Origin of the sequence: Chitinivorax tropicus, from assembly GCF_014202905.1 — a bacterium.
Classification (GTDB): domain Bacteria; phylum Pseudomonadota; class Gammaproteobacteria; order Burkholderiales; family SCOH01; genus Chitinivorax; species Chitinivorax tropicus.
Genome location: NZ_JACHHY010000002.1, coordinates 1 through 114,977, shown reverse-complemented (window position 1 = coordinate 114,977; position 114,977 = coordinate 1). Strand labels below are relative to the sequence as shown.

Genomic DNA, 114,977 nt, shown 5'->3' with positions numbered 1-114,977 from the left:
AATGTGTCGCATGCCCATCCACTGGGAAATGTATTCTGTCGGTCAGTTGGCCTGAAGCCTGTGTGAGTGCAGGCCATGAACCGCACCAGCAGGCAGGGCTATTGGCAGGTGGGAGCGATCCACCTGGCGCGCTGCTGGAAAGCCATGCTTCGCATCTTGCCGTCTTCGCCTTGTGTGGCGATGTTGAATGAGCTGGTATAAGCGTGCTCACCATCAAGCACGACATTGCCCGTGATTTCAGTGCGTGGGCCCTGTTCATTGCATCGCATGGTGAATGACCAGCCATCGCTTCGGGTTTTGATCTCTGGTTTCGAACAGTATGGCAAGGTTTCAACCTGCCCTTGGTTCAATGATTGAATTTGCTCTGCCCTTACGCAGACACGATTTGCGCCGTTGACGGATTCATGCTGGGCGCTCTGTCTGCCCATGGCTTGTTGTATCTGTGATTTGGTCTCCGCAGACATATTTTTTACCGTGCCCTGCTTTTTCTTTTGCTGCTCACGCATCCCTTGTGATTCTCGGTCGGTGCCTGCCACCTCGGTTTGCACCTGCCATAGCCCAAGTTTCATATTGGGGTAGGTCATGCCGATCTGTGGGCCCTGGGCTGAGGCCATCACACTGATCAGGCCTAATATGGCCATGGATAATTGTCGGGCATTCATCATGCCAGCTCCCAGTCATGTTGAAGAAAATGCCTTCAGCATACATGATCATGGGTATTCATGCGTTGACTGCTTGGCGGGGTACAATAGCGACCAATCAATTCAAGAATGATGTGGTATGGAACCTGTCCGATTGTCCAAGCGCATGGCAGAGCTTGGTTTATGTTCGCGCCGAGAAGCAGATGAGTACATCGCCAAAGGGTGGGTCAAGGTTGATGGTGTCATTGTCGATCAGCTGGGTAGCAAGGTGTTGCCGTCACAGAAGATCGTGTTGGATGCCCAGGCACGTGCTACGCAAAGCCAACGTGTGACCATCCTTCTGAACAAACCCGTAGGCTATGTGTCAGGCCAGGCTGAGCAGGGCTATAAACCTGCTGCCACCTTGATCACAGCCGAGCGGCATTGGAAGGAGGATCCATCGCGCACTCGTTTTCAACCCGCGCATCTGAAAGGGCTGGCGCCAGCGGGCCGCTTGGACATCGATTCTGTCGGCTTGTTGGTGATGACGCAGGATGGCCGCATTGCCAAGCAGTTGATTGGTGAGGACAGCGGAACGGAGAAGGAATATTTGGTCAGGGTGGAGGGAAAGCTCTCCGCAGATGGGTTGAAGAAACTCAATCATGGCCTGTCGCTGGATGGCCAAGCGCTGAAGCCGGCCAAGGTGTGGTGGCAGAACGAAGACCAGTTGCGGTTCATCTTGCGTGAGGGCAAAAAACGGCAGATCCGGCGGATGTGTGAGCTGGTCGGGCTTCGGGTGGTTGGGCTGAAACGGATTCGTATTGGCAAAGTCATGCTGGGGAACCTGCCACCTGGACAATGGCGTTATCTGTCGGCAGATGAATCATTCTGAAAACGGATTTCCATCTGAATAGAGCCAGGACGGAATGGTGAGAAGGTCGAAAAAGTGATGGATTTTCGGTAAAATACGATTGATTTCTTAAAGTTAGATTGCGCGGCTTTGGTTCAGGCCATTTGGAGCGGAGCACGTAATCGCATGGCGGGGCGAAAGCCCCGTTTGATTTTTTCAGGACAGCAGGCACGATGGAAAGCATAGCTCAGACCGCAGAAACTGATGTAGCCCGTAAAGCGGAATACAACGCCAATAAACTGGCCAAACGCCTACGACACGCAGTCGGCGAGGCGATCAATGATTTCAACATGATCGAGCCGGGTGACAGGGTCATGGTGTGCTTGTCGGGCGGCAAAGACAGTTATGCCATGTTGGACATCCTGCTGAACCTGCAAAAACATGCTCCCATCTCCTTCGAATTGATTGCGGTGAATCTGGATCAAAAGCAACCAGGCTTCCCAGCACATGTCTTGCCTGATTATCTGGCCAAGATAGGGGTGCCATTCCGGATCATCGAGGAAGATACCTATAGCATCGTCAAACGCGTGATTCCAGAAGGGAAGACCACCTGCGGGCTATGTTCAAGGCTGCGGCGGGGTATTCTCTACCGCGTGGCGGACGAACTGGGGGCTACCAAAATCGCCTTGGGGCACCATCGCGATGACATGTTGGAAACGCTGTTCTTGAATATGTTCTATGGTGGCAAATTAAAAGCCATGCCCCCCAAACTGGTATCAGATGATGGTAGGCATATGGTGATCCGTCCGCTGGCTTATTGTCGTGAGAAGGACCTGGAAAAATACGCGGTGATACGTGAATTTCCAATCATTCCCTGCAATCTGTGCGGTTCCCAACCTAATCTTCAACGGCAGGTTGTGAAGGAGATGCTGAACCAGTGGGATAAGAAATTCCCAGGACGGATCGAAACCATGTTCACCGCTTTGCAAAATGTCGTTCCTTCTCATCTGGCAGACCCGGATCTGTTCGACTTCAAAACGTTGAAGCCAACTGGGGAAGCCAATCCGGATGGTGATAAGGCATTTGATCGAGAATCATTTCAAGACCCCATACCGGCTGAGTCGGTGGTGACATTTCCCAATGTCCTTGCCAGTAAACGTGAATCCGGCTGCGAATAGACATGGGCTTGTTTGGAAACAAACGGTTGCATAAATCAAAGGGACAGCTAGGTCAGGTGGATGTCAGTGAAGAGAAGGGCATCCGCTCACTGCATCTGGGCTCTATCACCGTTCAAAGCTCGATGAAGGTGTCCTCCCCCGACGAACTGGTGTTGGAGTACACACGCTGCATGATGGGCTTTCTGCTGTTTTGTCCGCCTCCTCAACGTGCAGTGACGATCGGTCTGGGGGGCGGGTCGGTCGTGAAATGGATACATCGGTATCTGCCAATGACGCACAACACCGTCGTTGAGATCAACCCTCAAATTGTACAAGTGGCGCGCTCTATGTTTTTTGTGCCCAATGATGATGAGCAGCTGCAAATATTGATTGATGACGGTGCAAATTACATTGCAGGGCGCGATGAAATTGCGGATGTGATATTGGTGGATGGCTATGATGGCTATGAAATCGTCGAGCAGCTCAATACCGAGGCGTTTTATCAGCATTGTCGAGATGCATTGACCGAGAGTGGTGTATTGGTTGTCAATCTATGGGGGAATCATCGGCTATTCGATACCTGGCTGCAGCGTATTGAACGTGTCTTTGAGGGCCATGTAGCCTGTCTGCCTGCCCAGACAAAAGGTAACGTTGCCATCTTCGCTTTCAAACGCGCGCAGGGAAATCCGAAGTGGGTAGCACTTCGGGATCGGGCAAGAAATCTAGAACAACAGTACGGCCTGGAATTCCCAGTATTTGTCAGTCAGCTGGGTAAACTCAACATGCATTCGGATAAGCGTCTGCTGATATAGATTCGGTGATTCAAGGGTCTGTAGTTACAACGCTTTCCAACCCTTCCGAAATGTGAAAAAATCAAGCTAACTACACATTTTGGTAATTTACCATGCTCGACAAGGACGGCTATCGCCCCAATGTCGGCATCATACTTTGTAACGCCAGAAATCAGGTTTTTTGGGGGAAGCGGATACGCGAACACTCTTGGCAGTTTCCACAAGGTGGCATCAAGCCCGGGGAGTCACCTGAGCAAGCGATGTACCGAGAGCTGTTGGAGGAAGTCGGCCTCGAATCGCGCCATGTGCGTATTCTTGGTCGGACCAAGGACTGGTTGCGTTACAACGTGCCGACCAACTGGATTCGCCGCGAATGGCGCGGCAGTTATAAAGGGCAGAAGCAGATCTGGTTTTTGCTCAGACTGGTCGGGCGAGATTGCGATGTCAGTCTACGCAAGACCAACCACCCGGAGTTTGATGCGTGGCGCTGGAATGATTACTGGGCGCCGGTCGAGAGCGTGATCGAGTTCAAGCGTGATGTGTATGCACAGGCGTTGAAAGAGCTCGAACGCTATTTGATCGCGGAGCATTATCGGGCGCGTCATGGTGAATCCCGTTGACAACGAAAGGGCTGGCCGCTGGCCAGCCCTTTGTTTGCTATAAAAGAATTCTCAATCCGATCATAGGCGGCCTGCAATGGCCGTGCCTCGTTTATGACTGCATACGTAAGCCTTTGCCAACATCTCACCACGCATACCTACCGCTGGCTCGTCACTGGTGCCGCAGGTTTCATTGGCTCAAACCTCGTCGAAACCCTGTTGAAACTGAATCAGCAGGTCGTTGGGCTGGATAATTTCGCAACCGGACACCGTCACAATCTGACACTGGTTTCACAGGCTGTGAGCCCATCTCAATGGGAACGGTTTGTATTTATAGAGGGTGATGTCCGAGACTTGGCGGCCTGCCAGCAGGCAGCTTCGCAGGTCGACTATGTATTGCATCAGGCAGCGCTGGGTTCGGTCCCTCGCTCATTGGAGGACCCAATCACCAGCAATGCGGCCAATATCACTGGTTTTCTGAATATGCTGGTTGCGGCGCGTGATGCGAAGGTCAAGCGCTTTGTCTATGCCGGATCGAGCTCGACATATGGTGACCACCCTGCTTTGCCCAAAGTCGAAGATGCCATTGGCAAGCCGCTTTCTCCCTATGCCGTGACCAAATTCGTCAATGAGCTATATGCGGATGTCTTTGCGCGTAGCTATCAGATGGAGGTGATCGGCTTGCGGTATTTCAACGTGTTTGGGCCGAGGCAAGACCCCAATGGCGCCTATGCTGCTGTGATTCCCAAGTGGCTGTCCGCCATGATCAAGGGAGAGACTCTGTATGTGAATGGAGATGGTGAGACCACACGTGATTTCTGCTACATCGCCAACACGGTGCAGGCCAATTTGTTGGCTGCAACGACATCCCAAGCCGATGCGACCAACCAAGTCTATAATGTGGCTGTGGGCGGGCGTACCAGCCTGAATCAGTTGTTGGCCATGATGCAACGGGTATTGTTACCACATTATCCCCATCTCGCCAGTTTTCAACCTGTCTACCGGCCTTTCCGCGCCGGAGATGTACGTCATTCTCAGGCCGATATTGGCAAAGCACGGCAATTGCTTGGCTTTGAGCCAAGTCATACCATTGAGCAAGGACTTCAAGAAGCCATTGACTGGTATATGAAATCGCTTGTTTAGTTAGTATTGATGAGCAAAAGAATAGATTTAAGTCCAGAAAGGTTTATTGCGTGATTCTCGTTACAGGCGGTGCCGGTTTCATCGGCGCAAACTTTGTCCTCAATTGGTTGGCTCAATCCGATGAGCCAATCCTGAACCTCGACAAGCTGACTTATGCGGGTAACCTCGATAATTTGAGTGCGCTCTCAGGTGATGCCCGCCATGTTTTTGTGAAAGGGGATATCGGTGATCGGGGTCTGGTCGATCAACTGCTGGCGACACACCGGCCCCGTGCGGTATTGAATTTTGCTGCTGAGAGCCATGTTGATCGGTCCATCCACGGCCCGGAAGACTTCATTCAGACCAATGTGGTTGGTACTTTCCATCTGCTTGAATCCGTGCGTGCCTATTGGATGTCATTGGCTGCTGGAGACCAACAACAGTTCCGATTTCTGCACGTTTCCACTGACGAAGTGTATGGCTCGTTGACTGCTGATGCACATCCGTTCACAGAACAACACCGGTACGAACCGAATAGTCCCTATTCCGCATCCAAGGCAGCCTCTGATCATCTGGTGCGCGCGTATCACCATACTTATGGCCTGCCGGTGCTGACTACCAACTGTTCCAACAACTATGGGCCGTATCATTTCCCGGAAAAACTCATCCCATTGATGATCCTGAACGCGTTGTCTGGCAAGCCGTTGCCTGTTTATGGGGATGGGCTGAATGTACGGGATTGGTTGTATGTTGCAGATCATTGTTCTGCGATTCGTACCGTACTGGCGGGGGGGGAGTTGGGCGAGACCTACAATGTGGGTGGATGGAATGAAAAAACCAATATCGAGGTGGTGACTACAATCTGCCGCATTCTGGATGAGCTGCATCCAAGACAGGATGGCCAGTCTTATGCCGACCAGATCACCTATGTGAAGGATCGGCCAGGGCATGACCGACGTTATGCTATCGATGCGCGTAGACTTGAGCGCGAGCTGGGATGGAAACCGTCTGAAACCTTTGATTCAGGTATCCGTAAAACAGTCCAGTGGTATCTCGATCATTCCGAGTGGGTGGCCAATGTGACCAGTGGCGCATATCGTGACTGGATGGACAAACACTACGGCTAAGTCATAGGCAATACAAGGTACAGGAATCAGGAAGGATAGGTAAGGCATGAAAGGAATCATTCTGGCCGGTGGGTCTGGCACACGGCTGCACCCTATTACACAGGCTGTATCCAAGCAGCTGCTGCCGATCTACGACAAGCCGATGATCTATTACCCGCTCAGCACACTGATGCTGGCGGGCATCAGCGACATTCTGTTGATTTCCACTCCACAGGATACGCCCCGATTCCAGCAGTTGCTGGGGGATGGCCACCAGTGGGGGATGAATTTCGAATATGCAGTACAGCCGTCGCCAGATGGGTTGGCACAGGCATTCATCATTGGTGAATCGTTCATTGGTGATGACCGATGTGCGCTGGTGCTGGGGGATAATATTTTCTACGGCCACGATCTGGCGGCCCGCCTGCAAGCCGCTACTGCCAAGGAAGATGGCGCGACTGTCTTCGCGTATCCGGTGACTGATCCGGAGCGATATGGCGTGGTGGAATTCGACGAGCAGGGGCGTGCGATCAGCTTGGAAGAAAAACCCAAGGAACCCAAGTCCCGATACGCTGTGACCGGTTTGTATTTCTATGACCGACAGGTCATTGATATTGCAAAAACCATCAAGCCATCTGAGCGTGGTGAGCTGGAGATCACCGATGTCAACAATCGCTATCTGGCACAAGGGCAGTTGGATGTCGTCACCATGGGGCGTGGCCATGCTTGGTTGGATACAGGCACGCATGAATCCTTGATTGAAGCAGGGTTGTTCATCCAGACCATCGAAAAGCGCCAGGGCTTGAAAGTCGCCGTCCCAGAAGAAATAGCTTACCGGATGGGGTACATCGATGCTGAGCAAGTCAAACGGTTGGCGAAGCCACTGGCAAAAACAGGCTATGGGCAGTACCTGTTACGAATGATTGATGAGAAAGTTTTCTGATGCAGGTTATTACCACACGTATTCCTGATGTCAAAGTGCTCGCCCCCAAGGTGTTTGGCGATGAGCGCGGTTTTTTCTTTGAAAGTTTCAACGAGCGCCTGTTCCGTGAATTGACAGGGGTTATCACCCCCTTTGTACAGGACAACCACTCGCGGTCTGCAAAAGGGGTGCTACGCGGATTGCACTACCAGATCCAGCATGCCCAAGGTAAGCTGGTGCGCGTGGTCGTGGGTGAAGTATTTGACGTGGCGGTGGATATTCGTCGGAGCTCAGCCACCTTTGGGCAATGGGTAGGCCAGACCCTGTCCGCGGAAAACAAGCACATGATGTGGGTGCCACCCGGCTTTGCGCACGGCTTCATCGTGGTATCCGATGTGGCGGAATTCCTCTATAAAACCACCGACTATTGGTACCCGGAACACGAGCGGGCCATTGCCTGGAACGACCCGCAGCTGTCCATTCCCTGGCCGCTGGAAGGTGAGCCGACCTTATCAGCCAAGGATCTGGCAGGCGTACCGCTGGCGCATGCAGAGGTCTACTCATGAGATCACCAATCATTCTGGTCACGGGAAAAGATGGTCAGGTCGGTTGGGAGTTGATGCGCAGTTTGGCGCCATTGGGAAAAGTAGTCGCCTGCGGTCGCCAGGATGTGGATCTGGCGAATGCACACCAGCTTCGTGATCTGTTACGGACCATCAAACCTGCGTTGATCGTCAATCCTGCCGCATATACTGCTGTGGATAAGGCGGAAAGTGATATATCCACTGCCCGTGCGGTCAATGCGACTGCCGTAGCGGTGATGGCAGAAGAGGCAAAGCGGTTGGGTGCTGCTGTGGTGCATTACTCAACAGACTATGTTTTTGATGGCAGTAAGGCTGCACCATATGTCGAAACGGACACGCCCAGCCCGCTCAATGCCTATGGACGCACCAAGCTGGAAGGGGAGCAAGCATTGATGGCTGCAGGTATCCCTTACCTGTGTCTGCGCACGAGCTGGGTGTATGGAATCCGTGGTGCAAATTTCATGCGCACCATCCTCCGCCTTGCTCAAGAGCGTGAGGAGCTGAAGATCGTGGCCGACCAGATCGGAGCCCCGACATGGAGCCGGTTGATTGCCGAAGCAACCGCGCAGATTCTGGCGCAGTGCTGGGTAAAGGCCCCTGACAGCCTGGCAGACTGTTCCGGCCTCTACCACTTGACAGCAGCTGGTGAGACAAGCTGGTATGGATATGCACAAGCCATTCTGGCTGGAGTGCGCCAATTGCCCGGTTGGCAGCAACGCGACTTGGCTGCTCTGTTGCCGATCCCATCGACGGAGTATCCCGTGCCAGCCAAACGCTCTGGGTATTCCGTGCTGTCCAATCAAAAGCTGAATACTCAGTTCGGCCTGTCATTGCCTGACTGGCAGGACTCGCTGGATGATGTATTGGCAGCCATGGGCGAGAGTTGAACCGGTAAAAGCAGGTTCTGCCAGCATTGTTTCGAGCGCATGCTGCATGGCGGAGCGTATGCTCATATCAGCCAGTTACTTGAAATAACGTTGACAGAACCTAAAGTGGAAGGAAGATACTGTCTCTTTTTCCAATGTGATTTGGTATGGCTGTCAAAGAAAAACAAATTGTTCGTATTATTCCTGCTCGCCTGACATCGTTCCCGCCAGAAACTGCCCGTTATTTTGATCGCCGTAAAGGCATGGTCGAAGAGATCTATGTTCCAATTGGTGATACCCATCCACGTGCCCGGGTTCGTTGGTTTGCCAAGCATCCTACGGATCGAGAGAAAGAGATCGAGCATCTCTTGGAAGACCTTGAGCCCGTTGTATAGCTGACCATCCTATATCTGATTGATATTTAGGTGCTTTTCATGATATCTTCCGCCGATTTCGCGGAACGCCGGTATTTTTGCAAATGACCAAGAAGATTTTTATCAAGACATTCGGCTGCCAGATGAACGAGTATGACTCGGACAAGATGGTGGATGTGATGAATGCCGCCGAGGGCATGATCAAGACTGACAATCCGGAAGAGGCGGATGTGATCTTGTTCAACACCTGTTCCGTGCGCGAAAAGGCCCAGGAGAAGGTGTTCTCTGACTTGGGGCGCATCAAGCATCTCAAACAGCAGAATCCGAATCTGGTCATTGGCGTGGGCGGTTGCGTGGCCAGCCAGGAGGGCGATGCCATCGTCAAGCGCGCGCCCTATGTAGACGTGGTCTTCGGCCCACAGACACTCCATCGTCTGCCAGAGCTGATCGCTGAGCGCCAGCAAAGCGGGCGGTCACAAGTGGATATCTCCTTTCCAGAGGTAGAGAAATTCGATCACATGCCGCCAGCCAAGGTGGAAGGCGCAACGGCTTTTGTCTCCATCATGGAGGGGTGCTCGAAATACTGTAGTTTCTGTGTTGTGCCATATACCCGTGGTGAAGAGGTGTCCCGGCCCTTTGAGGACGTGCTGACCGAAATCGCCGGGCTGGTGCAACAGGGCGTGAAGGAAGTGACCCTGTTGGGGCAGAACGTCAATGCCTATCTTGGCCGCATGGCAGATGGTGAGATCGCCGATTTTGCCTTGTTGCTGGAAGTGGTTCACGAGATTCCAGGCATCGAGCGTATCCGCTATACCACCAGCCATCCCAAGGAAATGACCCAACGTCTGATCGATTGCTACGCCACGCTGCCGAAGCTGGTGTCGCATCTGCATCTGCCGGTGCAGGCGGGGTCGGATCGGGTGCTGATGAATATGAAGCGCGGCTATACGGTGCTGGAATACAAATCGGTGATTCGTAAGCTACGTGCAGTTCGCCCAGACCTGAGCCTGAGCTCGGATTTCATCGTAGGCTTCCCTGGTGAGACAGAGGCTGATTTCGAAGCCACCATGAAATTGATCGAAGATGTCGGTTTCGATACATCGTTCTCGTTCGTCTACAGCCGCCGCCCAGGCACCCCTGCTGCGGAGCTGCAGGACGATACCCCGCAGGATGTCAAGCTGAAGCGCCTGATGCGGCTGCAAAAGCGCATTGAAGACATGGCGCAGGATATTTCCCAGCGCATGGTCGGCACTACTCAGCGTGTCCTGGTTGAAGGTTTGTCCCGTAAAGATGATAGTGAGCTGGCGGGCCGCACCGACAACAACCGCGTGGTCAATTTCGTTGGCAACCCACGCCTGATTGGCCATTTCGTCGATGTCCGCATTACAGAAGCCTTGCCGCACAGTCTGCGCGGTGAAGTCGTCACAACCGAGTCTGTCGAGGCATAATAGCGGCTGGGGAGACCCAGCCTGCCTGACGGCCTTTTCTCAGGCGGGTAACCACCAAGGAAGCCCGCCATCTTGAAACCATTTGCTGCCTGGATCGTCAACACGGTTTGCCTGTTGTTGGTCACCCAATTAGTGCCAGGTATTTATCTGGATGGCTGGGTGCGTGCGCTGATGGTCGCATTGGCGCTGGGCTTGCTGAATACCTTTGTCCGCCCCGTCTTACGTCTGCTGACGCTTCCTATCACATTGTTGACATTAGGATTGTTCATACTGGTGCTGAATGCTTTGCTGTTCTGGCTGGTGTCCTATGTGATCAAAGGGTTTCATGTGGCAGGCTTTGGTGCTGCTTTCTGGGGTGCAATGGTGTATGGTGTACTGTCTTGGCTTGCCAGCGTGATGTTGTTGGGTGATGGCCCGCGACGCTGATGTTTGGTTTGAGACCTGCTACGTAGTATCAGCTGGTCAAATCATCATGTCAGGCAGCATGTATTCAAGTGTGAGAGTGCGTCAGCCAGCTCCGTCTGGGGCGTTGAGCGGCTGATATGTGATGAATTCTTGGTGGTGGCCTGGGCCACCCCTGTTAAGCGATCGATGAATCAACTGAAGATACCCGCCGTGCTGATGCGCGGCGGTACGAGTAAAGGTTTGTTTTTTCGTGCCGATGTGTTGCCTGCCGACCCGGCCTTGACCAATCGCATCCTGCTTCGCGCCATTGGTAGCCCTGACCCCTATGGCAAGCAGATGGATGGCGTTGGCGGGGGAACCTCCAGCACCAGCAAAGTCGTGCTGGTCAGCCCGTCGAGCCGTGATGATGCCGATGTGGACTATCTGTTTGGTCATGTTTCCATCGAAGATGGCTTGATCGACTTTTCCGGGAATTGTGGCAATCTGACCGCAGCAGTGGCGGCTTTTGCAATTGAAGAAAAAATGGTCAAGGTCGAGGATGGCGAGGCGGTTGTCCGCATCTGGCAGGCCAATATCAACAAGTTGATCTTGGCTCATGTACCTGTCCTGCATGGCATGCCGGTTGTCGAGCAGGATTTCTGCTTTGATGGTCTACCGTTCCCTGGGGCTGAGATCAAGCTGGTGTTTCTCGACCCTGCCGGCGGTAGCGCAGGTAAGTTGTTTCCCACCGGCAACAAGACCGATACATTGGATGTACCCGAGCTGGGCAAGATCAAAGTCACCATGATCGATGCGGGCAATCCTACCGTTTTTGTCAAAGCTAAGGATGTAGGGCTGACAGGGCTGGAAAGTCAGGCGGAAATCAATCAACACGTAGATATCCTGAAACAGCTGGAGAGCATCCGTGCCCAGGCTGCCGTTGCCATGGGGCTGGCAGCCAATCAGGAAGAGGCCACTGCAAGCCGACCGGCGACGCCCAAGATCAGTTTCGTGGCCAAGTCTGCGAATTTTGTTGCAGCGGGTGGAAAGGCTGTAGAGAAAACTGCTTATGATATCTCGGCCCGCATCATATCAATGGGTAAATTACACCATGCCTACACGGGTACCGGCGCGATTGCACTGACAGTTGCGGCATATGTGCCTGGCACCGTTGTGTCGCAGACCATTGGCAAGGCGTTGGACCCGTCACGTAGCCTGCGTTTTGGCCAGCCCTCGGGCGTGACAGAGATGTCGGCGGAGGTGGCCGGAAAGGGGGTGGATTGGACGGTTGCACAGGTCGTGATGCGACGGAGTGCCCGGCGCCTCATGGAAGGCAATGTGCTGGTGCCGATGCCGCCCGAGCTGGCACCGCCACCCAGATCTGCTGCCGAGGTATCGAACGAGCCCAATGTGTGGGTTGAAACCAAGCCATTAGGCAAAGCGCCGAGCAAGCAAAGAGACAAACTCAAGGAAAAACCCAAGGAGCAGAATCGCACCAAGGGTAAGTCCAAAAAGCCCAGTAAGACCACTTCTCCTGTAGCAGAGGAGACCACGGAAGAGCGATTGCCTACCGCTGCTGTCGAAGCTCCCATGCCGCTCTCGGTGGAGCCGATGCCAGCAGAAGCGGCTGATCAGCCGGAAGCTGCTGATGTGGCGGAGGCCAATGGTAAGCCCAACAAGGCTCGCCGCCGTCGCCGTCGTAAGCCCAAAGCAAAAGCCGGTGAGCCCGCATGATCGGCTTGTCCGGCATTCACCATGTGGCGCTGATTTGCAGCGACTACACGCGATCCAGGCATTTCTATACTACTGTATTGGGATTGCAGATCATTGCAGAAACCTGGCGAGCTGAGCGCCAGTCTTGGAAGCTGGATCTGGCGCTGCCTGATGGCACTCAGCTGGAGCTGTTCAGCTTCCCTGAGCCGCCCAGCCGCCCCTCCCGTCCAGAGGCCTGTGGGCTACGGCATCTGGCCGTGGCTGTTACGGATCTGGATGCGGCACTCGCCCATCTGGCTGATCACCAGGTGGCAGCAGAGCCGGTGCGGATCGATGAACTGACAGGGCGCCGCTTTACATTCTTTCAGGACCCAGACGGCCTGCCACTGGAGCTATACGAGACCTGACCATGAATCAGACCGCCGGACTGTTGAATGGGCTGACAGATGTCCATGTCCGCAATCTGGCTTGGCTGATAGGTTCCTCGGGGCTGTCATCGGCACTGCCCGGTGCCGAGCAGGCTCACTGTATTCCTGACCGCTGGTTTCACCAACAATATCAAGAGCTGGCGTGTTGGCTCGCTACCCTGCAGGCCAATCCAGCTGCGCTACATACATTCATCGCGCCAACCTCCGCTGCGCGGCTTGGCTATTATGTCGAGGCCTTGCTGCGATTTCTGTTCAGTCATGCGCCTGGCTTTCGGCTGTATGCCGATCATTTGGTGATCAAACGCGAAGCACTGACCATTGGTGAGATTGACTTTCTGACGGCATTGCCTGTGTTGGGTCTGACCCATGTCGAGTGCGCATTCAAACTGTTTCTGCAGACCGGTCAGCAGTTGGACAGCATGATCGGCCCCAACCCTATTGATCGATTCAGCCTGAAATGGGCCAGGCTGCGCGATCATCAATTACCCATGTCACAGCGGCCCGAGGCATTACCGCTGTTACCTTGCCGCCCGGATCAGTCACTGGCTTGGTTGAAAGGGTGGTTGTTCTATCCCAGGGGATCATGGCGGGATGTACAAAAAGCCCATCCTCATGGTTGGTGGGCCAGCTGGCAAGCGGGGTGGGCAATCACAGAGCTGAACCCGGCCAGTCGTTATGCCTGCCTGCCGAAGCTGTATTGGATTGCGCCGGTAACCAGCCAGCAGGTCACCCCGCTGTCTTTGACGGCGTTGGCTGCGGCGCTGGCCGACAGCATGCTGCAACACCCCCATCCAATCATGGTGGCAGAGTTGGAAAGAAATGATGCGCAGGATTGGGTCGAGCGCAATCGCGGCTTTGTGGTGCCACCCAATTGGCCGGGCATCGGGCAATGAAGCATCTGCTGATCGTATATGCCAGCCAGACCGGCCATACCTTCATGATGGCTGAGTCCGTGCGGCGTGGCGCCATGCAGCTCGCTGATGAGGTCGAGACGCGCATGTTGCCAGCATTGCAGGCGGGTTTGGACGACCTGCTATGGTGTGATGCGCTGTTATTGGGGACGCCAGAGAATTTCGGCTATATGGCTGGTGCGCTCAAAGATTTCCTGGATCGGACCTATTACCCCGCACAGGGTCAAGTCGAGGGCCTGCCATTTGCGGTATTCATCAGCGCGGGGAATGACGGAACAGGGGCGTTGACAGCCATTGAGCGCATCGCACGGGGCTACCCGTTGCAAAACATGGCACCACCCATCATTTGCAAAGGTGAGTTGACGGCCATGGTGTTGTTGGCCTGTGAAGAATTGGGCGCAACGGCTGCGGCTGGATTGAGTTGTGGCCTATGGTAGCGGATTGGCAGAATCATCCGGCGGGGCAGTGGGTGGTCTATATCCTGCAATGTGTTGATGGATCACTGTATACCGGCGTCAGCAATCACCTGCCTCGGCGGATACGTGAACACGAGCAAGGCACGGGCGCGCGGTACACCCGTGGGCGTGGCCCATTGACGCTCCGATATGTGGAGCCGGTCGAAAGCAAAAGCCAGGCATTGAAGCGTGAGCGGGCCATCAAACAGCTGACGCGCAGCCAGAAACTGGCCTTGATCGAGGCGGGAGAGGGTATCGACAGACCGGCCCGCCACGTATGCGGCGAGTCGGTCTCCACAGGCTGACAAACCAGGCAGGGCCTATACCTTGGCACGTTGCTTGTAGTAGTTGATCAATCGGTTGGTTGAGCTGTCGTGGTGCTGTGCCGGCAAAGGGTTCATCAGCTCGGCGTGGATGGTCGTTGCCAATTGCTTACCCAGCTCCACCCCCCATTGGTCGAAGCTGTTGATGCCCCAGATCACGCCCTGAGTGAAGATCTTGTGCTCATACAACGCAATCAGTGCCCCCAGGGTCTTCGGGTCGAGGCGGTGCAGCAGCAAGGTATTGGAGGGGCGATTTCCCTCGAAGACCTTGTGCGGCAGCAGTTTGGCGGCCTTTTCACCTTCAATGCCCTGTGCCAACAGCTCGGTGCGCACCTCGGCCTCGGTTTTGCCGCGCATGAAGGCTTCGGCCTGTGCAAAAAAGTTGGCCAGCAGAATCTGATGGTGATCGGGCAGGGTGCTGGGGTTTTCGATCGATGCGATGAAATCGATCGGTATCAGCTGTGCGCCCTGATGCAACATCTGGAAGTACGCGTGCTGGCCGTTGATGCCAGTCTCACCCCAGATGACGCCGCTGGTCTGGTAATCGACGCGGCTGCCATCCAGCCGGATGGATTTACCATTCGACTCCATGTCCAGTTGTTGCATGTAAGCAGGCAGGCGGTGCAGGCTTTGGTTGTAAGGCGCAATCACCTGGCTGGCGGCACCGTGGAAATTGCCGTACCAGATACCCAGCAGCGCCATGATGACCGGCATGTTCTTTTCCAGCGGCGCATTGCGGAAATGCTGGTCCATCATATGCGCGCCGGTCTGCAATGCCTGGAAGTGTTCCTTGCCCAGCAACAGTGCGATAGGCAGGCCGATTGCGGACCACAGGCTGTATCGGCCCCCTACCCAGTTCCAGAATTCGAACATGTTGTTGGTGTCGATGCCGAATTCGGAAACGGCCTTGGCATTGGTCGATACCGCGACAAAGTGCTTGGCAATGGCCTTTTCATCTCGCGAGGAGCGCAGGAACCAGTTCCGTGCCGTGTGGGCATTGGTGAGCGTTTCCGAGGTGGTGAAGGTCTTCGACTCGATCACAAACAACGTGGTGGCGGTGTGACATTTCCGCAGCACATCGACAATCTGTGCGCCATCGACATTCGACACGAAATGCATGTTGAGGCGTGGATGACCATATGGCTTCAATGCCTCACAGACCATCAGCGGGCCCAGGTCAGAGCCGCCAATGCCGATATTGACGATATCGGTGATCGGCTGCCCGGTGTAACCCAGCCACTCACCATGCCGCACGCGGTCACAGAAATTGCCGATGCGGGCCAATACCGCATTGACCTTGGGCATGACATCTTCGCCATCCACGTAGACTGGCGTATTGGCACGGTTGCGTAGTGCGGTATGTAGTACAGCCCGGTTCTCGGTGACATTGATCTTTTCACCTGAAAACATGGCGGCGATGCGCTGCGGCACGTTTTCTTGCTTGGCCAGATCAATCAGCTGGCGCAAGGTCTGATCGGTGACACGGTTTTTCGAATAATCGAGCAACATGTCACATACTTCGATCGACATCCGCTCGGCACGCCCTGGGTCATGAAGAAACAACTCACGCAGGTGCAGATGGCGTGTCTGCTCATAGTGGGCCTGCAGCGCAAGCCAGGCAGGAGATTGGGTTAGGCTGGACATCGTGATTCCCATGCAGGTTCCGCTGACTCGACAAGCCAGCCAGAACAAGAAATACATTCGAATCCCACCTGGTTTGTCAGCCTTGCAGACTGAGCCAGGGTGGCAACGTTTGTCACCGTGCTGTTGTTTGATTCAGGGCTGCTGACAACCCTTCATACTGCCGATGTCTCTCGGCTTGGATGCCCCCGTTCACGGTATGGCCGTGCGCATTCCGCTGACACAGCACATCGAACGGGGTTTGAAACAATGACCAGCTTGGATGTTGTCATCAGCTGGCAGGTCTGCGGACGATCACCGGCTGATTTTGCAAGCGATCTGTGACAGGAGAGGCGTTACTCAAACCCCCTGACCCGTTTTTCCTTCAAAATCCGTTTCACTTGCTCCAATTGGCGGATCAGCTCGGGGCCGCGCCGGAGTGAAACCCCTACCGCCAGGGCATCGATGATGGCCAAGTGGACGATCCGTGCCACCATCGGGGTATAGATATCCGGGTCCTCTGGCGTGTCGGCATACAAGGCGACATGGCAATATTGCGCCAGCGGCGAATTGCTACGGGTGATGCCGACCACCTTTGCCCCCACCTCACGCGCGATCTGTACGCTACGGATCAGATCAGCCGTCCGGCCTGTATTGGAAATGGCGACAACTGCATCGCCGGGTTGCAGCATGGTTGCCGCCATACCATGAATGTGCGGGTCAGAATAGGACACTGTCGGCACGCCAAGCCGGAAAAATTTATGCTGCGCATCGGCAGCGATGATGCCGGAGTTACCCAGACCATAGAATTCGATCTTGTTGGCGCTGGCCAGAATCCCCACCGCTTGCTGCAATGAGTCGGGGTTCATTTCGTTGCGGGTGCGCAATAGGCTGGAAACGCAATTGTCGAATACCTTGGCGATCAAATCGTGTGGGCTGTCGCCTGACATGACCGATTGGTGGACATATGGCACACCTGATACCAGACTTTTGGTCAGTCGCAGTTTGAAGTCCTGCAAACCATTGCAATCCAGGCTACGACAAAACCGGATGACCGTGGGCTGGCTGACACCGGCCTGATCGGCAATGGCGGCAATAGGCGCACTGGCTACCATATTGGGCTGTGCCAGCACCAGCTCGGCTACTTTCCGCTCCGATTTGGAAAGGCTGTCCAGCACTTCCTGAATTTTGTTCAGCATGTCTTCGCTCTACAGAGGTCTCTCGATTGCTGTGCAACCGCTGTTTTTATTGTGCAGGTTAATTCAGATCGCGCTATCCAGCGCCCGCGCCGCCCCGGTCAGTGCTGGGTACTGCGCATGGATCACATAGACTGGAATGGCGCGCAGGTATTGCTCAAACCGGCCCTTCTGCTCAAAGCGTGCGCGGAAGGTCGATTGAATAAAGTAGTCGCCCAGCTTGGGTATGATGCCCCCGCCGATGTAGACGCCACCCCGCGCACCCAATGTCAGTGCCAGATCTGCCGCAACCGTGCCCAGCATGGCACAGAATGTGGAGAGCACTTCGGCACAGACTGGACAGCTCCGGCTGATGGCACGTTCGGTGATCTGGGCTGGCGTCAATGTTTCCGGCTCGACCTGTTGCAGCTGTGCAATGGCCAGATACAGCGTGGGCAGACCAACCCCGGACAAAACCCGCTCTGCCGAGACATGCGGGAATTCGCGACGGATCAGACTGACAATGGCCGCTTCTCGGTCATTGAATGTCGGCAATGTCACATGACCGCCTTCACCTTCCAGTGGCGCATAGCCGCCCGGGTAAGGCACCAGGCCCGAGACGCCCAAGCCCGTGCCCGCACCCAAGAGTGCGATGGGCGCCCGTTCGATCGCCGTGCCCCCTCCAACCTGCGTCAACTCTTCCGGCTTGAGCGCCGGGAGTGACCATGCCAGGGTGGTGAAGTCGTTCAGGAACAACAATCGATCCAACATCAAGGCTTGGCGCAATGCCTCGATGGAAAATGTCCAATGGTGATTGGTCATTTTCACCAAATCGCCGGTGATGGGATTGGCTATACCAATGGCGCCACAGCGTGGCGTCACGCCGCCCGCTTGTGCCAAGTAGTGCTGGATGGCGGCCAAAGGCGTAGGGAACGCCTCGCAGGGAAGCGTCACGATGTGCTCAATCGGCCCGCCAGCGCTGAATTGCAGGGCAAAGCGGGCATTGGTGCCACCAATGTCGCCCAATAGACGTGGAAAGTGATCAGGCTGCCCAATAGACATGTAAAGGTACCTTGTGTTGCTGAATGGCAAAGCGCACGGGGAGTGCTTCAACAGGCCCCGCCTGCATGGCTTGTGCAAGTACGTCGCGTTTCTTTTGCCCGCTGATGTGCAGGAACAGATGACGTGCCTGGGTGATGCTGTGCGCAGTCAGCGACATTCTTGCATGGGGGGCATGCCCTGGGTTCACGGCACATAGCAGGTCTTGGCTGGTCAGGCCATGTTGCAGCTCATCTGCCCCAGGAAAGAGTGACGCTGTATGCCCATCATCACCCATGCCCAAGATGATGACATCGAACGGCTTGGGAACGGCCTGATACGCCGCTATGAGCTGTTCAAGGCCCGCCTCGGGGGTGTCGGCCAGATTTTTCATTGGAACGAATCGGGCAACTGCGGCAGCGTGTTGCAGCAAGTTGTCCCGAACCAGTTTTTCATTGCTATCACCGTGTGCGGGTGCCACCCAGCGCTCATCCACCAAGGTGACCACGATGGCTTGCCAGGGCAATGCCATCTGCGACAAAGCCTTGAAAAAGCCTAACGGTGTCCGGCCACCCGACACGGCCAGGCTGGCCTGGCCTCGCTCGGCTACGGCATCTTTCAAGATCTGGCCGACTTGCTGAGCGAGCGCTTGATCCAGTGAAGAGGTGTTGTCAAACAGGTGTTCAGTCACGGCCATCATATTTCCTCATGCCAAGCCAGGCCATCCCGCGACAGCAGAGCGCTGGAGGCCGCTGGGCCCCATGTCCCGGCGGTATAGGTTTTGGGCTTGTCGGTGCTTTGTTCCCATGCATCGATGATCGGCTCTACCCAACGCCAGGCAGCCTCTTGCTCGTCACGGCGCACAAACAGGGTCAACTTGCCCCGCACCGCATCCATGAGTAGACGTTCATAGGCTTCCAGGCGCCGTGTCTTGAACGTTTCCTCAAAATCGAGATTGAGATGGACCTGGCCCAGATGCATGGCATCGCCGGGTTGTTTGGCCAGCAGATAGAGCTTCATGGATTCTTCGGGTTGCATGCGGATGACCAACCGGTTGAAACCATGCCCCGCAGGCATGCCAAAGATGGAATGCGGCACATCCCGGAAGTTGATGACGATCTCAGCGACTTTTTCCTGCATACGCTTGCCGGTGCGCAAAAAGAAGGGCACGCCAGCCCAGCGCCAGGTGTCGATTTCCGCCTTGATCGCAACGAACGTCTCGGTGCGGCTGTCCGCAGGAATCTCGGGCTCTTCCAGATACCCAGGTACAGGCTTGCCTGCCGCAGCACCCGCCCGGTATTGTCCTCGGACAGTCTTGGTGATGACCTCGTTGGGTGTGAAAGGCTTCAGCGCACGCAGCACCTTCAATTTTTCATCGCGAACCGCATCGGAATCGATACTGGAAGGCGGCTCCATCGCAACGATGCACAGCAATTGCAGCAGATGGTTTTGCACCATATCGCGCAGCGCGCCTGTCTTGTCGTAAAAATCGCCACGCGTCTCGACACCAATCTGCTCTGCAACGGTGATCTGGACATCTCGCACCCATTCACGACGCCACAACGGCTCGAACAGCGCATTGCCAAAGCGTAGTGCGAGCAGGTTCTGTACCGGTTCTTTGCCCAGGTAATGGTCGATCCGGTAAATCTGATTTTCAGCGAAATAGCGGCCTACCGCATCATTGATCGCTTGCGATGATGCGAGATCATGGCCAAGAGGCTTTTCGAGCACCACGCGGGAGTGAGCAGTCACCAGACCGGCATTGGCGAGGTTCTCGCACGTCGCAGTGAACAGGCTGGGTGCGGTGGAGAGATAATAGACACGGATACGGTCTTTGAATTGATCCAACATGGCGGCCAGATCAGCAAAGTGAGCGGGATTCTGCGCATCCACCCGCTGGTAGCCCAGGCGCTGTGCGAAGCTGGCCCAGACAGCCTTGTCGAAGGCTTCACCCAGGTATTGGGCACAGTGCTTCTCGGCGGTGGCGATGTAGTCGTCACTACTTAAATTGCTACGTGCAACGCCGATGATGCGGGCACCATCCCCCATCTGCCCGTCGCGATGCTGATGATATAGCGCTGGCAACAGCTTACGCATCACCAGATCGCCGGTTCCACCGAACAAAATCATGTCAAACGTCTGTACCGCAGCCACAGCTTTTCCTTTCCTTTGTCTCATGCGCCAGGGATCACTGCTGGCGCTACGTAGTCCATCCAGAATCCTTGGCACACTTGTGGGGCGCTGCGCCTTGGCTGTAACCAGATTGCATCCTGTTTATCTGGCAACGAGCACCAGAACCGCCTATACAGCTCGTAGGTGATCTATTCATGTCACTGTTCCGACGGGTTTTTGTCTTATCGGTGCAGCGCGGCATGGTCGGTAATGATGAGCCGTAATCTGATCTTAGAATTGTATGTAAGATTACTACAATGATATGGAAATGTACAAAGGGATTACACTAGATTACGTAGTATCAGTACATGATGGTGCAATGGGCCTGGCAATTAAACTCAATGAAATCATTGTAATGTATGGAATTTCATTATTCCTCTGCACCAAAATGTAGCAAAACTAAAAATAGCGCTTGCTTTTGAGTTGTAGGAAAACTACCATTGCCGTGCCAGCGCGTCTGCTGAAATGTGTTGAACTTTCAATAGCTAGGTAAAGCATGCTGAATCAACGAGTTGCCGAAGTCACTACACGAATCAAAGCGCGTAGCGCGTCGTTGCGCACGGCTTATTTGCAACGGGTGGCCAATGCACGTGGGCAAGGTCCGTTGAGAGGGCATCTGTCATGCACCAATCTGGCGCATGGCTTTGCGGCAGCACCGGCTGGTGACAAGATCATGCTGAGGGAAGTCCGCAAGGCAAATGTGGCGATTGTCTCGGCATACAACGATATGTTGTCGGCACATCAACCATTCGAAGCCTTCCCCGCCTGGATCAAGGATGCAGCTCGGGAAGCTGGCGCAACCGCGCAATTCGCAGGGGGCGTGCCCGCCATGTGTGATGGCGTGACCCAGGGCCAACCCGGGATGGAGCTATCGTTGTTCTCCAGGGATGTAATCGCCATGTCAACCGCGATTGCGCTGTCTCACAATATGTTTGATGCCGCCTTGTATCTCGGCGTCTGTGACAAGATCGTGCCAGGTTTGTTGATCGGTGCCTTGCAATTTGGGCATCTGCCAGCTGTGTTTGTGCCAGCGGGGCCAATGACATCAGGTTTGTCAAATGATGAGAAAGCACGTATCCGCCAACTGCATGCTGCTGGGCAGCTGACCCGTGAGGCGCTGCTGGAGGCGGAATCTCAGGCTTACCATGGCGCTGGTACCTGTACATTCTATGGCACTGCCAACTCCAATCAGATGTTGATGGAGGTGATGGGGCTCCATCTGCCTGGCGCAGCCTTTGTGACCCCCGGCACTCCATTGCGAGAAGCGCTGACGCGTGAGGCGGCACGTCATGCGGCTCAATTGACCGATCTGGGGCAGCGTTACACACCTGTAGCCGAGATCGTGGACGAAAAAACGATCGTCAATGCCATCGTTGGTTTGCTTGCAACCGGCGGCTCCACCAATCACACCATCCATTTGATAGCGATGGCACGTGCGGCGGGCATCCTCATCGATTGGACTGATTTTGATGAGTTGTCGGCAGTTGTGCCACTACTGGCCAGAATCTATCCCAACGGCTCTGCCGATGTGAATCATTTTCATGCCGCAGGTGGCATGGGGTTCTTGATCCGGGAGCTGTTGGATGCCGGCCTGATGCATGAAGACGTATTGACCATCATGGGTCGTGGCTTGCGACACTATATGAAAGAGCCTTTCCTGCTAGAGGGGCGGCTGACTTGGCGTGATGCGCCGGTCGAAAGCCTTGATCAAGATGTGTTGCGTAAAGCCAGCAGCCCATTCTCTGCAGATGGCGGATTGAAGCTGTTGACCGGCAATTTGGGTCGTTCAGTGATCAAGGTTTCCGCAGTCAAGCCGCAAAACCGCGTCGTACGAGCACCTGCCGTGGTGTTCGATGGCCAGGATGAACTGCTGAGTGCATATAAGCGCGGTGAGCTGGAGCGTGATTTTATTGCGGTGATTCGTTTTCAAGGCCCTCGGGCAAACGGCATGCCAGAGTTGCACAAGCTCACCCCAACCTTGGCCAATCTACAAGACAAAGGCTTCAAGGTGGCCTTGGTCACCGATGGTCGGATGTCTGGTGCCTCGGGCAAAGTGCCTGCCGCCATCCATGTGACACCAGAGTGTGTTGTAGGTGGTCCTTTGGGGCGAGTCAGGGACGGCGACATCATTTTGCTTGATGCCGAGCAGGGGGTCTTACGTGCTGAAGTCGCTGATGATGAGTGGGCAGAACGGGAGATCGCACAACGTGATCTGCGTGATAACAACTTCGGCATGGGCCGTGAGCTGTTTGGTGCCTTCCGTGGCCATGCCACCGGGGCCGAGCAAGGTGCGATGAGTTTCGGCATGCTCGACTGAGCGCGTTGGGATCAACGCCAAGGAAACAGGTCATATTAAGACGGGTTGCATAAAAAGGATACGAATGGACATCCTCTCCATCATGCGTGCTTCTCCGGTCATGCCGGTGATTGTGGTCGAAAAGATTGAACATGCTGTGCCATTGGCACAGGCCTTGGTAGCAGGTGGCATTCGCGTGCTCGAAGTCACCTTGCGTTCTGCCATCGCACTTGATGCCATCCGTGCCATGCGAGCTGCGGTACCGGATGCCATTGTGGGTGCGGGTACCGTGACCAATCCAGAGGAATTGCAGGCTGCGGTTGCCGCTGGTGCGCAATTTATGGTCAGCCCGGGTCTGACCGATGCGCTGGCAGCGGCTGCCCAAGCGACAGCAATACCCTTGCTGCCGGGTGTGATGACGCCATCGGATCTGATGCGCGCACGTGATGCAGGCTTCACCCGGCTCAAATTGTTTCCGGCACAACAGGCCGGTGGGGTGGGCATGTTGAAGGCCCTGGGTGGGCCATTTGCCGATATCGTTTTTTGCCCGACCGGCGGGATATCCGTCACGACGGCACCGGAGTTCTTGTCGTTACCAAACGTAGCATGTGTGGGTGGTTCATGGCTGACACCCAAAGCATTGCTGGAAAATGGCGATTGGGCGGCAATTACCAAGCTGGCGCAGGAAGCAGCTGCGCTTCGTCGATAAACAACTATAAAAAACAACATGTTCTTTTTGAAAGGGCATATCCCGATAGCGGGCAAGCAACAACAGTGACAGTGGAAAACGGCAGGGGCATAACAATAATAGTGTGATCCGTTTTTCTTGACAGTTGGCTTATGCAAGTGCCGATTGTTCTTTCAACTGTGGAGGGTGACATGAATCCAAAATTTAAAACCGCACTATCAGTTGCAGCGGTATCTGCTGCGCTTGCGGCACAATCATTTGCTGCTGGCATCGATTTTCATGGCTATTTGCGCTCTGGCGCGGGCAGCAGCTCAAAAGGCGGTAAGCAGGTCTGTTACCAGTTGGATGGTGCAGCATCCAAGTACCGTTTGGGCAACGAATGCGAAACCTACGGCGAGCTGGCTTTTGATGCAGATCTGTACAAGGCCGCACAAGGTAGCGCTTACTTCAAACTGCATACCATGCTCGCTTTCTCCGTGCCTGCCGATGGTGACTGGGAGCAGGCAGACCCAGCTTGGCGTCAGACTTGGACGGAAGTCGGTGGGTTTGGTGAAGGGGCGCTGTCAACGGCCAAGATCTGGGCGGGTAAGCGTTACTACAAGCGTAATGATATCCACCTGAATGACTTCTTCTACTGGAATAACTCCGGCCCTGGCGGTGGTATCGAAGATATCGACCTGGGATTCGGCAAGTTGTCATATGCCTATATCCGTCGTGCTGATAGCAAGAACAGTAAAGTCACCCAGACCACGCATGACATGCGCCTGGAAGCGATCAAGCTGGGTGGCGCAGGCTCACTGGATCTGGGCTTGAACTTCGGTTCCAAGAACAACGTTGACAACAATGGTACCGGTAACAAGAACGGCACATCGTTCACTGTCCAGCACAACCTGTCACTGGGCGACAACTGGAACAAGTTCATTGTTCAGTATGCGGACAAGAACATTGAGCTGGATGGCTCTTCCTACCCAGGCACCAACGACAAGAACAAGTGGCGTGTGTTGGATCGCTTCTTCTTCAACGCGGGCAATCTCGATGGTGAAGGTGTAGTGGGTTACACCAAGGTGAAAGATGGTGACAAATGGTTCACCGCTGGCGTGCGCCCGGTCTATCACTTCAACGAATTGTTCAGCCTGGCGACCGAGCTTGGCTATGACAAGGTGAAGCCTGCAGCCGGCGACAGCCGTAATCTGTGGAAAGTGACCATCGCACCTCAGATTTCGGCAGGCAAGAGCTATTGGTCTCGTCCGACCATCCGTGCATTTGTCACTTACGCCAAGTGGAACAAAGAGGGCGTGGCCGGTGGAGATGTCTTCAAGGATAAGACCAATGGCACTTCCTATGGTATCCAGACTGAAGCTTGGTGGTAAGCCAGTCAGGGTTTAACAAGTTTCCTTCTTAAGCTCCTCCCAGAGGGTTAGCGGCGGCGGGTATCGATCTCCGCCCGCTCGCCGCATTTTTTTGTAATGCAATGTGCCTGGATAACGGGTATATCGAATTGCAAAAAGGCATAAAGATGATGCAGGCAAGTAAAAATTGGTGGCGTGGTGGCGTGATCTATCAGATCTATCCACGCAGCTTTGCAGATAGCAATCATGATGGCATCGGTGATTTGCCGGGTATCGTCGAAAAGCTGCCCTATATTGCCAGCTTGGGTGTCGATGCCATCTGGATCTCCCCGTTCTTCAAATCACCGATGAAGGATTTCGGCTACGATGTATCGGACTATTGTGATGTTGATCCACTGTTCGGCACGTTGGCTGATTTCGATGTGTTGATTGCCAAGGCGCATGAGCTGGGGTTGAAGGTGGTCATTGACCAGGTTCTGTCGCACACGGCAGATCAGCACCCCTGGTTCAAAGAATGTCGGCAAAGCAGAGATAATCCCAAGGCCGATTGGTATGTATGGGCGGAAGCCAATGCTGATGGTACGCCACCGACAAATTGGCTGTCGGTCTTTGGTGGCTCCGCTTGGCAATGGGATGCCCGCCGCAAGCAGTATTACCTGCATAACTTCCTGCAAAGCCAGCCAGACCTTAATTTCCACCATCCCGAGGTGCAGGATGCCATTCTCGGCACCATTCGTTTTTGGCTAGAGCGGGGTGTTGATGGTTTCCGGTTCGATGCCTGCAATTTCCACTTCCACGACCGACAGCTTCGTAACAATCCGCCAGCCAGCCATCGGGATAGTACAACTGTCTCGGCTGACAATCCCTATGGATTCCAGCGCCATCTGTACGACAAGACCCAGCCGGAGAACCTGGCCTTTCTGAAGCGCGTGCGCGGTTTACTGGATGAATTCGGCGCAGCTAGCGTGGGAGAGGTGGGTGACGATGATTCCTTGGCGGTCATGGCGGCCTATACCAATGGTGGTGACAAGCTGCATATGGCGTATAGCTTCAATCTGCTGACACAGGATGGCTCGCCCGCATACATCCGCCAACAGGTGGAGGCGCTAGAAGCTCAGATTGGTGATGGTTGGGGTTGCTGGTCAATCGGTAATCATGATGTGCAGCGGGTCCTGACGCGCTGGGGAAAAGGCGAGACCAACCCCCAGTTGGCCAAGATGTGGCTGGCCATGGAGACCAGCTTACGAGGTAGTGTCTGCCTGTATCAAGGTGAAGAGCTGGCTTTGACCGAGGCTGATATTCCTTTCGAACAACTGCAAGACCCCTATGGCATTGCCTTCTGGCCTGAATTCAAAGGCCGTGACGGCTGTCGCACGCCAATGCCGTGGCAGCATGACGCAGATCATGGCGGATTCTCATCCGCTACGCCATGGTTACCGGTGCCCTCTGTACATCGTGAACGCGCAGTGGATGTGCAGGAGGCCGACCCCGCGTCGGTATTGCACTTCTTCAGGGCGTTTCTGGCTTGGCGGAAAACGCAGCCATTGCTTCTCGACAGCCAGATCCGATTCGTCGATACACAAGCTGAAGTGCTGGCCTTCGAGCGATTCGAGGGGGAGCAGTCAATGTTCGCGTGCTTCAATTTCAGTGGGCAGACCCAGCAGGTGGCGTTGCCCGTCGATCACCAGGTGACGCTGATTGTTGGGCATGGCTTTGATAGTACCTTGAACGGTTCAACAATCGAATTGCCGGCATATTCGGCATTCTATGGACACCTTACCCGCGCCTGACCGAATCGGCAGCGGCTTGCAATCTAAAGGCAGATGACATGGCTGAAGTAATTCTGAAGGGTATTCGCAAGGCCTATGGCGACATTGAAACCTTGCATGGCATTGATCTCAATATCAAAGATGGCGAGTTCGTTGTTTTCGTCGGGCCATCTGGCTGCGGTAAATCGACGCTATTGCGCACCATCGCAGGCCTGGAAGACATCACTGCGGGCGAGCTCTATATTGGTGGTCAGTTGTGTAATGACATACCACCCGCTAAACGCGGTATTGCCATGGTGTTCCAGAGTTACGCGCTCTACCCGCATATGACTGTGGCCGAGAACATGGCATTTGGCCTGAAGCTGGCGGGTGCGAGCAAACAGGAGATGAATGCGGCGGTTGAGCGGGCGGCCAAAATTCTGCAGATCGAGCATCTGCTTGCTCGTAAACCTAAGGCACTGTCTGGCGGGCAGCGCCAGCGGGTTGCCATTGGCCGGGCCATTGTCCGTAAACCCAATGTGTTTCTGTTCGATGAGCCGCTCTCCAACCTGGATGCCGCATTACGGGTACAGATGCGGATCGAGATTGCCAAACTGCACCGCGAGCTGGCCACCACCATGATCTATGTCACACACGATCAGGTGGAGGCGATGACGCTGGCGGATCGTATCGTGGTATTGAGTGCTGGCAAGGTGGAGCAGGTTGGACACCCGATCGAGCTATACAACCACCCATGCAATCTGTTTGTGGCTGGCTTCATCGGCTCGCCCAAAATGAACTTTGCGCCAGCCGAATTGATATCGGCAGATAGCAAGGTCGCCCGTGTCAAATTGCACAGTGGTGATGTGATTCGTGTGGCGGTCGATGCATCACATCTCAGCGTCGGTAGCAAGGTGACCTTGGGCATTCGCCCCGAACATGTCGTAGCGGATGGCCCATTGGGGGACAACATATTGCACGGCACGCTGCAGGTTGCTGAGCATCTGGGTGACGTGACCTACCTCTATATCGATGTGGCCGGTGCGGACGACCATTTGATCGCGCGCGCTGCAGCAGACAACCGGGCCATACGTGGTGAGCAGGTTACATTGGGGCTGCCGGAGCAGCATTGTTATCTGTTCGATGAAAATGGACTGGCTTGCCGCCGCACGATTGATCCAGTTGCAACCAAACAAGAAAAAGTCGCTTGAAAGCGGATTGACGGCGCGTATGGGCAATGCGCGCCTGATTGTAAAGTAGGTTTCAAAGACGACACCCACCCATACCTGGGTCGGAAAACTTAGAAGGAGATGTCAATGTCCTCAGCAGGTGACAAGATGAAATTTGCCGCAGCGGCTGCCGCTGTGGCATTTGCTTTTGCCGGAAATGCTCAAGCGGCTGATCAAGGCAAGCTGTTGGTGTGGATCAACGGTGACAAGTGCTACAACGGCTTGCAAAAAGTCGGTGAAGAATTCGCCAAGAAGACCGGTGTTCAAGTGACGGTCGAGCATCCCGAAGACGCGCCCAGCAAGTTCCAGCAAGCTGCCGCCGCCGGGAAGGGGCCAGATATCTGGATCTGGCCGCATGACCGCATCGGTGAATGGATTCAATCCGGCTTGATTGCAGACATCAAGCCTTCCAAGAAGGTTCAGGGCGATATCGAGCCACTGGCTTGGAAGGCGTTCACGGTGGGTGGCAAGACCTATGGCTATCCGTTGTCCATTGAAGCCGTGGCACTGATTTACAACAAAGATTTGGTCAAGACGCCGCCGAAGTCATTTGACGATGTGCTGAAGCTGGATAAGGAACTGCAGAAGCAAGGCAAGCATGCCCTGCTGTGGGACTACACCAACACCTATTTCTCCTGGCCACTGCTGGCCGCAGGTGGCGGTTATGCCTTCAAGGCCAAAGCTGATGGCTCCTATGATGCCAACGATACAGGTGTCAACAACGCTGGTGCTGTCAAAGGCGTCGAGACCATCATGAAGCTGATCAAAGCCGGTGCGATGCCTAAGGGCGCAAGCTATGCAGATATGGAAGCAGGCGTGAACCAAGGCAAGATCGCCATGATGATCAATGGCCCCTGGGCGTGGGACAACCTGGAGAAATCCAAGATCAACTTTGGCGTCACGCAGATCCCGACTGTCGATGGTAAAGCAGCCGCACCTTTCGTCGGTGTCCTGGGTGCCATGATCAACCGTGCTTCGCCGAATAAAGACTTGGCGGTGGAATTCATCGAGAACCACATGTTGAGTGTGGCTGGGTTGAAAACCTGTAACGCTGACGTTCCATTGGGCACGCCGGCCAACAAGGCGCTGTTCAGCGAGCTGAAGTCCAACCCCAACATTCAAGCCACCATGGCCTCGGCACAGGCAGGCGCACCCATGCCCAATAATCCGGAGATGGGGCGCTTCTGGTCGTCCATGAATTCGAAGCTGCAAAACATCACGCAGGGTCGTCAGGGCGCGAAAGAAGGCTTGGACGCTGCGGCGAAGCAGATCGTTGGCAAATAAGCAACAACTGTGATCCACCCACGCCGCATGGTGATCGGCCCGGTCTGTACGGGTCGATCGTCTTGTCTACGTGGGCCTCACGGCAGGTAAGGCAATCGGTGGGGTGGGGCGAAATGATCGTCTGCTTCACCGAAATGCCAAGAGGCTGAATACAGCCCGTATAACAAGCATGGCGCAGTGCCACGCCCCACAGCGGAGGCGCCTGACAGATGGGTGACAAACCATGCGCTTGCAGGACATTCCCCCTGGCCGACGGGATCAGTTGGCCCGGCCACAAGGTCGTCAAGAGGTAACGAGAGGGTATATGGGTAGATCTTTGGGATCGTGGATCGGTAAGGCGGCATTGCTGCTGTTGTTATTGGCAGCCCTGTATGGCGTGGCGATGGTCTACACCGCCGGTCAGCCGGTTCTTGCAATGGGCGTACTGGCTGTGGTCGGCTTGGCGGTCTATGTCTATACATCGCCACGTGCATACGCCTACCGCTATCTGTTTCCTGGCTTGGCCGGAATCGCCATCTTTGTGCTGTTGCCTTTGGTATATACGATTGCAATCGGTTTTACCAATTACAGCTCAAAGAATCTGTTGACCTATGATCGGGCAACCCAGTATCTGCTTGATGAAACTTATCGGGCTGAAGGCGATAGCTATGCTTTTTCCTTGCATGCTGATGGTCAGGCTTATCGTATCCGTCTGGAAGACAGCCAAACAGGAGCCGTTTTCGTCAGCAGCGCATTGGCGTTGAAAAAAGTCGAAACGCTGAAACTGGAGATGCACCCATTTGATCAGGCCAATATCGTGTTGGGTGAGGCAGTTCAATTACGCGAGCTGATCAAGCTGCAAGGTGCATTGAAAGCGATTGCTGTAGTGATACCGGGTGGCAAGCAGGCATCCATGTCCGGCCTACGTGAATTCGCGCCAGTACACAAGCTGTATGTCAAGAATCCTGATGGTGCGCTGGTCAATCAGGAAACCAGCGAAGTATTGCGCCCCAATTTCACAACGGGCTTTTACGAAAATGCCAAGGGTGAGCAGGTGCAGCCGGGCTTCAAAGTGAATGTCGGTTTTTCCAACTTTGCCCGCATCTTCACAGACCCCAATTTCCAGGAGCCATTTGCCCGTATTTTCGGGTGGACAGTCGTGTTCTCGGCATTGACCGTGGTATTCACGCTGAGCGTCGGTATCATATTGGCGGTGTTGCTGAACTGGGAGGCGCTACGCTTCCGGGGGTTGTACCGCACCATGTTGTTCCTGCCCTATGCGGTACCTGGCTTCATCTCGATTCTGGTATTCAAGGGCTTGTTCAATCAGAGTTTCGGTGAGATCAACATGATCCTCGATGCCTTGTTTGGCATCAAACCTGCTTGGTTCTCCGATCCTTTCCTGGCCAAGGTGATGATTCTGATCGTCAATACCTGGTTGGGTTACCCCTACATGATGGTGTTGTGCATGGGGCTGATCAAGGCGATTCCGTCAGACTTGTATGAGGCCTCGGCCATTGCCGGAGCGGGCCCGCTGACCAATTTCTTCAAGATCACGGTGCCGTTGATCGTCAAGCCGATCACGCCATTGTTGATTTCAGCCTTTGCGTTCAATTTCAACAACTTCGTCCTGATCAGCTTATTGACATCGGGCCGTCCGGACTTTCTGGATACCAAGGTGCCCGCTGGGACGACCGATTTGCTGGTGTCCTACACCTATCGCATCGCATTCGAGGATTCTGGTCAGAATTTCGGGCTGGCGGCAGCCATCTCCACAGTGATTTTCATTCTAGTGGCGGCATTGTCATTGGCGAATCTACGGCTGACCAAGGTCAACCAGACCGAGGCACGCTGATCGAGCGAACACATGGGGCCAGGGTGTCACTGGCCTGACCAGATTGAGGGAGTTTCAGAATGGCTGTTGTACTCGATAAATCTCACCGCTGGCGGGTTGTCGCCGCGCATATCGGCATCATCGCGTTCATTGCATTGATCATGTTTCCATTTGTGATGATCCTGTCGATCAGCTTGCGCCCGGGCAACTTCGCCACAGGCAGCATCATCCCCGATACCATCAGCTTTGAGCATTGGAAGCTGGCCTTGGGCATCTCCTACCAAGGGGCGGACGGCAGTTTGGTGCAGCCGCCGTTTCCGGTCATGCGCTGGCTGTGGAATTCGATCAAGGTAGCGACCATGTCGGCTGCCGTCACCTTGCTGCTATCCACTACCTGTGCATTTGCTTTTGCCCGGATGAAGTTTCCGTTCAAAAATCAGACCATGACTGCCATGCTGCTGATGCAGATGTTCCCAGCAGTATTGGCGCTGGTGGCCATTTTCGCGATCTTTGATCAAATCGGTACTTATGTCCCTTGGCTGGGTATCGACAGCCATGGCAGCCTGGTACTTGCCTATGCGGGCGGTATCGCCATGCATGTATGGACGATCAAAGGCTATTACGACACCATTCCCGCAGAAATCGAAGAAGCAGCCAAAGTAGATGGCGCAACGCCATGGCAGGCTTTCCGCCTGGTGCTGTTGCCGATGGCGCTGCCTATTCTGATGGTGGTGTTCTTGTTGGCCTTCATCAACGCAATCATTGAGTATCCTGTGGCATCCGTACTGCTGCATCAGCAAGAGAATCTGACTCTGGCTGTCGGCTCAAAGATGTTCCTGTACCCACAAAAGTATATGTGGGGAGATTTTGCCGCTGCTGCCATTCTCTCGGGCTTGCCGATCACGGTGGTCTTCCTGATCGCGCAGAAATGGATGATCTCTGGGCTGACCGCAGGTGGGGTGAAAGGCTAATAGTTAAGCAGGGGCCGTTGTCTCCGACGGCGGCCCAGATGCTCGGGCCGTGGCATCCACGATTGGTATTCGGCTTCTACAAGGCTGCTTTGGGTATAAATGAACCCGTGCGGCAGAAAATACACCAAGTGATATCAGCCTGCACGATGCGTAAGGTACCCTGATCCAGATCAACGTACATCGCATGACAGGGCGGCACACTGATGTTTTCAGCGGTGATGATGTCACCGCGTAACCGGAAAATTGCTCTCCCCCACGGAGCGGTGAAAACGGCAGCATGATGGCTTCGCGACAGATCGAGAAGCATCACGTACTGCCTTGATTGCAATGTAAACCTCCTCAATGGTGCATGGCAGGGGTTCACACCAGCGAGGGAATTCGCCTTGTAGGAGAGAAGTTCATGACTATTCGTCTTGCCATCAACGGTTATGGCCGCATTGGCCGCAATACGCTACGGGCGTTGTATGAAGCCAAGCGTAATCACGAGTTTCAGATTGTTGCAGTCAACACATTGGGCGACACCAATATCAACGCCCATCTGACCCAATACGATACTGTCCATGGCCCTTTCCAGGCTGATGTGTCGGTCGATGGCAGCGACATGATCGTCAATGGCGATCGTATCCGCTTCCTGTCAGAACGTGATCCCGCCAAGTTGCCGTGGGCCGAGCTGAATATCGACGTGGTGCTGGAGTGCACCGGTCTGTTCACCAGCAAGGAAAAAGCTTCTGCGCATCTGGCAGCCGGGGCCAAGAAAGTCATCATCTCGGCACCAGGTGGCAATGATGTGGATGCCACCATTGTATATGGTGTCAATCACCAGACACTGCGACCAGAGCACACCGTCATTTCGAATGCATCTTGCACCACCAACTGCCTGGCACCAGTGGTCAAGCCATTGCACGAGAAGCTGGGCATCGTGTCTGGCTTGATGACAACCGTCCATTCCTACACCAATGATCAGGTGCTGACGGACCTGTATCACAGCGACCTGCGTCGCGCCCGTGCGGCCACACATTCCATGATTCCGACCAAGACTGGTGCGGCAGCGGCTATCGGCTTGGTGATGCCTGAGCTGGCTGGCAAGCTGGATGGCATGGCAGTGCGGGTGCCCACCATCAATGTCAGTTTGGTGGATCTGGTCTTCCAGGCGGGGCGTGATACGACCAAAGATGAAGTCAATGCGATCGTCAAGGAAGCGGCGGAGGGAGCATTGCAAGGAATCTTGAAGGTCAACACCCTACCGCTGGTATCAATTGATTTCAACCACAACCCGGCATCCAGTATTTTCGATGCAACCCAGACCAAAGTGATTGCAGGCCGTCAGGTGAAGATCATGGCCTGGTATGACAATGAGTGGGGATACTCCAACCGCATGTTGGATGCGGCCAAGGCGCTGATTCAAGCAGGTCGCTGAGCCCCAGCAAAAACGGCGCCATCGATTGGCGCCGTTTCCATTTTCACCGGCTGTGTTGTTCGCCAGCGCTAAAACCAAGTCTATTTGGGCTGGGGTCGTCTCAAAAAAATTAAGGCATATTAAGACTTTGGCTTAACCACTAACTTGTCAAGTAGCCGATGCAATTCAGGCCGATCCCAGCAGCCCGCTGAGGCTTTCTCTTCAAAGATGCGACTACAGCCTGCCACTTCCAGTGCCGCAATCTGTGCACCGTTGTCCTGTTCCTGCGTTGAGACGCGGGCATAGCTTATGCGCATGGCTACTCCACCCACGGTTTAGCCAAGGCAAGCGTGATGAGGTAGCGTTCCTCATTGGGGTGTTTATCGTCTTTGAAGCGCCCCACCACCAGCATCGCTTGGTATTTATTTCCCGCCTGCCAGTAGGTCGTGCCCCCCTTATTCACATCCCGTAATTGGGTACGCCATTCAGGGGTGTCCGCGAATGGCGGATCGTCCTTGACACGAATTGGCATCCAGCCACCTTTGCGCCACTGTGCCTGCAAATCCAGCACGATCTTGAGGGCATCGTTGAGCGGCAGTGGCTCGATCTGCGGTGACATGCGCACACTATCCACTCGCTCATCGTCGAAGCTCACAGTAAAGAAACGTGCTTGCGGTGTCACGAAACCATACTGCGGGTCGATGAAGCGCAGCCGTGCATCGGACTTAGGGATGTTGTACCAAGCATGCCCTGGGATCGCCGGATCAATGGCCGCGCTGGAACGCTGACGCATGGCCTCATAGGGCTCACCAATCACCAACGCGATTTCCGGCTCACTCGACTGGGCGTGGACGCACAGGCGTATCGCCGCCAGCGCCAGAACGGTAGCGATCGCCAAACCCAGTCCGCCCCGACGCCAGCCAATGCGCGCTAACCAGCTCATTGTACGCCACTACCTACAGCAATTTCCTTGATGGATTGCTCCAGCAAGGGGCGGTTGAGGTTGTGCAGCATCTCGTTGAAGCGTGCTGCCGCCTTGAGTACAAAGGGCATGCGCTGGTTGATATCGGACAGATCGGCCACGGGGTTGCTGCCGAAGCCGATGGTGCGCCCGTCCTCGACCCGACGGCATTGGCTGGCCAGCGTCAGTTCGATGGCTTCGGCCACGCCCGACGGGAAGCCAGTAACGTAGGATGCGTGATTGCTGCGTAGTAGCGCCACCAACTGCGGGTCGTTGTACATTGCCGGTTGCAGGATGTTGACCTGCTCGTGTTGCGCTAGGTATTCGACGCTCTTCGGTATGTTGCCTGCCTCAATCGCTTCAAAGGCTTGCAAGATTTGCGAGTAATCAACGCCGAATCTAAGCTTATCCTGCCCCACTGGCCACAGCACTGGGTACTTGTTGTTCCCATAGATCTTTTGGCGCGAGGCCAAGCAAGTCTTGAGTTCCTTCAATCCCCGCTTCTTGTAAAACGCATGCAGCGGGAACACATCCAGAAACAGCGTGGTATTCCCCATGGCCAGCTTTTCATACACGTACTGGTACTGTTGCTGCACCAGCGAGAGCGATTCCCCCTCACGCCGCATATCGGCAGTCGGCACCGGATTGTTGCGGCGGGCCTGCTCGTAATCGCGCAGTGCCTTCTCATCTACCTTGCCGATGCTGAACACGCCGGGGATGCCCCATCCTGGCTTACTGCTGTTTACCATGCGCTGCTGCGCGTCGTGCTCGGCCTGAATTTTCTTGATCGAATCGGCTGCATGCAGCAGGCCGCACCCGACCTGCTTGGACGCGAAGGCTGCTAGTCCAGCCCACTGGAAGCGGTGGTCATGTAGCCACAACTTGGCATAGGCTGCATTGATGGCGCGATTGCGCGCCTTGGGGTCGGCAATCAACCTGCCACCCGGCGCTATGATGTCTTCCGCTTCTTTTTGGTACGAGCGCCAGATGCACTCGCAGGTCAGTACCGGCACCTCGGTATTCTTGACCTTGCGCCCATTCTCCTCAGTGAAATAGCTCTTGCACTCCGAGATCGGCTTGGTGCTCTTGTGCAACGCCTGCTCATCGCACTCGTGGCCTTTGAAGCACCGCGTCATGGGTCATTCCCGAATTTGGTTGCATGGCAGCATAAACCAATGGCCAATGAATGTAATCGGGCAGTACATTTGCGCATCATATTTCTGAGACGACCCCAGCCAAAATGGCCCCCCAGGCAATCCGTAGCACCCGAAAGCTCAATTCTCGTCATCGGGCTGATTGGTGCTTGGTGCCAATGGCAGCCAGAAGGTCAGGATCGATCCACCGCCCTCGCGTAGTTCGGCAAAGATATCGCCGCCATGGCCGCGAATGATTTCCCTGGAGATGGCCAAACCCAGGCCGCTGCCGCCCGACTCGCGCGATGTGCGGCTGCTTTGCACAAATTTATCGAAGATGGCTTCCAGTTCGTCTGGTGGAATGCCAATGCCCCGATCCATTACCCGCACAATCGCCCTTGGCATGGGTGCGTCACAGGTTGTCAGCTCGATCAGTACCTGCTCGTGTTCCCTGGAGAATTTGATGGCGTTGGACAGCAGATTACGGATGACCTGTCCGATGCGCAGCCGATCGAAACCGAACACCGGTTCAGTGCCATCAGTCTGCAACACAACTTGCAGTGCTTGGCGCTTGGCCAGCTCGTCCAGCTCCACCATGATAGATTCGATCAAGGGCTTCAGTGGCTGCTCAGTCAAACTGAATGCCATCTTGCCGGACTCCAGGCGAGTGACATCCAGTAGATCGTTGACCAGTGCCAGCATGCGCTCGCCGGAGTCGGCAATATTCGAGAAGTAGCGCTTCAATTTATCCGGGGTTGCCTGTTCGGCCTTATCCAGCCCCAATCTCGCAAAACTCAGAATGGCGTGCATCGGTGTGCGCAGCTCATGCGACATATTGGATAGGAATTGGGTCTTCGCCAAGTTGGCGGCGTCGGCTTTTTCCTTGGCGGCAACCAGATCGGCAGTCTGTAATGCAACCTGCTCGACCAGATAATCACGGGCCTGCCGTAATTCGATTTCGGCCAGCTTGCGGGCGGATACGTCCCGAGCCAGCCACACGACTGCATTCTGGGCGGTATGCTGTGGCAGGCGTGCGGTGCGGCCCTCGAACCAATACAACTGGCCCTGCAACATCAGCGGGTATTCATAGATCTGCGTGTCGCCAGTATCCAGGCAACGGCCCACCACCAGCAGGATCTCGCGGGAAATGTCCTGTGGCAAAGCCTCGACGACATTGTTGCTACGGCGATTGTTCATCGCGAACAGCGCCTGATTGCCAAAGGCTTCCATGATATTGCCTTCGCGATCCAGCACATAGATTGCATCAGGAATGGCTGCGCTGATCGCTTGCAAGCGCGCCTCGTTGGCCAGCACCAGCTCAACCTGTGTCGCGAGATCCTGTGCGCTGCGCTGCAGTTGTCTATCACGTTCGCCCAAAGACTGGGCCATCGCCGTAAATGAGCTGGCCAGCCTCCCGATTTCATCCTGGTGAGGCCAATTGATCCGGATATTCCAATCCCCACCCCGAACACGTTCGGTTGCGCCCAGCAGGGACTCCAGCGGTGCGATGACCTGGCGTCTCAATACCAACCGGATCAACAGCAGCTCCAAGAGCAGGGAAACAGCACCCAGGCCCAGCACGAATGAGGCGTTGTCAAAAGCCAGTCGCTGCAGCAGCGACTTGGGATAGACGGTGACAAAAATCCAATTCGGGCCTTCGATGCGCGTTACCCCCAGGAAATATTGAGCATCGCTGGTTTCGACAATGGCTGGAGATCCCTTGGAGTTGACTGCTGCATCAACGATATTGGTCAGTGCCGCATCATGCAATTTCACCGCATTCAAATTGCCCCCTGCTTTGCGGATCTGCTCCATCAAAGTGGGATGGGCAAGCAACTCGCCATCGTGGCGCAGAATGATGTTGTACGTACCGGTCAACTGTTCGTTGACAGTGCGTTTGACCATGTCATCGATGACGATATCCTGTCCGGTTGACACCACCCAGCGGTTGTTGATGTCACTTGGTGTGACATGCGACACCATCCATTTCTTGGCACCTTCATCAAAGTAGATGCCAGTCCAAAATGGCTTCCGGTCAGGGTTCTTGCTGATCGTTGAGCGCCAGACCGTTTCGTAGGTATAGATGTCGGTTTCACGCGTCGCGGCCAGGCTCCAATCGACAAATGGCGCATAATTGACCGACAACTGCTCTGGCATATTGATGAAACTGTCGATGAAGCGGTTGGTGGTCAGTATCCCCCAGTCAGAGAGCAGCCGATAGGCGATGACCAGGCGACGGCGTAGATCTGCGGTCAGTGGTACGTCATGTCGGACGAAGACTGTTGCCTTGGTGCGGAAGTCATTCAGATCCGGACGCACCCTGATCAATTCGTCAGGATAGCGTTTGAAAATGGCATCAAATTCTGCCTGTGGGTCTTCATCGCCCATGGCGATGAGCCGCTTCATGAATTCATCGGCCATCATCCGAGTCTGGATCTCGGCCAATTTGAAATGTTCGCTTTCACCCCGACCACGGGCGTCTACATAGCCTTTCAGGCCATTGAGCATGCTGGTCTGCAAGGTTGAATAGAGGTGCCAATATGCCATCAACGTCGCAGCAATGATGACAAAGGCGATCCGCACCCCCATTCGAGTCAGAGTGCGGCCAGCTAATGAAGTATGGTGGATTAGCATGAAGTGATGGTTGGCACCGGCAGAGACAGTATCAGCATATCATAGCCTTTACCTCACCAAGGTGGCCTGAGGTGCTGATGACATGGCCGATGAATACTTCACCGGCCATTTCTGGGATCAAGGCGTGAAACGATATAGACGCGCATCGCCAATCTGGGTAACCAATGACAATTTAGGCGCCAGGGGCGAGGCCGCCATTTCCTGCAAACGTCTATCTGGTACAACCAGGAGGAATCCACGGTTGCTTTGGATCAAGTCTGTCGAAAGTGGGAACTGGCTTGGCACGGTGCCCAGCTGCTGGCCAAACCATAGGTCAGGGCTGACGGAGTCAACCACTGGTATGGTCTGCTCCAGATGGAATGGCAAGCTCGATAGCAATTCATAGTCACGGTATAGCATGACCGGCACCGTACTATGGTGTCGTTTGATATACCCGGCTAAGTTTTGAGCGGATACATGAGGCTCTTTTGCCTGTAATGCATCAACCAAGGTGATCTTCAACGGCAGGAACATCAAACCGATGGCCAACCAAGCGAACAGCGGGCGCTTCAGCCAGAACAACAATGCAGCGGCACCACCAAGTACACTCCAAGCCAGCGCAACCGGAGAGGAGGGTAGCAGTTGCCAAGGCATGAATGATGACAGCCCTTCCGGCGCAAAGATCCAGGACTGCCACGCACCAAACGCGGCACCGAACACACATAGAATGATGCTACTGAGAATGAACGTCTGACTACGCTGCCAATTTCTGGCCAAGGATTGTGCCAGGACCAGCGCGATTCCTGGTAGCGCCACCATCACGTAATAGTCTGCCTTGGATGAGGAAATGGCAAAAAAAGCGGTTGGAATACCGGCCAGCAGCCAAGCAAACCAAGTCAGACGACGATCAGTCTGGTCGATGGTGATCTGTCGTTTGATCAGGGCAATCAACATAATGATCGACCAGGGGAAAAACAGGAAAATCAGCCGTGGAACATAGAACAGTGGCGTACCGCCGGCATAATAATCCTTTGGCATCCGCTGCCCAGTGAATCGGTAGACATGCTCATTGATGAAGTAAAACCAGCTGAATTCCTTCAACGACAGCGCTGCCGCAATATGCCAGGGCACCGCAATCACCGCGAATACCACGATGGGCCAAGGTGCAAACAGGCGTTTCAACCATTGGGATGGTGTGACATCTCGGCTCAGCCAAGCCAGTGGAAACAGCACCATGTAGAACAAGACCAGGGTCACCAAGCCCTTGGCCAGGACCGCCAACGCCAATAGTGCGTATGAAATCGCCATCAGCTTACTGGAAGGCCGCGTCAGGCCTACATAGGCAACCAGCAGTGCGCTGCTCCATAAAGCGTTGTATAACGAATCGGTCATCTGCACATTGCCAAGCAGAACGAACCCAAGTGATGAGCCTAGAACAAAGGCGGCGATCAGCCCGGCCAATGGGCGACCAACCGCTCGTCCAAACCAAGCCAGCGTGCCGACTGCCAACAATGACGCGCTGATTGGCACGAGGCGGGCAGCAATGTCATTGACGCCGAACAGACTGAATGACAGCGTTGTCAGGTAATACAACAAAGGAGGTTTTTCGAGGTATGGCAGTCCATTCAGATGCGGAATGATGAAATTACCTGACGCCAGCATCTCGCGTGCGATTTCTGCGTAGCGACCTTCGTTCTCATTCAATAGTGCATATTGATCTATACCGAAAAACAGATATATTATTGGTAGTAAGAATACGGCGTAGCTGATTGCACGTTGTGCAAAAGACTGATCTTCCCAAGACTCGATGGTCATTGATGTTGCCATCGTCCAAACTCCTATTGACGCGCTTGTATATTTATCATTTCGGATATATACATTGCCAGTGTTGATTTACTGTAAGACCCTAAAGCTTAACCGGTAGATTCTCGTATGTTCAACTGATATTCAGGTTAAAATTGCCATCTTTTTTCACCCCCATTTGATATATCAAGAGTGACACCATGATCCAGATCGGCGTCGTAATGGGCAGCAATAGCGATTGGGACGTAATGCAGCATGCTGCGCGCGTACTCAAGGATTTCGGCGTGGAATTCGAGGCTCGGGTCGTGTCCGCGCATCGTACACCGGATTTGCTATACGAATATGCTGAAACCGCGCACGAGCGCGGCCTGAAGGCAATCATCGCCGGTGCAGGTGGCGCAGCCCATCTGCCGGGTATGCTGGCGGCCAAGACCGTGGTGCCAGTGCTTGGTGTGCCTGTGCCTTCAAAATATCTCAAAGGCCAGGATTCACTGTACTCCATCGTGCAGATGCCTAAAGGCATTCCAGTTGCGACCTTCGCCATTGGCGAAGCCGGCGCAGCCAATGCAGGTTTATTTGCGGTGTCATTGCTGGCCAATCAGGATGCCCGTCTGCGCTTGGCATTGGAAGCATTCCGTGAGAAACAGAAACAAACCGTGCTGGCGATGGCCTTGCCGGACGTGGAGTAAGTGATGACTACGCCCCATATCCTACCCAACGCCATGCTTGGCATCCTTGGTGGTGGCCAGCTAGGCCGCATGTTTACCATGGCCGCACGTGCTATGGGGTATCGCGTGACAGTGCTCGATCCCGATCCGGACAGCCCGGCGGGTGGGTTGGCGGATGTGCACATCTGCTCTAAATATGATGACCCAGGTGCATTACAGATGTTGGTGGATACCTGCGCTGCGGTGACGACAGAGTTCGAGAATGTACCTGCAGAAAGCATGCGCTTCCTGCAAGCCCGTATGCGGGTGACGCCCAGCGCGGAATGTGTCGCCATCGCGCAGGATCGGATCAAGGAAAAACGGTATATCAGTGGTGCTGGCCTGGGCGTTGCACCTTTTCTGGTCATCGAAAAGGAAGCCGATCTGGCACAAACCATGACTGAGCACCTGCCAGGGATTCTGAAGGTTGCCCGCATGGGTTATGACGGCAAAGGACAGATCCGTGTCAAAACGCCAGAGGAAGTACGGGCGGCTTGGGCGCAGATGGGTAGCAAGCCCTGTGTGTTGGAGAAGATGCTGAATCTCAAAACAGAGATTTCCGTGATCGTGACACGCACCTCGTCAGCCGAGATCACGACATTCCCTGTGGCGGAAAACCAGCACGAGGCGGGTATTCTCGACATCAGCATCGTCCCAGCCCGGGTGCCAGCGCCCATCGCTGACCAAGCGCGCGGTATGGCATTGAAGCTGGCGCAGGCCATGGATTACGTCGGCGTATTGGCGGTGGAATGTTTCGTGCTGGATGATGACACGTTGCTGATCAACGAAATTGCGCCGCGCCCGCATAACAGCGGCCATTATACGATCGATGCCTGTTTGACCAGCCAATTCGAGCAACAGGTGCGCACCATGTGTGCATTGCCACCAGGCGATACTGCATTGCTGAAGCCAGTTGCTATGGTCAATCTGCTGGGGGACATCTGGCGGGATGACGAGCCGGCATGGGACAAACTCCTATCCTTACCCAATGTCAAACTGCACTTGTATGGCAAGCGTGAGGCCCGTATCGGTCGCAAAATGGGTCATTTCGATGTGTTGGCAGACGATGTCGATGCCGCACTGGCACAGGCGATCGAGTTGAAACAAATGCTGAGCCAGGCTGACTGAGGCGCCCATGACGGCGTGGGCATCATCGCTGTTGCTCGCGCTACAAGGACGTGCTGACACGGACACGGCCCGTGCGATGCGGGCCTATATGCGTGACCAGTTTCCATTTCTGGGGATCAAGACACCGTTACGGCGGCAGATCAGCCGGCCCTTCATGCTCGCGGCCAAGCAATTTGACGAGAGTATGTTGTTGGCGGCGGCGGATTGGCTGTGGAGTCAGCCTCAGCGTGAGTGCCAATACGTGGTGGTCGATCTGGTGGCTCAATCCGTCAGCAGATTGGGGTCATCTGCGATGACCCAGCTGGAGCAATGGGTACAAACCAAAAGCTGGTGGGATACGGTGGATGGGCTGGCAGCCTGGGTCATGGGGCCCTTGGTGCTGGCTGATCGCACGCTGCAGACACGCATGGATGAGCTCAGTACGCACGAGAACCTTTGGCTACGGCGGGCTGCCCTGTTGCATCAGCTTCACTGGAAGCGCCAGACCGACACGGCGCGTTTGTTTGCCTATTGTCAGCGCAATGCTAGTGACCCCGAATTCTTCATACGCAAGGCCATTGGTTGGGCCCTGCGTGAATTTGCTTATACTGACCCGGACGCCGTCCGTGATTTTGTCGAACACACCTCGCTTTCGCCCTTGTCGGCTCGCGAAGCAATGAAACATCTGATGAAGGAACCGCCATGACCGGCCTGACGCAAACCAATCTGCAAAGCCTGAAAAAGATCTATTCCGGAAAAGTGCGCGACTTGTACGAGATCGACGATAAACGGATGCTGATGATCGCCACCGATCGCCTGTCCGCGTTCGATGTCATTCTGAATGAGCCCATTCCAGACAAAGGCAAATTGCTGACTGCCATCTCCAATTTCTGGTTTGATCAGTTGGCAGGATTGGTTCCAAGCCATTTCACCGGCGATCAGCCGGAAGATGTGGTCAGTGCAGCTGACCGCCCCCAGGTGGAGGGGCGTGCGGTGGTGTGCAAACGCCTGAAACCAGTACCTGTCGAAGCCATTGTGCGTGGGTATCTGGCAGGCAGTGGCTGGAAGGAATACCAAAAAACGGGAACGGTATGTGGCATTGAATTGCCAGCAGGACTACAGGAAGCCGCCCGGTTGCCCGCCCCTATTTTCACGCCCTCCACCAAGGCTGCAGTGGGCGACCATGATGAAAACATCAGTTTTGATGAGCTGACCCAAAAAATCGGTCAAGACCTGGCTGAGCGGGTCAGGGATACCGCGATTGCACTGTATAAGGCTGCGGCGGAGTATGCCGCCACACGTGGAATCATCATCGCCGATACCAAATTTGAGTTTGGTCTGGATGAAGAGGGCACCCTGACATTGATGGATGAAGCGCTGACGCCTGATTCATCCCGTTTCTGGCCTGCGGAAAGCTATCAAGTGGGAATCAACCCGCCTTCTTTTGACAAACAATATGTACGGGACTGGCTGGAATCGACAGGCTGGAACAAAACGCCTCCTGCACCGGAACTTCCTGAAGAAGTGGCAGTCAGAACAGCAGAGAAGTATCGCGAAGCATTGGTGAAGCTGACGCGCTAGTTCTCCCTCCCTTGTGTTGACTGCGCCCCCCGACAATCGGGGGGCTTTTTTTTGCTCACGGCCCGGGTGGGTTGTCAGCGGCACTTGAAAAGGGCCTGAAGACCCTTTTCAAGGAACTGGTGCGAGGCCAAGTGCTTACAGGCCTTTCAACAACACCACGGAAATGACCACCGGGGCCACCCAGCTGACGGTGAAGCGAATGGTTTGCATGGCAAAGGCTGGTAGTTGATTGCCATGTGCCAACTGTTTTTCGACCGTTTTCCAGGCCACCCAGCCACCAAACAGGGCGGTCACAACCCCTCCTAGCGGCAGCATGATGTTGGAGGTCAAATAGTCCATGAGATCAAAGATGGTCATGTTGAACAGCTTCACATCGGACCAGGGACCAAAGCTCAGTGATGCAGGGATGCCGCCGATCAACATCAGCACCGATGGCACGATGGATGCCATACGACGCGACCATTTCAATTCATCGACAAAATAGCTGACAGCCACTTCGAGCAGGGATACCGACGAAGTCAATGCTGCAACCAGCAGCAGTGTGAAGAAGGCCGTGCCAAACAGCACGCCACCAGGCATGTGCGCAAATACTGCGGGCATGCTGATGAAGGTGAGTCCCGGACCTTGGCCTGGGTTCATATCAAAGGCGAATACCGGAGGCAGCACCATCAATCCACCCAGCAGGCAAGCCATGACTGCCAGGCCGACAATCCACATCGCGGTGCCAGGAATATGGGTGTGCTCATCGATATACGAGCCATAGGTGATCATGACGCCCATGCCCAGCGAGAGAGAAAAGAACGCCAAGCCCATGGCATTGATCACGCCATCGATGGTCAATTTGCTGAAATCTGGGTTGAACATGAATTCGACCCCCTTCCAGCCACCAGGCAGGGTGACACCACGCACGATCAACAACAGCATCAAAATGAACAACAATGGCATCAGCAATTTGGATAGCCGCTCGATCCCCTGCTGGACGCCACCAATGACCACGCCAAGAGTCAGGGCCAGAAACAGCCCATGATAGATGATGGGCGTGACTGGTTGCTTGATGAACTCGGAAAATGCGCTACTCAGCTTGGCGGTATTCGTGGTGGATAGCTCACCGAACAACGTCATTTTGATGTGGGCGATGGTCCAGCCACCTACCACGCCATAGAACATCATGATGATCAAGCAGCCTAGAACCGTCGGAATGCCGACCCAGCGCCAGTGCTTGCCACCCAGCTGCTTGAATGTCCCGACAATGCCGGCACGGCCAGCACGGCCCAATGCTAACTCCAGCTTCATCAGGGCCAGGCCCAAGGTGAAGGCAAACGCCAGGAAAACCAATAAGAATGCGCCACCGCCATTGGATGCGGTGACATAGGGAAACTTCCAGATGCATCCCAAGCCGACGGCGGAGCCGGCAGATGCCAGAATGAAGCCCAGTTTCGAGCCCCAAGTTGCTCTTTGCATGATGAATGACTGCTCCAGGTATTGAGACAGCCTGTTGGGGCGTGCCTCTGATGTAAAGCGATATCGGAACGTTCTTGCTTGATAGGGAACCTGTTTCGGACCTGCTGTGCGTGTCGTTGACACTGAGCAGGGGTTGCCTGCCATCTGCCCAGCAGATTGGGCGCGAAAGGATCACGGCCAGATTCTTGGAATTCAGCGCACTTGTTCTTGGCTAGTTTGCTGATTGATAAGCGTAAATATGAGGCGATATCGACTGATGAGGCACCAAAATTAAAGCAATTCGGCAAACAGCGGAATTGTGCATGTATCGTATTGTGGCAAGAAGATGATTTGTGCTATGGCCCCGAACAAATGCCTTAAGCCCGATCTGCCACGGCTGTCGCTGGAAAGGCATGGTTGAGATGGCTGTTTTCGGTCATGATAACGTTTCGGATCGTAAAAAAGGATTTGTTGTATCAATGTGACAACGCTTTCAAGCGCCTTCATGCCAAAGTAATTGATGTAATTAGGAATTGCCGACAGGCTGATTCCTACCACTGTATTTTTGGCATCGTATCCAAACGTATTTTCTGTTAGTCTTCACCGGTTTAACTTAGCTCGAAGCCCCGCCCATGCAGAATTCCGACCATTTGGCCGAATTTGTCGACTGGTTCCGCGCCTCGGCACCTTACATCCATGCTTTCCGTGGCAAGACCTTTGTGGTCGCCTTCGGTGGAGAGGTTGTCCAGGACGGCAGTTTTTATAGCCTGACCCATGACTTGAATCTGCTGGTGAGCTTGGGTGTCCGACTGGTGCTGGTACACGGTACTCGCCCACAAATCGAGGCCGAGATGGCCGAGAAAGGGCTGACACCGGAATACCACGATGGCATCCGGATCACGGACGGTGATGCGCTGGAGTGTGCCAAGCAGTCGGTTGGTCAGGTTCGCGTCGAGATTGAAGCTGCATTATCGATGGGGCTGCCCAATTCACCGATGGCGGGGGCGGATATCCGTGTTGCAAGTGGCAACTATGTTACCGCGCAGCCTATGGGTGTTCGTAATGGAATAGATTTCAACTATACGGGCAAAGTCCGTAAGATCAATACCATGATGATCAATGGTAGCCTGGATGATGGTGAAATCGTCTTATTGTCGCCATTGGGCTATTCACCAACCGGCGAGGTTTTCAATCTCACGCTTGAAAACGTTGCGACCGAGGCAGCGGTTGCATTGCGTGCGGATAAGCTGGTGTTCCTGACTGGATCGGTCGGTGTCGTCAATCGGCATGGGGAATTGCTGTCCGAGCTTTCCGCACAGAAAGCGCAGAAGATCCTCGACGTGGCGACTGATCTGACAGAAGACATCCGTCTGTACCTGCCCGGCGCGATTCGTGCCGCACGCAATGGCGTGCCACGCGCCCATCTGATCAATCGGCGGGTTGACGGTGGATTGATCATGGAGCTGTTCACCCGTGAGGGGATCGGTACCATGGTCACCGCCGAACCGCTTGAGCAGATCCGGCAGGCAACCATCGACGATGTAGGGGGGATTCTGGCCTTGATCGAGCCGCTGGAAGAGGAAGGCGTGTTGGTCAAGCGCAGCCGTGAGCTGTTGGAGATGGAAATCAATCAGTTCACGGTATTGAAACGCTACGACATGGTAATTGGCTGTGTCGCGCTGTATCCCTATCTCGAAAACAACATGGCAGAGCTGGCGTGTTTGGCGGTCGAGCCAGAGTTCCGCGACCGGGGTCTCGGTGACAAGCTGTTGCAGGAATTGGAGCGTCGCGCTCGGAACCTGGGGGATATCCGCCGTCTGTTCGTGTTGACGACCCGTACCGCACATTGGTTCATCGAGCGGGGTTTCAAACCCGCCAGCGTCGATGATCTGCCACTTGAGAAACAGCGTTTCTATAATTACCAGAGAAGATCCAAGGTATTCATCAAGACGCTGTAACGCTTAGGAGGGCCGCATGCGTCATAAGGGCTGGTATGTGGCCTGGTTGTTGTTCTGGTCAGGTTTGTCACCTGCCGGCGAGCTGACTCTTGCAGTCGAGCCATTTCTCACCCCACGGTCGTTGGTCGCGGCATTCCAGCCGCTACGTGATTCATTGTCCGAGCAAATCAACCAGCCTGTCGTGCTGGTGACTGCGAAAAATTATGAGGAATATCTGAATCGTCTGCTGCGGGGGGAGTTCGATCTGGCTATTGTCGGGCCGCACTCAGGGCTGATGGTCGTGGAACGCGCGGGCTATATTCCGCTGTTGCGGGCTGCCGGCGGGTTGAAAGCAGTGTTGTTGGTCAGACGGGATGCCTCGATTCAAACACCTCGGGATCTGGTGGGGCAGACTGTCTCATTTCCTCATGCCATGACCATTACCGCCATGCTGGGTCAAGAATTGCTCGAACAAGCTGGGTTGGAAGATGTCCGCGATCTGACATTGCGGTATAACGAATTCCAAAATACAGCGGCGATGATGTTGCTGCGCAAAGAAGTAGCGGCGGCGTTGGTTTCCGATCTGGCGTTACTGCCGATGTCTGATGAGATCAAGCAGGGTGTCCGGGTGCTGGCATCCAGCAAGCAGGTTCCACCAATGGTTCTGCTGGCCAACAAGCAGCTGGATGTGGAAACACGCACACGTATTGGGCAAGCTGTCATCCATTTTGAGATGCAGGAGGCAGGGCGCGACCATTTTCTTTCTCGAATTGGCATCAACTTCAATCATCCTTTCACAGACCAGGATCGGAAGGCTCTGCTGCCGTATGTTGAAAAGCTGGAACGGCAGCGGGAGCAACGATGAGGCGACCCTATCCATATATCCCCCTGCGCACCAAGCTGATCGCCACGACTGTCATTGTCCAGCTGGTGTTGTTATTACTTCTGGTGATCAATTTTTCACGTATCACCGAGCATCTGACACAAGACATCGTGGAGCGGCGTGTCAGTGAGCTGAATACCTTGCTGTCCGCCGCACTGGCACCCAGCATGATGGCCAGCGATTTTGCCGAATCCGCCGACATCATGGAGGAAATGCGCAGTACCGGGCAGCTCGATTACCTGGTGATTTTCGATCGCAAAGGGCGGGCCGTGGCCGCTAGTGGTTGGATGCTCAACCAACCGGTACCAGCCAGCTCATCACTGAGGAGCGTGACCAGTGGCAATAACCATTTCCATGCGGCTACAACGCTCTCGCTGGCTGGACAGGTGTATGGCGAGTTGCGGTATGGCTTCACTATCCAGCATGTGATCCGATCGGTACAGGAGTTGTACTGGCAGAGCATGATGATCGTCGGTATCAGCATTTTGTTGTCGTCCTGGATACTGATCCTGTTCGGATTGCCATTGACCAAAGCCTTGGGGCGGCTCGCCCAGGCAACCGATGCGTTGGCTGTTGGGGCAGAGAATGTCCGCTTGCCTGTCGAGCGAAATGACGAAATCGGTCAATTGGCAACCAGTTTCAACGGCATGGCAGATCAATTGCGTTGGCGCATGGAGGCCTTGAAGCAGAACGAGCGTCGTCTGCATGCCATTGCCAACCATACCCCTGGGTGTGAAATGTGGATCGAACCCAGCGGTCGCCTGGTCTGGATCAACCCAGAAGCGGTGCGCATCACCGGGTTTTCGCCAGAGGATTGCATGGCCATGCCAGACTTCCCGGCGCCATTGATCAGCGCATCTGACCGGGCCGATATGCAGCGTCGGCTGAAAGAAGGCATGGCCCAACGTAGCCGGGAAGAGGTTGAATTCTGTGGGCTCAAGGACGATGGGACGGAGTACTGGGCCATCATGTCGTGGCTGCCCATTATCGGCCATGAGGGAGAGTTTCTCGGGTTGCGGGCCAGTATTCGTGATGCCAGCCTGGAAAAAGACAGCCAGGTCGTGTTATCCCAAGCGGTCATCGAGTTACAGCATGCGCAGGCCATGCAGCAACGATACCTTGATTCAGCCGTCGAAGAAAAGGCGCGGCTGACGGCACTGCTGGGTGCGATGAACATTGGTATTTTGTTTGTGGACCGACATGACCGAGTGACTTATCACAACCGTGCATTGGTCGATCAATGGCTGTTACCAGCAGACTTTGTCGCAGCAGGTCAACCCTTTGCCCTGGTCTGGCGCACCGCCACTAACCTCCCGCCGCAAGCGGCACCACAATTGTCCCCCTTGGCCCTGCCACATCCAGTGCCGGATGAGCTGAAGATGGAAGATGGCCGCGTGATACTGCAGCATTGTCACCCAGTGCAGGCAGATACCGGCGAGGCGTTGGGGCGGGTTTGGGTGTTTGAGGATATCACCGAGATCCGGAAGGCTTCTGAGCGACTGATCTTCCTGGCGGAAAGAGACTCACTGACGGGGCTGTACAATCGCCACCGCTTCCAGCAAGACCTGGACAGAGAGCTGGCATTGGCGGAGCGGCAGGGCTGGCAGTGTGGCCTGTTGTTCTTCGACCTGGATGAATTCAAGTACGTCAATGACACATTTGGTCACGGGGCAGGCGACCAAGTGCTGATCAGGGTGGCTCGGGAGATCGAGCTGCAGGTGAGACAAAGCGAAATGCTATATCGGCTGGGAGGCGACGAATTCGCCTTGTTGATCCCTGATGCCGTGCTGGATTCGATCGGCATCCTGGCGGAACGCATTGTGGCATCGGTCGCCAAGGTCAAGATGGATTTTGAGGGACAATTGCTGCGAATGGGCACCAGTGTTGGCGTAGCCCTGTACCCGATGCATGCCACGGGCGGTGAAGATCTGGTCGCCAATGCTGATTTGGCCATGTACCAAGCCAAGGGTGCAGGTAAAAACACCTGGCGTGTCTATTCGCCAGATCAGACCATGATGTCTGAGCTTGTCGATCGGTGGAACTGGTCAGACCGGATACAGACAGCGTTGGACAAGGGATTGTTCGAGCTGCATTTCCAGGGCATCTATGAAGCAAGCCGACAGCAGCTCACGCACTTGGAAGCGTTGCTGCGGATGCGGGACCCGGATGACTCTTCCCGAATGATCCCGCCCGGGCATTTCATCGCCATTGCTGAAAAGACCGGAAAAATAGTGGAGATCGATCGGTGGGTCATTCGACATGTCATCACCATGCTGGCTGCCCAACCCGGTCTGCCTCCAATCGCAGTCAATCTGTCTGGCCGATCATTTGACGACCCCGCCATGTCCGAATTCATCGCCAGGGAGCTGCAAACCAATCAGATCGACCCAGCCAGGCTGTATGTTGAAGTGACCGAGACGGCTGCGGTGTCTGATTTACAGGACGCGGAACAATTCATCGATGCCTTGCGACGGGCGGGCTGCCATGTCTGCCTGGATGACTTTGGTGCGGGCTTCTCATCCTTTACTTATCTCAAGCACCTCAAGGCGGATGTCTTGAAGATCGATGGTCAATTCGTACGAAATCTGGCGCAAGATGCTGATTCACAGGTCTTTGTACAAGGCATGGTCGCCATGGCGCATGGCTTGGGCAAGCTCACTGTTGCCGAATTCGTGGAAGATCGTGCGACACTGGAGATGCTGATCAACTTTGGGGTGGATATGGTGCAGGGTTACTATCTGGATCAGCCCCAGGCAAACCATCCGGCGCTGATCAGGGTAAAACAGACCTGACGCGCTTTTTATGCGTTTTCTGGCGCTATAATGCATGATTGCTGTATCAGCGATTTGTCACAATTATGTCATCAATCGGCAGTAGACTCTGCCGTCTAGAAGGAATGCAACAATGGCTAGATTGGTTCAATGCGTGAAGCTCGGTCGTGAAGCTGAGGGCCTGGATTTTCCTCCGCTGCCCGGTGAATTGGGCAAACGCGTATTCGAGAACGTTTCCAAGGAAGCGTGGCAGGGTTGGGTCAAGCACCAGACCATGTTGATCAACGAAAACCGTCTCAGCCTCGCTGACAGCCGTGCTCGCAAATATCTGCAGGATCAGCTGGAAGCGTATTTCTTTGGCCTGGGCGCAGATATGCCGCAGGGTTATGTACCACCTCAGAATTGATAAGCCGATAGCGGTATGATGCAGCCCCGCACCACCAGCGGGGCCGGTCGCGCCGTCACTCGGCGCACGATTGGCTACCGCATGAAAATGTTGGCACCCGCCGGTGTGGCCGGCGAATTGTTCATCAACCGTGAGCTGAGCTTGCTCGCCTTCAATCGCCGCGTATTGGCGCAGGCAGAAGACGAAAGCATGCCATTGCTGGAACGGCTGAAATTCCTGTGTATCGTTTCCAGCAATCTGGATGAGTTTTTTGAAGTCCGTGTGGCTTCGCTGAAGGAAAGCATACGGGCGAACCCTGATCTGATCGGGCCTGATGGCCTCACGCTTCGGCAGCAATTTGCCCTGGTCTGCCGTGAGGTACACGACATCGTCGCCAAGCAATACCGGGTGCTGCAGCATGTGCTGATGCCCGCCTTGGCCGAGCAGGATATCCACTTCATCCGCCGCATTCACTGGAACGACGAGCAGAAGGCGTGGGTACGCGAATTTTTCTTTCGCGAGCTGGCACCCATCCTGACCCCCATTGGCCTTGACCCATCCCACCCCTTTCCACGCGTGCTCAATAAGAGCCTGAATTTCGTGGTGGAGCTGGATGGTCGGGATGCCTTTGGCCGGGAGTCACGTATCGCCATCGTCCAGGCGCCACGTATCCTGCCGCGTGTGATCCTGATGCCACGAGAAATCTCTGGGGCCAGTTTCGGCTTTGTTTTCCTGTCATCGATATTGCATGCGCACGTTGACGAGCTTTTCAACGGCATGTCAGTCAATGGGTGTTATCAGTTCCGCGTGACGCGTGATACGGATCTGTCCGTTGATGAAGAAGAGATGAAAGATCTGCGTGTGGCATTACAAGGCGAGCTGGTGCATCGCCAGTTTGGCAATGCCGTGCGCTTGGAAGTGGCGGACAACACCCCAGCACACATCATCGAATTTCTGCTGGAGCAATTCGAGCTTGCACCAGAAGACCTGTACCGCGTCGATGGCCCGGTCAATCTGGTTCGATTGATGAATGTGCCAGACAAGGTAGACCGGCCAGACCTGAAATTCCCGCCATTTATCCCCTCTGAGCCGAAAGAGTTCAAGCTGGTACCGGACATCTTCTCGGCCATCAGGCATGGTGACATATTGCTCCACCATCCATTCCAGTCCTTCAGCCCGGTTATCGAGCTGTTGCAGGCTGCGGCCAGTGACCCACATGTTGTTGCCATCAAGATGACCGTCTACCGCACAGGTACTGATTCGGCCTTGATGGAAGCATTGATTGCCGCCGCCCGTGCGGGTAAGGAAGTGACTGCCGTCGTGGAGTTGATGGCTCGGTTTGATGAAGAGGCCAATATCAACTGGGCGGCTAAGCTGGAAGAGGTGGGAGCGCATGTGGTGTATGGTGTGGTCGGCTATAAGACGCACGCCAAGATGTTGATGATCGTGCGCCGTGAGAGCGACCGCCTCCGCCGCTATGTGCATCTGGGAACGGGTAATTACCATCCGAGAACGACTAAGCTGTACACTGATTTTGGTCTGTTCAGCTGCAACGAGTCGATTTGCGCCGATGTGAATGATGTTTTTCTGCAGCTGACTGGCCTGGGTCATGCCAGCGAGTTGAAACGGCTCTGGCAATCCCCTTTCACCATGTTTGATCGCCTGGCCCTGGCAATCAACAACGAAATCAATATCGCCAAAGCCGGACGGCCCGCGTCCATCATCGCCAAGATGAACTCCCTGCTTGAGCCCAAGGTGATCGACCTGCTGTACAAGGCATCGCAGGCCGGCGTGAAGATTCACCTGATCATTCGTGGCGTTTGCGCGCTTCGACCCGGGGTGCCCGGCCTGTCGGAAAACATCAACGTCCGCTCGGTCATTGGCCGTTTTCTCGAACACACCCGAGTCTGGTATTTCCACAACGACAAGCAAGAAGATCTATATCTAGCTAGTGCCGACTGGATGGCCCGCAACCTGTTTGGACGGATCGAGGTCGCTTTTCCGATCCTCGACAATAAGGTCAAGCGACGCGTGATCCGCGAAGGCTTGAGGCCTTACTTGGTTGACAACGTCCGAGCCTGGGAAATGGAGCCGGATGGCAGCTATCGCCGCAAAACTGCGCGCGCCGGCAAAGAGCGGTCTGCCCAGCAAACGCTTCTGGCTGAGCTTTCCACCTGAGCCTGCCATTCACGGGCTGACCGATCGGTACAGTCTTTGAACACCCTATGCAGCAAGACAAGGTGTATGGCTGCATGGAATAGCGTGATACCTCGCGAGGATACCCTATGGATTTGATCCTGTGGCGACATGCCGATGCAGAAGAACGCACCAATGGCGACGACCTGCAGCGATTGCTCACCCCAAAAGGTGTCAAACAAGCGGAGAAAATGGCGGCATGGCTGCGCGAGCGCTTGCCAGACGATCATATTGTCTTGACCAGTCAGGCCGCCCGTGCACAGTTGACCGCCCGCGCGCTGACCAGCCATTACAAAGTATTGCCGGAACTCAACCCGGATAGCGGGTTTGCCAACCTGCTGACAGCAGCCGACTGGCCGGATGGTCGCCAGGCGGTTGTCATCGTCGGTCACCAACCCACACTGGGTGAGGTTGCCTCCTTCCTGCTGGCGGGCGATGCTTCTTGCTGGAGCATTCGCAAAGGTGCCGTCTGGTGGATTAGCCATCGCATCCGAGACCAAGCCGACCAGACGGTGTTGAAGGTAGCGATGTCGCCAGAGATGCTGTAAATACCATCGACAACACCCAACGACGATAATGTCTGGACGCTGGCCCTGCTCGCCAGCGGCAGATATTTCATTGGGTGGATCATCATGCCCCACATGCCTTTGTGCCAAGATGCCTGTCGGCACGATGACAATCTTTCTGAGGTGGCAAGACGGCTGGGTATCAGTCGGAATACACTGTATCGACGATTGTCCACCTCGGGTTTGTCCCGACGCCTTGAAAAGCGTTGTAGTGCCCCAACCTGTATAAGATAGTCCGCACCATATTCCATCCCTGGCTTGTGCACACCAAGGCAAGCCGATAGACGAGAGAACAGGTTCCATGACCGTACCCTACCTGACGACTGCACAAAAAGGCCCGATTCTTGAGCTGGAGAGCCGCATCCTGAAAGCCATGCCCAAAATCGAGCACTGGTTCCGCACGCAGTGGCTGGAGCATACGCCGCCATTCTATGGTTCGGTTGACCTGCGAAATTCCGGCTTCAAGCTGGCTCCGGTGGATATGAATCTGTTCCCGGGGGGCTTCAACAATTTAAATCCGGCATTCCACCCGCTTTGTGTGCAAGCCGTGCAATCAGCACTGGAAAAGATCTGCCCAGATGCGCGCAGCCTGTTGCTGATTCCCGAGAACCACACCCGCAATACCTTTTACCTGCAAAATGTCGCCACCTTGCAAGCAGTGCTGAAGTTGGCTGGTCTGAATGTCCGACTGGGTAGTATTTCACCCGAGATCACCGAGCCGACCACCATTGAGTTGCCAGCCGGTGGCAGCCTGCTGCTGGAGCCAGTCAAGCGCGAGGGCAATCGGGTCAAGGTCGATGGCTTCAACCCCTGCATCGTATTGCTGAACAACGACTTGTCGGCAGGTATTCCGCCAATCCTGCAAGGCATTGAGCAAAACCTGCTCCCGCCGCCGCATGCAGGTTGGTCTACACGTAAAAAGACCAATCATTTTGAAGCCTATGACCAAGTGGCCGGAGACTTTGCCAGCCTGCTCGACATCGACCCTTGGCTGATCAACCCATATTTCGACCGTTGCGACGGCATCGACTTCCAAGAGCGCAAAGGCGAGGAATGTCTGGCAGCTAAGGTTGAGCTATTGCTGGATCGTATCACTGAGAAGTACCGCCAATACGGTATTACCGAAAAGCCCTATGTCATCATCAAAGCGAATGCCGGTACCTATGGCATGGGCGTGATGAGCGTGAAGAGTCCGGATGAAGTGATCGGCCTGAATCGCAAGCAACGCAACAAAATGAGCGTGATCAAAGAGGGCCAGGAAGTGCATGAGGTCATCGTGCAGGAAGGCGTCTATACCTTTGAGAGCCTCAACGATGCCGTGGCTGAGCCGGTTGTCTATATGGTGGATCGTTTTGTGGTGGGGGGATTCTACCGCGTGCACACAGGGCGTGGGGTGGATGAAAACCTGAATGCACCTGGTATGCACTTCGAGCCCCTGTCTTTTGCCTCGCCTTGCTCCATGCCAGACTGCAATGGCGATCCAGACTGCCCTCCGAATCGATTCTATGCCTATGGCGTGGTTGCAAGATTGGCGTTGCTGGCCGCCAGTATCGAAATCGAACAAACCATGCCAGTCGAGCTGGCAACTGCATAGCCGTCGGCAAACGGCTCAAATCTGCGTGGAATGATTTGATGGCAATCCACGCAGAACAAAAAAAAGCCCAACCGGGAAGGTTGGGCACAAGGGGCATTGCGGCTATTTCGTGTCGTGCCAGGTGTCAAGTCTGCACTGACTTTCACAGCCCCCCATTCACCTGGGTTTGATGAAAATCATGTGGACGTGGCAAACAGCCAGCCTGGCGTCGTAATCAATGTGGGTGCGGCATGTACTCGCCGCTACCCCACGGCCTGGGGAGGCCTGGGCCGCGCTGTCTGAGCGCATCCAGCCCGCCTCCTAACCAACATTCTGTTGACATCGTTTCATGCAGATGTCTTGTCTGCATTCGTACAGTATTTGCCAGCCAAGTCAGGCATCAAGGGGAATTGATGCGCCCCATCCACTCAAGCCTGTCCGGCGTACCTTCTGCCTACCAGCCGCTCAGTGTTGTTTCCCCGTAGTGGTGGTTGCAGGTTGATGGGTTTGGGTTGACCGTAGCAGCCCTGCGTTCAGGGCATCCCACGTTCGTTTTCCAGCAAAAATCATGCCAATTGAATTTTTGTGCAATGCACTCATATCTATATGCCATTTTTTGTTGTGCGTCGGACTTCGGCTAGATGACGGCAACTGACAATTTTGGGCAGTTAAGGACAATTCAAGGCTATTTCGTAGTTTTGTCAGCGTTTTAACATTTATGAACCAGCAGGTTTGTAATATTGGTTTTGAAATTTGCGAAAAATTTCATTATTTATCGATACTTGCCTTGATACGTAAATACTATCAAATTGCCGAACCGTGTGATTACAGGCTGTTTTGAGCGGCTGTTGAATCATTGCCAAGCCATTGGCATGGCTATTGATGGTAAAGCAATACAGATAACGATTTGATGCTATTTCTGCATGGTCGAAAGTATTTGGCGCACTTTCCTGTCGAGGCGTAGCATCCCTGCCAATATTCGGCTGCTGCCCGGCTCCTGACCTGCCCTGAGTGTGTTTTCAACTTCTCCATTCTGTATGCCCGAACAGACTTTCATTGAATTATCGCCTGAGCAAGTGTTGAGCCATGCCACCTTGGTGGGCTGGCCGAATATTGTTGACGCTGCTCGATGGTCGGCGCGAACAATTTTCCATGACTTCATTTTTTGACCTGGAGTTTGTGTAGTACCTGCCCCGAAGTGATGGCTTGCCTTCGGCTTAAAATAAATTCTTTTGCTGGGAGTATGCATGAAACAACAATTCCGATTGTTTACACTGCTGACGATATTCTCCGCGCTATCGGGCACCGCCAACGCGGCACCCGATGCAGCGGTGTTGGCGCAGGTGGCCAAGGAAAAACCGGCCTTGCTGGGTAGCCTGCAAGAGCTGGTTTCGATTGAGTCTGGCAGCCGCGACCTGGAGGGCTTGAATAGACTGGCCAATCACATAGCAGCCAAGCTCGCTGACTTGGGCGGCAAAGTGGAGTTACTGGATTCGAATGCCGACGTGTACCGGATGGAGGATACGCCTGACCAACTGGGCAAGATGGTCAAGGCAACGTTTACCGGCAAAGGCAAGAAGAAGATTTTGATGATCGCCCACATGGATACGGTTTATCAGCCTGGGCAGCTGGCACAGCAGCCTTTCAGGGTGGAGGGGGATCGAGCCTATGGGTTGGGTATCGCTGATGACAAGCAAGGGATTGCGGTCATCATGCACACGATTTCAGCGCTGAACGCATTGAAATATCGAGACTACGGCACATTGACTGTGCTGATCAATGCTGATGAGGAAATCAGCTCGCCCGGATCGCGGAGTTTGATTACCAAGCTGGGCGCCGAGCATGACGCCGTGTTTTCCTTTGAGGCATCTCGCGCCGCTTCGGATAAGCTGGAGCTGGCAACCAGTGGTATCGCATCGGCCAATCTGGTGGTGCGAGGCAAGGCTTCACATGCGGGTGCCGCGCCGGAGCAAGGAATCAACGCCTTGTATGAGATGGCGCACCAGGTGCTGCAGATGCGGGATCTGTCCGACCCTGCTACCGGGATCAAGGTCAACTGGACACTCGCCACGGCTGGCATGACCCGCAACGTGATTCCTGCAGGGGCGAAGGCATCTGCGGACGTGCGGGTGTTGCGGGTTGAGGACTATGACAAAGTTGAGCAGCAATTACGTGGACGCATCCAGAAACAATTGCTGCCGGATGCCAAAGTCGAGCTGACCTTCGAACGTCGTCGTCCGCCGCTTGAGTTGTCACAGGCTACCCGCGACATGGCCAACCACGCCCAGACCATCTATCGGGAAATGGGGAAAGAGCTGATCATCGATACCGAAGCCCATGGTGGGGGCACCGATGCGGCATTCGCCGGTATGAAAACCCGCTCCCCCGTATTGGAGCGCTTGGGTTTGCAAGGCTTTGGCGCCCATACTGCTGATGCGGAGTATGTGCTGGTCAGCTCGATCGAGCCTCGTCTGTACTTGGTAACCCGTCTGGTCATGGATATTGCGCAGGGCAAAACCAAGTGATGTGACCTAACCTGATGCGGCTATTCCGTACTGCCCGTTGCGCCTGACAGCCGCTTCCATGGCCACAAGTGACTTTGGGGTTTGCTGTGTTCCCCGCTTCACCGGCTGACCATGCTGTCAGGCGTGAACCACAGTGCTGGCTGATCGAGAGGGGTCATAGCGGGCAGCAAGGGATTGTGTAACTCGATCACCCGGCGCCGCTCGATCTCCAGCTCATCGATGTCCATTTTGAATTCCGCCCGTAACATGGCGTGATACTCACCGGTTTCAATCAATTTAAGCAGGCCGGACTCGACAGCGTTTGCCCGAGCATCATCTTCTGGGTGGAAGAAGTAATAGAATGCAGAGGGGTAGTGCAAAACGATGTGTCTATCCAGTTCAATCCCTTTGTTTCGATGGCGGAACAACTCTGGCAGTGCTTCTATCAATGAACGGGGAAATGCGTCGATCAAGCCATCACGCAGCCATTCAAACAGGCTCTCATAGCGTTGCAGATCCTGAACGGTCAGGCCGTTCGCACGTAAGATGCGGGTGTCGGGCCAGTCTTGACCTTGCCCAAAAATAAAGCGTTTGAGGTCGTTTGTGTTATTGGTATGCATGAAGGTATCCATACGATCGTATGGAATGAGGCATACGCGCCAACCAATCAACCCCTGGTAGATTGGAATACGGACAGGCCGCAACCGCTGCTCGCGCTCGATGGAAGTGGCAGACCAGACTACATTGATATTACCCCCTAGTTCCAATTCGCTCAGTGCCCGCCCTTGCGGCATGCGAACGGGCGAAGGGTGATAATCATAGGGAATGCCCGACGCGCACAGGGCTGCTTTCAGCAGATTGGCTGGATACAACGTGCGTGGGTCGGACTCATGCTCCGGCGGCGGCGAGGTGAAGGTCAACATGGTTTTTGTCGTAGTGGTTGGCGTGTGGGCTGAACCTATGAATAATCTCACTATACAAAATGGGCACCTGGGTTGCTGGGTTGCCGCCATCAATGAAAGCGTTTATGAAAATTGCCATTTTGCTGGACCCACTCGATAGCCTGAAGACATACAAAGACACGACTTTTGCGATGATGCGGGAGGCGGCATCACGGGGCCATGCGATCTTCGTGTTGGAGCAACATGAGTTGTTTGTTCGAGATGGTCAGGTCTTGGCAACGATCAGGCAGCTGCACCTGACGGGCGATGAAACACATTGGTATCGGCTGGAAACCACCCAGGAACAAGCATTGCATGTATTTGATGCGGTCTTGATGCGTAAAGACCCGCCTTTTGACATGGAATACCTTTACGCCACACATCTATTGGAGCTGGCACAGCGACAAGGTGCCAAGGTGTTCAATCATCCGAGGGCCTTGCGGGATTACAACGAGAAGCTGGCCATTTTGCGGTTTGCGGAATTCACCACCCCTACGCTGGTCACGCGTGAGCCTGAACAAGTACGTACATTCTTGAGTGCACACCAGGACATCATCCTGAAGCCGTTGGATGGCATGGGGGGCATGGGCATTTTCCGCCTGACGGCTGCTGACCCCAACCTGGGCAGCATACTGGAAACCCAGATGCAGCAGGGTGCCAGGACCATCATGGCCCAGCGCTACATTCCAGACATCGTGAAGGGCGACAAACGTATTTTGTTGATCGATGGTGAAGCCGTGCCCTATGCATTGGCCCGCATCCCCAAGCAGGGCGAAACACGTGGCAACCTGGCTGCTGGAGGGCGCGGCGTGGCACAACCCCTGTCGGAACGGGATTGGGCGATTGCCAAGGCGCTGGGCCCGACCTTGAAGGCCGAGGGCTTGTTGTTGGTGGGTTTGGATGTAATCGGTGAATATCTGACAGAGGTCAACGTGACCAGCCCCACCTGCTTTCAGGAAATCACCCAGCAGATGGGCTTTAACGTAGCGGGCATGTTTATCGATGCACTCGAAAGGGCCGTGGTATGAACCCTTGTAATCACCTGATCTGGCGCTGCCTGGCGGCTTTGTCATTGGTACTGTTGGCTGCTTGCTCAAAAGAGCCCTATAAACAGGAAAGCTATGTCTTTGGCACACGTGTTGAAATCGCCATACAAGATGAGGACGAAAACAAGGCTAAACAGGCGGCTGCGGCTGTGCTGGCGGACTTGGATCAGTTGCATAAGCGGCTGCATGCCTGGCAGCCCTCGGAGGTGACGCGCCTGAACGAAGCGTTTGCCATGAGCGGCCAACCTCAGACGGTGGCGCCAGATCTCCTGCAATTGCTGCGTGACAGCCGCCGTTACGAGTCCTGGTCCAAGGGCCTGTTCAACCCGGCCATCGGTGGATTGGTGCGCACCTGGGGTTTCCAGGCCGACACCTTTGAGCCCAAGCTGCCCGATGAAACAGAGATCAAGCGGTGGGTGGCTGCGAAGCCCGCCTTACAGACCCTCGCCATTGGCGATAAAACCATTGCCAGCCATAACACCGCCAATCAGCTGGATCTGGGTGGTGTGGTGAAGGGCTGGGCATTGGATCGGGAAGCCGCGCTGTTAAGGAAGATGGGTATCAAAAATGCGTTGCTGAACATCGGAGGCAATATCATGGCCTTGGGCAAGAAAGGCCATCGTGCCTGGGTGGTGGGGATACAGCACCCTCGCAAGAACGGCCCGATTGCGACGATCACCTTGAATGATGGCGAAGCCATTGGCACATCGGGCGACTATCAACGTTATTTCGAATTGGAGGGTAAGCGATACCACCATCTGATCGACCCTAGAACAGGCTATCCGGCTCAGGGCGTGCAGTCAGTCACGGTCGTGTTGCCCGCCGGTGAGCAGGCTGGTTTGCTGTCTGATATTCTGACCAAGCCGCTGTTCATCGATGGCCCAGGCAACGCACGGGATTACATGAAGCAATTCCAGGTGCAGGATGTCCTATTGATTGATGCTGCGGGGAAAGTCCATGCCAGCGAAACCATGCAAAAACGGTTGGATTGGGAGGATGACAAACCGTCGGTCTTGCCTTTGCCTTGATCATCCGCCTCTTCTGCTGTGTTGCACAAACGCGTAGAATCAATCAATTGTGCCGGTGGGTTACCCGCTGGCTTGTCTGATCGGCCATCTGGACATGCGATCGAGCGCAGCCTGCGTTGCGCCTGTTGCAATATCCATGTGGCTGACAGCGGATTGAACAGGGCGGTGATCGAGGCCGCGATTTGGAATAATAATGGTTGGTTTGTTACTCATTACACATGACGAGCTAGGTTACAGCCTGATCTCATGTGCAAAACACATATTGGGCCCGGATCTGTCCGGGGTGGCCGCCATGGCGATCAGCAAATTGGACGACCCAGCGGACGCCCTTTCTCGTGCCCGGGCGATGTTGCAGGAATTGGATGAAGGGGATGGCGTTCTGATCATGTCCGACATATTCGGCGGAACGCCCAGCAATATAGCCTGTCGGTTGATCGAAGCCGGTCGTATCGAGGCTATCGCCGGTGTCAGCCTGCCCATGTTGGTCCGCGCGATCACCTATCGCAATGCAACATTGGATGTCACGGTGAGCAAGGCCATCACAGGGGGGCTGGAGGGCGTGCGTTATGTGCTGCCGGGGGAGTGTAATGCTGCAACGTGATATCGAAATCATCAATAAACTGGGATTGCATGCGCGGGCATCAAGCAAATTGACCCAGACCGCCGCGCGTTTCAAAAGCGATGTTTTCCTGTCTCGCAATGGGCGTCGTGTCAATGCAAAAAGCATCATGGGCGTGATGATGCTGGCGGCGGGTCGCGGCACAGTCGTGCAATTGGAAGTCAATGGCGATGATGAGGCCGAGGCCATGGCAGCCCTCGAAGCCTTGATCAATGACAAGTTTGGTGAGGGCGAGTAATAAAACAGCCATGGCAGGTTGTGAAAAACCTGTCTGAGCGGTGGCTACACTATTTTCAAAGAACAGTTCATATATGGGAGCGATTGGCTGAATGGGGATCTCGCTGCATGGCATTGGCGTAGTGGGTGGGATTGCAATAGGACATGCGCATTTGATGTCGCATGAGGAAATCGACGTTGCCCATTATGAAATTCCCACTGATCAGATTCCTGCAGAGCAGGCGCGTTTCGACAAAGCCATCCGCGCCACGCGTAAAGAGCTGGAAATGCTCTGGGGCAGCATTCCCGAGAACGCCCCTGCCGAATTGGGCTCCTTCCTGTCATTACACATCATGATTTTGAACGACAACACCCTGTCGCGTGAGCCCAGAGTGTTGATCGAAGAACAACGTTGCAATGCCGAATGGGCCCTGAAACAACAGCTTGATATGTTGCTCGCCCAGTTTGACGAAATCGAAGAGGAGTATCTGCGCGAACGTCGTGCTGACGTCATGCAGGTGACTGAGCGCATCTTCAAGGCCTTGGCTGGCCAGCCTGGATCAAACGGACTACTGGTGCCGGTTGCAAAGAACAGCATCCTGGTGGCGCACGAGCTGAGCCCAGCAGATATGGTGTTGTTCAAAGATCACCAGTTTGCGGCCTTTGTGACGGATGTTGGCGGCGCCACCTCCCATACCGCGATTGTTGCCCGTAGCCTGGACATGCCTGCGGTGTTGGCCTTGCATCATGCTCACGAGCTGATTCAGGAAGGTGAGCTGCTGATCGTCGATGGTATTCAAGGCGTGGTGATCGTCGATCCTGATGAAAAGATCCTCGCTGAATACAAGAAGCGCCAAACAGCGTGGGTGCAAGAGCGTAAGCGGCTCAAGGGCTTGAAAGGAAAGGTGCCGACCACCCGAGACGGCGTGGCGGTCGAGCTGTTGTCCAATATCGAGTTGCCATCGGATCTGGATCAGGTCAAAGCCAACGGCGCTACAGGTATTGGTTTGTTCCGGTCGGAATTCCTGTTCCTGGGCCGCGATGAAGTGCCCTGCGAAGACGAACAGTTTGAAGCGTATCGTGCGGTTGTCGAAGAAATGGGTGCATTGCCGACAACGATCCGCACCCTCGATCTGGGGGCTGACAAAGTCCCCAAGTGGCAAAAAGAAAATCTCAGCATCAACCCCGCACTTGGCCTATGTGGTATCCGCTTGTGTCTGGCCGAGCCGCAGATGTTCCGCACCCAGTTACGTGCATTACTGCGCGCATCGCAGTATGGCAACCTGCAATTGCTGGTGCCGATGCTGATTTCCATCACCGAATTATCACAGATGTTGATGCATCTGGAGCTGGCCAAACAGAGCCTGGCTGATGAAGGCGTGCCGTTCAACAAAAACATCCGGGTGGGGGCGATGGTGGAAACCCCTGCTGCAGTGGTGATGATTTCCAGTTTCCTGAAGTATGTCGATTTCATTTCGATCGGCACCAATGACCTGATCCAATACACCCTGGCCATCGACCGGGGTGATGATGCCGTGGCGCATCTGTATGACCCCGTGCACCCTGCCGTGCTGCATCTGATCCACCAAACCATTAAGGCAGCCGATCGAGTCGGGGTGCCAGTCTCGGTGTGTGGCGAAATGGCCGGTGACCATCATTTGACGCGCCTGCTGCTGGGGTTGGGGCTGCGCAAATTCTCAATGCATCCCGCCCATTTGCTGGATGTGAAGCAGAAAGTATTGCATACCGATCTGATCGAGATTCAGCAACACATCAATCGCATGCTGAAAGCAGAAGATTCGGATAAGATGCGCGACCTGCTTGACCAGTTGAATGCACTCTAGTGCAGTGATCCGCCTGCCATGGTTCCAGATGCCATCCCTTTTGATCAGGTTCGTCGTGTCCTGATCATCAAATTACGCCACCATGGCGATGTTTTACTCACATCGCCAGTGATCGCCGTGCTCAAGGCGCATTACCCGCATCTGGAGATCGATGCGTTAGTGTATTCGGATACCGCCCCGATGCTGGCTGCGCACCCTGGCCTCAGCCAATTGCATATGACCCAGCGTAAAGGTGCTGGCCTATTGGAAGAATGGGCATTGTTCCGCCGGTTGCGAGCGCGTCGATATGATGTATTGATCCACCTGACCGACAGCAGCCGTGGCGCGTGGCTGGCCAGATTGCTGAAACCGAGGTGGGCCATTGCCGGACAGGCCAACAAACCTGGGTTCTGGAGAAAAAGCTTTACCCACCTATATCCCATCATCGGCGGCAACCGCCGCCATACCGTCGAAATTCACCTGGATGCATTGCGGCGGGCGGGGCTGTATCCCGATGTAGACGAACGTAAGCTGGTGCTGGTTCCTGGCGAGGCTGCAACGACCAAAGTGCAAGCACTCTTGGCGCAACATGGTCTGGCAGAGCGTGAATTCATTCAGATCCATCCGGCCTCTCGTTGGCTGTTCAAGTGCTGGCCTGCCAATCAGATGGCCGCCTTGATCAATCAACTCACGGCAGCGGGTGAAACAGTGGTGCTGACTGGTGCGCCCGATGAAAAAGAACGTGCATTGGTGGCTGAAATCGAGCAGCAGTTGACCAAGCCGGTCATCAATCTGGTGGGCCAGCTTAATCTGAAAGAGTTGGCGGCGCTGACCCAGGCAGCCCGCTTGTTCATCGGCATGGACTCCGTCCCCATGCATATTGCTGCGGCAATGCAGACGCCAACGGTGGCGCTATTCGGCCCCAGTGGCGATATCGAATGGGCACCGTGGCAGGTGGCCAGGCAGGTGCTGACATCGAGCCACCCCTGCCGCCCCTGTGGGAAGGATGGATGTGGCGGCGGAAAGCGCAGTGAATGCCTGGATGCCATCAGCGTTGATCAGGTTGCCCAGGCCACACGCCACTTGTTGCATCTGCAACGCACCAGCTGAGTGGCTTGATGATCGGCGGTGCCGAAATGATAGGCTTCGCGGCCTTTTCAACCACATTCCTTAGTACATCTGGTGCCTGATCGGCCCAGATCAGAGACCCAAACAGACCTACACCATGAGCCCGACACCCCCTCACATCGCACTGATCCGTCAGAAATACAATGCCGCTGGGGGAGCTGAGCGGTTTGTGTCACGTGCGATTGCGGCCTTGTCGGCGGGCGGCGCGCGCGTGACGCTGTTGACTCGCAAATGGGAAAAGCTGGAAGGCATGTCTGCTATCCGGGTGAATCCGTTCTACCTTGGCAATGTCTGGCGGGACTGGAGTTTTGCGCGGGCGGTGGCCAAGGCCCAGCAGGGGCAGGGGTTCGATCTGGTGCAATCGCATGAGCGACTGACAGCCTGTGATGTGTACCGGGCTGGCGATGGCGTGCATCGGGAATGGTTACGTCAACGCGGGCGGGTCATGGGCCGCTGGGGGCGGCTCAAACTGTGGTTGAACCCCTATCATCATTATGTGTTACATGCTGAGGCGGCCATGTTCACCAGCGCCCGCCTCAAGGCCGTGATCTGCAATTCCAAGATGGTAGCGGAGGAGATTCGCCAGGACTTTGGCCTGCCCGAAAGCAAGTTGCATGTGATCTACAGCGGTATCGACAGCGAGCAATTCCACCCCGGCTTGCGTGTGGCGTATCGATCCAAGCTCAGGGCGACATTGCAGATCGACGACCATTTGCCAGTGTTCATCTATGTCGGCTCAGGGTTCGAACGCAAAGGTGTGGCCTCGGCATTGCGCGCCCTGGCTGCGCTGGGTGGCCAGGCAAACCTGATTCTGGTCGGCCATGACAAGAAGGCCGCTCATTATCAAGCGTTGGCGAGGGCATTGGGGGTAGCACAGCGCTGCCATTTCGTCGGGGCGCAACCGGACGTGAAGCCGTATTATGCGGCGGCAGATGCTCTGCTATTACCCACCCTGTATGATCCCTTCCCGAATGTGGTACTGGAGGCCATGGCCTGTGGGCTGCCAGTGATCACCAGCACCAAGTGTGGCGCAGCGGAGTTGATTGAAGAAGGAAAACAAGGCTTTGTAAGGGATGCCTTGGACATCGGCGGTCTGCGTGATGCGATGCAGGTGCTGTGCGATCCGGCTCAAGCGCAGGTGATGGGCCAGGCCTCGCGTGAGTGGGTATTGGCCATGACACCGCAGAAGATGGCTGCTGAGATGACGGCGCTGTATCAGGCACTGCTTGCGAGGTCGTCCTGATGGTCTTTTATCGGGCCGCCCGGTTTGCATAGGCCCGGGCGTGCTGTTCCGGTATAATCCGCCGATTATTCAGAATGTTGATCCGGCATGTCCGACACCAACTCTAAACAAAACAGTCGTGCGCTTTATTTTCGTCTGCTGCGGTATGCCAGGCCTTATTGGAAAGTGTTCGCCATCTCGCTGGTGGCGATGTTGGTGGCATCTGGCACAGAGGCGGCGTTCACATCGTTGATGAAACCGCTGGTGGATGAAAATTTCGTCCATGCCAAGCGTAATGTCGATCTCTATGTACTCCCGGCCACCATCATCTGCCTGTATCTGTTGCGGGCGGTGGCCACATTCGTCAATGACTATTGTTCCAGCTGGTTATCGTCACGTATTGTCACCGACCTGCGTTATGAAATGTTTGATCGGTTGTTGACCCTGCCGGTCCGATACTTTGATGATCAAGGCTCGGGTCGTTTGATGACCCGCATCACCAACGATGTCAACAATGTGACCCAGGCAGGTTTCAATGTGCTGACCGTCACGGTACGCGATGGCAGTTTGGTCATCTGGTTGTTGGGTCTGATGCTGTACACCGACTGGCAGTTGACCCTGGTCTGCTTCACCGTGATCCCCATCGTTGCCTTGAGCATCCGTATCACCGCCAAACGGCTACGCGGTCTGTCCCACAGCCAACAGCAGGTGACAGGCGAAGTCACTCAGGTGTTGCAGGAAGCAATCGAAGGGCAGCGCATCGTCAAGATCTTCGGTGGACAAGAATACGAACGCGCCCGCTTCAAAGTGCTGGCGGATAAGCTGCGCAGGTTTGGTGTCAAGCAGACGGCTGCATCCTCTGCCAATACTGGCGTGACACAGTTCATGATTGCGGTCGCGTTGGCGATCATCATCTACTTCGCCAGCACGCGTGCGGCCAGTGGTAGCTTTACGGCAGGTAGCTTTGTTGCCTTCATGGGCGCCATGGCTGCCTTGTTTGCCCCACTGAAGCGGATCACCGGCGTATCGGATGCATTGCAGCGGGGGTTGGCTGCAGCTGAATCTGTATTTGAATTGATTGATACGCCACCGGAAGTCGATAGCGGCACGCATGTCATTCAACGTGCCAAAGGGCAGATTGAATTCCGCGATGTCGGCTTCAGCTATCGCGAAGGGGAGCGTCCCGCTGTATCCAATATCACGGCGACCATCCGCCCTGGCCAGACTGTTGCGCTGGTCGGTGGGTCGGGCAGCGGCAAGACCACGCTGGTCAACCTGTTGCCGAAGTTCTATCACCCTACGCAAGGTGAGATCTGGTTGGATGGGCAACAGCTTTCCGATATCGATCTGAAGAGCTTGCGGAACAATATATCGCTTGTGTCGCAGGATGTGGTGCTGTTTAACGATACGGTCGCCGCCAATATTGCCTATGGTCGAGATGATGTATCGCGAGAAAAGATCATCAAGGCTGCGGAGATGGCCTATGCGCGCGATTTCATCGAACAGATGCCCGATGGCTTTGATACGGTGATCGGGGAAAAAGGCACGCGTTTGTCAGGCGGGCAGCGGCAGCGGCTCGCCATTGCACGGGCTTTGCTGAAAGATGCCCCGATTCTGATTCTGGATGAGGCGACATCGGCGCTGGATACCCAGTCCGAGCGTCAGGTGCAAGCAGCATTGGAGCGTTTGATGCAGAATCGAACCACCATCGTGATTGCACATCGTCTATCAACTATTGAAAAAGCCGACAAGATCATGGTCATGAATCAGGGCCAGATCGTCGAAGTGGGGACCCACGCCGAGTTGCTCAAATTTGGCGGACATTACGCGCTGCTGTATCAGATGCAGTTCCGCGAGCCCTGAAATTACCAAAGCACATGAGTGAGCCTGCCCCAGCGACTGATGCATGGGGTGCCTGTATGGAAAGAGATTGATGCAAAAACCGTTGACGATTCTGCATACCGAAGCCTCTTGCGGGTGGGGTGGGCAAGAAATCCGGATTCTCACTGAGATGGCAGGCATGAACGCGCGTGGCCATCGCACCATGTTGATCTGCCCTGCAGAATCCAATATCTACCGAGAGGCTCAAGAACGAGGTCTGGATGCCCATGCCTTGCCCATTGGCAAGAAGCGATTGCCTGGGCTGCTGGCACTGCGGGCTTGGTTGCAACAACAACATGTAGACGTGATCAATACGCATAGCTCAACGGATTCCTGGCTGGCCGCTCTGGCGTGCAAGACTTTGCGCCGAGCCCCTCCCATCGTGCGTACCAGACATATTTCTGCCCCCATCAACAACAAAGGTTCAACCCGCTGGCTGTATCAGGAGGCGACCCAGTTTATCGTGACGACCGGTGAAAGGCTGCGTGAGACCTTGATTCGAGAGAATCGATACGACCCGGAACGCATTCTGTCCGTGACCACAGGGATCGACTCACAGCGATTCGTGCCGGGTGATAAACAGATGGCTCGACAGGTATTGGGGTTAGGCCAGGGCCCGATCATCGGCATCGTGGCCACCATGCGTGGCTGGAAGGGTCATTCCTTCCTGCTGGAGGCTTTTGCCAAGTTGCAGAACCCCCAAGCACAGCTAGTGATGGTCGGCCATGGCCCACAGTATGACAATTTGCGGGCTTTAGCCGAATCACTCGGCATCAGCGGCCAGGTATTGATGCCGGGTAATCAGCAGGATGTGGTGCCCTGGTTGCAAGCCCTGGACTGTTTCGTCCTGCCATCCTGGGCCAATGAAGGCGTGCCACAGGCCATGTTGCAAGCAATGTTCGTCGGGTTGCCCATCATCACGACAGATGTGGGTTCGATTACTGAGGCCATCTCCCACGGCAACAACGGCTTGATCGTGCCTACCAAGGACTCCACCGCATTGTTGCAGGCAATCACCCAACTACTGCAGACCCCGGCCTTGGCGATGGAGATGGGTCGGCAGGCCAGAGCCACTGCACTCGAACGTTTTGATTTTGTGCGCATGATCGACAAGATGGAGCATGTTTTTGAGCGCGTCGTTGTTGGACATTGATGTCAATGAGGTGAAGCGGATACTGGTGATCCATGTATCGCGCATTGGTGACACCCTGTTGGGCACACCAGTCATGGATGCCTTGGCGGGGAGATTTCCTGATGCGGAGATCACCTTTCTGGGGCACCCGAAACGGGCGGAATTGCTGGAAAACCTGCCAACACTGGCCCAAGTCGGGCGGATTACCAAAAAGGTTGCACCTTTCAAAGGCTGGTTCAGCCGTCATCACTATGATCTGGCCGTGGTGGATGGTTTTGATGAGCCCCTGGTGAAATATGCATTGCGCGTGGCCAAGTCGGTCGTTGCGTTCCGTCAGCAAGATGAAAGCTTGAATGCCGTGTTGGCTACTGCGGTGGCGTTCCCGGACATGGCGAACATGACAGCAGTGGATCTGCATCTGTTGCTGCCATTGGCCGTGGGGGCCTCACCCAAGACGAGAGCGCTCAACTACGTGGTCAGCACTGAGGAGAGCCAGTGGGCGGCCCGCCAGCTTGCACAATATGATTTGGTTGATGCTCAGCCGCTGGTCGGCTTGGTGGTCGAGAGTTTTCCAACCAAACCTTATCGAGATTGGCCGACGGAGCATTTTGTTGCAGTGGCCAAGGTGATCCGAGCGCGTTACCCCAAGGCCAGATTTATGCTGTTTGGTGGGAGCCTGGGCGCAGACAAAATTCGACGATTCGAGACAGAGCTGGCGGGCGCTTTTGTCTCCTTTGTAGGGCAGCTCAGCCTCCGACAAAGTGCTGCGCTCATCAGCAAGCTGGATTTATACCTTGGCGTGGATACCGGGCCGACCCATATCGCTGGTGCATTGAAGATCCCGATGATTGCGTTATACCACTGCATGCATCCAGCCTGGCAATTGGCACCACAGGAACATCCTCAGCTGGTGGCCATCCAGCAGGAAACCCCGCCAGAGGGGCGCTCTGGCCAAGTCAGCATGGCCAGCATAATGGTGGAAACCGTGGTGGAAGCAGCGATGACTCTGTTGAGCGGTCGCTATCCTACTTGACTGGGTGGGGTGGTCTTGCTCAGCGCCAAGACTTGTGGCGGGCAGTTACCGAAACGGCGGGCGCGATAATCCTGTACGCCCATCAATGCCGCACGATAGAACGCTACCTTCTCTGCCACTTGAGTGGCAGGTTGCTTGCCAAGCAGCTTGAGCAACTGGATTTGCAAAAGACGCAAGGCGAGTTTTCGTCGTATTTTCAAATGCTCAGACAGCGCCATCCTGCAGTAGTGGCGCAGATATTCCAACCCAGAGAATTGGCGTTCCAGCCACAGTAGCCGATTGCGGAAGATGAAGTAGGCATTGTGTGGTTTACCCACAAACGATGCGGAAATCTTATGCCAAAGATGGGCCTGTGGAACTGAGTAACAGGTGACCCCAGCTTGTTTGGCCCGCCAGCACCAGTCGGTTTCTTCATAGTTCAGGAAAAAGCTGGGCTCCAGCAAGCCGACTTTTTGCAAAGTGTCACGTGGAATCCACATACAACAGCCAATGATCATGTCAACCGGCTGTAAATCAGGCCATTGGTGATCGGTCTGGCCCCGGCCCAGAATCTGAAAACGGCTTTTGTCTGCTTGCCAATGCGCACCGAAATGCCAGATCACTTCAGGCTGTTGGCTGTAAAAGATCTTGGCTCCCAGTACGCTGCCGGGCGCCAATTGATTGGCCGCATCAGCCAAATTTGAGAGCCAGTCTGGCGCAACGATGGTGTCATTGTTGAGCAGAACGACTACTTCAGCCCCGGCAGCCAATGCAGCCTCGATTCCGCGATTGTTGCCGGCGGCGAATCCAAGATTGTCGCCATTCTCGACGAGGGTGATATGCGGAAATTGCTGACGCAGAGCCCTGACGGAGTCATCCGTTGACCCATTGTCAGCAACGACCACAAAGAAGTTTTCGTGGTCATTTGCCAACACCGATTCGACACAGGCGATGGTGTCGGCTCGACCATTCCAGTTGAGGATGACGATTGCGACACGAAGCGCCATTCAAAGCCCTTTCAGAATGCTCAGGTAACGTTCGGCGCGTGCGTGCCAAGTATTGATCGGCGTGGCTTGGCAATTGGTCATTTTTTCCTGCCAAGTGTCGGGGTTCTGTAGTTGCTGTAGCGCCAGGGTCATCGACTGCAGGTCATCTGCCTGATAACTGGCCAAGCCACTCAACTCAGGAAAGTGTTCTCGGACAATGGGTAGATCTGGCGCCAAAATCGGGCGGCGCCATGCGATGTATTCGTTCAGCTTGGTATGTGCGACATAGGGCATGCGGCCACATGCACGGAAAGGCGCCGCCAGCACATGGGCACTGGCTGCTATGGCGGGCAGCCTGGCGGGCTCTACAAATCCTGTGAATTTGATCCGTTCAACAGCATGATCCGGCACAATTGCCTGGATACGTTGGATATCTTGTGGGTGACCGCCGACAATGGTCAGGTGGATGCCGGGCATGCCTATGATCACCTTGACCAAGTCTTCAATGCCCTGCTCCTCGTAGAGTTGACCGATATAGACCACATGCAAGGGCTGTGTCAGCTCAATTGGCGGGGTGATCAGGGGGGGCTCAATCGCAAGAGGAACCACCACGATGGGATTGGTCAGTGAGTAGGGCGGGCTGCACAGGATGTCGCGTAATGCGTCAGTTGTCGTCGTGATGAGATCAGCCTGCGCAAGCATGTCTCGTTCAACCTGGATTTTCCAGTGTGTCGAATGATCCATTGCCATACCTGGAAACCAAGCCAGCTCATGAACTTCATAAATGTACTTGATACCGTCAAGACGACGGGACAAATGAAAGCGTCCCTGCTTGAATACGCTGAACAGCACATGGTCTGGTCGATGGCGCAGAAGGTGGCGTTGGATCGCAAAATTGAACAGATAATTCCAAGTCCAGGGCAACCCGAGATTTCGCCTGAGAATCGGAAAAGTCTTCACCTGCAACTGGTCAGCCCGAGGGGTTTGGTAGTACGTGGCCAATCTATCTGGGGCCAAGCTCTGTTTACCACAAGCCAGGGTCACGTTCGCGCCCGCAGCCGCAAGCGAAGCACAATTGCGCCAGATATAGGCGTCATGCGCTTTGCGTGTCGGGATGATTTCGTTGTACGGGTAAAAAATGTCCATGGAAGGCGGCTACACTACCGGTGCAATCGTCGGGTATCGGTCAATGATGTTCGGGGATCAGTTTCAGTTTTGGGTGTGTGGGGGGTTCAACCTCTTCAATTCTGAAATATATGTCCCTATACAATGGGCTGCGGGGTAGGCAGGGTATGACCTGATCAGGCAATGTTGCGGGATCAAACCTTGATCCAGTTGTGATGGATGCATTTTGCAACGGCCTGGATCGACCCTGACGACTTTTACCATATTTCTTTCGAAAAGCATAACCCTTCTCGCCACCCTGGGCTGGATTGGGCTTGGTATTGGCTCTATCCTGACACAGGAGGCGAGGGGCAGTTGAGTTACAATGGCCCCCTTTCTTGATCCGGCCCGATGGTAACGGGCTGGGGTGGCGATAGATAACGCCAGCTGGATCTGGATGCATGTAAAGCATCAGTCAATGCAAAGTGAAGTGTATATGTTGAAAACATCTGGACGTATTTGTCCGACTGACCCCTGGACAGGTTGGGGGCTGCCGGTTGCAATGGTGCTGATGGCGATTTTGCCGTTTGCTCATACCATGGTTTTGCGTAATCTCTGCGCTACTACACTGATCCTCATCAGTCTGTATGGGTTTTACAGGTTGAACTGGCCCGCCCGGTTTCCAACTTGGCGGGCATGGTCGATTTATCTGGTGGCCGTGGTGCTGTCACTGATCTGGGCTGTCGATTTCAATGAGAGCCTGGGAGACATCAAATCCGAGCTGCTACATGGGTTATTGGCTTTTCTGATTGGCATCAATTGGTTTGGACGCCAGCCTGCCTTGGTTTGGGTGCGCCGCGCTGCCTGGTTGATGACAGCGGTGATATTGATCGATGTCGGCCTGTTCGCAAGTCTTCAATGGTTGAAAACCGGGCTGCTGCCGGACATGGTGGGTGGGTATCTGGTCGGGGTGGGCAAGCTTTCCAGTTACCTGGTCATGACCATACCTATCTTGCTGTTGTCATTGGGCTCGCCGGGTAAATCTCGTTGGGTGGCGATATGGCTGTTGATCGGCAGTGTGGTGGCTTTGATCCTGTCTGCGAATCGTGCCAGTTTTCTGGTGGTGGCTGTCCAGGTCTTGGTTGCTGCCAGTATGATCATGCCACGTCTAGGGCGTGCCAAGCGGCGTATGGTCGTGGCAGGTGTCATCATCGCGACATTGGTTGCGATGGGCTTGACCTATTACCAGTTCATGCAACGTGCGCAGATAGTTGCTCAAGGCAAACAAGATACGGTGGCTACCGTTGATCATTCGATACGGACCGACCCGCGCTGGATCATCTGGTCCCATACATTACATAACCCACGTCATCCTTGGTGGCATGGTGGCGGATTCGGCATTACAACCTTTAAGCTGTTGTATCCAGAGCTTCATCAGCAGCCAGGGTCAGAACTGCATACCCACGCCCATAATGTGTTTCTGAACAAATATGTTCAGTTGGGGCTGCCTGGCTTGCTGGCTTGGTGCTTGTTACTGATTGTCACATTGCGGTACTTGTTTCGGGGCGTGGAAAACGCCGAGCTGAATGCTTGGCGTATCGCGCTGGCCATGTCACTGTTCGGTGCATTGATGAAAGTTCAGACGGATGACTTCTTCCACAGGGATGTCGGCTGGGCATTCTGGATGCTGGCCGGTGTGGCGGTGGGATTGTTCAGCCATCGAACAGGGGGGCGCGCTGTTCAAGTCGGACATCAGGAGCCTGCCTGATGCCTGTGATCACCCAGCTCAATTTACAACGACAGTTTGGTGGGGGGGAGGTCTATACCCGCTTCCTGACCGCAGCCCTGGCCCAGCTGGGGTGGCGGACACGGCTGGTGGTGCCTGCAGATGCGACATGCTGGCAAGACATGGATCTGTCCAACGCTATCCTGGTGCCTGTCCTGTCTGCTGAAGATATCGCCAATCATATTCCTGTTGGGGAGCAGGTGTTGACCCATGGTGCAATGGGCGGGACTGCCATGGCTGCGGTCAGGGCCAAATGCCCCCTATTTGGCATTGCTCATATGCCATCGTATGGACGTAGCCCGCTTGAATTTCAGGAGTATCGAGGGGTATTGGCGGTTTCTGACTACGTGCGATGTAGCTTGCATGATATAGGTGTCAAACACTGTTTTGACCAGCCTTTGCTGGGCGTGGCAGATCTGGACAGGCTTCGTGGCGCGAGCGCCCAGCCAATCCTGGCCACTTCCCGCTATGACTGGGACATGCGCAAAGGGCGTGATCGTCTATTTGCCAAGATGGAGCCTTGGATTGAGCCATTCATCCGTCGGCAACGTTACCAAAAGCAACCTGGTTTGACATTGGGCATCGTTTCCCGGCTGACCACGATCAAACAGTTCCCACAGTTGTTCACCTTGTTGGCACCCATATTGGGCGAGTTTCCCAATGTCCGGCTGGAAGTATTCGGTGCCGGTGGGTATGCCTCTGTTCGGGATCTGCAGCGCGCATTGAAACCGGTTGCGGACCGTGTCCGCTACTGGGGGCACCAGCGGGATGTGGCGTCTGTCTATCGGCAGCTTGATTTTGTGATGTCCGGCTTGCCGGAAAAAGAGGCCTTGGGCTTGAACCTGATCGAAGCACAGGCCTGTAACACACCGGTGCTGGCGGTGAATGCTGCACCTTTTACCGAGACGGTTGCACATGGCAAGACGGGATTTCTCTATCAGGACCCCAGGCAGGATGGGGGGGCGGATTTCCGACGCCTGCTGTCGATGCTGACAACAGCTGCTTCGTTTCCCAGGCCACTGGAGTGCCCTGAACATTTACAACAATTCTCGTTTGATGCCTTCGTCAAGCGGGTTGAAAGTGCGCTGGTCTTCATACAGCAGCGTACCATCTGAACAACATGGAAGCATCTGACACCCTCCGTATATTGATCATTCGCCGCGACAACATTGGCGATCTGGTCTGCACTACACCGATGATCGCCAGCCTGAGAGCACGCTTTCCTGCTGCGCAGATCGATGCATTGGTGAATAGCTATAACGTCGCCGTGTTGGCGCACAATCCGCATCTGAATAGCGTGTTCGCCTATACCAAAGGCAAACATCGGGCCGAGGGTGAATATGTACTGACCAACTTATGGCGACGTTTCGCACTTTATGTCCGGCTACTGCGCAATCGGTATGATTATGTGATCCTGGCTGGTAACGGGTTCACTGGCCGTGCGGCAGGAATGGCCAAGCGGCTGCTGCCAAAGCACATCATTGGATTTACACCAGATGGCCTGCCGACCGCCGCCATCGATTTGCCGCAAAAGGTGCCGACGGCTGCCCAACACTGTGTACAGTTGATGGCACCGTTGACTGTCCCGCTTGGGGTGGAGAAACCAGCCGAGCGGTTGACACTGGTGCCAAACCCGGATCAGGTACGGATCGCCCGGCAGCAACTGAACGCCCATGCAAGCTATCGGGCGGGTATGAAATTGATCGGTTTGCATATCAGCGCGAGAAAGCCGAGCCAGCGTTGGCCTGCTGAGCGTTTCATCGCTTTGGCACGTCACCTTTACCAGCATCAGCGATGTGGCATCATGTTGTTCTGGTCGCCAGGGGATGAGCACAATCCCCTCCACCCGGGCGATGATGGCAAGGCTGCCGCCATCATCAACGCACTGTCGGGCCTGCCTTTGTTCCCATGCCCCACAGAAACCTTGCCAGAGCTGATTGGCAGCATGGCTTTACCCGATGAGGTGATCTGTTCAGATGGTGGTGCCATGCACATTGCTGCTGGGCTGGGTAAACCGATTGTCTGCTTCTTTGGTCTGTCGGATGCTCAGGTCTGGCACCCCTGGGGCGTTCCCTTCGAAATACTGCAGCCACCCAGTAAAGAGGTAGCCGACTTGACGTTAGAAGAAGTGGTGGCTGCCTATGGCAGATTGATGGCGCGTGTCGGCCAACCTGACACCCAGCAGGTGGAATAAGGCTATTCCTGACCGGGTTGGCAGGTTGTGAACCCCGTCGGTTGAACTTGGCTGGTGGCAGTGAAACTGGCCAGATTGTAATACTGGTCATCCGAATCATTGAATTTGGCTAAAAGCAGTGTTGTCCCACTGATCTTTGCCTTGCCCTCATACACACCATGAGCGCGGCGGGTCAACTTGACCCATGGGCTGTTGCCAGTTGCCACCGAAACCTCGCGGGCAGTGGGCAGCCCAATTGCAAAATCCACCGTGTCATGCAAAGTCAAATCACTGCGTAGCGGCGAAATGAGCGTGCCAGCATGTTCCCGTAGTGTCACAAAGTGCACAGGAAACAGAAATGGGCTGCCTTGGGCAAAGACCAGCCGATAGCGTAGTGCCTGGGTAAACTGATGCCCAGCTTCATGCTTGCGCTTGGCGAAAATACGTAGCAGATACTCGCCCGCTTGCGGTGCATTGACCAGAATATGATGCCGCCCACCTAGCCGCTGAATGAAGGTCTGCTGCTCAAAGTGTTGATCACCTTGTTCCAGGCTGGTTGTCAGATAGACATCCTCGGGTGTGGTAAGGGTGACCCGCCAGCCGCTGCAGTCCACCTGGATGCGATAGTCCAATGCGCTGATGTTGCCTAGCTGATACTGATAATACGCCGCAAAGGGGCGAATTCGTTTGACGAATTCCGCCAGCGTGGTCTGACCTGGCGCCCGCCAGCGTGGCTCTTGCGCAAAATGGGTGTCAGCCAGATCGGCAGGCTCGATCAGGAAGTACTGTGGTGAGAATTGCCTCCTGAAACGCCCGGCGTCGTCGAGTCCGCCCGCTCCCCAAGTGGGCTCGATCAAGTACCAGTGATCGCCCAGCTGGATGCCGATCCAATCATGATTGGCATCCTCAAAGGGCTCGCCGTCGCTGTGGGCGACATCTTTGGCGTAGCCCCGAATGGTGGTGACATTGAGCCCCATCAGCTTGGCCAATGCCGTGAACAGATTGGTGTACCCGGAGCACACGGTCTTGCGTCGTTTGAGTACCGACGCGGGTTTCAGATCACCATAGTGGCCAGAGAAAAAGCCATCGGTATCGTATTCGATGTTTTCTGCCAACCATCGAAAAATGGCTCTGGCGCGATCTACATCATCTCTGGCACCCTGGCTCAAATAATGGGCCAGGGTCTCAGGTGACTCCATGGTCGGTGTGGGCGCTGCCAACACATATTGGTCGATTTGGCTGAAATCCCGGTCTGCAAAGGGAGAGGCGGCCCAGAGCGCACTTGATGCCACCAAGGCCACCAGCCCCACACCGCACCACCGGCACCATGCAAAGCCGTGTCGGAACGAATAGCGACTACGCAAGGCAGAAGGCTCCTCGCAGTGATGTCCGGGCTGCACTGGCATGGTTTGGCTGCCTGCGTTGAATCGAATGGTGGGGCGGTCTGTCGATACCATGCATTTCAACGTGAACCATGCAACCGTGCCAATACCACCCTAACGCGCCTGGATGGCCTGGCCGTTTACCTTCACTTTGTCTCCAGCCTTGAACTGGGCTTGTTCGTGAGCGGGCTCCGGGCGGATGGTCACGGTTTTACCATTGGCCAGCTTGACCTCGTATTCATAGGCTTGTTTGGTCTTTATGTGCTCTTCCAGTTTATAACCGGCATAGGCGCCGCCCGCCGCCCCGGCTACGGTGGCGACTTTATTGCCATCACCCTTACCGACCTGCTTGCCCAGCAGCGCACCCGCCACGCCACCGGCAACGGCACCCAGCGCGGAGCCTTCGCCCTTGATTTCATACGTGTTGGCACTGATCACGGTACCGCAATCGCGGCATTTGGCATCGGCTTCCTTTTGCTTGCGCGCATCACTCAGGCTGGCCTGCATGGTGGATTTGGCCTCGCGCTTGCATGCCGCCTGTTCTGCCTTTGGTTGTTCACCACAGGCTGTCAGGGCGGCTTTGTAATCGGCATCGATCTTCTGCTTGGCCATATTGAAATCGGCATTGGCATCTGCCCAAGCCAATTGACAGCAGAGGCAGAGTGCAGTGAGGAGTACAGGCTTCATGGTGTGTACCTCATGAGAATGCGGGCAAGCCAGGAATCGACGGTCTTGCCGAAGCAGCGGCTATCAGGGGGTGGTCAACAAGCGACGACGTGGGAGGGGAGCCCCGGCGAAGGCCTGGCCACCTGGAAGCGATCTGCAATATGGCTGGAAGCCGGCTTTGGGCAATGCTCGGGAGCCTACGATACATGGTGGCCCCCGCGCTGCTCGCCACCGACTGACAGCCGCGCTCGATTCTGCAAGCCGCTTCTTACATCGGAATGTGCTTTGGCTGTTGCGTGACCCGGCTCATCCAAGCCCGGATAGCGGGGTAGTTGTCCAGCGAAAAGCCACCGTCCTCTGCCTTATGAGTATAGGCATAGAGTGCAATGTCTGCGATCGAGTACTGGTTGCTGACAAAGAAATTATGTCTGGCCAGATGTTGTTCCATCACGTCCAGCGCCTTATAGCCGTTGACGATGCAATTCTGCAGCTCTTGTTCCCGGCTGGCTGGGCGGCCCGCCAGTTTGACGATGAACCGTGCAACGGCGATATAGGGCTCGTGGCTGTATTGCTCGAAAAACAGCCATTGCATCACCTGTGCCTGTTCCAGCTTGCTTTGCGGCATGAGCGGCGTGCCTTGGCCCAAGTAGTACAGAATGGCATTCGACTCTGGCAGAAAGGTCTGCTCATCGATCTGCAAGACCGGCACTTTGCCATTGGGGTTCATGCGCAGGAACTGCGACGTGCGTTGTTCCCCACCACGCAGGTCAACCTCATGCCACTCGAACGGAAGGCCAAGCTGGGTCAAGGCCAATTTGACCTTGTAGCAGTTGCCGGAAAGGGACATGCCATAGCCTTTCAACATCGCACTTCTCCTGAGTTTGGTGGATACGGTTTCATAGCTTGCGCTGAATTGGTTTTGGGAGCAAGACCGGTGCAGGGCATGCCATGAGGAGAACCTCAACGGAACCGGATGCCCTGCCCGACAGGGTTGAAGCGGCAGACAACTGATCTGCACCAGCAGCGTTTTGCATCAAAAAGACAATGACAGGGTCTGCTTGATCGGGATGAAGCCGAGCCGTTGATAGAGCCGTTTGGCCTCCTGATTGTAGTCATAGACATCCAGCACCAGCTCATGAATGCCCTGCGTCGCCAGATGGTGACGCATGTCGGCAAATAAGGTGCCGGCCAGCCCCTGCCGCCGGTAGGCGGGTGCGATGAAGATATCCATGATCTGACCGAAAGGCGCGAAGCCAGGCAAGTCGGGCTGATGGCAGCGCAATACACAGAAGCCGACAGGTGTGGGGCCTGCGCAGGCCAATCTGACTGTGAGTTGATGTTTGGCCATCCAGTTCGTCACCGACTGCTCATCCATCGGCCTCGGGGGCAGATGGCCAAACACCTCTGGTATATGCTCGAAATGGGCCAGGCTGCTTTCGTATCGGAACAATGCGACTGCAGGCCAGTCATCCGGCACTGCCCAGCGTGTCGATAGTGTCATGCAAGCGTTTCCTTGAATCGCTCGCACGCCTTGACCAGTTCGCTGCATATGCCTGGCTCCCACGCCGCATGGCCTGCATCATGCACAACGATGTATTCTGCTTCGGGCCAGGCTTGATGGAGATCCCACGCGGTGATCGGGGGGCAGACAATGTCGTAGCGCCCTTGCACGATGACTGCCGGGAGATGCCGGATGCGACCAATGCTGTCGAGCAGATGGTTGTCTGGCTGGAAGATCTTGTTCATGAAGTAATGGGCTTCGATGCGGGCCAGACCCAACGCGACATTGTCGTCGTCAAAGTGGCTGGAAAGCAGGCTTTCATCAGGCAACAGTGTGCAGCACGCGCCCTCGTAATGGCTCCAAACCCGTGCTGCAGGCATATGGATGGCCGGATCAGGATCGGTCAGGCGGCGATAGTAGTTCGTCAACAGATCCGACCGCTCTTCAGCAGGTAAAAACTCGGAGAACGTTTTCCAGTGATCAGGGAAGATATTGCGGATGCCATGCATGAACCAATCGATTTCACTGTCACGACACAGGAAAATACCCCGCAGCACCAGGCCCAGCACCCGTTCTGGATGAGCCTCTGCATAAGCCAGCGACAGGGTTGACCCCCACGATCCACCAAAGACCAGCCATTTGTCGATGCCCAGGTGACGGCGCAGGGCTTCGATATCAGCAACCAGATGGCCTGTCGTGTTGTCTTTCAGCTCACCCAGTGGGGTGGAGCGCCCGGCACCTCGCTGATCAAAGACCACGATGCGGTAGAACGCTGGGTCAAAAAACTGGCGGTGCTTGGGGCTGGAGCCCGCACCCGGCCCGCCATGCAGGAAAACGACCGGCACACCCTGCGGGTTGCCGGATTCCTCGAAATACATGGTATGGATGTCATCCAGCTTGAGCATGCCTTGGTTGAAAGGGGCGATGGGAGGATAGAGTTGGGTACGCATGTCGGGTATCTCGTGATGTTGTTGTAATCGATCTATCAGAGCATGTCCGCCAGCATTTTGCTGCCAACGGCCAGCAAGAGGACGGCGAATGCTTTTTTCAATTGCGCCACCGGCAATGTGTGGGCTAACTTGGCGCCTTGCCCGGCCATCAGCACGCTGGTGATCACAATACCAGTTAGCGCGGGTAAATACACATAGCCCAGGCTACCCATTGGCAGGCTGGGCTGAGCCCAGCCGCTGGTGATATAGCCCGCCGCCCCGGCCAATGCGATGGGAAAGCCGATGGCTGCGGATGTTCCGATGGCCTCATGGATTTTGACATTGCACCAGCTCATGAATGGCACTGACAGCGAGCCTCCGCCAATGCCAACCAGGCTGGATACGCTGCCTATCCCCAATCCCACGCCGGTCATGCCTGGGAGGGTGGGCAAGCCCCGGCTGGGTTGCGGCTTGATATTCAACAGCATTTGCACCGCGACATAAAAGATGAACACGATGAAAAACCACTTGAGGGGCGTGGTGGGCAGGGCTCCGGCGATCTGGGCACCAAGAAATGTACCGACCAGGATGCCTGGCGTGATCCGCCGCACAATCTGCCAGTTGACGGCCTGTCGGCCATGATGGGCGCGAATGCTGGATAGGGATGTGAACAGAATGCTGGCCAAGGAAGTCCCCAAGGCCAGGTGGAGCGGATCGTGAAACCCCTGCTGCTCGAAGCAGAAAACCAGCATTGGGACGATGATCAGCCCGCCTCCTACGCCCAGCAGGCCCGCGAGAAAGCCTGCCCCGATACCGATGCCCAGGTACGCCCACATGAAAATCGAAAGGAAGTCAGTCATCAGCCGAGTCGCGCCTCGATGAATCGCCAATGTCCCGGGTCCACTGGTGTGATGGATAGGCGATTGCCTTTTTGCAGGACGATCATCGTGGCCAGCTCTGGTAGCTGCCGCATCTCCGCAAGTGCCATCAGCCGTGTCTTGCGGACAAGTTGCACATCGACATTCAGCCAGCGTGGATTGTCCCGGCTCGCCTTCGGGTCGAAGAAACGTGAGCTTGGGTCGAATTGGGTTTCATCAGGGTAGGCTTTCTTGCTGATCCGCACGATGCCTGCGATGCCGGGTGCTGCGCAGCTGGAGTGGTAAAACAGGGCCAGATCGTCCACCCCCATTTGATCACGCATGAAATTACGTGCCTGATAGTTACGTACGCCATACCAAGCGACCGATTGATTGGGTAATGCCGCCAGATCATCGATTGAACAATCGTCGGGCTCGCTTTTCATTAGCCAGTAGCGCATGGCTGAATCTCTCCTGTTCAAATGTTGCCAGTGAGCGGCTTGGCAGCTCTGCAACTCTGCCTAATCGGCTGCATCGACCATCTGTCTTGATTGACCCAGCACCCAGGCGACGCCCAGCCCAGCGCTGACGGTGTGGCGTTGCTTCAGCAACGGGCTGTCGTCAAAGGCGGCACCTTGCAGATGGTCGGTGCGGACAAAGGCACCCAGCCAGACCTGGCCAACACGCTTTGAGGCAGACCAGGTCAATTGCACGCCATCATAGCCTGATCTGCCTTGATAGGCTGGCCGCTCACTGGTGGCATGGGCGGGCGCCACGCCATAGAAATAATCCTGATAGGCGCGGCTACTGTAGCCGGGCCCAAACTGCAGGGCCGTATTCCACCCTGCTGTCGATGCCTGCGCAGGCCAATCCAGATTCAGCCGCAGACCGGCGGTCATACCAATGTAGCGTGGTTGTCGTTGCAAGGTATAGGCGGCTCTGATCGGCAGATGCAATGATGGCGTAGCACCCAGCCAGTTTGTGTCTGACAGGCGCAGCTTGGTCACCATGCCAAGCTCGGCCAAGGGGTTGAGGTCGGGCATGCCGGCGCGGGCGTGGTTGTGCTTGCTGTTCACGGGGGGCGTGCCATTGCCGCTCAGCTCGATCTGCCAAGTGGGCTGGTCGATCAGCACGCCTCGTATCGCGTTGCGATCAACTTTCAGACGGTCGCCGCGATAGACGAAGTAGGGGATGGGAAGCAGATAACGGCTGCGTTCGTCCGAGCCGCGATAGTCGGGCAAATCGATGGCGGCCACGCCCAGCCCAGCCTCCCATAGGGGTGCTTCAGCGGCCAGACTGGCGTTGGTCACGGCGATGCTCAGTGTGAGGATTAGTCGCTTCATGGCGAGGCCAGCCGATCAAGGTGATGGGTGACGACTTTGCCGCAAAATAGGGGGGGCCGACAAGGCACAGATGAGGCTGATGACAAGGGGTGACCTGTCACGACCGGTTTCCGCTGGCGGGGCGGTGGCGCCACGTCAACGGAAACGGGAGCTGGTCATGATCAATTGGTCAAGACGCCAGAGCGGCTGAAGACCGCCAGATCGACATAACGCGAGCCGCGTTTGGCATCGCTGCTGAAATCGAGCAGGTATCCCCCCAGGTCGAGGTGGCGGGTGGTGGTCAGAGCCTTGGCCACCTGTTGTGGATCTTGGCTGCCGGCTTTGCGCAATGCCTCGACGAGATATTTGGCCGCGATGAAGCCCTCCAACGTAGCATAAGAAGGGGCTTCGTCACGGTATATCTTCATGGCTTTGATGTGCTCACGCGCAATGGCGGTGGTCGGGTTACTGGGGGATGGGATCACAGTGGTCACGGCAATCCCCTGTGCTGCCTGAGGCGTGCCCAGGAACTCCTGCAGGGTCTGGTGGTTGATCGAGGACAGTGCGAAGAACATCGTGCCTGGGCTGACCTTCCGGTATTCACGGACGAAGTTGGCAGTGGCAATGGTTGGTGCCGCCAGAATGACGGCCTGTGGCTTGGCTTGCCAGATCTCCTTGACGGATTGATTGATCTGCTGGCCGGTGTAGGCCACATGTGCCAACAACGGTTTCTTCTCGCTGGCGAGTGCCTGTTCGATTGCTTTCATGCCCGCGCGGCCAAGGCTGTCGTTGCCATGGAACACAGCCAGCTTCTCCAGACCATTGTTGATGGCCATGCGGATGATCTTGCGTGTCTCATCCTCAAGCCCTGCTCGGATATGAAAGATACGCGTGGTGTCCGAAGACACATTGAGCCCAGTGTAAGGGGCAACCAGAGGAATACCACTCCGATTGATGCGAGGCGTATTCAGCATCGCAGTCACACCATCATTACCCAGATAACCGAACAGTGCGGCGGGCTGGTAATCATCAATCAGCTGATTGGTCAGCTGGGTGGTCAGCGCAGGGTTACCTTGGTCGTCCCGAAACACATGTTGGATGCGTCGCCCATCCACCCCGCCTTTGGCGTTGATCGAGTCGAAATAGACTTTGGCGCCGGTCATGTAGTCTTTCCCCGTGTCGCCATTGGGGCCGGATAGATCCAATACTTGCACGATCGTGATGGATGTGGGCTCCGCCCATGAGGGAACGGTGAGCATTGTGACGAGCAGCGCGGCCAGCAGGCGCAATAGCATAGTCATGTTTCAATTCCTTAAATAACCGATCTGATAATTATCAATGCCGAATGTTGCATTGATGTTTCAGCAAATATCTGTTTCAGAATTACTTTGCGCGGTTATGACGGAATTTGGTATATGTTGACTCAGTGAGTAGGAAATCCAATGGCATATCCCAGGGCTCGCGAGGGACGCGGCTGACACGCTGACAGTCGAACGCAGCCCCGATCAGGACAGGTTTCTTCCAGCAGCTACGCAGCCGCCGAAAGGCCAGGGTTGTATCGTAAAACCCCCCACCCATTCCCAGGCGGAAACCTTCCTGATCCACGCCGACCAGCGGTACAAAGATCAGATCCAGCTGACGAGCGCCGAGGGATTGTGGGGCAGCGATTTCCGGGATGCGGTAGCGGTTGAGGTACCAGGCATGGTCGGCATGGATGCGGGTGAAACGCATCAGCCGGTTACGGGCGGGTGGCACGACCGGGAGGTAACACTCGCACCCCATCCACAAAGCCTGGTTGATCAGGGGCAAGAGATCGATCTCGCTCGGCATCGGAATATAAAACCCAATGCGGCGGTAACGCTGTAACAAGCCATGCTTGAGCGCACGTCGTAACAGCTGGTCAGCGGCAAATTGTCGTTGATTGGCAGAGTAACGCGCTCTGGCTTGTTTGAGTTCGCGTCTTAATCGTGATTTTTCGAGCAGGGCGACCTGATGGTCTGGGACAGGATCAGCAGCGATCATTTTGTGTAAGGAAAGCCCCCCGCCTGTGCCGTACGGCCTTCATCTTGAACCGTAAGGTTCAAGGGGGTTACACACCGAACCCATCAGGTGCATCGCTGGGCGACGCTCACAACAGGGCATCAAGGATTTGCAACCAGTTCTACTATATTGGTTCAAAGAATATTAGACCTTGAACGAACACCGCAGGGGACCTGAATTGATTCTATCATCGTCAGAACCATTCCCCAAACCTTCATTTTGGTTTTTTTGGAAGATGGCTTCCGACGTGCCGGTAAGAGATTGTTAGCATGTGGAAAGTGGCTGGTGGGTGGGATGGATGAATTTTCACCAGCCGGTTACCGATCAATCAGAACAAGCGATTTTGCTCCAACATGGCCTGGTCGATGACTTCCTGCATGTGTAGCAGGCGTTGACGGAACTCCGTCATGCCCACGTCCGTGCCTGACATTTTCATGCTGAGCATTTCATGAGCGATATTCAGTGCCGCCATGATGGCAATGCGGTCGGCGCCGACCACTTTGCCATCGCGCTTGATGGATTCAATGCGGCCATCGAGTAGATCGACGGCCATCATCAGTGATGCTTCTTCCTGTTCGGGGCAGGCGATCCGAAAATCACGCCCCATGATGGTGATGTCGAGGTTTTTCATTCCGCAGAGGTTTCTGGCATGGATTGCAGCAGTTGTTCGATACGCATTTTGGCGCCCTCCACCTTGTCATTCAGGCGGCGGTTCTCCTCTTGCGACATCTCAAGCGCTTGGCGCAATTCGTTGTTTTCTTGACGTAAGTGCTGGCAGAGGCTCGCGAGCTGGTGGATCTTGGCTTCGAGCTCGTTGAGTTCATTTTTCATGGGCGCAAGTCTAGTAGGCGCTCATAACCACGTCAACCTCGGCATCTCCAGGGTTCTTGTGGTCAGATCGGTCATCGGTGGAACCAACGTCTTGGAATGCGTACATATGATGGTGCCGGGCCAAATTGATGTGGTGGCTCACAAGGTCAAGTTCCGTTATATAACATCTGAGGCCTGTTTGGGCGGTATTTGTCCATTGGGCTGATCGCGGGACCATTCTGGCGGTTTCCACAAGAACCGCAGATCATGATATTGCCAGGCGGCTTGGAGCATGTCCCGCCACTCATGAAAGGTCAGCAGGAGCGGGTTATGGCTATGGATGGGGCGGATGATTCCATAGTCTGGGGGGGCGACTTCTGCTTCAAAGGTTCCAAATAGTCTGTCCCAGATGATCAGCACGCCTGCATAGTTCTTATCGATGTATTGTGGGTTGCGGCCATGATGCGCCCGGTGATGGGAGGGGGTGTTGAAGATCCACTCGACCCAGCCAAGTTTGCCGACGGCCTGGGTATGCACGAAAAATTGATAGGCAAGCGACAGCCCTACCGCCAGGATGACCCACTCAGGCGGAAAACCAACCCACGCCAGAGGCAGCCAGAACAGCCACATGCCGGATAGCGGATAGGTGAGGCTTTGTCGGAAGGCCGTCGAGAAATTCATCCGTTCGGATGAGTGGTGGACGACATGCGAGGCCCACATCCAGCGAATGCGGTGGCTGGCACGATGAAACCAGTAGTAGAGGAAATCCTGCAGGATGAATAGGCAAACCACCCCCCATGGATTGGGCATGGCAACCCATTGCGGACCGTGCTGGTATACCCACAGATAGGCGGTTTTGACAAAGGCCCATAGAAAAAGGGCATCGGATGCCTGATGCATCAAGGCCAGTGCTGCATTGGACAAAGTATCGCGCCAAGTATACATGGCGCGTTTTCCATGCCAGTACCAGGCTTCGATGGCGATGGTCAGCACAAAAATCGGCGCAAGTGCCAGTAGGATGAGTCCAGGATCGATTGCCATACGTTTCCCCTTGGCAGTGTGCGCGGTGTGGGAATCGTAGTCAGTGACAGGCAGGCTGTCGATGTGGAATCGCGCCACCTGGATGGCGCGATCTATCAAGCGGCGCGTGGTCTGCGATGCTGCTCAGGCAGGGAGGGTAATCATGCCGTGCAGGTTTCCTGCTGCTTGAATCGGGCCTCCGCCATTTGATCCGCAATCACACTGGTGGACTGGCCTGCATGGTCAGCACGTTCAAAGACCTCCAGCAGCGTGTGGTGGATACGCCGTACGTGGCTGTCCACATCTGCCAGCGATTTGCCAAGGTAGTCATAGCAAACCTTGATGATGCCTCCCGCGTTGATGACAAAGTCAGGGGCATACAAGATGCCCTTGTCGCGTAGATCAGCGCCCAGTGCTGCTGTTTTCAACTGATTGTTGGCGGCGCCCGCGATGATCTTGCACTTCAGACGCCCCAAGGTGCCGGCATTGATGGTGGCGCCCAGTGCGCAAGGGGCGTAGATGTCGGCATCGACATCATAGATGGCGTCAGGCGCGACGACATCGGCTTTCAATTCGGTTTTGGCGCGTTCCAAAATCGCGGTGTCGATATCGGTCACGATCAGCTTGGCACCTGCATCATGCAATTGCTGGGCATAGTGCCAGCCCACATGGCCCAGGCCCTGCAACGCAACCGTCAATCCTTCAAAATCCGAGCGGCCCAGTCTGTGTTGAATGGCGGCCTGCGCACCAACAAAGCAACCCAGTGCGGTGAAAGGCGAGGGATCGCCATTCTCTTGCGATGTGCCCAGCACAAAGCGCGTGGTCTTATTGACTTCACGCATGTCAGCAGGCGACGTGCCGACATCTTCTGCCGTGATGTAACGCCCGCCCAGGCGTTGAATGGCTTCGCCCAAAGCCTGGAACAGTTCGGGTGACTTGTCCGTTTTGGCATTGCCGATGATGACCGTTTTGCCGCCGCCAATGGGCAATTGTGCCACGGCATTTTTGTAAGTCATGCCACGGGCAAGCCGCAGTGCATCGGTCAACGCATCGTCATCATGTGCGTACGCCCACATCCGGCAGCCCCCCATGGCTGGCCCCAGGTGGGTATTGTGAATTGCAATGATGGCTTTCAGGCCGGTCTTGGCATCGTGTGCGTAGACCACTTGTTCATGTTGGTCAAAATCGACGTGTGTAAATACGGACATGTCTGCTCCTCGCGGATCCATCGTCAATACCGAAGCTGATAGGCGCGTTGACTACATCTGGCTGAATTCGAATGGACAGCTTGGCAGATGATGCAACGTCAGACCATGCATCACCAGGAGAACAAGGTGGGTATTTGAAACAACATATGATGGATTCCACAAAAATTGTGTTTTTGGGCATGCGCCAATGGTGTAACGGGAAGCCATTGACGACGTTACATGATCGATTGTGTCGTCCATGCCCCATCATCATACGATGCTGACTTGTTGGCCGCAATCTGCGGGGCGTTTGGGGGGGCTTGCTTGTGCGTGCAGGGGGGGGGATTCAGATGATCTGGATGTGTCTCGTTGGCTTGTTTCTTTTAGGCATACATACAGACGTAATCATTTTAAAGTGTCACATCAAGTGAATGATCGACTGGATGACAAGACAGCGGCATGGTCTGAGTGGGGACGTATATTTGCTTTCTTCTATATGATTTCATTGATATTTTTTCATGTTTTCGATGCATGGCGGGATTCGTAATGGAAAATTTCCATATGGATTGTTCCGACCTTTGGATGACTACGCTCAACCATATGTCGGAGCCATTTTCAGACCTTTGTCGGATTGTGCCGATGCACAACAAAGGGTTGAATGCTAACCATGGAGAAGCAAATGAATGACCCCGATGTGGTATTGGGGTTCTCACTGATTTTAAAGCTAAATATAGCTTACCGATTGGGGCGGTTTCCCCTGGAGACGAAATCATGATCAACGCCGACGATGTCTTCGATGTTCTGGCCGACACCACGCGCCGCCGTATGCTAGCTCTGTTGATGGCAGAGGATGAATTGAGTGTAGCTGAGTTGTGCTATGCCATTGATTGCTCGCAACCTAAGGCATCCCGGCACCTTGCAAAGTTGCGCGATGCGCGTGTGGTAAGTGTCCGCCGTGACCGCGTATGGAAGCATTACCGCCTACATCCACAACTGCCTGCCTGGGCTTTCCAGGTGTTGCAGACCATGACTCACAGTGGTGAGCAAGCATCCATGCTGGGGCGCGACTTGAACCGCTTGGCCACGATGCCCGATCGTCCGATCGGCGCGGAACATGCACGTGCAACACCGCAGTCTACCAATGTTGAATACCTGCCGGTTCGTGCAGCGCCTGCTACGCCGAATAGCGTCACGCCAGCGCCGACTGTCTAATCTGCTGTGTGCCGTCATCGCTATTGATTGCCATCGTGTGTGAGTTTGTCAGGTTCTGTTGAGGCCATATCGACAGAACCTGTTGGCTGGTGGCAACCACTGCCGTGCAACCTGCTCAGGTACGGCTACGTGTACGCGAGACGGCATCCTGCCAGCCCCGATACAGCGCCTCCCGGCGCTGTTCGTCCATTTCGGGCTCAAAGGCCCGTTCCAGTTGCCACAAGGCAGACAATTCATCAAGTGATTGATACAGGCCGATGCCCAAGCCCGCCAGATAAGCGGCGCCCAGCGCGGTTGTCTCGGTGACCCTGGGCCGCTCGACCGGTACGGTCAGCATGTCGCTCAGAAACTGCATGACCAGATTGTTGGCAACCATGCCACCATCCACCCGCAGTGCCTGCGGCAGGCTGGCGCCATCGGCCCGCATGGCTTCGAGTAGATCACGGGTTTGATAGCATACCGATTCGAGTGCGGCGCGCACGATGTGGGCGATGCCCGAGTCGCGTGTCAGGCCGACAATTGAGCCTCGGGCCAGTGGGTCCCAGTAGGGGGCGCCCAGGCCCGTGAATGCCGGTACCAGATAGACTCCGCCGGTAGTAGCCACCTGCCTGGCCAGCGCTTCAGTTTCGCCAGCGTGGTTGATCAGCTTCAATGCATCGCGCAACCATTGCACAGCCGCGCCAGCAATGAAGATGCTGCCCTCCATGGCATAGATGGGTTTGCCATTGAGCCGATAGGCGATAGTGGTCAGCAATCGATTCTTGGACTGGACAAACTGCTCGCCAGTATTCATCACCATGAAGCAGCCGGTGCCATAGGTGCTCTTGATCATGCCAGGGGCAAAGCAGGCTTGGCCGACAGTGGCAGCTTGCTGGTCACCTGCCACTCCTCGAATCGGTAGCCGCACGCCAAATAACGATTCATCGGTCAGACCAAAGTCCGCGGCGCTGTCCTTCACCTCTGGCAACATGGAGGCAGGTATGTCAAATAGGGACAATAGCTCCTCATCCCATTGCTGAGTACGGATGTTGAAGAGCAGGGTGCGTGCCGCATTGGTCGCGTCGGTGGCATGTACGCTACCGCCTGTCAGCCGCCACAGCAAAAAGCTGTCAATGGTGCCGAATGCCAGCTCCCCCCGCTCTGCGCGATCGCGTAAGCCGGGTACGTTGTCGAGAATCCAGCGGATTTTGGTTGCGGAGAAGTAGGGGTCCAGCAACAGCCCGGTCTTTTGCGCCAGCATGGCTTCGCATTCCGGGCTATAAAGGGCTTGGCAGAGGGGGGCAGTGCGCCGGTCTTGCCAGACGATTGCATGGTGCACGGGTTTGCCGGTTGCGCGATCCCAGACGATGGTGGTTTCGCGTTGATTGGTGATGCCAATGGCAGCGATGCTGCCTGGGGTGACGCCATGTTGGTTGAGTGCGGTTTGGCAGACTTGAACCGTATGGCGCCAGATCTCCTCTGGATCATGTTCCACCCAGCCTTCCGCTGGAAAGTATTGAGTCAGCTCGGCTTGCGACCTGGAATGCTCGACCCCTTGCCGATCAAACACGATGGCGCGGGTGCTGGTTGTTCCCTGGTCGATGGCCAGTAAAAAAGCTGACATACTTTCCTCCGTTTTCATTAATGAACATATTTGAAGGGTATTTTGGCACAATCCAATCAGGCCTGTCGGTGCATTTGCTTGAATGTCGGCCATCTATCGGTAGAATCAGAGTAACACCATTTCCAAAGCCCTGTTCCATTGGTTGCATGGGTTGGCAGGGGCTTTGGAAATGGTGAACTTAATCTATGGAGGATTCATGCGACAACCACGTCATGAGAAGATCGTTCAGTTGGTCAAACAACACGGCTATATGTCGATTGAAACGCTGGCCAAAGAGCTAGATGTCACGCCGCAGACGATCCGGCGTGATATCAACATGCTTGCTGAATCTGGCGTACTCAAGCGGTTTCATGGCGGCGCAGGGAATGGCTCCAGCGTACAGAATGAAGAGTACGCAATGCGAAAAGTATGGAATCAAACTGAAAAAGAACGAATCGCCAAGCTAGTGGCGGCCAATATTCCAGACAATGCCAGCCTGATCATGAATATCGGCACCACGGTAGAGACAGTGGCGCGAGCACTGTTGGATCACAAGTCATTACGGATCATCACCAACAACCTGAATGTGGCATCGATTTTCGGCAATCGTCAGGATTTTGAAGTCATCATCGCTGGCGGGGTGGTGCGCCCGGTGGATGGCGGTATCATTGGCGAAGCGACCATCGATTTCATCCGTCAGTTCAAAGTGGATTTTGCGGTGATCGGGATTTCTGGCATTGACGATGATGGTACGTTGCTGGACTTTGATTATCGTGAAGTGCGGGTGGCGCAAGCCATTGTGGAACATGCGCGCCAGATCTTTCTGGTGGCTGATCATGGCAAGTTTGGGCGCAATGCCATGGTGCGCATGGGGCACGTGAGCCAAGTAACGGCATTATTTACAGATCAGCGCCCGTCCGAGCGCCTGGTGCAAGAGCTGGAGGCAGCCGAGACCGCGCTCTATATCGCTGAGTAGCCTGCCGGTCAGCTGGCCTCGTCGTCGTCTGAGCGGTTTTCGAACTCGATGTCAGTGGGTTGCGATGGGTCAGGAGGCGGAAGTGTGAAGGATATCTTGGCGCCTTTATCCATTTCGCCCTCGGCCCAGACGCTGCCGCCATGCCGATGGATGACTCGCTGCACGATGGCCAGCCCGATCCCTGTTCCCTCGAATTCACTGGCATCGTGCAGGCGCTGGAACGCACCAAACAGGCGGGCGGCATTGCGCATGTCAAAGCCCGCGCCGTCGTCTTTGACATAATACACACGCTTGCCGAAATCTTCGTAGACGTTGAATTCGATAGTTGCTTCGTCATGTTTGGCGCTGAATTTCCAGGCGTTGCGCAGCAGATTTTCCAATACGATATGGATCAAGCGCTCGTCCGCATTGGCAGTGAGCGTTGATGGGCAGATCCAGTGGACACGGCGATCGGGTTCGGCGAATCTGAGATCGCTGATGATCTGATTGGCGATGGGAGCCAGATCGATTTCGTGGACGTTCAACCGTTGCCTTGAAATGCGTGAAAGGTTGAGCATGTCGTCAATCAGGTGCGACATACGGCCCGCTGAGTTGACGATGCGTCGCAGGTAGTCCTGACCATTTTCATCCAGTTTGTCGGCGTAATCCTCCTGCAAAATGGTGCTGAAGCCGCCAATGCTGCGCAATGGCGCGCGGAGGTCATGTGACACGGAATAGCTGAATGATTCCAGCTCACGCATGCTGGCTTGAAGTTGTTCAGTGCGTTGAGCAACCCGTTTTTCCAGCTCGGCGTTCAGCTTCCGGATCTCGGCCTCGGCTGACCGCCGCATGGTGACATCGACACCGACGGCAATGATATCGGCTGCGTCGCCTTCGCCGGTGCGGGGGCCTGTGGTTTTCCAGATCAACATGCGGGCTTCGCCGCTACGGGAGAAAATGGTGTGCTCCATTTCTCCGCTGCCTCGCTTCAAAAATTGTCCCACCAGGTTTTCATCGATGTCGGATGCGAATACGTCACGCCAAGTGCGGCCAATGGCGTCTTGTGGAACATTGCCGGTGATGACTTGATAAGCCTGATTGATACGGCGGATGAGCCCGTCTGTGCTCATGCTGCAAATGATGGCGGGCGAGTAGAGGAGCACCCGTTCGATGTAGCGTTGTTCCTGCTTCAAGGTGGCCTCTGCTTGTAATCGCTCAAGCTCGGCGGCAGTACGGGTGGCAATGATGGTCAGCAAGGTGGTTGCTTGGCTGGGGTCGCTGATGGGTTTGTCATCCATGATGGCCAAGCTGCCGATGACGTCACCGCGGCCATTGCGCAATGACACACTGACCAAGGACTGGATGTTCATTTCCGCCAGGCGGAAATCGGTTGGGAAGCGTGTTTGTACTTGATCAGCATAGACACACACCTTCTGATCGATTGCCAGCTCCGAAGGGGTGCCTTGAACCTGGTATTCGATATTGGGCAGCAGTCTGGTTCGCTCGGCGCGCGCCAGGGTGTGCGTCATGCGGTAGTTGCCTTTGTCGGAGGAGTAAGAGCCGATGACGGCGTAACGTATGTTCAGCGCACGCGCAAGCTCGACCACTAATGTGCGGAAGAAGTGTTCACCCACAGAGGTCGATGTCACCCTGAGTACGGTCTGCACCATGGCCTCGGCCCGGCGTCGGTCGGTGATGTCGATATTGAGGCCGACGATGCGAGGGGTGCCATCGCTGTTCCGCTCCATCAGCATATAGCCACGTATATAACGAATGACGCCATCTTGCCGCACGATACGGAATTCAGTATCAATGGTGCCGCCCATGCGCTGTATGGTGTCCATTTCGGCCTGGATGCGTGGTCTGTCTTCCGGGTGGATGGATGCAATCCAGCCATCCACAGACACCTGCTGGCTGGGGAAACCATAGATTTCGACCATGATGGGATCGCAGTCGAGCAGATTGTGGGAAACGTCCCACTCTGCGATGCCAATGCAGACCGATACCGTCAGCATCTGCCAGCGTTCCGTCAAGCGCGCCAGCTCTCGCTCCGCATCTTTGCGTTGGGTGACATCACGGGCGAATGCAATCATCAACTCCGATTCCTGCATGGACATCAGCTTGGTGCTGATCTCGACAGGCAGTATCTCGCCACTGGCGCAGCGCAGTTGGGATTCGATGTTGCGGGTGTAATCGGCGCGTAGGTGCTGGTAGTGCTGGATATAGGTGATCAAGGGCAGGTTGGGCGCGATATCCGTCAGATTGCTGCCCGTCAGTGTGCGGCCCGTGTACCCCAACCGCTGGCTGGCGGTGTCGTTGACATATTGGAATCGGCCATTGCTGTCCAGTGCAAACACCATGTCCGGGCTGGCATCGATGATGGCTTGTGCTCGTTGCCAACGGAATTCTGTTTCAGCCAGAGCGGTGAAATGACGACCCAGCCACCACCAGACAAACAGCAACCCCAGCAGGATGGTCAGACCCAGTAAAGCGTACCCGTTGGCCAGATCCCGCCATTCGGCCAGTGCCGCTGATTGTTCGACACCGACGATCGCAATCAAATTGGAATGTTCGAGCTGTTGAATGACGCCAAAGAGTTTGAGCTCACCCGGCTTCAATTGATCATTGAACAGATAGGGCTGCCCAACCGGATGATGTTCCAATAACTTCACAGCATTGATTTGTGTGGAGTCCTGCGGCGGGGAGTAGAGCATGGGATAGCGGACCAGCATTTCGCCGTCGGTGCGCACCAGCATCAATACAAAGTTGTTAGGTAATTTCAATGAATCCAGCCAACCTTGCAAAAAGCGATAATCCAGCGGTGCGCTCAAGACACCGGCAAACCCGCTGTTGGCCGTTTCGATCCGCCGCCCAATCGGGATGACGGGCAGGGTGTCATATCGGATGGCGGTCTGCCGCCCGACATATATTTGATCGCTGCGATTGTTCTGCAGAAAGCGGAAATATTCACGGTCGTTGATGACGACTCGTCTGGCTGGTAATTCATGAGATGACCCGACCAAGACCCCACGGTTGTTGTAGACCATGAAGCGCAGCACAGACGGTACGCTATGGTGCAGCTCAACCATGCGCCGGTGCAGCGCCTCCTCCGGTCCATTGATCATGTCGGCTAATTCACCGTTCTTCAAAGTGGGATCGGTCAGCTGCCACAGGCTCTTCAGGGTATTGTCGATCTGCAGACTCAGGTGGCTGGCCAATAGGCGATTGTATTGGTCGATATCCTGTCTGGCGTGTACATAGGCGTACCAGATCAGCCAGCCGGTGATCAGAAGGGTGCAAAGCACCATGAGCAGTATCAATCTGCCAAAGTGGCCGCGCAATCGGCTAAGCTGATTGGAAGGTGGGGTCATACAGACGAAGCCTGCCTATTATGATTTTTCATGCCCACAATACATTTCCACCCCGGTCTACAGATCAGGTGCCAGCTGAGAGCAGGGGCCTTGAATGGCATGGGAACATTATAGGCTCGCCTGCCATTTGTTTCACGTCATGATATATGTCATGACAATATGCTGCGTTGCGTTGTCCTGAGCCCTGAAGCTGCGCCAACAGTGCCTAGAACAGCGAGGGCTGGATATCGTCGTGTTGTATCACAAACCGGACACCGATACCCACTAGTCTGACGGGCTGGTGGCGCCGCTGGTGGCATATCTCACACATTTGGTTATAGGTATTGAGATCCGGGCTGGTAGCGGCCAGTTCCATGGTGGTTTGGCTAAAGTCGGCAAACTTCATCTTGAAGTAGGCTTTGTTGACGCGGTAACGGGTCTCGACACGGGCCAGCCGTTTCAGTAAGTCGTCGAACAAGGCGGGTAGCTCGGCCTTGCATGTTGCGGCATCGGGCAGGTCGGTGACAAAGGTGGTTTCGACAGAAAGCGATTTGCGAGGCTCGTCGGTAACAACTTCCCGCTCATCGACTCCATGCGCCAATTGCCACAGGCGCTCACCAAAAGCGCCAAAACGATGGCTGAGTTCGGTTGGGCTCAAGCTGCGCAAGTCTTCGCAGGTGAACAGCCCCATCTTGTGCATGCGCGCTTCGGTGACTTTACCCACGCCGAACAACTTCCCGACCGGTAACACTTTCACAAACGCATCCACCTCTTGCGGGCGGATCACAAATTGCCCATCGGGTTTGTGCCAATCGCTGGCGATCTTGGCCAGGAATTTATTGGGTGCAATGCCCGCCGAGGCTGTGATGCCGATTTCCTCGCGGATGCGCTGACGGATTGCCTCCGCCATGAAGGTCGCACTGCCCTGACACAGCCCGACCCCGGTGACATCCAGATAGGCTTCATCCAGCGACAAAGGCTCGATGCGATCGGTAAAAGACTCGTAGATCTGGCGAACTTGCTTTGACACCGCCCGGTACCGGTCAGCGCGTGGGCGGATCAGAATCAGCTTCGGGCATAGTTTCAGCGCCCGGCTGGTTGGCATGGCAGAGCGCACCCCGAAAGCCCTTGCCTCGTAATTGCAGGTGGCAATCACTCCGCGCGCTTCCTGTCGGCCACCTACCGCGATCGGCTTGCCGCGCAAGTTGGGGTCGTCAAGCATCTCGATGGCGGCATAGAAACAGTCGCAATCCACATGGATGATTTTGCGCTGGGGTGGCATGGCCGAGGCAATAAATCTGAATAAAAATGCAGTGCCATGAAGTATAAAGGCACTGCTTGTCAGCAGGGAAGCACCTGGCGGATGTATGCAAGAGGGCAGGGATGATCAGTGTCTGGAAAGCTGGACAATAGATATTTCACCAACAAATTGATTATATTGAATTTAATGAGCCATGCCATTTTGTGTCCGATAAAGCAGACAGTTGTGCTCTGATTTCGCCCCGAGGGTTGTCTGCATATGTAGAACACGCGACATGGGTTTTGTAGATCGATGAAAGCTGAATTTAAAAATATCGATTTGAAACAATTGGATGGCTTTTATGGCTCAGATCCTGCTTATCCCACCAGCAGAATCTGTATGACTGATACTTACCACCCAAAGGTCATGTTTGATGGAATCACTCACCACGCCCAACCCATTTCGCATTGGCCTGGATGCCAATCAGGCCAACTATGTCCCGCTGACACCGTTGACCTTCCTGAGCCGGGCCGCTGAGGTGTGGCCGGATAAATGGGCGGTGATCCATGGTGACCGTCGCTACACCTGGGCAGATGTGGCGTCGCGCGCCAGGCGGCTGGCATCGGGCTTGGCCAAGTTTGGTGTCGGCGTGGGGGACACCGTGGCGGTGTTGGCACCCAATATTCCTGAAATGATCGATGCCCACTTTGGTGTGCCGCTGTGCGGGGCGGTGCTCAATACCATGAACTACCGATTGGATGCACAGACCCTCGCCTTCCAGATCGATCATGGTGAGGCCAGGGTCTTGTTGGTGGATACCGAGTTCATCGAATTGGCCAGGGAAGCGGTGGGGATGGCCAGCCGTAAACCGCTGGTGGTCGATATCATCGATAGCGAGCACGATACCGGCGCGCGGCTGGGCCCTTTGAATTATCAGCAATTATTGGCTGAGGGCAGCTCTGCATATCAGGGCATACCGGTTGTGGACGAGTGGGATGCCATATCGTTGAACTATACCTCTGGCACCACCGGGAACCCCAAGGGCGTGGTCTATCACCACCGAGGGGCATATCTCAACGCGGTTTCCAATATCCTCGCCACTGGCATGACACACGACACGGTCAAATTGTGGTCATTGCCGATGTTCCATTGCAACGGCTGGTGTTTCATCTGGACGCTGGCTGCGCTGGGGGGGACATCGGTGTGTCTGCGCCGTGTGGAGGCGGCGACCATGTACCAGCTGATTGCGGCGCATCAGGTCAACACCATGTGTGGTGCGGCGGTGGTGTTGAATATGTTCATCAATGCCCCGGATGCAGTTCGGCTGCCGTTTCCCAATCAGGTGCGATTCAATGCGGCGGCGGCCCCGGTACCAGTGCCCATCATCCGTGCAGCGGAGGCGATTGGCTTCAAGGTGCAACATCTATATGGGCTGACGGAGACCTATGGCCCGGCAACGCTGTGCCAATGGAAGCCGGAATTTGACGCCCTGCATGGCGACGAGCAAGCTGCCATCCTCAAGCGGCAGGGGGTGCGATACCCCATGCTGGAGGCCGTGACGGTGATGAACCCGGACATCATGCAACCCGTGCCGGCGGATGGCCAGACACTGGGTGAGGTGATGTTTCGAGGCAATATCGTGATGAAGGGGTATCTGAAGAACCCTGCCGCAACCGCAGAAGCCTTTGCCGGTGGCTGGTTTCACACAGGGGATCTAGGCGTATTGCACCCCGATGGCTATATCGAGCTGAAAGACCGCTCAAAGGACATCATCATTTCGGGCGGGGAGAATATTCCTTCCATCGAGATCGAGGCGGCGCTCTACCAGCACCCAGCGGTGCTGGAGGCGGCAGTTGTCGCCAAACCAGACGAAAAATGGGGAGAGGTGCCTTGTGCTTTTGTCACGCTGAAAGAGGGTGTGGCGGCCCCCACTGAAACCGAGTTGATCTCTTTCTGCCGGGCAAGGCTGGCGGGTTATAAAACGCCGAAGGAGGTTGTCTTCGGCGCATTACCCAAAACGTCAACCGGCAAGATCCAGAAGTATCTATTGCGAAGCTTGGTCAAGCAGTCTTGAGCCATGCCGAAATGGCTTTGACCAAATCAACGACACCCAGGAGGCAACATGGTTTCAGTCCGGTTGTGGTGGGTAGGTGTGTTGCTCGGCTTGGCCGGGTGCGGTGGAGGAGGCGGTAGCGGGGCGGGCGACAATGCGGTATTGCATGGCGAGCTGCAGGGTACGGCGGCAACGGGCGATGCCATTGCCCAGGCCGCGCTGGTGCTGAAAGACGCAAAAGGCCAGGAGCGGCACGCTGTCACGGATGACCAGGGACAATACCGCATCAGCGTCGAGGGCTTGACTGCACCGCTGATGCTGGAGGTAGTCACCGGTGCAGGGGAGCGGTTGCACTCACTGGCCTTGGCTGATGAGGCTGGTGGCCCGATCAATATCAACCAGGTCACCGAGCTGATCGCTCGTCGGGCGTTAGGGGCGGAGCCTGGTGCGGTTTTCCAGCAGGCGGGGCACCGTAGCCTGGTTGCGGATACGCTGCGGAGCGCGGAGCAGGGTGTCATGCGTGCATTGCGTGAGGCCGGGGCGCTGCCGGATCAGTTCGAAACCAGCTTCCGTCAAGCGGTCATGCAGATCGGTGATGAGTTGGATCGTAGCCTCGATACATTGGGCGATCTGAAAGAGGCCGAGGTGTCAGGGGGTATCCTCAACTTCAAGCTGCTCAATATCCGCCCGGCCTTTCTGCAGGGCGAGATCAAACAGGCTCGCTACGACGGGCAAGCCGATGATCTGTTGACAGCAGGGTTGGGTAAAACCGGCTTGGCCGCGCCGTCCGCACCCCTCTTTGCCGACCCGGCCCAGCCCACTGCGGCAGAGCTGCGTCGCAATGCCATCTGGTCAAATTATCGTGCAGTGCTCGACATCTCGACAGCGGGTGGTTATGGCCGCCTATGGGGCCCGAACATCGATACGCAAGGGGCAAATACCCTGGGCGAGGGCAAGATTGCTGGCACCGAGTATCTGGCCTTTGCCGGCGACCGCAGTGGTAAGGAAAACGTGGTGCTGATGGTGCAAGTGCCAGACAGTTTCAAGTTGGATAAGCCCTGCATCGTCACAGCTGCCTCTTCCGGCTCGCGTGGCATCTATGGTGCGATCGGCAGTGCGGGGGAATGGGGGCTTAAACATGGTTGTGCGGTGGCGTATACCGACAAAGGCTCCGGGGCCAGTGTGCATGATCTGGTCAGCGACACAGTCATGCTGCTGGATGGCACGCGTCAAGTTGCGGAGCCAGCAGGCAAGCTGGCCCATTTCCGTGCCAGATTGTCTGACCAGGTACTACAGCAATACAACGCCGGTTTTCCGAACCGGGTCGCTGTCAAGCATGCCCATTCCCAACAAAACCCAGAGAAGGACTGGGGGCGCAATACGCTGGATTCGGTTCGCTTTGCCTACTATGTGTTGAACCAGCAATTTGGTAGCGATGCAGGCAAGGGACGGCGTTATCGTGATGCGGTAAAACCCGCCCGTACCATTGTCATCGCCTCCAGCATTTCGAATGGCGGCGGGGCTGCACTGGCTGCAGCGGAACAGGATAGCGCCGGGCTGATATCTGGGGTGGCGGTCAGTGAGCCGAATGTAGAAGTCAGCGGTATCGAGGGGGTGACTATCCGCCAAGGGGATGTGGTATTCGAACAGGTCGGTAAGCCGCTGCTGGATTACATCAGCTATGCCAACCTGTATCAGCCTTGCGCGGCGCTGTCCCCCGCCTTGGCCGGTGCCCCGTCGAATGTGGTGGACCCCGTGCGTGGTGCGGTGCGTTGTGCGCGGCTGGCCAGCCTTGGGTTGCTGGCGGGCGATACCACGCTGTCGCAAGCCAATGCTGCCCTGGCCAAGCTGCGGGCCTATGGCTGGAATGCCGACAGCGATATCGCCCAGCCGTTCCAGTACGTCTTTGCGGCTACCCAGGGCATCGCCATGGCCTATGCCAATGCCTATGGGCGGTTCAGTGTGGCGGACAATTTATGCCAGTTTGGTTATGCCGTGACCAATAATCTGGGCTTGGTCATCCCCACCACGCCGTTGGGCTTGGCCCCGTTGTATGCCACGCTGAACGGCATTCCGCCCTCATCTGGCATCAGCATGGTGTATGGGTCGACCGGCTTGACCACGATCAGGGAAGATCTGGCGACCAATGCGCAGGGGCAGCGGGACTACAATCTGGATGGCGCACTGTGCCTGCGCCGCTTGGTCACGGGCATTGATCCAGTGACACAACAGGCGCTGACGGGCAACGAGCAAGCACAGAGCAGCCGTATCCAGTCCGGGCTCAAGCAGGTATTACGTAGCGCCAATCTGCGCGGCAAGCCCGCATTGATCGTCACCGGGCGGGCAGACGCGCTGCTGGCCATCAACCACACCTCTCGCGCCTATGTGCTGGCCAATCATCTGAAGGAGGGTGGTAACAGCCGCTTACGCTATATCGAGATCACCCATGGCCAGCATTTTGATGCATTCCTGGGCCTGGCTGGGTTCGGCACGCGCTTCACCCCAGTTCACTATTACTTTGATCAAGCCATGGATCACATGTACGTCCACTTATCACAGGGGCGGGGTTTGCCACCCAGTCAGGTTGTCCGCGCAACACCACGGGCCAATCAGGCAGATGAACTGACCATCGCCAACCTGCCTGCCATCAGCACAAGCCCCGTGGCGGCAGATCAGATCCAGGTCGTCAACAAGCAGTTGGTGGTGCCGCAGTAGCCTCGCTGACAGTGAGTCCGGGCGGACTGCCCAAGCGTTTGATTTGTTGTTTTCCTTCATTTGCGCAGTGACCCAGGGGCGTCGGGTTGCTGCGTTTTTTTTGTGTAAGGCAAACGGATTTGGTGCTTTTCAATAACTGATTGGTACATATCCATGCCATGAAAGCGCATCTACCGACACCGGCACGGCACCATCGTTGATGCTGCCACCCCCGTGGTGACCTGCGCAATAAATGGATTGACCGTGCCAAACCGCCACTGCACAATGAAAAGACCAATGGTTCCGGTGATGTGCTTTCACGGCCTGAGCTGAACCGTATCAACCGAGCCAGGGGCCCAGACAAGGGGTCAAACCAAGGCGTTCATTGCGGCGACCGCATGCGTATCATGGCAGGCATGTGGCGCTGGCCGGTGGCAGATGTATATGTTGTCCTTGCCCCATACCTCGCGATGCGTGGCCTTCCGAGAGAGTTGAGCGGCACTTCATTCAATTCATTCAATTCATTCAATCCACACCCATGACCAATCTACAACATCTCGCAGATGGTAAGACCGAGCATGTCGGTTATCTGGATGGATGGCGTGGCCTGGCCATCTGCGCTTTGTTGGTCGGCCACTTCTTTCCCGTGCCAGGGCTCAATTTCGGCACCATCGGGGTGAACCTCTTCTTTGTCTTGTCCGGCCTGTTGATGGGAGGGCTGCTCTTTGAAAAGCAGGAGCCGATTGCACGATTCTATAGAAGACGGATCGCCAGAATCGTCCCCGCACATTTATCGTTCATCTTGATCATCACACTGTGCTGGTTCGTGTTTGATCAGCCCATCAGCATCAGGGAATTCGCTGCGGCTATCTTGTTCCTCAACAACTACATACACCCTGATGCCAGCACGGGCACGGGCTTGATGCCCTTTGGCCACATCTGGTCCTTGTCGGTGGAGGAGCACAGCTACATCGTATTGTCGCTCATTGCCGTGATCTGTCGCCGCCATCTGTTCTCTCAAGGCCGTGGTGTGGCGGTGTTGTTCGCCGCCTCGGTCGCATGCACACTTGTCTACCAGTGGTGGGCCCCGCCAAAGCTGGCCTTTACACAATGGCTGCAAACGGAGACTGCCGCGTATGGATTGCTGGGTGCCGCCCTGTGGGTGGCGGCTGGCAGACCCATGCCGACCGGATTGACTTGGCGATGGGCGGCCCCGGCGCTGTTGCTTGCGGGCATCGTGCTGCACTGGTGGTCTTGGCCCCTGGCTGTGCAAAGGATACTTGGCACCGGTTGCTTCATCGCATCCATTTGCATGCTCACGGTCACGCGCGGCTGGTTTGCTGCCATGCTGTCCTGGGTGCCGTTACGCCAGCTGGGCTTGTGGTCGTATTCACTCTATCTCTGGCAACAGCCGTTTTACCTCTGGAGCCATCAGCCGCACGGCCCGTCGCCTGTGCTGGCGCTGCTGCTGGGATTGGTATGTGGCCTGGCCTCCTATTACCTGGTAGAGCGCCCCACCAGAGCCTATCTGAATGCCCATTGGGGCGCCCATCAGGCCGCAACCAAGCTGGCGCTTGATCGTCGCACCTGACGCTTTGTGTTGTTATGGCGGAATGCAGGTCTGCACTATCGTCCAGCAGGTGAGCAGGGGTGATAGCCAAACCATCAAGACCACGCCCACAGAAAGCCGCGTATACCAATGCTTGGTGGCCATAGGACTGGCGATCGAGGAGGACGATTTTTGGTGAGATATGCCATGTCAATAAAAAGAATGGGAGGAAGATGTGGCAATCATCGGATTCATCGTGCTGGGTGACCGCACATCACACGGTGGCGTGGTCATCACAGGCGACCCGACCTGGACGATTGATGGACAACCCATCGCACGCGTCGGTGACAAGGTGACCTGCCCACGCTGCAAAGTCGTCTCAACTATCATCAGTAGCCGTTTTCCATCGGTCACCGGTTTTGGCAGGCCTGTTGCCTATGATCAGGATATGACCGCCTGCGGTGCCGTGCTGTACTCCCGCCACAACGACCACACAGGATGGGGAACGGATGATGATGAAGGCGACGATGTCAACGTCACAGCGGCACCTATTGAGGAATACGCGCCCAAGCAGGCGCTACGCTTCCAAGAGCACTTCATATTGCACGACAACATAACGGGCAAGCCATTGACTGGCGTGCCATACACCATCAGAACCGGTGAGGGCAGGGCCTTCACCGGCGAGACCGACGAGCAAGGCCGCACCGACGTGGTGTGGACAGACTCGCCTCTGCCGGTCGAAGTGGTGGCCCATCCGAAACCTGTCGACGATACTGACCCGTATCACTACGCAGAACTCAACTACGAGGGCTTGTGACGATGGCAGGTGTACCGACTCCTGGTCGCGGCGTTGCTCGATCCGTTACACGTAGTGCATCAGCAGGGCGAGACATTGGAATTGATGATCCGTTGGACAAAGGCTACCTGTGCGAGCACATCTGCGAGTGCAGCGCAGGGACCGCGATATTCAGCAAGAGCGGGCAGGAACTCAAGCAACGCTGCGTGACAGCACGCATCTGGCTGGATGAAGAAGCCAGTCAGCTTGTCTGGCGCTACAAGGCCGAGGTGGGTTTCAACATGAAAACCAACCCGCCTGCGCCGCTGATGAGCCGCGACCAGCCGAATCGACCTAGCCGCTTTCCGCTAGGACGGGCTATTGGCGATGGTATCCTCAAGCGGAATTTGGAAGGCAGGCCACAGAAGGGGCTGCTGCGCATTCCCGATTGCATCATCCTCAAATCGACAGGTGCGGAGCTGGCTGCCATGCGCGCCAGTGGGCATATCGACTGGAAGCGCCTCATCCCGGTCAAGGCTAACATTGAGACTGTAGTCGAGATCAAATTTGATGGTGACCAACTGTCTCGTTCTCAGCAAGAGGACTACGCACTTATTGCTGGCCCAGATCGGTTTCGCCTGCTTAAAGCCAATGATTGCGAGTGTGGTGCCAAGCGCCGACGCCCAGTCGAAGAGCCAGTACGCTCTCCGGTTACAACACCAATGAAGCGAGAGCGCACCGAGCAACGGCATTGGTACCAGCCTGCGCCGCCGAAACCTGCCCCTGCTCCGCGACCTGTGCGCCCACAGTACGGGCCAGTAGCCTCCCAAGAGGAAGGGTCGTCGATGAGCAGTTGGCTCAAGACCGCAGGCGTTGCAGCGGGCGTTGTGTTGGTCGGCGTGATTGCCGTTGCCGCACTCCCGGCAGAAGCCGTTGCTGCCGGCGTAGCACTGCTGGTTGTGGGGGGAGCTGCCACGGCAGCGCCAATCAACAAGGACAAGAAACCATGAGCGATAACCTTGCAAAGATCGAGGCACTAGTGCCCGATTTCCAATATGTCGATTCCGACCACAACCGAGTTGTTCTGACGGTGGGCTTCTCCGCGTCGTTCTATTTCTGGGACGGACATACACCGGCAAAGAGAGCGGCCCTGATTGAATGTGTCGAGGCCTTCGAGGCGGCCTATGGCCACGAGTTGAAGTGGGGTTGCAATCCAGACACTTGGAAAACCGTCCGACTCGAAGACAAGAAGCTCCCTTCCTTCCGCAACCACGTCAAAACTCTTGATGAAGACGATGCGGTCGAGTGGTACGTGGCCTCTGGCGAGGATCGCGAGGAGGTGAGCGACTATGCGCTAACGTGCCTAACCGAGCGTGGATGGATGGAAGGGCGGATTTCGTCCCTCTCATTCCATCTTCCTCGCGCTTTGATCTTCCAAGCAGAGCAGCAAAAAACGCTCTCTGACCTTATCTTCCTTTGCAACGACCGACTCACTCCATTTCACGGCCACGCCGGGTTTGGTGCCATTACCACTGAGCAGCAGATTGAGTGGGAACCAGAAGAGCTGGACGTAGCAACGCGCTACTTGGCTCTCTATGCCGGAGGTACTTTCGACGCTTTGCAAGCCCCCAATGGCCTTAAAAGCATGGACTGGCTAACCTTCATCGGTAACACGTTGACGCAGCGCCTGGGTGGCCCTGACGCCTTTGTAGCGTATTGCCGCCGCTTTGGCGTGGAGCCTACTCCGCATGGCTCGGGCTTCTTCATCCGCTCAGGTGAATACCCGCAGCTCGGCCCTGTCGAGGAGCCCGTGCCTGAGGCTTACGTTCGAGCAAACGCTGCGCTGCGACCGCTTCGCAACGGCAATTTCGGCTCGATGGGCACGGGTTCAGTAAACGGGGAGTGTCGATTCAACCGCTGCACAAGCGACTTGTGGATTCGCCGCCTTGATGCCCCTGGTATCTGGCCACCCACCAGCTTGATCGGCTTGCCTCGCACGCCTGTGGGCAAAGTTCCGAGCAAGAAGATCAGGCTGAAGACCGGCGAGACATGCGCCGTGCATGGCCGGTATCGCCATCCTGCCTTCGAGGCTGTCGCGGCGGGGGATGACGACGACGCGCCACAGGTGGTGTTGATGCCTGGTGATGTCGCACCGTACTGGCTCAAACTTGGGCCGCACGGTGAGTACCTTGGCCGTGATACCGTGGCCTGGGAGTTGGTGGCTGAGTTATGAGTAAATAAGACCGCATATTGTTTGCCAATGCACCGCAATGGATGAATGACGCCCTTGCGCGAATCCTGCCATTACAGGTGCGGCGCACCCTGGCGGTGATGGATAGCAGGCCGTTATTTGGAGATCAGGCAGGAGTCGGTGCAAGGGCAATGGATTGTATTGGACAGTGCGCAGATCACTCGATGCCGGCAGCGTCACGTGATCTGGGCCAATATGATCACAGGCATCAATGCCGTATTGGCTTGGGTACGGCCTGTAGTCGGAATCGACTACGTTTTGCTGAAATGCACGCCAAGGTGGGCCGTGGTGCTTGCCGACGGTGTGTTCTGCGTATTACTGGAAAGGTGTGTGTGCCTTTATTTGTTGCGCATCGCTGCGATGATTGAACTCATTGGCTGAAATGGGGCGGGAGCTGGCGTCAGGTCTGGCTTGCTGTGTCGATTGATGCAAGGCGGCTCATCAACGGGTTGAATCATCGGTTGTCTGGTCGGTGGTTTCGCAGCGCCCCAACGCCTTCGCGGAAGCTGATCACCGGCTCGTAGCCCAATATCTGGCGTGCGCGCTGGATATTGTAGCGGCGGGGTTGGGAGACGAATGCCAGCTCGAATCGGTTGATGGGCGGGGGGAATGGGAGGTGAAGCGTGCGCCACGTCCGCTCCAGGCCCGCGACCAGGCCGCTGAGTTGATCCAATCGCCATGAGCGCTTGGGGAGGGGGGCCCCGAGTGTGGCCAGCACCGGTACGAAAAAGTCTCGCACGGTATGCTGTTCATCGTCGGTCACCAGCATCACATCACCGTGCTGACCATGCTGCAAGGCCAAGCAGATGGCTTCGACCAGGTTGAGAACGTGGATATGCTCGAAAGCCGCACGGCCCTCATCCACCCAGATGAATCCGCCCCGCCGTGCCCGGCGGGTGATGGTTTCCAGTGCGGGGCACCCTACTCCCCAGACAAAAGTGGGACGTAATACGATGCATTGCATGTGGCCCGAGTGAGCCAACACGGCTTGCTCGGCCAGGTGCTTGCTTTTGCCATAGTCTGACAGGTGGGCGTGTGTGGTCGCGGATTCATCGACGCCAAGCAAGGGTTGATCACCCTGCATGACGGATTCGCTACTGAGGTATAGGAAGCGGGGAATGCAGGCGTAGTGCGCGGCATCCAGCAGTTGCTGGGTGGCAATGACGTTGTGCCGCTCAAAATCACGCCAGCGCCCCCAGGTGGCCACCAGGGCGGCGGCATGGATGACGCAATCGCAATCGTTCATGGCCTCTGCCCAAGGCAGGATATCGCGCAGGTCACCTCGAACGATCTTGGCCCCGGCCTGGCTGAGTGCTTGGGCATCTGCAGGCTGTCTGACCAGGGCCCTTACCTCGTGGCCATCCGCAATCAGCCGTTGTAACAAGTGTCGTCCGACAAAACCGCTTGCACCGGTCAGAAAAACTCGCATGGCACGCTCGTGACAATAGGAGTCTGTATTGTATCGGTTGTGTAGCGGGAAGGCTTGCCGATCCAGCGGGGAGGGTGGTGCCGGTGAGCAGCCACTCTTGTCAGGCCCGGTTCGCCGTCTGCTGCCACTGGTCAGTCGTTCACTCGCGTGGCGGTGGCTGGTTGGCGAGTGCTTGCAGGGTATCGGTCAACAGCGTGCTGAATGGCTGATGCAGGCAGTGGGTGAGGACGACAGTGGGCGTGCCATGCCACTGTGCGCATTGGGCAAGGGCTGCAGCAATATCTGTCGCCAAGGCTTGGCTGATGCGTACTTGCGGTTCCAGATACAGTGCCTTGATCTCGAACACGCCTTGCTGACGATGGGCCTTGGCGTCCAGCCGACCAACCAGTTTGCCGCGTCGCAGCAGCGGCAGTACGAAATAACCGTAGCGGCGTCTTGGGGCAGGGGTATAGCACTCCAGACTATATTCAAAGCCAAACAGCTGGGCCGCGCGTTTGCGATCCCAGATCAGCGGGTCGAAGGGGGAGAGCAGGGTGGTATGTGTGGCATTGAGCTGGCCAGCCATTGCCTGTTCAGCCACTGCCAGATGTGCCGGGTGTAAAAAGGACTCACCCGCAATACCCTCGATGCGGACGGGGATCAGCCTGCCTGCGTCGCACAAGGCATGCAGCGCAGCCTGCGATGTGCGGCGCCCCGTGCGGTAATAATCGCCAATCCAACTGGTGTGGGCCACGCCCAGCGCTTGCACAGCCTGCTCCCACAGCTGGGCCTTACAGATGGGCTCGGCTTGCAGATCCCGCGCATCCTCCCATTCGGGCAAGACTCGCTCTCGCAGATCGTATACCCGCTGAAATTGCTGCCGACGTGCGACCATCAATTCACCCGCAGTGAACAAGACCTCCAATGAGCGTTTTTCGGGTTTCCAGCTCCACCAGCCGCCGCCTTTGCCATCCTTGCGCTCAAAATCGGCGGATCTGACCGGGCCGTGTTGGCGGATGTGCGCCAGCAGATGGGCGATGGACTCCTGATGTTCGGTCATCCATTGATGCGAGTATTTCCAGCCCATCGACTGCGGGTCGATCATCCGGTGTCGGAACAGGCCGTAATCCTCTCGCGGTAGAAAACAGGCCTCGTGCGCCCAATATTCGAACAGTGCCCCCTCGGCCAAGTGTTCATCCAGCCAGTTTGCTTGATAATGCCCCAGGCGGCTCCACAACACGAGGTAAGGGCTGCGCGCTACCACATGGATGGTATCGATCTGCAAGGCACCCATCTGTCGAATGCATGCCAACACATCCGCCTTGGTGGCTCGGCGCCTGGGCTTGGTCAGCAGGCCAAGCCCAGCAAGTTGAACCCTTTGAGCCGCTTCGATTGACAAAGAGAGCGTTGACATGATTACAAAGCTGTTAATATTGACAGTATATTTACATGCTTCAACCAAGCTGGCAAGCCATTTTGGTACCATGGCTGCAATCCGTTATCCAATGAACAGGAGTCGTCATGAAACAGATGATCATGCTGGCGATGTTGTTGCCAGTGGCGATGGTGCAGGCGGAAGAGATCGGCTCGGTCGATACGGCGTTCAAGTTGCTGGGGCCAGATCATAAAGTAGTGATCGAGGCGTTTGACGACCCCTCTGTCGAGGGGGTGGCCTGCTATGTGTCGCGTGCCAAGACGGGCGGGCTCAAGGGGGCCATCGGTCTGGCCAAGGATCCCTCGCGGTTCTCCGTCGCTTGCCGTCAGGTTGGCCCAATGAAATTCCTGAAGCCACTACCCAGGCAAGAGGAAGTATTCCGCGAGCGTGCGTCCTTCATTTTCAAACATGTGCGGGTGGTGCGCATCGTGGATGTGAAACGTAACGCACTCACTTACCTGACCTACTCGGACAAAATCATCGAGGGCAGCCCGGATAACGCCGTTACCGCTGTTGCGGTGCTGGATCAGAAGATTCCGGTGCAATGACACCATATCGATGGAACTTGTTGAAAACGTTATTGACCGCACAAAATATCAAGTATCGCAGGATTGAACAGGGCTAAAGTGCCGAATGCGCATATCTGGTTGTAGGCGATCCCGCCATTGACCGGCGCCCGGTTTGCCCCTGCCGTGCCATGCTGATCGTGGCAGGTAGTCTTGGGGAGGTGGTGAAAGCCATCTCCCCAATTTTATTGCCTGCGCCACCACCAGTCGTGCAGCAGCATCCCCGCCAACATGGCCAGAACAAACCACAGCACGTCTACCACACCGCTGCCAAGCAAAACCACTGCCGGGCCAGGGCAGATGCCTGTCAGCCCCCAGCCGATACCAAACAATGCTGCGCCGAATAACAGCTTGCGGTCGATATGCTGTGCGGTTGGCAGCTGCAAAGGTAGGCCCAGCAAGGTTCGGCCACGCTTTCGAATCACCATATAGCCCAATGCGGACAGGCTGATTCCACCGACCATGACCAACATCAATGACGGGTCCCAGTGTCCGGTCACATCCAGAAAGGCGAGCACTTTGGCAGGGTTGGCCATGCCCGCCACAATCAACCCCAGGCCGAACAGCAGGCCGCAGAGGGCTGCAAGCAGTACAAATAACATAGCTACCTCCTGTTACAGATGGCGCAGCAAGGCAACGGTCAATATGCCGCTGGCGATGAAGCTGAGTGTGGCTGCCAGAGAACGGGCAGAGAGCCGGGACAGGCCACAGATGCCGTGGCCGCTGGTGCAGCCAGAGCCGATACGGGTGCCTACCCCCACCAACAAACCCGCTACGATCAGCTGGCCGACATTGCCGGACAACTGAATCGGCGGTAGTGGTTGCCACAGCTGCCACGCCAACGGGGACAGCAGCAGACCTACCACAAACGCGAGCCGCCATGGCCATTCCCCATGCTGCGGCAGCAACAGACCAGCCACAATGCCGCTGATCCCGGCCACCCGGCCCAAAGTGAGTAGCAGCAGCGCAGCGGCAAGGCCAATGAGCAGCCCGCCTGCCAATGCACTCCATGGGGTGAAATGCAGCCAATCGATGGTCATCTGGGTTCTCCTGGTGGGGTAGGGCAATAGCGTTGATATAACAATTGCAGGATGGCCTTTGCCGTTTCATCCGCGATTTGATAATGAATGCGCTTGCCCTCCCGCCGTGTCTGCACCAGCGCCTCTTGGCGCAAGATGCCGAGTTGCTGGGAAAGACTGGGCTGGCGGATGCCGGTCAGGGTTTCCAATTCCCCAACCGAGCGCTCCCCCTGGCTGAGCTGGCACAGCAGCAGCAGGCGATCCTCATTGGCCAGAGCACGTAGCAACTGACTGGCTTCACGTGCCGCATGTTGTAGAGGGGCAATATCCATAGTTCCGGAATAAACAATTTACTTTTATATATTATGTATTAAAGTATAATGAAATGCAAACTCAGGAGTAACCCCCTATGGCAGCCTTGATCGAGCCCTTCTACGACCCTACGACCGGTACCATCAGTTATGTCGTGTACGACAAACCAGGCGGACACGCGTTGGTGATCGACCCGGTGCTGGACTTTGACGCGCCTGGTGCGCGCATCCGCGAACACAGCGTACAAGCCATCAGCCAGTTTCTACAGACACATCAACTGCAGCTGGAGTGGATACTGGAAACCCATGCCCATGCGGATCATCTCTCTGCCGCGCAATGGTTGAAACGGCATCTGGGGGGGCGGGTTGCCATCGGTGAAAACATCCGCACCGTACAGGCCCTGTTCAAGCCCGTGTTCCATCTGGAAGAAAGCTTTGCCGCAGATGGCAGCCCATTTGATGTATTGCTGAGGGACAATGAAGTATTCCGCTGTGGCGGATTACAGGTGGAGGTTCTGGCGGTGCCGGGGCACACCCCAGCGGACGTGGCCTACCGGATCGATGATGCGGTGTTTGTGGGTGATACATTGTTCATGCCAGATGTTGGCACGGCTCGTTGCGACTTCCCAGGGGGTGATGCCCGGCAGCTGTACCGCTCCATCCATAGGTTACTTTCACTGCCAGATCGGACGCGCCTGTTCATGTGTCACGACTACCCACCGGCTGGGCGTGCGCCAGCATGGCAAAGTAGCGTGGCTGAACAGCGCCAACACAACCTGCACATCGGCCAGGGCGTGGATGAAGACACCTTTGTGGCGCGCCGCACGGCCCGTGATGCTACCTTGCAACCCCCCACCCTGTTGCTGCCATCGATCCAGGTCAACATCCGAGCAGGCCATTTGCCGCCTGTGGAAGCTAATGGGCGGCGCTATTTAAAACTACCGATCGGTGGTGCGTAGGCTGTCGATTGCATGGTCGATGCTGGTGGTCGCCAGCTGGTCGCGGCCAACTCACGAAGGCCGATGTCGCTGACGGGTGCATCTTCATCCGCCGCCTGGTTGACCGCATTGGCGGCGGCCAATCTCAGTTTTGGACTATTAGCCATTCGCCCGAATGGCTGTGTTGTGTCGCTAGGCATTGGCCCATTTGTACTCGCCGTGCTCACCTGCACGGATCAGCCAGATTGCCAAAACCATCTCCTTTATTAGTTACCGAATCTACACCCTAGGATAGCAAACAGAAGCGTGGCCTGTTCAACAAGCTGTTTTGCCCGTTTCATCATAGGTTTGAGATGTCCCATGTTCAAAGCCAGAGGGTGGGGCGTATCAGCTGCATACCATGGTGCGTTCCAGGCGAGCGAGCAATCCAGGGGCTTTTGTCATCTCTATGCGTGCTGATGTCCCGACGCTGGCGGGATGCCCCTTTCGTTTCCAATGACAAGAACATATAATCCGATTTATGACATAAGAATATTGAAATGCGAGGCGATTGTTATGAGCTCACTGACGAGCCCTGCCCACCCTACGCACCCACTGCATCAGGATGGCTCTGCTTGCGATCGTTTGCGTTATGCGCGCGGTTTGTTGCGCGATGTCGTCATCGGGTCTGTTGATCATGCGTACCCAGATGGGATGGGGTGGTCGTCGGTGATCATTGCCTCACCTGAGCCGCTGGCACCAGTACGGTTGGCAGCTGCCTGGCGGGTTGGCGAGCGGGAAAGTAAACAGGTGCAGACGACATACGAGCAGTTGTTGCTGGCTTATCACATCGACGCCATGGAAAAACAGTGGCCCGCGCATGACCTGGGTGTGGCGCTGTCGGTCTACCTGGTCGGCAATTATCAGATGGCCACTGATCAGGTACTGGATCTCGATAAACAGCGGGCGGTTGTCCGGCAGCTCCGCCAGCGTATCAATCGGCATGCCACCCTGGCTGCATTGACTGTGCTGACTCGACAAGAGTTGTTTGAGGAGCTGGCGATCACGGGTACTTTGATGTCCGCGATACTGTTGCAAAACGCCAACGGGATTGGCAATGACGCATCAAGTTGGGCGAAGCCTGCCGCACAGGAAAATTTGCAAACGCTATTGCGGCTACCGCATACATCGCTTTATTTCGATCAAGCCGGGGTGCACGTCCACAGTGGTTCGGCCTGAATACAGTAGAGCCTTGCCCTGCCGTGAGAGTAGGCCCTTGACGGGGTCGATACAGTTGAATTGACAGATATATTTTTGCAAAAAAATGACAATCGAATCAAATTTGTGCGAGCATGCCCCGCAAAACCGCGTCAAACTTGATTCAGAATGATTGCAAAAACCTCAAAAGCTTGCTTGAATGCGCAACCAGGCCGTTGTTGGCTGGCCTAAGTACTTTACTTACTAAAGGGTCTTCACATGCGTACCAAAAAAGAATTGATCGATGCGCTCGCCGAGCGTACACAGCAATCCAAAACTGCCACCGAAGCTTTCATCGATGCATTTGGCGCCGCCGTTCAGGTATCACTGGCCAAAGGCGAAGAAGTGGTACTGCCTGGCATTGGCAAGTTCTCGGTAAAAGACAAGGCTGCCAAGACTGGCCGCAACCCCAAGACTGGTGAAGCAATCCAGATCCCCGCACGTAAATCGCCTGCGTTCAGCGCCGCCAAGGCACTGAAAGATGCAGTGGATGTGAAGAAAGAAGCTGCGCCAGTCAAGAAAGAGGCCGCCAAGAAAGAAACCAAGAAGAAGTAAGCTTGGTACCGGTGCCGTCAGACACCGGGTTTCGAGGCGAAGCCCGGTGTACGCGCCTGCTGTGTTGTCAGATGTTCTGCGTTACTCCCTTCCCATACATTCAAACCAGTTGCCCAGGCTGATTCAGCGCTGTCTGTACTACTGAAGATAGCTGCCCCTGAGCCACGGTATCACCAAGATGCAGACGATCTGGTGAGCCAATGTCAACAGCCATGACAGGCTGATCCCGCACGCGCATAATGGCCAGATTGCGCCCGCTGGCCCACTCTGGCCGCTGTCACCACCAGGACTGCATCTGCTGGCAATGCGCTTTCCATGCCGGGATGACACCATGTCGCTTGATCTGCAATTACGTCTGCTGGATGAGCCCCATCATCTGCAATCGGTGCTGCGCGAAGTGTTCTTCGATCTGTTCGAGCGACAGCTTGAAGGGGCAATCATGGTCAATCGCGATGCTCGCGTGGTCTGGCTCAATGATCGGTATGCGACATTGCTGGGGCTTGCCTCGCCGCTGGATGCGCTGGGTGCGCCAATCGAGACTCTGATCCCCCATTCGCGACTGCGTGAAGTGCTGGCCACTGGCGAGCCGATTCTGCTGGATGTCATGGACTATCGACATCAGATGTTCGTGGTCACGCGCTTTCCGGTCAAGAATGCGCACAACGAGGTCATCGGCGCCATCGGCATCCTGTTGTATGAGCGCTGGGAGCCGCTGAAACCGCTGCTGGCAAAATTCAAATTGCTGCAAAGCGAGCTGGATCAGGCCAGGCGGGAACTGGGCAAGCAGCGGCGTGCCGTTTATGGTCTGGATGACATCATCGGACAGAGCCCAGCCTGTCAGCAGATGAAGTGCCTGGCCCAGCGTGCGGCGCAGCTGGACGCGACTGTTTTGTTGGAAGGGGAGACCGGCACAGGCAAAGAGTTGCTGGCGCAGGCCATCCACAACACCAGCAGCCGGGCTGACATGCCCTTTGTTGCCTTGAATGTCGCGGCCATCCCAGACACCTTGCTGGAAGCCGAGTTATTCGGTGTCAGCGCAGGGGCCTATACCGGGGCAGACCGTAAGGGTCGGGATGGTAAATTCAAGCTGGCGGATGGTGGCACCTTGTTCCTCGATGAAATCGGGGATTTGTCGCCAGCCCTGCAGGTCAAGCTGCTGCGTGTGCTGCAGGAGCAGGAGATCGAGCCACTGGGTAGTAACCGCCTGCTGCGGATCGATGTACGTATCATTGCCGCCACCAGCCACCGACTGGCCGATCGTGTCACTGCTGGGCTGTTCAGGGCCGATCTGTTCTATCGGCTAAATGTGTTGTTGATTGTGCTGCCTCGTTTGTGTGATCGCCAGACGGATCTACCGGCATTGTGCCAGCATCTGTTGCAGCAGATCACTGATCGGGCTGGCCTTGCCACCCGTAGCTTGACCGCTGGCGCATTGGCTTGTCTGGCAAGGCAGCGGTGGCCCGGCAATATCCGGCAACTACGCAATGTATTGGAACAAGCCTGCTTGCACAGCGACCGCCACCGGCTGGATGCATGTGACTTTGATCAACTGCTGCCTGATCCTGTTGCGGCTGACACCATCGCACCCCTACAGGAAACATTGGCTCAAGCAGAGCGACAAGCTTTACAGGCTGCCCTTATCGCTTGCGGAGGGAATCGCACCGAGGCTGCCAAACGCTTGGGCATCTCCCGCGCAACGTTTTATGAAAAGTGGCAGCGTCATGGTATGTTGGAGGCCCAACAACCCGGATCGACGACGTGGAGGTAACGTTATGCCTGATGTGATACGCCCTGCCACCCTACACGATGCCATCCAGGCCTGGGCCATCCGCCGCGAGGCCGTTCTTGCCCAGTGCGCGCGGCATTACCCCATGCCCGACCTGATCCGATGGACAGAAGGCGAACTGCCCAGCAGCTACGCCGAGCTGGTCGCCAAGTGTTTTCACGTTGTTGAGCGAGATGGTGCTGTGATTGCGACAGGGACGGTCAATCTGGATAGCGGCCAGCTTGATGCGATCTTTGTGGCCTCCCGCCACTCGGGGCAAGGTGTTGGCAAGGCCATCATGAATCATCTGGAGCAACTTGCCAGACAGCAGGGTCTGGGTGTGTTGACTTTGAAAGCCACGCTGAATGCGGCACCGTTCTATCGGCGTTGCGGTTTTGTGGGCGAGGCAGTCAGCGAGTACTGTTCGCCGCGTGGTATCAGCTTGGCATGTGTGCCGATGCAGAAATCCTTGGCAGAGGGGTGAGCCTACCCCTCAAGCCTCGCAAGATGAGCAGCTGACTGCATCAGCGGCCTTGCGGCGATAGCGGGCAATGAACACCCAGCGTGTGGCCCGATCGATGGCGCCAAACAGATGGTATCGGCTGGATTCATCGGCCATCTGTGGCAGGTCAACCATGACGCCCGCCTATCTTGATGGCATAATAAATCGTCAATATTTG

At 55.6% G+C, this 114,977-nt stretch carries 103 protein-coding genes, 1 other RNA gene and 2 pseudogenes; 66 read left to right on the top strand and 40 right to left on the bottom strand.

Features of this window, described 5'->3' with window-relative positions; genetic code table 11:
* Positions 1-98: 98 nt before the first annotated feature.
* Positions 99-665: a DUF3617 family protein gene (locus tag HNQ59_RS01860; protein WP_184034459.1), complete on the bottom strand. Its 567-nt coding sequence runs from the start codon at positions 663-665 to the stop codon at positions 99-101.
* A gap of 115 nt (positions 666-780) precedes the next feature.
* On the opposite strand from HNQ59_RS01860, the gene HNQ59_RS01855 reads away from it, so the two are divergent.
* The 17 genes from HNQ59_RS01855 (at position 781) to HNQ59_RS01775 (ending at position 14,635) form a co-directional block, all read left to right on the top strand.
* Positions 781-1,512: a pseudouridine synthase gene (locus HNQ59_RS01855; RefSeq protein WP_184034456.1), complete on the top strand. Its 732-nt coding sequence runs from the start codon at positions 781-783 to the stop codon at positions 1,510-1,512.
* Positions 1,513-1,703: 191 nt separating this feature from the next.
* Entirely contained in the window at positions 1,704-2,648 is a 945-nt protein-coding gene (ttcA, locus tag HNQ59_RS01850; protein WP_184034453.1) for a tRNA 2-thiocytidine(32) synthetase TtcA, read from the top strand.
* Between the two features lie 26 nt (positions 2,649-2,674).
* Complete coding sequence (locus HNQ59_RS01845; protein WP_246490808.1) at positions 2,675-3,439, top strand: polyamine aminopropyltransferase; 765 nt, start codon at positions 2,675-2,677, stop codon at positions 3,437-3,439.
* A 92-nt stretch (positions 3,440-3,531) separates the two neighbouring features.
* Complete coding sequence (locus tag HNQ59_RS01840; RefSeq protein WP_184034447.1) at positions 3,532-4,038, top strand: RNA pyrophosphohydrolase; 507 nt, start codon at positions 3,532-3,534, stop codon at positions 4,036-4,038.
* Positions 4,039-4,131: 93 nt separating this feature from the next.
* Positions 4,132-5,160 carry an SDR family oxidoreductase gene (locus HNQ59_RS01835; RefSeq protein ID WP_184034445.1) on the top strand — a complete coding sequence of 343 codons (1,029 nt, stop codon included), beginning with the start codon at positions 4,132-4,134 and terminating at the stop codon, positions 5,158-5,160.
* Positions 5,161-5,210: 50 nt separating this feature from the next.
* Positions 5,211-6,266, top strand: coding sequence for a dTDP-glucose 4,6-dehydratase (gene rfbB, locus HNQ59_RS01830; protein WP_184034443.1), 1,056 nt, complete (start codon positions 5,211-5,213; stop codon positions 6,264-6,266).
* 46 nt (positions 6,267-6,312) lie between these two features.
* Positions 6,313-7,188 carry a glucose-1-phosphate thymidylyltransferase RfbA gene (rfbA, locus tag HNQ59_RS01825; RefSeq protein ID WP_184034441.1) on the top strand — a complete coding sequence of 292 codons (876 nt, stop codon included), beginning with the start codon at positions 6,313-6,315 and terminating at the stop codon, positions 7,186-7,188.
* A complete protein-coding gene (rfbC, locus tag HNQ59_RS01820; RefSeq protein ID WP_184034439.1) occupies positions 7,188-7,733 on the top strand; it encodes a dTDP-4-dehydrorhamnose 3,5-epimerase in 546 nt (181 codons plus the stop codon). Before rfbA ends, rfbC begins: the two co-directional genes overlap by 1 nt.
* Positions 7,730-8,638 carry a dTDP-4-dehydrorhamnose reductase gene (gene rfbD, locus HNQ59_RS01815; protein WP_184034437.1) on the top strand — a complete coding sequence of 303 codons (909 nt, stop codon included), beginning with the start codon at positions 7,730-7,732 and terminating at the stop codon, positions 8,636-8,638. Before rfbC ends, rfbD begins: the two co-directional genes overlap by 4 nt.
* 146 nt (positions 8,639-8,784) lie before the next feature.
* Positions 8,785-9,012 (top strand): hypothetical protein, encoded by a 228-nt coding sequence (locus tag HNQ59_RS01810; protein WP_184034435.1) that lies wholly within the window; start codon positions 8,785-8,787, stop codon positions 9,010-9,012.
* An 83-nt stretch (positions 9,013-9,095) separates the two neighbouring features.
* Positions 9,096-10,439, top strand: a complete 1,344-nt coding sequence (miaB, locus tag HNQ59_RS01805) for a tRNA (N6-isopentenyl adenosine(37)-C2)-methylthiotransferase MiaB (protein ID WP_184034433.1) — start codon at positions 9,096-9,098, stop codon at positions 10,437-10,439.
* 72 nt (positions 10,440-10,511) lie between these two features.
* The gene (locus tag HNQ59_RS01800; protein ID WP_184034431.1) at positions 10,512-10,865 is read left to right on the top strand and encodes a phage holin family protein; all 354 of its coding nucleotides are present in this window, start codon (positions 10,512-10,514) and stop codon (positions 10,863-10,865) included.
* Between the two features lie 165 nt (positions 10,866-11,030).
* Complete coding sequence (prpF, locus tag HNQ59_RS01795; protein ID WP_184034429.1) at positions 11,031-12,557, top strand: 2-methylaconitate cis-trans isomerase PrpF; 1,527 nt, start codon at positions 11,031-11,033, stop codon at positions 12,555-12,557.
* Complete coding sequence (gene gloA2, locus HNQ59_RS01790; RefSeq protein WP_184034426.1) at positions 12,554-12,943, top strand: SMU1112c/YaeR family gloxylase I-like metalloprotein; 390 nt, start codon at positions 12,554-12,556, stop codon at positions 12,941-12,943. Before prpF ends, gloA2 begins: the two co-directional genes overlap by 4 nt.
* A 2-nt stretch (positions 12,944-12,945) precedes the next feature.
* A complete protein-coding gene (locus HNQ59_RS01785; protein WP_184034423.1) occupies positions 12,946-13,857 on the top strand; it encodes a DUF1853 family protein in 912 nt (303 codons plus the stop codon).
* A complete protein-coding gene (locus tag HNQ59_RS01780) occupies positions 13,854-14,312 on the top strand; it encodes a flavodoxin family protein (protein ID WP_184034420.1) in 459 nt (152 codons plus the stop codon). The genes HNQ59_RS01785 and HNQ59_RS01780 overlap by 4 nt, the downstream gene beginning before the upstream one ends.
* A complete protein-coding gene (locus tag HNQ59_RS01775; protein ID WP_184034416.1) occupies positions 14,306-14,635 on the top strand; it encodes a GIY-YIG nuclease family protein in 330 nt (109 codons plus the stop codon). Before HNQ59_RS01780 ends, HNQ59_RS01775 begins: the two co-directional genes overlap by 7 nt.
* A 15-nt stretch (positions 14,636-14,650) precedes the next feature.
* On the opposite strand, the gene pgi is transcribed toward HNQ59_RS01775, so the two are convergent.
* The 5 genes from pgi to zwf all read right to left on the bottom strand — a co-directional run bounded on the left by pgi (position 14,651) and on the right by zwf (position 20,616).
* Positions 14,651-16,297, bottom strand: coding sequence for a glucose-6-phosphate isomerase (pgi, locus tag HNQ59_RS01770; protein ID WP_184034413.1), 1,647 nt, complete (start codon positions 16,295-16,297; stop codon positions 14,651-14,653).
* A 332-nt stretch (positions 16,298-16,629) separates the two neighbouring features.
* Positions 16,630-17,472 carry a transcriptional regulator HexR gene (hexR, locus tag HNQ59_RS01765; RefSeq protein ID WP_184034410.1) on the bottom strand — a complete coding sequence of 281 codons (843 nt, stop codon included), beginning with the start codon at positions 17,470-17,472 and terminating at the stop codon, positions 16,630-16,632.
* 63 nt (positions 17,473-17,535) lie between these two features.
* Complete coding sequence (locus tag HNQ59_RS01760; RefSeq protein WP_184034407.1) at positions 17,536-18,510, bottom strand: glucokinase; 975 nt, start codon at positions 18,508-18,510, stop codon at positions 17,536-17,538.
* The gene (pgl, locus tag HNQ59_RS01755; protein WP_343074188.1) at positions 18,491-19,177 is read right to left on the bottom strand and encodes a 6-phosphogluconolactonase; all 687 of its coding nucleotides are present in this window, start codon (positions 19,175-19,177) and stop codon (positions 18,491-18,493) included. The genes HNQ59_RS01760 and pgl overlap by 20 nt, the downstream gene beginning before the upstream one ends.
* Positions 19,178-19,182: 5 nt before the next feature.
* Positions 19,183-20,616 carry a glucose-6-phosphate dehydrogenase gene (gene zwf, locus HNQ59_RS01750; RefSeq protein WP_221320161.1) on the bottom strand — a complete coding sequence of 478 codons (1,434 nt, stop codon included), beginning with the start codon at positions 20,614-20,616 and terminating at the stop codon, positions 19,183-19,185.
* Between the two features lie 538 nt (positions 20,617-21,154).
* On the opposite strand from zwf, the gene edd reads away from it, so the two are divergent.
* From edd to gap, 9 genes are all read left to right on the top strand, one after another.
* Positions 21,155-22,975, top strand: coding sequence for a phosphogluconate dehydratase (edd, locus tag HNQ59_RS01745; protein ID WP_184034398.1), 1,821 nt, complete (start codon positions 21,155-21,157; stop codon positions 22,973-22,975).
* A gap of 64 nt (positions 22,976-23,039) precedes the next feature.
* A complete protein-coding gene (locus HNQ59_RS01740; protein ID WP_184034395.1) occupies positions 23,040-23,663 on the top strand; it encodes a bifunctional 4-hydroxy-2-oxoglutarate aldolase/2-dehydro-3-deoxy-phosphogluconate aldolase in 624 nt (207 codons plus the stop codon).
* Positions 23,664-23,833: 170 nt separating this feature from the next.
* Positions 23,834-25,012, top strand: a complete 1,179-nt coding sequence (locus HNQ59_RS01735) for a maltoporin (protein WP_184034392.1) — start codon at positions 23,834-23,836, stop codon at positions 25,010-25,012.
* 146 nt (positions 25,013-25,158) lie between these two features.
* On the top strand, positions 25,159-26,781 hold the full coding sequence (locus HNQ59_RS01730; protein WP_246490807.1) for an alpha-glucosidase: 1,623 nt from the start codon (positions 25,159-25,161) through the stop codon (positions 26,779-26,781).
* Positions 26,782-26,819: 38 nt separating this feature from the next.
* Entirely contained in the window at positions 26,820-27,950 is a 1,131-nt protein-coding gene (locus tag HNQ59_RS01725; RefSeq protein WP_184034386.1) for an ABC transporter ATP-binding protein, read from the top strand.
* 105 nt (positions 27,951-28,055) lie between these two features.
* A complete protein-coding gene (gene malE / locus HNQ59_RS01720) occupies positions 28,056-29,252 on the top strand; it encodes a maltose/maltodextrin ABC transporter substrate-binding protein MalE (protein ID WP_184034378.1) in 1,197 nt (398 codons plus the stop codon).
* 304 nt (positions 29,253-29,556) lie between these two features.
* Positions 29,557-31,086, top strand: a complete 1,530-nt coding sequence (malF, locus tag HNQ59_RS01715; protein ID WP_184034374.1) for a maltose ABC transporter permease MalF — start codon at positions 29,557-29,559, stop codon at positions 31,084-31,086.
* 59 nt (positions 31,087-31,145) lie between these two features.
* Positions 31,146-32,036 carry a maltose ABC transporter permease MalG gene (malG, locus tag HNQ59_RS01710; protein ID WP_184034371.1) on the top strand — a complete coding sequence of 297 codons (891 nt, stop codon included), beginning with the start codon at positions 31,146-31,148 and terminating at the stop codon, positions 32,034-32,036.
* A gap of 400 nt (positions 32,037-32,436) precedes the next feature.
* A complete protein-coding gene (gene gap / locus HNQ59_RS01705) occupies positions 32,437-33,453 on the top strand; it encodes a type I glyceraldehyde-3-phosphate dehydrogenase (RefSeq protein ID WP_184034368.1) in 1,017 nt (338 codons plus the stop codon).
* A gap of 140 nt (positions 33,454-33,593) precedes the next feature.
* On the opposite strand, the pseudogene HNQ59_RS01700 reads toward gap, so the two are convergent.
* The 5 genes and pseudogenes from HNQ59_RS01700 to HNQ59_RS01680 form a co-directional block, all read right to left on the bottom strand.
* Positions 33,594-33,749: pseudogene (locus HNQ59_RS01700) on the bottom strand (recombinase family protein); the annotation flags it as partial.
* Positions 33,750-33,751: 2 nt separating this feature from the next.
* Entirely contained in the window at positions 33,752-34,375 is a 624-nt protein-coding gene (locus tag HNQ59_RS01695) for a hypothetical protein (protein ID WP_184034362.1), read from the bottom strand.
* Positions 34,372-35,529: a DUF2515 family protein gene (locus HNQ59_RS01690; RefSeq protein ID WP_184034359.1), complete on the bottom strand. Its 1,158-nt coding sequence runs from the start codon at positions 35,527-35,529 to the stop codon at positions 34,372-34,374. The genes HNQ59_RS01695 and HNQ59_RS01690 overlap by 4 nt, the downstream gene beginning before the upstream one ends.
* A gap of 138 nt (positions 35,530-35,667) precedes the next feature.
* Complete coding sequence (locus HNQ59_RS01685) at positions 35,668-38,073, bottom strand: ATP-binding protein (protein WP_184034356.1); 2,406 nt, start codon at positions 38,071-38,073, stop codon at positions 35,668-35,670.
* Between the two features lie 204 nt (positions 38,074-38,277).
* Positions 38,278-39,966 (bottom strand): ArnT family glycosyltransferase, encoded by a 1,689-nt coding sequence (locus tag HNQ59_RS01680; RefSeq protein ID WP_184034353.1) that lies wholly within the window; start codon positions 39,964-39,966, stop codon positions 38,278-38,280.
* A 176-nt stretch (positions 39,967-40,142) separates the two neighbouring features.
* Between HNQ59_RS01680 and purE the strand changes: the two genes are divergently transcribed.
* The 4 genes from purE to HNQ59_RS01660 are packed head-to-tail and all read left to right on the top strand — an operon-like array spanning position 40,143 to position 43,337.
* Entirely contained in the window at positions 40,143-40,631 is a 489-nt protein-coding gene (gene purE, locus HNQ59_RS01675; protein WP_184034350.1) for a 5-(carboxyamino)imidazole ribonucleotide mutase, read from the top strand.
* Between the two features lie 3 nt (positions 40,632-40,634).
* Positions 40,635-41,777, top strand: a complete 1,143-nt coding sequence (locus HNQ59_RS01670; protein WP_184034347.1) for a 5-(carboxyamino)imidazole ribonucleotide synthase — start codon at positions 40,635-40,637, stop codon at positions 41,775-41,777.
* Positions 41,778-41,784: 7 nt separating this feature from the next.
* Entirely contained in the window at positions 41,785-42,462 is a 678-nt protein-coding gene (locus HNQ59_RS01665; RefSeq protein ID WP_246490806.1) for a DNA alkylation repair protein, read from the top strand.
* Positions 42,459-43,337, top strand: coding sequence for a phosphoribosylaminoimidazolesuccinocarboxamide synthase (locus HNQ59_RS01660; protein WP_184034344.1), 879 nt, complete (start codon positions 42,459-42,461; stop codon positions 43,335-43,337). Before HNQ59_RS01665 ends, HNQ59_RS01660 begins: the two co-directional genes overlap by 4 nt.
* A gap of 135 nt (positions 43,338-43,472) precedes the next feature.
* On the opposite strand, the gene HNQ59_RS01655 is transcribed toward HNQ59_RS01660, so the two are convergent.
* Positions 43,473-44,798 (bottom strand): sodium-dependent transporter, encoded by a 1,326-nt coding sequence (locus tag HNQ59_RS01655; RefSeq protein WP_184034341.1) that lies wholly within the window; start codon positions 44,796-44,798, stop codon positions 43,473-43,475.
* A 611-nt stretch (positions 44,799-45,409) separates the two neighbouring features.
* On the opposite strand from HNQ59_RS01655, the gene argA reads away from it, so the two are divergent.
* From argA to gshA, 8 genes are all read left to right on the top strand, one after another.
* A complete protein-coding gene (gene argA, locus HNQ59_RS01650) occupies positions 45,410-46,735 on the top strand; it encodes an amino-acid N-acetyltransferase (protein ID WP_184034338.1) in 1,326 nt (441 codons plus the stop codon).
* 16 nt (positions 46,736-46,751) lie between these two features.
* Positions 46,752-47,579: a phosphate/phosphite/phosphonate ABC transporter substrate-binding protein gene (locus HNQ59_RS01645; protein WP_184034335.1), complete on the top strand. Its 828-nt coding sequence runs from the start codon at positions 46,752-46,754 to the stop codon at positions 47,577-47,579.
* Positions 47,576-50,389 (top strand): EAL domain-containing protein, encoded by a 2,814-nt coding sequence (locus HNQ59_RS01640; protein ID WP_184034332.1) that lies wholly within the window; start codon positions 47,576-47,578, stop codon positions 50,387-50,389. The genes HNQ59_RS01645 and HNQ59_RS01640 overlap by 4 nt, the downstream gene beginning before the upstream one ends.
* 112 nt (positions 50,390-50,501) lie before the next feature.
* Positions 50,502-50,774, top strand: coding sequence for an oxidative damage protection protein (locus HNQ59_RS01635; protein ID WP_184034329.1), 273 nt, complete (start codon positions 50,502-50,504; stop codon positions 50,772-50,774).
* An 87-nt stretch (positions 50,775-50,861) separates the two neighbouring features.
* Positions 50,862-52,931 carry a polyphosphate kinase 1 gene (gene ppk1 / locus HNQ59_RS01630; RefSeq protein WP_184034771.1) on the top strand — a complete coding sequence of 690 codons (2,070 nt, stop codon included), beginning with the start codon at positions 50,862-50,864 and terminating at the stop codon, positions 52,929-52,931.
* A gap of 107 nt (positions 52,932-53,038) precedes the next feature.
* A complete protein-coding gene (locus tag HNQ59_RS01625) occupies positions 53,039-53,497 on the top strand; it encodes a SixA phosphatase family protein (protein WP_184034326.1) in 459 nt (152 codons plus the stop codon).
* A gap of 84 nt (positions 53,498-53,581) precedes the next feature.
* Positions 53,582-53,749 carry a helix-turn-helix domain-containing protein gene (locus HNQ59_RS19965; protein WP_184034323.1) on the top strand — a complete coding sequence of 56 codons (168 nt, stop codon included), beginning with the start codon at positions 53,582-53,584 and terminating at the stop codon, positions 53,747-53,749.
* Between the two features lie 67 nt (positions 53,750-53,816).
* Entirely contained in the window at positions 53,817-55,109 is a 1,293-nt protein-coding gene (gshA, locus tag HNQ59_RS01615) for a glutamate--cysteine ligase (RefSeq protein ID WP_184034320.1), read from the top strand.
* Between the two features lie 892 nt (positions 55,110-56,001).
* On the opposite strand, the gene HNQ59_RS01610 is transcribed toward gshA, so the two are convergent.
* The gene (locus HNQ59_RS01610) at positions 56,002-56,337 is read right to left on the bottom strand and encodes a hypothetical protein (protein WP_184034317.1); all 336 of its coding nucleotides are present in this window, start codon (positions 56,335-56,337) and stop codon (positions 56,002-56,004) included.
* Between HNQ59_RS01610 and HNQ59_RS01605 the strand changes: the two genes are divergently transcribed.
* Complete coding sequence (locus HNQ59_RS01605) at positions 56,336-57,613, top strand: M20/M25/M40 family metallo-hydrolase (protein ID WP_184034314.1); 1,278 nt, start codon at positions 56,336-56,338, stop codon at positions 57,611-57,613. The genes HNQ59_RS01610 and HNQ59_RS01605 overlap by 2 nt on opposite strands.
* A gap of 98 nt (positions 57,614-57,711) precedes the next feature.
* Here HNQ59_RS01605 and HNQ59_RS01600 read toward each other — a convergent pair whose 3' ends face one another.
* Positions 57,712-58,515, bottom strand: a complete 804-nt coding sequence (locus HNQ59_RS01600; RefSeq protein WP_184034311.1) for an amino acid ABC transporter substrate-binding protein — start codon at positions 58,513-58,515, stop codon at positions 57,712-57,714.
* A 104-nt stretch (positions 58,516-58,619) separates the two neighbouring features.
* Between HNQ59_RS01600 and gshB the strand changes: the two genes are divergently transcribed.
* The 10 genes from gshB to HNQ59_RS01550 all read left to right on the top strand — a co-directional run bounded on the left by gshB (position 58,620) and on the right by HNQ59_RS01550 (position 69,661).
* On the top strand, positions 58,620-59,561 hold the full coding sequence (gshB, locus tag HNQ59_RS01595; RefSeq protein ID WP_184034308.1) for a glutathione synthase: 942 nt from the start codon (positions 58,620-58,622) through the stop codon (positions 59,559-59,561).
* Complete coding sequence (locus HNQ59_RS01590) at positions 59,558-60,607, top strand: FAD:protein FMN transferase (RefSeq protein WP_184034305.1); 1,050 nt, start codon at positions 59,558-59,560, stop codon at positions 60,605-60,607. The genes gshB and HNQ59_RS01590 overlap by 4 nt, the downstream gene beginning before the upstream one ends.
* A 193-nt stretch (positions 60,608-60,800) precedes the next feature.
* Complete coding sequence (locus HNQ59_RS01585) at positions 60,801-61,208, top strand: PTS sugar transporter subunit IIA (RefSeq protein ID WP_184034301.1); 408 nt, start codon at positions 60,801-60,803, stop codon at positions 61,206-61,208.
* Complete coding sequence (locus tag HNQ59_RS01580; RefSeq protein ID WP_184034298.1) at positions 61,195-61,464, top strand: HPr family phosphocarrier protein; 270 nt, start codon at positions 61,195-61,197, stop codon at positions 61,462-61,464. Before HNQ59_RS01585 ends, HNQ59_RS01580 begins: the two co-directional genes overlap by 14 nt.
* Before the next feature lie 91 nt (positions 61,465-61,555).
* Entirely contained in the window at positions 61,556-63,286 is a 1,731-nt protein-coding gene (gene ptsP, locus HNQ59_RS01575) for a phosphoenolpyruvate--protein phosphotransferase (RefSeq protein ID WP_184034295.1), read from the top strand.
* 18 nt (positions 63,287-63,304) lie between these two features.
* Positions 63,305-64,375, top strand: a complete 1,071-nt coding sequence (gene rfaQ, locus HNQ59_RS01570) for a putative lipopolysaccharide heptosyltransferase III (RefSeq protein ID WP_184034292.1) — start codon at positions 63,305-63,307, stop codon at positions 64,373-64,375.
* Between the two features lie 115 nt (positions 64,376-64,490).
* Positions 64,491-65,636 carry a glycosyltransferase family 4 protein gene (locus HNQ59_RS01565; RefSeq protein ID WP_184034289.1) on the top strand — a complete coding sequence of 382 codons (1,146 nt, stop codon included), beginning with the start codon at positions 64,491-64,493 and terminating at the stop codon, positions 65,634-65,636.
* 87 nt (positions 65,637-65,723) lie between these two features.
* Positions 65,724-67,478, top strand: a complete 1,755-nt coding sequence (gene msbA, locus HNQ59_RS01560) for a lipid A export permease/ATP-binding protein MsbA (RefSeq protein ID WP_184034286.1) — start codon at positions 65,724-65,726, stop codon at positions 67,476-67,478.
* A 70-nt stretch (positions 67,479-67,548) separates the two neighbouring features.
* Positions 67,549-68,649, top strand: a complete 1,101-nt coding sequence (locus HNQ59_RS01555; protein ID WP_246490805.1) for a glycosyltransferase family 4 protein — start codon at positions 67,549-67,551, stop codon at positions 68,647-68,649.
* Entirely contained in the window at positions 68,618-69,661 is a 1,044-nt protein-coding gene (locus HNQ59_RS01550) for a glycosyltransferase family 9 protein (RefSeq protein WP_184034280.1), read from the top strand. Before HNQ59_RS01555 ends, HNQ59_RS01550 begins: the two co-directional genes overlap by 32 nt.
* Here HNQ59_RS01550 and HNQ59_RS01545 read toward each other — a convergent pair.
* Complete coding sequence (locus HNQ59_RS01545; protein ID WP_184034278.1) at positions 69,649-70,647, bottom strand: glycosyltransferase family 2 protein; 999 nt, start codon at positions 70,645-70,647, stop codon at positions 69,649-69,651. The two genes, HNQ59_RS01550 and HNQ59_RS01545, sit on opposite strands and share 13 nt — an antisense overlap.
* A complete protein-coding gene (locus tag HNQ59_RS01540; RefSeq protein WP_184034275.1) occupies positions 70,648-71,772 on the bottom strand; it encodes a glycosyltransferase in 1,125 nt (374 codons plus the stop codon).
* Between the two features lie 454 nt (positions 71,773-72,226).
* Between HNQ59_RS01540 and HNQ59_RS01535 the strand changes: the two genes are divergently transcribed.
* The 3 genes from HNQ59_RS01535 to HNQ59_RS01525 are packed head-to-tail and all read left to right on the top strand — an operon-like array spanning position 72,227 to position 75,710.
* The gene (locus HNQ59_RS01535) at positions 72,227-73,498 is read left to right on the top strand and encodes an O-antigen ligase family protein (RefSeq protein WP_184034272.1); all 1,272 of its coding nucleotides are present in this window, start codon (positions 72,227-72,229) and stop codon (positions 73,496-73,498) included.
* The gene (locus HNQ59_RS01530) at positions 73,498-74,631 is read left to right on the top strand and encodes a glycosyltransferase family 4 protein (protein ID WP_184034269.1); all 1,134 of its coding nucleotides are present in this window, start codon (positions 73,498-73,500) and stop codon (positions 74,629-74,631) included. Before HNQ59_RS01535 ends, HNQ59_RS01530 begins: the two co-directional genes overlap by 1 nt.
* Before the next feature lie 5 nt (positions 74,632-74,636).
* The gene (locus tag HNQ59_RS01525) at positions 74,637-75,710 is read left to right on the top strand and encodes a glycosyltransferase family 9 protein (protein WP_184034267.1); all 1,074 of its coding nucleotides are present in this window, start codon (positions 74,637-74,639) and stop codon (positions 75,708-75,710) included.
* Between the two features lie 2 nt (positions 75,711-75,712).
* Here HNQ59_RS01525 and HNQ59_RS01520 read toward each other — a convergent pair whose 3' ends face one another.
* The 15 genes from HNQ59_RS01520 to HNQ59_RS01450 all read right to left on the bottom strand — a co-directional run bounded on the left by HNQ59_RS01520 (position 75,713) and on the right by HNQ59_RS01450 (position 87,424).
* Positions 75,713-77,146 (bottom strand): transglutaminase domain-containing protein, encoded by a 1,434-nt coding sequence (locus tag HNQ59_RS01520; protein WP_184034264.1) that lies wholly within the window; start codon positions 77,144-77,146, stop codon positions 75,713-75,715.
* A gap of 39 nt (positions 77,147-77,185) precedes the next feature.
* Entirely contained in the window at positions 77,186-77,758 is a 573-nt protein-coding gene (locus HNQ59_RS01515; RefSeq protein ID WP_184034261.1) for a glycine zipper 2TM domain-containing protein, read from the bottom strand.
* Between the two features lie 247 nt (positions 77,759-78,005).
* Positions 78,006-78,602: a glutathione S-transferase family protein gene (locus HNQ59_RS01510; protein ID WP_184034258.1), complete on the bottom strand. Its 597-nt coding sequence runs from the start codon at positions 78,600-78,602 to the stop codon at positions 78,006-78,008.
* A gap of 168 nt (positions 78,603-78,770) precedes the next feature.
* Positions 78,771-79,238, bottom strand: coding sequence for a GNAT family N-acetyltransferase (locus HNQ59_RS01505; RefSeq protein WP_184034255.1), 468 nt, complete (start codon positions 79,236-79,238; stop codon positions 78,771-78,773).
* Positions 79,235-80,188: a prolyl aminopeptidase gene (gene pip / locus HNQ59_RS01500; RefSeq protein ID WP_184034252.1), complete on the bottom strand. Its 954-nt coding sequence runs from the start codon at positions 80,186-80,188 to the stop codon at positions 79,235-79,237. The genes HNQ59_RS01505 and pip overlap by 4 nt, the downstream gene beginning before the upstream one ends.
* Positions 80,189-80,223: 35 nt before the next feature.
* Entirely contained in the window at positions 80,224-81,027 is an 804-nt protein-coding gene (locus HNQ59_RS01495) for a sulfite exporter TauE/SafE family protein (protein ID WP_184034249.1), read from the bottom strand.
* Positions 81,027-81,485, bottom strand: coding sequence for an EVE domain-containing protein (locus tag HNQ59_RS01490; protein WP_184034246.1), 459 nt, complete (start codon positions 81,483-81,485; stop codon positions 81,027-81,029). The genes HNQ59_RS01495 and HNQ59_RS01490 overlap by 1 nt, the downstream gene beginning before the upstream one ends.
* Before the next feature lie 60 nt (positions 81,486-81,545).
* On the bottom strand, positions 81,546-82,367 hold the full coding sequence (locus HNQ59_RS01485) for a MipA/OmpV family protein (protein ID WP_184034243.1): 822 nt from the start codon (positions 82,365-82,367) through the stop codon (positions 81,546-81,548).
* Positions 82,368-82,528: 161 nt separating this feature from the next.
* Positions 82,529-83,647, bottom strand: coding sequence for an ABC transporter substrate-binding protein (locus HNQ59_RS01480; protein ID WP_184034240.1), 1,119 nt, complete (start codon positions 83,645-83,647; stop codon positions 82,529-82,531).
* 82 nt (positions 83,648-83,729) lie between these two features.
* Complete coding sequence (locus HNQ59_RS01475) at positions 83,730-84,368, bottom strand: 5-formyltetrahydrofolate cyclo-ligase (protein WP_184034237.1); 639 nt, start codon at positions 84,366-84,368, stop codon at positions 83,730-83,732.
* Positions 84,369-84,380: 12 nt separating this feature from the next.
* Positions 84,381-84,560: non-coding RNA, 6S RNA (gene ssrS, locus HNQ59_RS01470), on the bottom strand.
* A gap of 154 nt (positions 84,561-84,714) precedes the next feature.
* Positions 84,715-85,017: a cell division protein ZapA gene (locus HNQ59_RS01465; protein ID WP_184034234.1), complete on the bottom strand. Its 303-nt coding sequence runs from the start codon at positions 85,015-85,017 to the stop codon at positions 84,715-84,717.
* Positions 85,014-85,217 carry a hypothetical protein gene (locus HNQ59_RS01460; protein ID WP_184034231.1) on the bottom strand — a complete coding sequence of 68 codons (204 nt, stop codon included), beginning with the start codon at positions 85,215-85,217 and terminating at the stop codon, positions 85,014-85,016. Before HNQ59_RS01460 ends, HNQ59_RS01465 begins: the two co-directional genes overlap by 4 nt.
* Positions 85,218-85,373: 156 nt before the next feature.
* Positions 85,374-86,237 (bottom strand): sterol desaturase family protein, encoded by an 864-nt coding sequence (locus HNQ59_RS01455; RefSeq protein WP_184034228.1) that lies wholly within the window; start codon positions 86,235-86,237, stop codon positions 85,374-85,376.
* A gap of 140 nt (positions 86,238-86,377) precedes the next feature.
* Positions 86,378-87,424 (bottom strand): Glu/Leu/Phe/Val family dehydrogenase, encoded by a 1,047-nt coding sequence (locus tag HNQ59_RS01450; protein ID WP_184034225.1) that lies wholly within the window; start codon positions 87,422-87,424, stop codon positions 86,378-86,380.
* 750 nt (positions 87,425-88,174) lie between these two features.
* Between HNQ59_RS01450 and HNQ59_RS01445 the strand changes: the two genes are divergently transcribed.
* Positions 88,175-88,615: a metalloregulator ArsR/SmtB family transcription factor gene (locus tag HNQ59_RS01445; protein WP_184034222.1), complete on the top strand. Its 441-nt coding sequence runs from the start codon at positions 88,175-88,177 to the stop codon at positions 88,613-88,615.
* A 115-nt stretch (positions 88,616-88,730) separates the two neighbouring features.
* On the opposite strand, the gene glpK is transcribed toward HNQ59_RS01445, so the two are convergent.
* Positions 88,731-90,218, bottom strand: a complete 1,488-nt coding sequence (glpK, locus tag HNQ59_RS01440; RefSeq protein WP_184034219.1) for a glycerol kinase GlpK — start codon at positions 90,216-90,218, stop codon at positions 88,731-88,733.
* A 196-nt stretch (positions 90,219-90,414) separates the two neighbouring features.
* Here glpK and HNQ59_RS01435 point away from each other — a divergent pair, with 196 nt between their 5' ends.
* Positions 90,415-91,173 (top strand): DeoR/GlpR family DNA-binding transcription regulator, encoded by a 759-nt coding sequence (locus tag HNQ59_RS01435; RefSeq protein ID WP_184034217.1) that lies wholly within the window; start codon positions 90,415-90,417, stop codon positions 91,171-91,173.
* An 8-nt stretch (positions 91,174-91,181) separates the two neighbouring features.
* Here HNQ59_RS01435 and HNQ59_RS01430 read toward each other — a convergent pair whose 3' ends face one another.
* Positions 91,182-94,460: a PAS domain S-box protein gene (locus tag HNQ59_RS01430; protein ID WP_184034214.1), complete on the bottom strand. Its 3,279-nt coding sequence runs from the start codon at positions 94,458-94,460 to the stop codon at positions 91,182-91,184.
* Positions 94,461-94,728: 268 nt separating this feature from the next.
* Positions 94,729-95,784 (bottom strand): DNA polymerase IV, encoded by a 1,056-nt coding sequence (gene dinB, locus HNQ59_RS01425; RefSeq protein ID WP_184034210.1) that lies wholly within the window; start codon positions 95,782-95,784, stop codon positions 94,729-94,731.
* 391 nt (positions 95,785-96,175) lie between these two features.
* Between dinB and HNQ59_RS01420 the strand changes: the two genes are divergently transcribed.
* From HNQ59_RS01420 to HNQ59_RS01395, 6 genes are all read left to right on the top strand, one after another.
* Positions 96,176-97,816, top strand: coding sequence for an acyl-CoA synthetase (locus HNQ59_RS01420; protein WP_184034207.1), 1,641 nt, complete (start codon positions 96,176-96,178; stop codon positions 97,814-97,816).
* 48 nt (positions 97,817-97,864) lie between these two features.
* Complete coding sequence (locus HNQ59_RS01415) at positions 97,865-100,510, top strand: 3-hydroxybutyrate oligomer hydrolase family protein (RefSeq protein ID WP_184034204.1); 2,646 nt, start codon at positions 97,865-97,867, stop codon at positions 100,508-100,510.
* Positions 100,511-101,027: 517 nt separating this feature from the next.
* Positions 101,028-102,080 (top strand): acyltransferase family protein, encoded by a 1,053-nt coding sequence (locus HNQ59_RS01410; protein ID WP_184034201.1) that lies wholly within the window; start codon positions 101,028-101,030, stop codon positions 102,078-102,080.
* A 193-nt stretch (positions 102,081-102,273) separates the two neighbouring features.
* Positions 102,274-102,855 carry a PAAR domain-containing protein gene (locus HNQ59_RS01405; protein WP_184034198.1) on the top strand — a complete coding sequence of 194 codons (582 nt, stop codon included), beginning with the start codon at positions 102,274-102,276 and terminating at the stop codon, positions 102,853-102,855.
* Between the two features lie 2 nt (positions 102,856-102,857).
* A complete protein-coding gene (locus tag HNQ59_RS01400; protein WP_184034196.1) occupies positions 102,858-103,823 on the top strand; it encodes a VRR-NUC domain-containing protein in 966 nt (321 codons plus the stop codon).
* Positions 103,820-105,046, top strand: a complete 1,227-nt coding sequence (locus tag HNQ59_RS01395) for a type VI immunity family protein (protein WP_184034193.1) — start codon at positions 103,820-103,822, stop codon at positions 105,044-105,046. The genes HNQ59_RS01400 and HNQ59_RS01395 overlap by 4 nt, the downstream gene beginning before the upstream one ends.
* A 472-nt stretch (positions 105,047-105,518) precedes the next feature.
* On the opposite strand, the gene HNQ59_RS01390 is transcribed toward HNQ59_RS01395, so the two are convergent.
* Both HNQ59_RS01390 and HNQ59_RS01385 read right to left on the bottom strand, forming a co-directional pair.
* On the bottom strand, positions 105,519-106,493 hold the full coding sequence (locus HNQ59_RS01390; RefSeq protein ID WP_184034190.1) for an NAD-dependent epimerase/dehydratase family protein: 975 nt from the start codon (positions 106,491-106,493) through the stop codon (positions 105,519-105,521).
* Positions 106,494-106,632: 139 nt separating this feature from the next.
* Positions 106,633-107,886: a winged helix-turn-helix domain-containing protein gene (locus HNQ59_RS01385; protein WP_184034187.1), complete on the bottom strand. Its 1,254-nt coding sequence runs from the start codon at positions 107,884-107,886 to the stop codon at positions 106,633-106,635.
* 107 nt (positions 107,887-107,993) lie between these two features.
* Between HNQ59_RS01385 and HNQ59_RS01380 the strand changes: the two genes are divergently transcribed.
* A complete protein-coding gene (locus HNQ59_RS01380; protein ID WP_184034184.1) occupies positions 107,994-108,455 on the top strand; it encodes a CreA family protein in 462 nt (153 codons plus the stop codon).
* Between the two features lie 203 nt (positions 108,456-108,658).
* Here the strand turns inward: HNQ59_RS01380 and HNQ59_RS01375 are convergent, their stop codons facing one another.
* From HNQ59_RS01375 to HNQ59_RS01365, 3 genes are read right to left on the bottom strand one after another with little or no spacing between them, the layout of a single operon-like run.
* Complete coding sequence (locus HNQ59_RS01375; RefSeq protein ID WP_184034181.1) at positions 108,659-109,075, bottom strand: YeeE/YedE family protein; 417 nt, start codon at positions 109,073-109,075, stop codon at positions 108,659-108,661.
* 12 nt (positions 109,076-109,087) lie between these two features.
* Positions 109,088-109,513, bottom strand: a complete 426-nt coding sequence (locus tag HNQ59_RS01370) for a YeeE/YedE family protein (protein WP_184034178.1) — start codon at positions 109,511-109,513, stop codon at positions 109,088-109,090.
* Positions 109,510-109,824 carry an ArsR/SmtB family transcription factor gene (locus HNQ59_RS01365; RefSeq protein WP_184034175.1) on the bottom strand — a complete coding sequence of 105 codons (315 nt, stop codon included), beginning with the start codon at positions 109,822-109,824 and terminating at the stop codon, positions 109,510-109,512. The genes HNQ59_RS01370 and HNQ59_RS01365 overlap by 4 nt, the downstream gene beginning before the upstream one ends.
* A gap of 77 nt (positions 109,825-109,901) precedes the next feature.
* Here HNQ59_RS01365 and HNQ59_RS01360 point away from each other — a divergent pair, with 77 nt between their 5' ends.
* The 5 genes from HNQ59_RS01360 to HNQ59_RS01340 all read left to right on the top strand — a co-directional run bounded on the left by HNQ59_RS01360 (position 109,902) and on the right by HNQ59_RS01340 (position 114,781).
* A complete protein-coding gene (locus tag HNQ59_RS01360; RefSeq protein ID WP_184034172.1) occupies positions 109,902-110,762 on the top strand; it encodes an MBL fold metallo-hydrolase in 861 nt (286 codons plus the stop codon).
* A gap of 534 nt (positions 110,763-111,296) precedes the next feature.
* Positions 111,297-111,959 carry a DUF6683 family protein gene (locus HNQ59_RS01355; RefSeq protein ID WP_184034170.1) on the top strand — a complete coding sequence of 221 codons (663 nt, stop codon included), beginning with the start codon at positions 111,297-111,299 and terminating at the stop codon, positions 111,957-111,959.
* Between the two features lie 237 nt (positions 111,960-112,196).
* Complete coding sequence (locus HNQ59_RS01350) at positions 112,197-112,532, top strand: HU family DNA-binding protein (RefSeq protein WP_184034168.1); 336 nt, start codon at positions 112,197-112,199, stop codon at positions 112,530-112,532.
* Positions 112,533-112,863: 331 nt separating this feature from the next.
* Positions 112,864-114,300, top strand: a complete 1,437-nt coding sequence (locus HNQ59_RS01345; protein ID WP_184034165.1) for a sigma-54 interaction domain-containing protein — start codon at positions 112,864-112,866, stop codon at positions 114,298-114,300.
* A 4-nt stretch (positions 114,301-114,304) separates the two neighbouring features.
* Positions 114,305-114,781: a GNAT family N-acetyltransferase gene (locus HNQ59_RS01340; protein ID WP_184034163.1), complete on the top strand. Its 477-nt coding sequence runs from the start codon at positions 114,305-114,307 to the stop codon at positions 114,779-114,781.
* A gap of 42 nt (positions 114,782-114,823) precedes the next feature.
* On the opposite strand, the pseudogene HNQ59_RS01335 reads toward HNQ59_RS01340, so the two are convergent.
* A pseudogene (locus HNQ59_RS01335) lies at positions 114,824-114,925 on the bottom strand (IS481 family transposase); the annotation flags it as partial.
* Between the last annotated feature and the right edge of the window lie 52 nt (positions 114,926-114,977).

Excerpts from the sequence above, each read along its gene's own strand:
- HNQ59_RS01860 (WP_184034459.1), bottom strand. The coding sequence starts at position 665 with ATGATGAATGCCCGACAATTATCCATGGCCATATTAGGCCTGATCAGT.
- HNQ59_RS01855 (WP_184034456.1), top strand. The coding sequence starts at position 781 with ATGGAACCTGTCCGATTGTCCAAGCGCATGGCAGAGCTTGGTTTATGT.
- ttcA (WP_184034453.1), top strand. The coding sequence starts at position 1,704 with ATGGAAAGCATAGCTCAGACCGCAGAAACTGATGTAGCCCGTAAAGCG.
- HNQ59_RS01840 (WP_184034447.1), top strand. The coding sequence starts at position 3,532 with ATGCTCGACAAGGACGGCTATCGCCCCAATGTCGGCATCATACTTTGT.
- HNQ59_RS01835 (WP_184034445.1), top strand. The coding sequence starts at position 4,132 with ATGACTGCATACGTAAGCCTTTGCCAACATCTCACCACGCATACCTAC.
- rfbA (WP_184034441.1), top strand. The coding sequence starts at position 6,313 with ATGAAAGGAATCATTCTGGCCGGTGGGTCTGGCACACGGCTGCACCCT.
- rfbC (WP_184034439.1), top strand. The coding sequence starts at position 7,188 with ATGCAGGTTATTACCACACGTATTCCTGATGTCAAAGTGCTCGCCCCC.
- rfbD (WP_184034437.1), top strand. The coding sequence starts at position 7,730 with ATGAGATCACCAATCATTCTGGTCACGGGAAAAGATGGTCAGGTCGGT.
- HNQ59_RS01810 (WP_184034435.1), top strand. The coding sequence starts at position 8,785 with ATGGCTGTCAAAGAAAAACAAATTGTTCGTATTATTCCTGCTCGCCTG.
- miaB (WP_184034433.1), top strand. The coding sequence starts at position 9,096 with ATGACCAAGAAGATTTTTATCAAGACATTCGGCTGCCAGATGAACGAG.
- prpF (WP_184034429.1), top strand. The coding sequence starts at position 11,031 with ATGAATCAACTGAAGATACCCGCCGTGCTGATGCGCGGCGGTACGAGT.
- gloA2 (WP_184034426.1), top strand. The coding sequence starts at position 12,554 with ATGATCGGCTTGTCCGGCATTCACCATGTGGCGCTGATTTGCAGCGAC.
- HNQ59_RS01785 (WP_184034423.1), top strand. The coding sequence starts at position 12,946 with ATGAATCAGACCGCCGGACTGTTGAATGGGCTGACAGATGTCCATGTC.
- HNQ59_RS01780 (WP_184034420.1), top strand. The coding sequence starts at position 13,854 with ATGAAGCATCTGCTGATCGTATATGCCAGCCAGACCGGCCATACCTTC.
- HNQ59_RS01775 (WP_184034416.1), top strand. The coding sequence starts at position 14,306 with ATGGTAGCGGATTGGCAGAATCATCCGGCGGGGCAGTGGGTGGTCTAT.
- pgi (WP_184034413.1), bottom strand. The coding sequence starts at position 16,297 with ATGTCCAGCCTAACCCAATCTCCTGCCTGGCTTGCGCTGCAGGCCCAC.
- hexR (WP_184034410.1), bottom strand. The coding sequence starts at position 17,472 with ATGCTGAACAAAATTCAGGAAGTGCTGGACAGCCTTTCCAAATCGGAG.
- HNQ59_RS01760 (WP_184034407.1), bottom strand. The coding sequence starts at position 18,510 with ATGTCTATTGGGCAGCCTGATCACTTTCCACGTCTATTGGGCGACATT.
- zwf (WP_221320161.1), bottom strand. The coding sequence starts at position 20,616 with ATGATTTTGTTCGGTGGAACCGGCGATCTGGTGATGCGTAAGCTGTTG.
- edd (WP_184034398.1), top strand. The coding sequence starts at position 21,155 with ATGCTGAATCAACGAGTTGCCGAAGTCACTACACGAATCAAAGCGCGT.
- HNQ59_RS01740 (WP_184034395.1), top strand. The coding sequence starts at position 23,040 with ATGGACATCCTCTCCATCATGCGTGCTTCTCCGGTCATGCCGGTGATT.
- HNQ59_RS01735 (WP_184034392.1), top strand. The coding sequence starts at position 23,834 with ATGAATCCAAAATTTAAAACCGCACTATCAGTTGCAGCGGTATCTGCT.
- HNQ59_RS01730 (WP_246490807.1), top strand. The coding sequence starts at position 25,159 with ATGATGCAGGCAAGTAAAAATTGGTGGCGTGGTGGCGTGATCTATCAG.
- HNQ59_RS01725 (WP_184034386.1), top strand. The coding sequence starts at position 26,820 with ATGGCTGAAGTAATTCTGAAGGGTATTCGCAAGGCCTATGGCGACATT.
- malE (WP_184034378.1), top strand. The coding sequence starts at position 28,056 with ATGTCCTCAGCAGGTGACAAGATGAAATTTGCCGCAGCGGCTGCCGCT.
- malF (WP_184034374.1), top strand. The coding sequence starts at position 29,557 with ATGGGTAGATCTTTGGGATCGTGGATCGGTAAGGCGGCATTGCTGCTG.
- malG (WP_184034371.1), top strand. The coding sequence starts at position 31,146 with ATGGCTGTTGTACTCGATAAATCTCACCGCTGGCGGGTTGTCGCCGCG.
- gap (WP_184034368.1), top strand. The coding sequence starts at position 32,437 with ATGACTATTCGTCTTGCCATCAACGGTTATGGCCGCATTGGCCGCAAT.
- HNQ59_RS01695 (WP_184034362.1), bottom strand. The coding sequence starts at position 34,375 with ATGAGCTGGTTAGCGCGCATTGGCTGGCGTCGGGGCGGACTGGGTTTG.
- HNQ59_RS01690 (WP_184034359.1), bottom strand. The coding sequence starts at position 35,529 with ATGACGCGGTGCTTCAAAGGCCACGAGTGCGATGAGCAGGCGTTGCAC.
- HNQ59_RS01685 (WP_184034356.1), bottom strand. The coding sequence starts at position 38,073 with ATGGCATATTGGCACCTCTATTCAACCTTGCAGACCAGCATGCTCAAT.
- HNQ59_RS01680 (WP_184034353.1), bottom strand. The coding sequence starts at position 39,966 with ATGGCAACATCAATGACCATCGAGTCTTGGGAAGATCAGTCTTTTGCA.
- purE (WP_184034350.1), top strand. The coding sequence starts at position 40,143 with ATGATCCAGATCGGCGTCGTAATGGGCAGCAATAGCGATTGGGACGTA.
- HNQ59_RS01670 (WP_184034347.1), top strand. The coding sequence starts at position 40,635 with ATGACTACGCCCCATATCCTACCCAACGCCATGCTTGGCATCCTTGGT.
- HNQ59_RS01665 (WP_246490806.1), top strand. The coding sequence starts at position 41,785 with ATGACGGCGTGGGCATCATCGCTGTTGCTCGCGCTACAAGGACGTGCT.
- HNQ59_RS01660 (WP_184034344.1), top strand. The coding sequence starts at position 42,459 with ATGACCGGCCTGACGCAAACCAATCTGCAAAGCCTGAAAAAGATCTAT.
- HNQ59_RS01655 (WP_184034341.1), bottom strand. The coding sequence starts at position 44,798 with ATGCAAAGAGCAACTTGGGGCTCGAAACTGGGCTTCATTCTGGCATCT.
- argA (WP_184034338.1), top strand. The coding sequence starts at position 45,410 with ATGCAGAATTCCGACCATTTGGCCGAATTTGTCGACTGGTTCCGCGCC.
- HNQ59_RS01645 (WP_184034335.1), top strand. The coding sequence starts at position 46,752 with ATGCGTCATAAGGGCTGGTATGTGGCCTGGTTGTTGTTCTGGTCAGGT.
- HNQ59_RS01640 (WP_184034332.1), top strand. The coding sequence starts at position 47,576 with ATGAGGCGACCCTATCCATATATCCCCCTGCGCACCAAGCTGATCGCC.
- HNQ59_RS01635 (WP_184034329.1), top strand. The coding sequence starts at position 50,502 with ATGGCTAGATTGGTTCAATGCGTGAAGCTCGGTCGTGAAGCTGAGGGC.
- ppk1 (WP_184034771.1), top strand. The coding sequence starts at position 50,862 with ATGTTGGCACCCGCCGGTGTGGCCGGCGAATTGTTCATCAACCGTGAG.
- HNQ59_RS01625 (WP_184034326.1), top strand. The coding sequence starts at position 53,039 with ATGGATTTGATCCTGTGGCGACATGCCGATGCAGAAGAACGCACCAAT.
- HNQ59_RS19965 (WP_184034323.1), top strand. The coding sequence starts at position 53,582 with ATGCCCCACATGCCTTTGTGCCAAGATGCCTGTCGGCACGATGACAAT.
- gshA (WP_184034320.1), top strand. The coding sequence starts at position 53,817 with ATGACCGTACCCTACCTGACGACTGCACAAAAAGGCCCGATTCTTGAG.
- HNQ59_RS01605 (WP_184034314.1), top strand. The coding sequence starts at position 56,336 with ATGAAACAACAATTCCGATTGTTTACACTGCTGACGATATTCTCCGCG.
- HNQ59_RS01610 (WP_184034317.1), bottom strand. The coding sequence starts at position 56,337 with ATGCATACTCCCAGCAAAAGAATTTATTTTAAGCCGAAGGCAAGCCAT.
- HNQ59_RS01600 (WP_184034311.1), bottom strand. The coding sequence starts at position 58,515 with ATGTTGACCTTCACCTCGCCGCCGCCGGAGCATGAGTCCGACCCACGC.
- gshB (WP_184034308.1), top strand. The coding sequence starts at position 58,620 with ATGAAAATTGCCATTTTGCTGGACCCACTCGATAGCCTGAAGACATAC.
- HNQ59_RS01590 (WP_184034305.1), top strand. The coding sequence starts at position 59,558 with ATGAACCCTTGTAATCACCTGATCTGGCGCTGCCTGGCGGCTTTGTCA.
- HNQ59_RS01585 (WP_184034301.1), top strand. The coding sequence starts at position 60,801 with ATGGTTGGTTTGTTACTCATTACACATGACGAGCTAGGTTACAGCCTG.
- HNQ59_RS01580 (WP_184034298.1), top strand. The coding sequence starts at position 61,195 with ATGCTGCAACGTGATATCGAAATCATCAATAAACTGGGATTGCATGCG.
- ptsP (WP_184034295.1), top strand. The coding sequence starts at position 61,556 with ATGGGGATCTCGCTGCATGGCATTGGCGTAGTGGGTGGGATTGCAATA.
- rfaQ (WP_184034292.1), top strand. The coding sequence starts at position 63,305 with ATGGTTCCAGATGCCATCCCTTTTGATCAGGTTCGTCGTGTCCTGATC.
- HNQ59_RS01565 (WP_184034289.1), top strand. The coding sequence starts at position 64,491 with ATGAGCCCGACACCCCCTCACATCGCACTGATCCGTCAGAAATACAAT.
- msbA (WP_184034286.1), top strand. The coding sequence starts at position 65,724 with ATGTCCGACACCAACTCTAAACAAAACAGTCGTGCGCTTTATTTTCGT.
- HNQ59_RS01555 (WP_246490805.1), top strand. The coding sequence starts at position 67,549 with ATGCAAAAACCGTTGACGATTCTGCATACCGAAGCCTCTTGCGGGTGG.
- HNQ59_RS01550 (WP_184034280.1), top strand. The coding sequence starts at position 68,618 with ATGTTTTTGAGCGCGTCGTTGTTGGACATTGATGTCAATGAGGTGAAG.
- HNQ59_RS01545 (WP_184034278.1), bottom strand. The coding sequence starts at position 70,647 with ATGGCGCTTCGTGTCGCAATCGTCATCCTCAACTGGAATGGTCGAGCC.
- HNQ59_RS01540 (WP_184034275.1), bottom strand. The coding sequence starts at position 71,772 with ATGGACATTTTTTACCCGTACAACGAAATCATCCCGACACGCAAAGCG.
- HNQ59_RS01535 (WP_184034272.1), top strand. The coding sequence starts at position 72,227 with ATGTTGAAAACATCTGGACGTATTTGTCCGACTGACCCCTGGACAGGT.
- HNQ59_RS01530 (WP_184034269.1), top strand. The coding sequence starts at position 73,498 with ATGCCTGTGATCACCCAGCTCAATTTACAACGACAGTTTGGTGGGGGG.
- HNQ59_RS01525 (WP_184034267.1), top strand. The coding sequence starts at position 74,637 with ATGGAAGCATCTGACACCCTCCGTATATTGATCATTCGCCGCGACAAC.
- HNQ59_RS01520 (WP_184034264.1), bottom strand. The coding sequence starts at position 77,146 with ATGGTATCGACAGACCGCCCCACCATTCGATTCAACGCAGGCAGCCAA.
- HNQ59_RS01515 (WP_184034261.1), bottom strand. The coding sequence starts at position 77,758 with ATGAAGCCTGTACTCCTCACTGCACTCTGCCTCTGCTGTCAATTGGCT.
- HNQ59_RS01510 (WP_184034258.1), bottom strand. The coding sequence starts at position 78,602 with ATGTTGAAAGGCTATGGCATGTCCCTTTCCGGCAACTGCTACAAGGTC.
- HNQ59_RS01505 (WP_184034255.1), bottom strand. The coding sequence starts at position 79,238 with ATGACACTATCGACACGCTGGGCAGTGCCGGATGACTGGCCTGCAGTC.
- pip (WP_184034252.1), bottom strand. The coding sequence starts at position 80,188 with ATGCGTACCCAACTCTATCCTCCCATCGCCCCTTTCAACCAAGGCATG.
- HNQ59_RS01495 (WP_184034249.1), bottom strand. The coding sequence starts at position 81,027 with ATGACTGACTTCCTTTCGATTTTCATGTGGGCGTACCTGGGCATCGGT.
- HNQ59_RS01490 (WP_184034246.1), bottom strand. The coding sequence starts at position 81,485 with ATGCGCTACTGGCTAATGAAAAGCGAGCCCGACGATTGTTCAATCGAT.
- HNQ59_RS01485 (WP_184034243.1), bottom strand. The coding sequence starts at position 82,367 with ATGAAGCGACTAATCCTCACACTGAGCATCGCCGTGACCAACGCCAGT.
- HNQ59_RS01480 (WP_184034240.1), bottom strand. The coding sequence starts at position 83,647 with ATGACTATGCTATTGCGCCTGCTGGCCGCGCTGCTCGTCACAATGCTC.
- HNQ59_RS01475 (WP_184034237.1), bottom strand. The coding sequence starts at position 84,368 with ATGATCGCTGCTGATCCTGTCCCAGACCATCAGGTCGCCCTGCTCGAA.
- HNQ59_RS01465 (WP_184034234.1), bottom strand. The coding sequence starts at position 85,017 with ATGAAAAACCTCGACATCACCATCATGGGGCGTGATTTTCGGATCGCC.
- HNQ59_RS01460 (WP_184034231.1), bottom strand. The coding sequence starts at position 85,217 with ATGAAAAATGAACTCAACGAGCTCGAAGCCAAGATCCACCAGCTCGCG.
- HNQ59_RS01455 (WP_184034228.1), bottom strand. The coding sequence starts at position 86,237 with ATGGCAATCGATCCTGGACTCATCCTACTGGCACTTGCGCCGATTTTT.
- HNQ59_RS01450 (WP_184034225.1), bottom strand. The coding sequence starts at position 87,424 with ATGTCCGTATTTACACACGTCGATTTTGACCAACATGAACAAGTGGTC.
- HNQ59_RS01445 (WP_184034222.1), top strand. The coding sequence starts at position 88,175 with ATGATCAACGCCGACGATGTCTTCGATGTTCTGGCCGACACCACGCGC.
- glpK (WP_184034219.1), bottom strand. The coding sequence starts at position 90,218 with ATGTCAGCTTTTTTACTGGCCATCGACCAGGGAACAACCAGCACCCGC.
- HNQ59_RS01435 (WP_184034217.1), top strand. The coding sequence starts at position 90,415 with ATGCGACAACCACGTCATGAGAAGATCGTTCAGTTGGTCAAACAACAC.
- HNQ59_RS01430 (WP_184034214.1), bottom strand. The coding sequence starts at position 94,460 with ATGGTGCTTTGCACCCTTCTGATCACCGGCTGGCTGATCTGGTACGCC.
- dinB (WP_184034210.1), bottom strand. The coding sequence starts at position 95,784 with ATGCCACCCCAGCGCAAAATCATCCATGTGGATTGCGACTGTTTCTAT.
- HNQ59_RS01420 (WP_184034207.1), top strand. The coding sequence starts at position 96,176 with ATGGAATCACTCACCACGCCCAACCCATTTCGCATTGGCCTGGATGCC.
- HNQ59_RS01415 (WP_184034204.1), top strand. The coding sequence starts at position 97,865 with ATGGTTTCAGTCCGGTTGTGGTGGGTAGGTGTGTTGCTCGGCTTGGCC.
- HNQ59_RS01410 (WP_184034201.1), top strand. The coding sequence starts at position 101,028 with ATGACCAATCTACAACATCTCGCAGATGGTAAGACCGAGCATGTCGGT.
- HNQ59_RS01400 (WP_184034196.1), top strand. The coding sequence starts at position 102,858 with ATGGCAGGTGTACCGACTCCTGGTCGCGGCGTTGCTCGATCCGTTACA.
- HNQ59_RS01395 (WP_184034193.1), top strand. The coding sequence starts at position 103,820 with ATGAGCGATAACCTTGCAAAGATCGAGGCACTAGTGCCCGATTTCCAA.
- HNQ59_RS01390 (WP_184034190.1), bottom strand. The coding sequence starts at position 106,493 with ATGCGAGTTTTTCTGACCGGTGCAAGCGGTTTTGTCGGACGACACTTG.
- HNQ59_RS01385 (WP_184034187.1), bottom strand. The coding sequence starts at position 107,886 with ATGTCAACGCTCTCTTTGTCAATCGAAGCGGCTCAAAGGGTTCAACTT.
- HNQ59_RS01380 (WP_184034184.1), top strand. The coding sequence starts at position 107,994 with ATGAAACAGATGATCATGCTGGCGATGTTGTTGCCAGTGGCGATGGTG.
- HNQ59_RS01375 (WP_184034181.1), bottom strand. The coding sequence starts at position 109,075 with ATGTTATTTGTACTGCTTGCAGCCCTCTGCGGCCTGCTGTTCGGCCTG.
- HNQ59_RS01370 (WP_184034178.1), bottom strand. The coding sequence starts at position 109,513 with ATGACCATCGATTGGCTGCATTTCACCCCATGGAGTGCATTGGCAGGC.
- HNQ59_RS01365 (WP_184034175.1), bottom strand. The coding sequence starts at position 109,824 with ATGGATATTGCCCCTCTACAACATGCGGCACGTGAAGCCAGTCAGTTG.
- HNQ59_RS01360 (WP_184034172.1), top strand. The coding sequence starts at position 109,902 with ATGGCAGCCTTGATCGAGCCCTTCTACGACCCTACGACCGGTACCATC.
- HNQ59_RS01355 (WP_184034170.1), top strand. The coding sequence starts at position 111,297 with ATGAGCTCACTGACGAGCCCTGCCCACCCTACGCACCCACTGCATCAG.
- HNQ59_RS01350 (WP_184034168.1), top strand. The coding sequence starts at position 112,197 with ATGCGTACCAAAAAAGAATTGATCGATGCGCTCGCCGAGCGTACACAG.
- HNQ59_RS01345 (WP_184034165.1), top strand. The coding sequence starts at position 112,864 with ATGTCGCTTGATCTGCAATTACGTCTGCTGGATGAGCCCCATCATCTG.
- HNQ59_RS01340 (WP_184034163.1), top strand. The coding sequence starts at position 114,305 with ATGCCTGATGTGATACGCCCTGCCACCCTACACGATGCCATCCAGGCC.